Genomic DNA, 94,256 nt, shown 5'->3' with positions numbered 1-94,256 from the left:
CAAAGGTTCTTGCCGCGGACGGCAAGACTAAGCCGATCGAGGAAGTCGAGCCCGGCGACAAGCTCGTCGTCACCGATCCGGAGACGGGCGAGACTACTGTCCGCGAAGTCGCGGGAACCATCGTCACCGAGGACGACAAGCGTTTCGTCGACCTGACGATCTCCACAGGAGAAGGCAAAGCCGAGGAGGCCCTGGCCTCTACCACGACCCACCCCTTCTGGGTGGCCTCCGCCAACGCGTGGATCGAAGCCGGAGACCTCAAGCCCGGCATGACTCTGCGCACCCCCAGCGGCGAAACAGTGGAGCTCACTGCTCTCGACCGCTATAACAAGCGACAGCGCACACACGACCTGACCCTCACCGACATCCACACGTACTATGTGCTGGCAGGCGCCACGCCGATCTTGGTCCACAACATCGATCTGGGTGCGCTTAATGCCTGTCCGACCACAGCTACCACGCACACTGCCTCAGTGACCGTGCACGATAGCGGCGGAAACATTCTGCATGACTACGACATTCGAAGCGGTGCGCAGACGCCTGCAGAGCAGGCTATGGGCCGCGGGGGAGAGACGCTCAGCCATACCGAGAATCGAGCAGCCCGCATGGCAGGCGGAGTCTCGACCTATGGGACGAAGCTGGTCAGGGGTGACGAATTCTTCCTCGAGAAGCCAGTACCATTGAATGGATATGTGATCATCAATGGATCTCGGCCGCCATGTTCGAGTTGCATGGGTGCAATGAGACGCGGCGCCGAAGATACTGGGTCCACATTCGTCTACACCTGGGAGCAAGCCGGAAATCCGGCTTGGTGGAGTACTTCCGGATAACGGGTCGCTAAACGCCAATCAGAATTGAGGGAGAGTAATGCCGCAAGATGAGCGTGTGGATCCCATCCAGATCTTCGCTCGGGTCGGAGGGGTTACCTACCGATCCATGGATGCCAATAGGGCGTTTGAAGTGTGGGTTCATATGGCCCGATCGGCAGGATGGGACGTCGTTGAACTTCCTGCCGACCGCAAGATGGATGACCCAACAGACCTGGGCGCCGTAATGGTGGAAGGCATTAAGTACCGGATTCATTTCAGCCCTCGCGTGCGTCGGCTCCTAGCCGATGACTCAACCGGACACCTGTCTTATAAGGATGCTCTTGGTTTTGCGGCATGGGCTGAGCCGGATCTTGCCACCTATTAGCGGGATGGCTCATCCCTGGCTTCAGGCAACCGCACCAGGATTCGACGCTGAGGTATTCATCCTCGCGGACTTTTGTTGGCCCCAGGTGCGTCAAGGTGGGCATGGCTGCGCAATGCGGACGAATGTCGGAAACGGCAGCGTTCCGACTCTCGCGAGAGGGAGATCCGGATTCGAAAGCGGAGCTCGCCGAGGTGAACCGTGCCTCGGCTCATCCCTAGGTGATTCGGCAGACGCCTATCGACAGTGCCAGATGTAGAAGCAGGGCCGCGTTCCGATAGCAAGAGCCCCGCGGAATCACGATTCCGCGGGGCTCTTGGCCGTTCTGACGGCAGTATTGATCAGAAACGGTTTGGGTTCTGGGTCGTTGGAGGGGTGTGAGCGATCTGGTGGGGGACGCGCGGCATCTGTCGCCGTCGGCGCAGGAGGCCCTGCGGCTGCGGGCGGTGGCCGCGTTGGTGGCGGGGCGGGACCGTGAGGACGTGGCGGCGGTGTTCGGGGTGTCGCTGAAGGCGGTCGACATCTGGTGGGCAAAGTGGCAGGCCGGCGGCCGGGAAGCGCTGGTCATGCGGCCACGGGGCAAGCCGGTCGGGGTGCACCAGGTGCTCGGGGAGGCCGAGCAGGCCGCCGTCCGGCAGACCGTCCTCGATCACATCCCCTCCGGCCTGGGGCTTTCGGGTCAGCTGTGGACACGAGGGCAGATAGGCGAGCTGATCTTCAAGCTGTACGGGGTCCGCTCGGACCAGGTCACCGGCCGCACCTGGGGCGCCAAGGGCACGACTCCCATCGTCCGCCGGACCGGGAACCGGTTCTCCGTGAACGCGATGTCCGCGATCAGCACGCGGGGCCGGATGCACTTCATGGTCTTCACCGAGTCGTTCGACGCGAAGGTCATGTGCCGCTTCCTCGCCCGGATCGTCAGCCACTTCGACCGGAAGGTCCACCTGATCGTCGACCGGCACTCGGCCCACCGCTCGAAGACCGTCCGGGCCTGGCTCGCCGGCCACCAGGACCAGATCGAGCTGCACTTCCTGCCCTCGTACTCACCCGAACTGAACCCCGACGAGTTGGTCAACGCCGACCTCAAACGCAGCCTGCCCCACACCCACCGGGCCAGGAACCAGGCCGAACTCGCCGCCGAAACCCGCAGGTTCTTCCACAGACGCCAACGTCAGCCGCACATCGTCCGCGGCTACTTCGGCGGCCCGCACGTCCGCTACGTCCTGGACGAGAACCCTTTGAGTTTCTGATCAATAGGGTCGGAGGTTGCACCGTTCTCGCGTTGACTGGAGAGTCAAGTGTAGCCTCGCTACCCGACGCAACGCTTACTGCGCTGGGTAGCAGTAGCAAATTCGAAGCCCCGTCAGGTGTGTCCTGACGGGGCTTCGGCGTGGGGTGACGGCAGTAGTTGACGGCAACGTCAGCGGACGAGGGCCACGGAGGGAGCGGTCCGTCTCCGTCGGAGCTGCCCGTCTCCGGTCTCGGGCTCCTCGGCCCGGGCCCGGGTGCTGGCGAGGCGGTAGGGGTCGACGCCTGTCTCGGTGATCGTGCCGTTGAGACTCGGCGACAACGCGATCTGAGACGCACCTACCCGACAGACAACATCACATGAGACCGGTGGCGTACGCCGCCGCGGCAGAGACAACGTCACCCGAGACCAGCAGCGAATCCAACAGGGTCACCTGAGACAGCGAGAACATCACGCGAGACGGGACACCCAGTCCTGATCGGTGGAGGTCATGCGACCACCCTATCGACGGCTGCATAAGCGGAAGTGATGGAGAGTGCAGGAATCATCGTTGGACGTGAAGACGGGCGGCCGACCAGCATGGTCGCCATGAACCCGAACACCTCCCCCGTCACCCCCTCCGCTCCCTCCACGCCCCGGATCGCCCTGGTCGGCGACCGTTCCCCGCACGTCAGGTCCCACGTCCGCGTCCCCGTCCTCCTCGACGCGCTCGCCGAGCGGGACGGGCTCTCGCTCGACGCGTACTGGATCCCGACGGGCGACGCGGCGGCGCCCGGCGCCGTGAAGGGCTTCGACTCGGTGTGGGTGCTGCCGGGAAGCCCGTACGCGAGCGAGGCGGGGGCGCTGGCCGCGATCCGTACGGCCCGCGAGGACGGCATCCCCTTCCTCGGCACCTGCGGCGGCTTCCAGCACGCCCTCCTGGAGTTCGCGCGGAACGTCTGCGGCCTGTCCGGCGCGGCGCACGCCGAGAACGACCCGGCGGCGGACACCGGCGACCTGCTGATCGCGCCGCTCGCCTGCTCGCTCGTCGGCCACGAGGGCGTCGTCCGGGTCACCCCCGGTTCGCTCGCCGAGCGGTCCCTCGGCGCGGAGCGGACCACCGAGCGGTACCACTGCGACTACGGACCGGACAGCCGTCACGTCGACACCCTGCGGGCCCACGGCCTGCGCTTCACGGGCGCCGACGAGGAGGGCGGCCTCCGCATCGCGGAACTCCCCACCCACCCCTTCTTCCTGGCAACCCTCTTCCAGCCGGAACTCGCGGGCGACGGCACCCGCCCGCACCCGCTGATCCGCGCCCTGGCGACGGCGGCGACGCGGCACGCCGGCGGGCACGCGGGGTGGACGACCGGGCTGAGCTGAGCTCAGCCCGGCGGGTACGCGGCGCCGCCCAGGGTTCAGACGCGGGTCAGGTGACGGTTCAGCAGGTCGAGCAGCCGCTCCGTGTCCTCCGGGGAGCTCAGCCCCCGCTTGGGCAGCACCTCCACGAGGAAGGTGTTCGGGTCGCGGCTGAGGAGCACCACGTGGTCACGGGTCTCGCGGTAGCCGCGGAAGAACGACCAGCGCTGCTCGAACGTCACGTGGGTGTTCGCGGCGGTGATCCCCTCCTCGCTCACGGAGGCCCGGTACTCGCCCTGCCACGCGGCCGTGCGCAGCGCGCGCCGGGCCTGGAGACGCGGCATCGCCCAGATCAGGACGGCCCAGAGGGCAGCGAGCGCGATCGGCATCGTGAAGGTCCGCTGCGCGGCCACGAGCAGGAGGGCGACGCCGCCGAACAGCAGTGTGAAGCACCAGCGGAGGATGTGGAGGCGCTTGACCCGCTCACGCACCAGAGCGGCCGTGAGGATGTCGTCACGCGTCGGCCGGTAGACCAGCTCGACGGTTTCCTGGATGCCGTTCCGCCCTGATTCCATGACCATGACACGCGATCGTACTGTCGCGCTAACCCATGCTCACGACCAGGTCGGCGCGGTCCCGACCCCGGGCCACCAGACGGGCGTTGGCCTCGTCCGAGTCGTGGACCCAGCGCTCGGCGACGGCCCGGTCCTTGCCGAAGCGGACGTGCCGCTCGACGAGCCGGGGGACGCGGCGGCGGTCGTCCAGGTCCAGGTACCAGACCTCGTCGAGGAGGGGCAGGGCCTCGGCCCAGGGGCCCTCGTCGTGGAGGAGGTAGTTCCCTTCGGTGACGACGAGCGGGACCTCGGGCGGGACGGGTATCGCTCCGGCGATCGGCTCCTCCAGGGAGCGGTCGAAGGCCGGGGCGTAGACGGTGGTGCCGGGCCGGGGCGTACGCAGCCGGGCGAGGAGCGCGGTGTACCCGGCGGCGTCGAAGGTGTCCGGCGCGCCCTTCCTGCCGGCCCGGCCGAGCCGTTCCAGCTCGGCCTGCGCGAGGTGGAAGCCGTCCATCGGGACGAGGACGGCGAGCCCGTCGAGGCGGGCGACGAGCCGTGCGGCGAGCGTGGACTTCCCGGCCCCCGGCGCGCCCGCGAGGCCGAGTGTCCGCCGGTGGCGCGTGCCGGTCCCCTGTTCCGCGAGGGCCCGCGCCCGGGCGGCGAGCCGGTCGAAGTGCTGCGCGTCCATGCGGGGCATTCTCGCACTGGGCGAGCCGGTTGACGCGGGTAGATTCCTCCGTACTACTTTTGACCCCATGCCGTCCATCGCACTCGTCACCCTCGTCGTCCGTGACTACGACGAGGCCATCGCCTTCTACACCGACGCCCTCGGCTTCGACCTCGTCGAGGACACCGACCGGGGCGACGGCAGTCGCTGGGTCGTCGTCCGCCCGGCCGGCGCGGCCGGGGTCGGCGGCCTCGGGAACGTGGGCCTGCTCCTGGCCCGCGCCAAGAACGAGGCCGAGGCGGCCGCGGTCGGCAGCCAGACGGGCGGCCGGGTCGGTTTCTTCCTCCACACCGAGGACTTCGCCCGCGACCACGCCCGGATGACGGCGGCGGGCGTCCGCTTCTCGGAGGAGCCGCGCCACGAGCCGTACGGCTCGGTCGCCGTCTTCGAGGACCTCTACGGCAACCGCTGGGACCTCCTCCAGCCGGCGGACGCCGCCGCCTAGTACCTCCGCCTACCCGCCCAGCTTGTCGAGGCGGTCGCGCTGGGCCGGTGTCAGCCGGAGGTCAGCCGCGGCGACGTTCTCCTCCAGGTGTCCCACGCGGCCGGTGCCCGGGATCGGGAGGACGACCGGCGACCGGTCGAGGAGCCACGCGAGCGAGACCTGCGCGGGAGTGGCGTCGAGTTCGGCGGCCACGGCGGCGATCTCGGCCGCCGCCCCCGGCGCGGCTCCCGCGACCGGCCGCCACGGCAGGAACGCGATGCCCGCCGACTCGCAGGCCACGAGCACGGACTCGTGTGCGCGGTCGACCATGCTGTAGCGGTTCTGGACGCTCGCGACGTCGACGATCTCCCGTGCCCGTTCGAGTTCGGTGACGGTGACCTCGGACAGGCCGATCCGCCCGACCTTGCCCTCCGCCTGAAGCTCCCCCAAGGTCCCGAGCTGGTCCGCGAGGGGCGTCCGCGGATCGATGCGGTGCAGCTGGAGCAGCTCGATCCGCTCGACGCGCAGCCGGCGGAGGGCGTGCTCGACCTGCTCCCGCAGGGCGTCCGGCCGCGCGTCGTGCGTCCAGCCCTCCCCCGACTCCGCGCGCACGATGCCGACCTTGGTGGCGACGAGCAGCCCGTCGGCGTACGGGTGGAGGGCTTCCGCGAGCAGTTCCTCGTTGGCCCCCCAGCCGTACATGTGGGCGGTGTCGATGAGCGTGACGCCGAGCTCGACGGCGCGCCGGGCCACCCGGAGGGAGGACTCGCGGGCGTCGCCCGGCCCGGTCGGCAGGCGCATGGCTCCGAACCCGAGCCGCCGCACGCTCAGGTCCCCGCCGATACGAAACGTGTTCACTGCCTCCCCCGGCATCTCTCTCCTCCGCCCCCGCCTCGCACGCAAAAGGCAAGGCCAACAACGCGGTTGGCCCTCCCCGACTATCCTCCCCGGGAAGGAAAACCACTGTCGCGCGACCCGGCGCTCTCCCTACACTCACGACTCGACGCACCGATCGGCGCGTCAAAGGCCGTCCGACCGAGGGGAGAAGACCGTGCGCAGCCACCGTGCCGTCGCCGTGTCCTCCTCCCGTACCCGGTACGACGTGATCCTCGCCTCCTCGGCCGAGCGGTGGCGGCTGCGCGCCCGCCATCGCCGCCCGTGACGACGTCACACACCTGACGCTCGTCCGGGAATCGCGCTGCCCCGTTCTCCACGCAGCAGCGAAAGGCACGACACCGTGCGTACGAACCTCACCTCCGTCATCCGCAACCTCGGCATCCTCGCCCACGTCGACGCGGGCAAGACCACCGTCACGGAGCGGATCCTCTTCCTCACCGGCGCCACCCACAAGCGCGGCGAGGTCCACGACGGCACGACCGTCACCGACTTCGACCCGCAGGAGCGGGACCGGGGCATCACGATCTTCGCCGCGGCCGTCAGCTGCGACTGGGCGGGCCACCGGGTCAATCTGATCGACACACCGGGTCACGTCGACTTCTCCGACGAGGTCGAGCGCGCGCTGCGCGTCCTCGACGGCGCGGTCGCCGTCTTCGACGCCGTCGCGGGCGTCGAGCCGCAGAGCGAGACGGTGTGGCGGCAGGCGGACCGGCACGGCGTCCCGCGCATCGCGTTCGTCAACAAGCTGGACCGCGCGGGCGCGGAGCTCGACGGTGCCGTCGAGTCGATCCGGACGCGTCTCGGCACCGTCCCGCTCCCCGTCCAGCTCCCCATCGGGCGCGAGGACGGCTTCACCGGCGTCGTGGACCTGGTCCGGATGCGGGCGTACGTGTGGGCCGACGGCGCCGACACGTACACCGTCCGACCGGTCCCTGACGAGCTCCGGGACGAGGCCCGGCACCGCAGGCGACGCCTGGAGGAGACGGTGGCGGAACTGCACCCGGCGGCCCTGGAGGAGTTCTGCGAGAAGGAGACGCTCTCCGAGGAGACGCTGACGGGCGCGCTCCGCGACCTCACCCTCTCCGGCGAGGCCGTGGTCGTCCTCTGCGGCTCCGCCTACCGCAACCGCGGTGTCGAACCGCTCCTCGACGCCGTCGTCGCGTACCTCCCGGCGCCGTCCGACATGCCGCCGGTCCGCGGCGGGACGCCGGCGGACCCGGAGGCGCCGTTCACCGCGCTCGCGTTCAAGGTGAGCGCGACGGCCACCGGCCGCATGACCTACGTCCGCGTCTACGCGGGCACGCTCACGAAGGGAGACACCGTGCTCGACACCACCACAGGTCGCACCGAGCGGATCTCCCGCATCCTGCGCGTGCAGGCCGACCGGACGACGGAGCGGGACGTGGCGCGCGCCGGGGACATCGTCGCCGTCGTGGGCCCGAAGGCCACCCGCCCCGGCGCGACGCTCTGCGCGCCGGACGCGCCGGTCCTCCTCGAACCGCCGACGACCGCCGACCCGGTGGTCTCGGTCGCCGTGGAGGCCCGCCGGAGCACGGACACCGGCCGTCTGGCGACGGCCCTCGCCCGGCTCTCCGAGGAGGACCCGTCGCTGGTCGTGCGCTCCGACCCGGAGACGGGCCAGACGGTGCTCTCCGGTCTGGGCGAACTGCACCTGGAGGTCGCGGTGGAGAAGCTCCGGCGCGACCGGGGACTTGAGGTGTCGGTCGGCCGGCCGCAGGTCGCGTACCGGGAGACGGTGGCGAAGGGCGTCACCGGTCTGCTCCACCGCCACGTCAAACAGGACGGCGGCGCGGGCCAGTTCGCCCATGTGACCATCGACGTGGAACCGACGGGAACGGAGGAGGAGTTCACCTTCCTCTCCACCGTCACGGGCGGCCGCGTACCGCAGGAGTACGTCCGTGCGGTCGAGGCCGGCTGCCGGGACGCCCTCGTCGAGGGCCCCCTCGGCGGCCACCCGGTGACGGGTGTCCGGGTCACGCTCACGGACGGCGCCACGCATCCGAAGGACTCCTCGGAGATGGCGTTCCGCACGGCGGGCCGCTTCGCCCTGCGCGAGGCGCTCCGCGCGAGCGCGATGACGCTCCTGGAGCCGGTGGCCGAGGTCACGGTCACCGTCCCCGCTGAGTCGGTCGGCGCGGTACTCGGCGACCTCGCGGCCCGTCGGGGCCGGGTGACGGATCAGACGACCCGCTCCGGTACGGCGGTGGTGTCGGCGACGGTCCCGCTGGCCGAACTCTTCGGCTACGCGTCCCGTCTCCGCGGCCGCACCCAGGGCCGGGGCATGTTCACGACCCGCCCGGCGGGGTACGTCCCGGCGCCGGCCCCGTAGGACTGTCGGAACGACGCCGGGCGTTCGGCCCGCACCAGTGGTGCGGTCCGAACGCCCGGCGGCGGACCGGCTCTACGGAGCCAGGGTCCGCAGCACGCAGAACTCGTTGCCCTCGGGGTCGGCCATGACCACCCAGCTCGCGTCCGCCGCCTGGCCCACGTCCACCCTGGTGGCGCCGAGGCCGAGCAGCCTGGTCACCTCCTCCTCGGTGGTGCAGTCGATCGGGCTGATGTCGAGATGGAGCCGGTTCTTCCCGGCCTTGCCCTCGGGCACCTTGTCGAAGCACAGCGTGGGCGGCATCTGGCGGGCCCGGACCTCCTCTGCGGTCGGCTCCCAGGAGCCGATCTCGATCAGATCCCCGTTCCGGTCGATCACCTTGAAGTCCAGGACCTCGCACCAGAAGGCCGCGAGCACCTCCGGATCGTGGCAGTCAACGGCCAACTCGGTGAACCTACTTGTCATGCCGCTCCTCGATAGCGTGGAAAGGGCTCAGGCTACGCCGCTCGTCCGGCAGATCCGAACGATTTTCGGCTGGGGCGCGGAACCGCCGGCCCGGCCCGAACGTCGAAGGGCCATGGCTGAGAGAGCTGCACTCATCATCGTCGCCGTCACCCTCGCCACGGAGGCGCTCACGGGCTGCACCACGGCCGACGCGGGCGCGGAGGCCGTCCGGACGACCCCCTCCGTCCGCACGACACCGCCCGCCCGCACGCTCCCCTTCGACCTCTACACGCACTGCGGAATCGACGAGGCCCGTATCGGCTCGACGTACTTCGAGGCGCAGACCCCGCTCTCCGACGGCTCGGGAAACCCGCCCGACGGGTGGGACAACCCGACCCAGCGCGGCACGATGACCCTGACGTCCGAGACGGAGGCCGTCTTCACCGACGACGCCGGCCACGAGGTGACGTTCCACGCCCGACCGGGCGCGACCGCCTTCAAGCACATCTGCGCTTAAGCCGAGCGGAGTGGCGCTGGCGGCTCAACGGATCACGCTGGCGAGCCACTCGCTGAGCGGGTCAGGTACCGGATCACCGGCACGACCGTCTGGGCGCCGGAGCTGGCCCGCCGCCCGCCCAGCAGAGCCGTTGTCACAGGCAGCGGCTACCTTGCAGCTCAGCACAGAACCAAGACAGGTTGCGGGAAGAGGGGCGGCAATGGTCGTCGAGGTGGGGTACGCGCAGGCGTGGGACCTGGAGGCTTGTGCGCCCTGGCGGCCGGTATCCGCCGAGGAGGCCCGGGAGCGGGATGCCGCCGGGCTTCCGTACGTGGTGGTGTACCGGGAGCCGGGCCGAAAGGCTCCGCTGGAAGTCCGGCTGGTCTCCTGGCGGGAGCACTACGTGGGGCTGTGGGTCTACGACGCCCAAGGTCGCCGCACCTACGACCTGGACATGCGGCTGCTGGACGACCCGTCGCGGCTGCTGCGCCGGTACTCCGTCGGCTGGTACTACACGGGCCCGGAGATGGCGGAGTTCGACAAGGCGTGCCCACGCATCACCGTGGACCTCTTCCCGGACGGGAGGGGCCGAAGGACGGAGGAACTGCAGGGGCAGGGCGGGGGCTCCTACGCCACCTCGCCCGGACTCCGGGACGACGAGCGCTGGGTGGACCGCCCCGCCTTCGGTGAGTGGCCGCTGCTCTCGGCCCAGGTGCACGGGTTCATTGAGCCGCCGGCCTTCGAGGCGGCTGAGGTGGCCGAGGCGGCCGAGGCGGCCGAGGCGGCCGAGGCAGGTGACGGAGATGCCCCCGCCACCTGCTGGCGTCCGCCGCGCCCCGCGCAGCCCGGGCCGATCAACCAGTTGTTCCGGCCCGGCGTGCGCGTGACCGACGGGTACCACCCCGAGATGACCGTCGTGGAGCCGCGCCGGGTCGGCACCCTGCGCATACCCAGCGGGCTGCTGGCCGTCTCCGGCCCGGACATCGACCACGGCGACGGCGACGGACCGCGCATCACGGTCCCCGTCCCGCCCAGGCAGTACGTACTCGACGAGGCGCGGGTCCGCTTCAGCTACCAGTGCGAGTGGCGGAACGCCGAGGTCACGACCACGGAAACCGTGGCCGTCCGCCTGCTCGTCAGCGAGACCCCCGCAGCGACCTGGGAGATGGCCCTCGGTCCGGACGACGATTCCCGGCTGTTCATCGAGCAGCAGATAGCCGGCTTCGACACCGACGGTGCCACCGGTTGCTTCGCCGACGCCGGATCCTGGGATCCGCTCATCGCGCTCTTCGAGCGAGGGCTGATCCAGGGGGAGTCGGACCTGGACGGGTACGAGGACATCGACGACGGTTCCATGTTCATGCAGCGCACCTGGGACGAGGCTTCCGGTGGCGAGCTGATGGCCTTCGCGACGACCGGGGACGGCACCTACCCGGTGTGGGTCGGCCGTACCGAGGCGGGTGAGGTAACCGGCGTCGTGGTGCTGATGGCGGGAATGCCCGTCCTGCTCCCGGAGCAGGACAGAACCCCCACCGATGCGGCTGTGTAGACAGGGTCCTGCCTGCGGCCGCAGTCGCCGACCTGGTTGCAGCTGGTGACGATCTCGGCAGCGCGCTAGCGGCAGGTGCACCTCGGATGGTGACTTCCGCTCCGGGCTCGACGTCCCGGGCCGCTCCGAGCGTGCGAACCGGGCAGGTCCGCGGCCCGTGGGGGCCCTGTGCCAGGATGCGGGGACCGGACGTCCGCCGCACACGGACGGGCCGGTGCCGTACGACACGAGGAGCGACACGATGAGCACGACCCCCGCCGGCTATCTCTCCGAGCTGTTCTCGCTCGCGGGGCGCACCGCCCTCGTCACCGGGGGCAGTTCCGGCATCGGCCGGGCCATCGCCGGGGCGCTGGCCCGGGCCGGGGCCCGTGTGGTCGTCCTGGCGCGCAAGGAGGGCGAGCTCGTCGCGACCGTGGACGAGCTGACGGCCGCCGGCTGCCGGGCCGCGTGGGTGAGCGCCGACCTGAGTACGCGTGCGGGCATCAAGGCCGGGGCGGAGGCGGCCGCGGCCGTCTTCGGAGAGCCCGACATCCTGGTCAACTCCGCGGGCATCAACCTCCGTCCGCCCTTCGGTGAGCTGGGCGAGGAGGTGTGGGACACCACGATGACCGTGAACCTGGAGGCGCCGTTCCTCCTCGGTCAGCGTTTCGGCCCGGGCATGGCCGAGCGGGGCTTCGGCCGGATCATCCACATCACCTCCCAGCAGGCGCACCGCGCGTTCGTCCAGAGCGGGGCGTACGGGGTGTCCAAGGGCGCGCTGGAGTCGCTGGCCCGCTCGCAGGCGGAGGCCTGGTCCTCGTACGGCGTCACGGCCAACACCCTGGTGCCCGGCTTCGTGATGACCGCGCTCAACCGGCGGCTCTCCTCCGACCCGGAGAAGGTGAACGCGCTCGCCGCCCGGACCATGGTCGGCCGCAACGGCCTGGCCGAGGACTTCGCGGGCGCGGCCGTCTTCCTCGCGAGCGCCTCCTCCGCGTACGTCACGGGGCAGTCGCTCTTCGTGGACGGCGGGTTCTCCGTCCACTGAGCCGCCGGGGGGACCGGTCAGACGAAGTGGTCCTCGGCGTCCGGCATGGGCGCGTGAGCGAGGGCGATCATCGCCTCGTACTTGTCGGCGCCCATGTAGTAGTCACCGGTGTGGTGCAGGTAGAAGAACCTGCCCCGCTCGTCGACGAGCACGGGCGAACCCTCCGAGGAGTCGTGGCCGACCGGGAAAAGCCGTACACCGAGGTTGCGGCTCAGTTCGGCGATGTCGCCGGCGGTCGAGTGCCAGACGAGGGCCGGCGTGAAGTGGAGGTACTCCTCGCGGCGGGCGTCGATGGTCAGCCGGAGTCCCGCGTGTTCGGCGAGGAAGTCCGTGGCGGCGGCGAAGGGCTCCAGCGGGAACCCTTCGCGCCGGCACTCCTCGGTGATCTCCGCGACGATCGCGGGGACCCGGGCGGTCGCGTCACGGCCGGGGGACCAACCGTGCTCCCCGAACCAGGCGTCGACGTCTTCTCGGGTTTCCAGGCGCGGCACAGGAACTCCCTTCAGGGGCGGGGCGGCGTCCCCGACCAGGCGGCGAGGGCCCGGGCGCAGTCGGTCAGGAGCGCCGCCGTGGGGCCGAGGGACGCGGCCAGGCCCGCCGTCAGGGTCAGTACGGGCCCTTCGGCCGGGTTGCCCACCGTCACGGCGCACTCCACCGTGGCCAGCGGGCCTACGGTGCCGGGCGGGACGGGGACCGTCAGCGTCAGTTCGCAGCCGGCCGCGCGGACGCCCGAGGCGTCGAGGCGGCCGGTCATCGCCTCGATCAGCGGTTCGGTACTGCTGTCCAGGGAGCCCGGGCTCAGCGGGAAGTCCTCGTCCACGGCCACGACGCCGATCCCCCGCAGCGTGGTCGCCCTCAGGCGCAGCGCCCGGGCGCCGTACGCGCCGCTGCTGTGCAGGACGTAGACGGCGACGAGCGCGGCGCGGACGGCGGCGGCGAGATCGACGGAGCCGCCGGGCTCGCCGGGCAGCGGGAAGCGCCAGCGGGGCGCGCGGAGTCGGGCCGGTGCGATCCCCTCCGCGAGCGTGGTCAGGCCCTCGCGCACGGTCTCCCCGAGGAGCCATGCGCCGCCGGGGCCGAGGAGGACGAGCCGGCCCTCCTCGTCGACGGCGAGCGGCGCGTCCGTGTCCGTACGGCCCAGGGGGAAGAGCCGGACTCCCAGGTCGGCCGCGAGCCGGTCCAGCTGGGGGCTGGCGAAGCGGGCCTCGCGCGGGTCGACGACACAGCCCGTGGCGGCGACTTCGCGTCCGCCGTCCGGGGCGGGCGGGACGCGCAGACCGTGGAACTCGCGGACGGCCCGCTCGGCGGCGGGGAAGACGCTCCCGCCGCTGACCGTCACCGTCGTGAGGATCGCCAGCATCGCGGCGTCCCCGGCGTCACGCCCCTGCCGCCAGCCGGCCTTCGTCAGTACGCCGTCCACGGGAGACGTCACCCCTCGCCGTGCAGGACGTCGATGCCGAGGCGGTCGAGGAGGGCCGTGCACGAGCGGCAGACCTCGGCCTCCGTGCCGTGCTCGGGGTCGCCGTGCGGGCGGATCTTACGGGCGACGAGCGCGGCGCCCTCGAAGTGCGGGGCCGCCTCGTCCAGGGTGACCGTCCGGCCGTCGGCCCGCTGCCGGTCGAGGCCGAAGAGTTCGTCGGAGACGAGCGCGGACTCGGCGCAGTAGCCGATGAACGGCTCGCGCAGGGACGGCGGGAGTGCGTCGAAGAACTCCCGGACGGCCGGGTGGAGATGTGGCTCACCGTCACCGGTGAGGTCGGTGTGGCTGGTGACCCTGCCGTGCATGAGCAGCGACGCGGCCGTGCCGGGAACCAGGTCAGACATAGAGGTCCTCCGCGTCCTGCATGGGCCGATGGAAGAGGCCGATCATGGCCTCGTGCTTACCGGTGCCCATGTAGTAGTTGCCGAAGCTGTTCATGTTGAAGAACCGGCCCTGCTCATCGATGACGAGCACTTCCCCCTCCCCGGAGTCCCAGCCGATCGGGAAGAGCCGCACACCCAGGCCACGACTCAGCTCCGCGATGTCTTCGAAGAGATAGCCCCAGACGGGGACGGGCGTGAAGTGGAAGTGCTCCGCACGCTGGACATCGTGGGTCACGCGAAGTCCCGCGTGCTCGGCCAGGAAATCGGTGGCGGCGGCGAACGGCTCCACCGGGAACCCGCCCTTCCGGCTTTCCTCCAGGACCTCCGCCACGAACGCCGACGCCTGCTCGGCCACGTTCCGGCCGGGAAACCAGCCGTACTCGGCGAACCAGGCGTCGACGTCAGCGGGAACGTTGAGATGAGGCACAGGAGGCTCCTAACCTGCGTAGGCGGTGATGCCGGCCATGTCGAGGGCTATCGCGCACGAGCGGCACGGCGGTTTGTAGTCGTTGTGCGCGAGTTCTCCCCGCGGGTCCCGGCCGAGCTGTACGGAGTACATCTGCGCGCCGGCCATCGCCTCGCGTACGTGGTCGAGCGTACTGATGGAGGTACCTGACGGGTCGAGGTGGCGGAGTCGGTCCGAGAGGAGCACGGCCTCCGCGCACTGCCCATGGCCCGCGCCCGGCTGTCTGCCCTCCCCCTCAAGCCTGGCCTTCACCTCGTCGTAGATGTCCCGCGCGGCCGGATGCAGGTCAGGGTTGTTCACGCCCTCCCACTTGGTCGCGCTGGTGTGGCTGGTGACGACACCGTCGTGGAGCAGCCCGCCAGAGCACGAGTTCTCCTTGACGAGGTGCTCGCCGACCGGGAACCGGGTCTTGGCCAGGTCGATCTGGTGCTTGGGGTCGTTCGGGTTGTCGGGGTCGGCCCTACGCGCCCGGTCGGCGAGGTCGCGGGCCTCCTGGACGAGGGCTTCCCGCTGCTGCTCGGGGGTCAGGTGGCTCACGTCGAGGGGGTCGGTGCGGTGGTGACGCATGGTGCCCGCGGAGCTGCCGTGCCACGGCGGTGCCGGTGAGATGCGGTTGCCACCGGGGTTGCTGCCGCTGCCGCCGCCCGGGCCGTTGCCGCCGCCTCCCCCGCCACCACCGCCGCCGCCGTTTCCGCCGCCTCCGCCCCCGCCGTTCCCCTTGTTGTCGTGGTCGCCCTTGCGCTGGCGGGCGAAACGCTCGCGGAGGGTGTCGTCGGTGTTCTTGTGGTCGGCGGAGATCTGCTTGACGGCCTTGGGGAGGGTCTGGCCGACGTGGTCGCCCATGTTCTTCGCGGCCTTGGTCAGCGCTTCGAGCGCCTTGTCGGCGATCGGGTCGATCGCGTCGGCGATCGAGTCACGGCCCCGCGTCCGGCCGTGCGCGGTCTTCGCCTTCGTGAGCTTGCCCGCGGTCTTGCCGTGGATGCCGGCGCTGACGGTGTTGAGCTGGGTGGAGGCGTGGGTGTGCTCGGCGTGCTCGATGTGGAGGTTCTTCAGCCCGCTGCCCGGGCCCTTCCCTCCACCACCGCCGCCGGCCGAGGCCAGGTTCATGGCCTCCTTGCCGGACTGGACGCCCTCCTTGAAGCCCTCCTGCCCGGCGTCCTTCGTCTGGTCGAGGTCCACGCCGTCCTGCAGACCGATCGCCACCGCGCCGAGCTGGACGACGAGGTCGGCGGCCATGCCCTCCAGGGCGGCCACCGCCGGCTCGGTCATCGCGGCCACGACGTAACCGACGGCCTCCTCCACGCACTCCTTGATCAGGCGCTTGATGACCTCCTGCGTGGCCCGCATCGACGCCGCGCCGATCAGCGCCGACAGTCCGCCCGTCACCGGGATGAGGGAGAGCGCGATGCCCGCCTCGGCGGCGAGGTAGCCGAGCTGGACGACGGCGGCGAGCTTCATGCCCTCGATCGCGCCCGCCGCCGTGTCGAGACCGCCCGCGATCGTCCGCGCCGCACCCGAGATGTCCTTCAGGTGTTTGCTCTTGACCTTCGCCCAGTGCTCGTTGAGCGCGTCCATCGACTCGCCCTGACTGGACGACAGCAGGCGCTCGAAGTGGTTGTTCGCGAGCTGACCGTCGTCCTCCAGGTCCTCCGCGAACTCCCGCAGCGCGTCCGCCATCTCGCGATACGCGTCCTCGTCGACGTTCGGCCACGCCACCCCGATCAGATCGAGAAGAGTGTCCGCCCAGTCCGGAACCGTGACCGCCACGTTTCCCCCGTCCCCCGTCGTGCCGACTGTTCGACCGTTCGACTGTTTGCAATGCCGAACAGTCCTACCACAGGGGACGCCTGACGGGGCGTACGGGTTCCAGGGGCCGGAGGCGCGGTCAGCCCTCTTCCGGCTCCAGGCGCAGCGAGATCGAGTTGATGCAGTACCGCTGGTCCGTCGGGGTGGCGTAGCCCTCGCCCTCGAAGACATGGCCCAGGTGCGAACCGCAGCGCGAGCAGCGGACCTCGGTGCGGACCATGCCGTGGGAGCGGTCGTCGATCAGCTCGACCGCGGCGGAGTCCTTGGGGTCGAAGAACGACGGCCAGCCGCAGTGCGACTCGAACTTCTCGTTCGACGTGAAGAGCTCCGCGCCGCAGGCCCGGCAGGAGTACACGCCCTTCGTCTTCGTGTCCGTGTACTCCCCGCGGAAGGCGGGCTCGGTGCCCGCCTGGCGCAGTACCTGGTACTCCGCCGGAGTGAGCTCCGCGCGCCACTGCTCGTCCGGCTTCTCGATCTCGTACGACATCGCTCGCTCCTCAGCGGCTGAATCAGCTCGTCAGGTGGTCCAGGATGCGGGGTCCGAGGTCCGTGACGTCGCCCGCGCCCATGGTCAGAACGAGATCGCCGGGCTTGGCCATTCCCGCGACGACCTCCGGGACAGTCGCCTTGTCGTGGACGGCCGTGACGTCGGCGCCGGCCCGCCGGGCGGCGGCGATGATCAGCTCGCTGGTGATCCCGGGGATCGGGTCCTCGCGGGCCGGGTAGATGTCGAGGACGACCGAGGCGTCGGCGAGGGCCAGGGCGTCGCCCATCTCCTTGCCGAGCTCCTGGGTGCGGGAGAAGAGGTGGGGCTGGAAGACGACGAGCAGGCGCGAGCCTCCGGCGGCGCCCCGCATGGCCTCCAGGTCGGCGGTCATCTCGGTGGGGTGGTGCGCGTACGAGTCGATGACCTGGACGCCCGCGGCCTCGCCCTTGAGCTGGAGGCGGCGGCCGACGCCGGTGTAGGCGGTGAGGGCCTGGGCCAGCTCGGCCGGGTCGATGCCGACGCGCGCGCCGGCGGCGAGGGCCGCGGCGGCGTTGTGGGCGTAGTGGCGGCCGGGGACCGAGACGGTGAAGGTGTGCTCGACGCCGTCGAGGAGGACGACGACCTCGCTCTTCATGCCGTTCGGGGCGATCTTCAGGATGCGGGCGTCGGAGTCCTCGGACTCGCCGACCGTGACGATGTGCAGGCCGTCGCGGTCCGCGACGCGGCGGGCCAGCTCGCGGGCGCCGGAGTGCTCGCCGACGACCAGCGTGCCCCCGGGGCGGATCTTGGCGGTGAAGGCCTCGAAGGACTCGTAGATCTCGTCCATGGAGGCGTAGTTCGCGTGGTGGTCCAGCTCGACGTTGAGGACGATCGCGACCTCGGGGTCGTACTTCTGGAAGCTGCGGTCGCTCTCGTCGGCCTCGGCGACGAAGACGTCTCCGGAGCCGTGGCGGGCGTTGGTGCCGGGGCCCGCGAGGTCGCCGCCGATGGCGTACGAGGGGTCGAGGCCGAGCTCGGTGAGGGCGACGGCCAGCATCGAGGTGGTCGTCGTCTTGCCGTGTGTGCCGGCGACCGCGATCGCGCGCAGGTCGTCCATCAGGGAGGCGAGCGCGTCGGAGCGGTGCACGACGGGGATGCCGAGCTCGGCGGCGCGGGCCAGCTCGGGGTTGTCGGCGCGGATGGCGCTGGAGACGACGACGGCGGAGGCGTCGTCGGCGAGGTGCTCGGCGGCGTGGCCGATGTGCACCGTGGCGCCGAGGGTGCGGAGGGCGTCGGCGGTCGGGGACTCCTTGGCGTCGCTGCCGGCGACCTTGGCGCCGCGCTGGGCGAGGATCTTCGCGATGCCCGACATTCCGGCACCGCCGATGCCGATGAAGTGCGGCCGTTCCATGGCGGCAGGGATGGCGGGTGCCATGCGGATCTCTCCCCGGGTGCGTCTTGCTGTGTCGTGCTTCGTACTGGAAGGACCAGCCTAGTGGCTCGCGCCGGGCGGCCCGGGGCACGGGGTTCGGAGGGAGCGCCGTGTCCGCGCCCCCTGCACGGGGCGCGGACACGGACCTTCGGTGTTCCTTACTCCTCGCTGTGGGCGAAGAGCTTCAGCACGGGTACGCCCACCTTGTGGCGGGCCCGGGAGGCCCAGTCCCGGTGGAAGAACTCCTCCACGTAGTGCGGAGCGGTGAGAACGATCACCTCGTCCGCCTCCGCCTCCTCGACCACCGCCTTCATCTTGGTGAGCGGGTGGTCCTCGACGACCTGGCCGACCGCTTCGCAGCCGGCGTCTCTCAGGGCCTGGAGCGAGTACTCCAGGGCCTCCTCGGCGGGGATCCGGGCGGCCTTGCCCTCCGGTTCCCCGCCCTCGTGGGCGGCTTCCTTCAGTTCGCCCATGGCGACGTCGTCGATGGCACGCAACAGCACATCGGCCTGGTCACCACGTGGCTGCATAAGGACGATGAAGGACACGCCCTCGTCGCCGTGCAGCGTGGTGACGAACTCCACGTCGACGGACGTCAGGGGCTTCTCGATCATCAGAACGCTTGTGAACACCTCAGGAGCCCTTCTGCGGAAACCATCCTTCCCCGTGCCCGCACGGGGTCTGCGACATAAGTGTGCCCAGCGGACGGAAAGCGGAACGACAAATTCCGCCGATTGTCAGATCCGACGGTAGCGGGTGAAGAGGAAGCCGTCCTGCTCCAGCACGGAAGCCACGGCAAAGCGTGTCGGGACGGCCACCGAAGGGCCTCCGGCGATCCGCTGGGCGTCACCCGCCGTCATCGTCGGCGAGAGCGTCAGACAGAGCTCGTCGAGGACCCCGGCCGCCACGAACTGGCCGAGCAGCCGGGGGCCGCCCTCGGTCAGCTGGCGGCGCAGCCCGCGCTCCGCGAGGGCCGCCACCGCACGGGCCGGCTCCACCGCGGCCCCCTCGCCCGCGACCAGCACCTCGGCGCCCGCCCTCTCGGCCGCCCGTACGCGGTCGGGGGCCGCGGCGGCCCCCGTGAGGATCAGCGTCGGCACGAGCGGCTCCGTGAAGAGCGGCAGCGAGAAGTCGAGGTCGAGGGAGGCGGTGACCACGGCGATCACGGGCGCGGGCCCCTGGCCGGCGGCGGCCCGGCGGGCGGCGAAGGCCTCCCGCGCCCTGGCGGGGCGGTAGCCCTCCAGGCGAACCGTTTCCGCACCCACGACGACCACATCGGCGAGCCCGCGCAGGGTGCCGAAGATCCGCATGTCCGCGTCGGAGGAGAGCGGCTGGGAGCGGCCCTCGTGCTGGCCGGCCCCGTCGAGGGACGAGACCATGTTGGCCCGCAGCCACGGAGCGTCACCCTCCGGGTACGCGTAGGCCTCGGCCAGCTCGTCGAGGGACCACTCACGGCCACCGGCCGGAAGCTCGTTCGAGGCGGGAGTCCCCGGCCCGGAGAGGCCCGTGACGGCCTCCCCCGCGGCGGTCTCGTGGGCTGTCATGTCCGTCACAGGGAGCAGGCGTCGCATCCTCGCAGTCTGACATGGCGCTTACAGTGGGGAACTGTGTCGACCCACGCCCTCACCGAAGCGGCTTCCACCGAAGCGGCCCCGCTCTCGCTCTGCTCCCGAGAGCCCCACGTCCCCGCAGACCGTCTCGTCGCGGAGATGGTGCCGCCGCCGCGCTTCGACTCCGTACGTTTCGACACGTATCTGCCGGACCCGAACCAGCCCAGCCAGACGGACGCCGTCAAGGCGCTGAGCCAGTTCGCCGAGGGCCTGGGCGGAGCGCACGCCACCGGAGCCGGGAAGCGCCGCTGGTTCGCCAGGAAGCCGGCCGCCCCGAGCGGGCCGCGCGGGGTCTACCTCGACGGCGGGTACGGCGTCGGCAAGACACACCTGCTGGCCTCCCTCTGGCACGCGACCCCCGCCGAGCCCTCGCTGAAAGCTTTCGGCACCTTCGTCGAGCTGACGAACCTGGTCGGCGCGCTCGGCTTCCAGCAGACCGTGAAGACCCTCAGCGAGCACCGCCTCCTCTGCATCGACGAGTTCGAGCTCGACGACCCGGGCGACACCGTCCTCGTCTCCAGCCTCCTCGGCAAGCTCGTCGAGGCGGGCGTGGCGCTCGCCGCCACCTCCAACACCCTCCCCGGCAAGCTCGGCGAGGGCCGCTTCGCCGCCGCCGACTTCCTCCGCGAGATCCAGGGCCTCTCCGCGCACTTCATGCCGCTGCGCATCGACGGCGAGGACTACCGCCACCGCGGCCTGCCCGAGGCCCCCGCCCCGTACTCCGACCAGGTCGTCACGGAGACCGCGTACGCGACGCCGGGCGCCTCCCTCGACGACTTCCCGCACCTGCTCGACCACCTGGCCAAGGTGCACCCGAGCCGGTACGGCGCGCTCACCGACGACCTCACCGCGGTCTGCCTCACCGACGTCCGGCCGGTCCCCGACCAGTCGACGGCGCTCCGGCTCGTCGTCCTCGCCGACCGGCTCTACGACCGCGAGATACCGGTCCTCGCCTCCGGGCTGCCCTTCGACCAGCTCTTCAGCGCAGAGATGCTGAACGGCGGATACCGCAAGAAGTACTTCCGGGCGATCTCCCGGCTCACCGCGCTCGCGCGCGACGCAAAGGGGCTTGTCGGGCAGTAGGTTGGGGGCCAAAACCGATCGAAAGGGATCCACCATGGCCACCGTGCGTCACGCCCACACCGTCTGGCAGGGCGACCTCCTCAAGGGATCCGGCGTCGTCACCCTCGACTCGTCCGGCCTCGGCTCGTACGACGTCTCCTGGCCGGCCCGGACCGAGGAGCCGAACGGCAAGACGAGCCCCGAGGAGCTCATCGCCGCCGCGCACTCCTCCTGCTTCTCGATGGCCTTCTCCAACATCCTGGCCAAGGCCGACGCCCCGCCGGCCCGCCTGGAGACCAAGGCGGACGTCACCTTCCAGCCGGGCCAGGGCATCACGGGCGTCCACCTGACCGTGCGCGGCGAGGTCCCCGGCCTGGACGCCGACCAGTTCCAGGCGCTCGCCGAGGACGCGAAGAAGAACTGCCCCGTCAGCCAGGCGCTCACGGGCACGACGATCACACTCACCGCCGAACTGGCCTGACTGCAGATCAGTTCTCGCGCCACATGAGGCCGTTGTGGCCCGCTTGGTTCACGTGTCACCACAGTGCGTGATACACACATGCGGGTCACACGTCACCACAGCGCACGGCACGCGCACGGCACGCGCGCGTCGCCCCTGTCCGCCAACAGGAAAGTGGGTTGCCTCATGTCCGCGACACGACGTCAGATCCTCTCCCGCACCGGCGCGTCCGTCGCCGGGATCGCCTTCACCGGCGCGCTCTCCGAGCTCTTCGCCGGCAGCGCGGTGGCCGCCGGGGGACGGGACGGAGCGGGGTACGGCCCCCTCCTCCCCGACCCCGCCGGGCTTCTCGACCTCCCGGCCGGCTTCCACTACAAGGTCCTCTCCCGGCAGGGCGATCCGCTCCGCTCCGGCGAGGGGCTCGTCCCCAGCAACCACGACGGCATGGGCGCCTTCGCCGGACGTCGCGGGCGCGTGCACCTCGTCCGCAACCACGAGAACCGGGTCACCGGGCGCATCGGCGTCCCGACCGTCCCCGGCCTGACGTACGACCCGGCCGCGAAGGGCGGGTGCACGGCCCTCGAACTCGACGGCCGGAACAACGTCCTCGGCGAGCGCGTCGCCATCGCCGGCACCGCCGTCAACTGCGCGGGCGGGCCCACCCCTTGGAACACCTGGCTGACCTGCGAGGAGACCGAGGACAGGGCCGGGACGAACGGCTACACCAAGGACCACGGCTTCATCTTCGAGGTCGACGGCGCCGACCCGCACCGCACCGGGGCCGTCCCGCTCACCGCGATGGGCCGCTTCCAGCACGAGGCGATCGCCGTCGACCCGTCGAGCGGCATCGTGTACGAGACGGAGGACGCCTTCCAACGGCCCTTCGGCCTCTTCTACCGCTTCCTCCCCCACAAGCCCCTCGGCGGCACCGGCTCGCTGCGCGCGGGCGGCGCCCTGGAGGCCATGCGGGTGCCGGGCGTGCCCGACCTCTCCGTGATCCAGGAGACCGGCGCGCGCTTCGAGGGCGTCGAGTGGGTCCCCGTACCCGATCCGCAGGCGACGGAGACGCCCATCAGGCTCCAGGACTTCGGGCCGAAGGGCATCACGCACGCCCAGAAGCTGGAGGGCTGTTACTGGGGCGGGCGGGCCGTGTACTTCGTGTCCTCCTTCGCCCGCCTCAAGGACGGCTCCGGCGCCACCCACTTCGGGCAGGTGTGGAAGTACGAGCCGCACCGGCGCCGTCTCACGCTCGTCGTCGTCTTCGGCCCGGACACGGACATCCAGCTGCCGGGCGAGTCGCCGGACAACATCTGTCTGACACCGAGCGGAGGCCTGATGGTCAGCGAGGACGGCGACGGGGCGCAGCACGTCTACGGGGTGAGCCGGAAGGGCGAGGTGTACCCGGTCGCCCGGGGTGCCAACAACATCGGGACGCCCGAGGCCCCGGAGTGGGGCGAGTTCGCGGGCGTCACCTTCTCCCCCGACGGCTCCACGATGTACGTGAACTGCTACACGCCAGGGACGACGTTCGCGGTGACGGGCCCGTGGTGCTGAGCTGAGACCGGCGCTCGCCTCGGGGTGGCCGCGCTACGCGCGTCGCGCGCGTAACGCTCTCGTAGCGCGGCCGCCCCCCACCGAAAACGAACGCTTGCGTGAATGCGCGGATGAACCTTCACCCCGTGGACCAGCGCCCGCCGTTCGGGCGGCTCGCCGCGCTCGGCGCGCAGCACGTGCTCATCATGTACACCGGCTGCGTCACCGTCCCGCTCGTCTTCGGCGCCGCCGCCGGCCTCGACCCGGCGGCCATCGCCCTCCTCATCAACGCCGATCTGCTGATCGCGGGGCTCGTCACGCTGATCCAGAGCCTCGGTGTCGGGAAGGTCCTCGGCATCCGGCTGCCGATCGTCACGGGGGCGACCTTCGCGGGCGTGACGCCGATGATCCTGATCGAGCAGGAGTACGGCATGCCGGCCGTGTACGGCTCGATGCTGGCGGCCGGACTGTTCGGGCTGCTCGTGGCGGTGCCGTTCGCCCGGCTGGTGCGCTTCTTCCCGCCGCTCGTGAGCGGCACGGTCATCACCGTCGTCGGTCTCTCCCTGATCGGCGTCGGCGCGGGGCTCATCACCGGCAACGACCCGGAGGCCGCCGACTACGCCTCCGGCGAGCGGCTGGCCCTAGCGGCCGGCGTCCTCCTCTTCATCGTCCTGTTCACACGCTTCGCCCGCGGCTTCCTCGGACAGATCGGCATCCTGATAGCCCTGGTGCTCGGCACGCTCACCGCCGTACCCATGGGGCTCACCGACTTCTCCCGGGTCTCCGGCACCGACTGGATCGGCCTCGCCGCGCCCTTCCACTTCGGGGCGCCGCAGTTCCCGCCGACCGCCGTCATCGCGATGTGCGTGGTGATGCTGGTGATCTTCACGGAGTCGACGGCCGCGATGCTCGCGGTCGGCGAGGCCACCGGCCGCCCGGTCACCGGCAAGGACCTGGCACGCGGTCTGGCGGCGGACGGGGTCTCCGGTGTCCTCGGCGGAGCGATGAACTCCTTCATGGACACGGTCTTCTCGCAGAACGTCGGTCTGATCGGCATCACCAAGGTCGCCAGCCGGTACGTCACCGCCGTCGCCGGCGGCGTCCTCGTCGTCCTCGGCCTCGTCCCCCGGCTCGGCGCCGTCGTCGCCGCGCTCCCCGGGCCGGTCGTCGGCGCGGCGGGCCTCGTGCTCTTCGCGACGGTCACCATGGTCGGGGTGAACACCCTGCGCCGGGTCGACCTCGACCAGGGGCACAACCTGACGGTCGCGGCGGTCGCGCTGGGCGTCGGACTGCTGCCGGAGGTCGCGGACGGGATCTACGACGGCTTCCCCGCCTGGTCCCGCATCATCCTGGGCAGCGGCATCACGAGCGCGGCCCTCGCCGCCTTCCTGCTGAACCTCCTCTTCCACCACACGCGGTCCGGGGTCGCGGGCGACCTGGTTCCGTCGCAGGATCGGGGAAGCAGGAGCGGCGCGGCGGAAGGCTCACGAGGTGGCGAAGAACAAGAGGACGAAGGACGACGGGAAGCGGCCGGAACAGCGGAAGCAGCCGGACGCACCCCTGCGTGACGTGCTGCGCGTCCCCGAGGGCGAGCGGCTCGACCTCACCGCGTACGACGCCTCGGGGATCCCCGCCGGCCCCGCCGACAAGGCGGCCGGTCTGGCCGCCACCGCCGCCCTCGCGCCGCGCCTCGCGGACCTCCAGGACCGGCTGTACGCGTCGAGCACGGCGGGCGACCGGCGACGGCTCCTCCTGGTCCTCCAGGGCATGGACACCAGCGGCAAGGGCGGCACGGTCAAGCACGTCATCGGCCTCTTCAACCCGTCCGGCTGCCGCATCCACGCCTTCAAGGCCCCGACCCCGGAGGAGCGGAACCACCCGTTCCTCTGGAGGATCACGAAGGCGCTCCCCCAGCCCGGCGAGATCGGCATCTTCGACCGCTCGCACTACGAGGACGTCCTCATCGGACGCGTCCGCGACCTGGCCCCGCGCGCGCAGCTCTCGCGCCGCTACAGCCAGATCAACCAGTTCGAGAAGTCCCTCGCCGACGACGGGGTGACGATCGTCAAGGTCTTCCTGCACCTCTCGTACGAGGAGCAGCGCAACCGGCTCCTGGAACGCCTGGACAACCCCCAGAAGCACTGGAAGTTCAACCCCGGCGACATCGAGGAGCGGTCGGTGTGGCCGGCGTACCGGGAGGCGTACGAGATCACCCTCGAACGCTGCACGACGGACGAGGCCCCCTGGTACCTGGTCCCGGCGGACCGCAAGTGGTACCGGAACTGGGCGATCAGCAAGCTGCTGTTCGAACACCTGGAGGAGTTGGACCCGGCGTACCCGCCGGGGGACTTCGACGTGGCCGAGTGCCGGCGACGGCTACTGCTGTCGTGAGCGGCGCCAGTCCCTGACGGCGCGTTTGAGCTGCTCGGACGTGGGCTCCGTGCTGAGGAGTTCCAGCCTGCCGTGCCGCGCCATCGTGGAGAACAGCCGGTCGGCGAGAACCGGCTGTTCCCCGTATGCCGGCCGCTCCGCGAAGACGGCCGTCACCCTCGCCTTCGTGCCCGCGCTGCTCGTCCTCCCCTTTCGCCGCGAGCGGGCCGCGCACGCCCAGGCGATGGTGCGTCAGCTCAGCGCGTGGACTCGGGTGCTGCTGCTGTCGAGTCGCGAGCGCTAGTCACTTTGATCGGTTAACTTCCGATCGTGAACATTCCTGTACGAAAGATGGCGGCGTTCGCTCTCCTGGGCGCCGCTCTCGTCGGCTGCGGCGGTGGCGGCACCGCCCGGACCGCCCCGTCCACCGAGCCGGCCGTCACCCGTAGCCCGGCGCCGCGGGCGTCCGCCGCCGCCGGGCCCGCACCGGCGCCCGGACGCACCGAAGGGCGCGCGGCGCCGCCCACCCTGGCCCCGGGACCCGGCGGGCTCACCCCCGTGTACTCCCGCCGGGCGGCGAACACCCCGAAGAGCGCCGAGAAGGTCGTCGCGCTCACCTTCGACGCCGACATGACGGCCGACCAGGGCCCCCGGGCAGCGCGCGGCGAGCGTTTCGACAACCCGCAGCTCATCGCGACCCTGCGCCGCCTCAAGGTGGACGCCACCGTGTTCATGACGGGCCGCTGGGCGGAGGAGTACCCGGACCAGACCAGGTCCATCGGCGGCGACCCGCGCTTCGAGATCGCCAACCACTCCTACAGCCACTACGCCTTCGCGTCCCCCTGCTACGGCCTCCCGACCGTCGCGGGTCCCGACATGGCGGCCGACGTGCAGCGTGCCTTCGACGCCTTCCGGGACGCCGGGGCCGTCAACGTCGTCCCGTACTTCCGCTTCCCCGGCGGCTGCTACGACGACGCCGCCCTGCGCGCGCTCGGCCCCGCCGGGGTGACGGCGGTCCAGTGGGACGTGGTCAGCGGGGACGCCTTCGCCAAGGACCCGGACGCCGTCGCCGAGCAGGTGCTCGACGGGGTGAAGCCCGGCTCGCTCGTCGTCATGCACTGCACACGCAGCGCCGCCCCCGTCACCGAACAGGCGATCCGCCGGATCGTCCCGGAGCTGCGGGCCCGCGGCTACCGCTTCGTGAAGGTCTCGGAGCTGATGGGCGGCCGCTGAGCGGACCCCTTCGACTGCGCCTGTCAGCCCGAGCAGGCCGTGCGCTGGGCCTCCTGCCACTCGCAGACCGGGCAGAGCGTGATCCCCTTGGTCGTCTCCGGGTACTCGGTCGGCTCCTGGCACAGCACACACGAGGCGAACGGTCCCTCGGCCGCCGGTTCGGGCTTCGGGCCGGCGGGCTGAGGGGTGCCGTCGCAGTACGACGTCGACTCGGTCATGCCGTCGAGCGTACTCACTCCGGGCCCGCTCATTCCAGGCGTGCCGTGGCCCGGCAGGCGAGGGCCGCCGTCGCCGCCGCGAGCAGCATCGCGCCGGCGCACGCGAGCCACGGCAGCTGCGCGGTCGCCGTGCGGGACCCGGTGACCAGGGCGGTCAGGGCGTGCTTCGCCGGGGAACCCGTGGTGACGAGGGCAAGGAGCGAGCCGGTGACGAGGGCCGTGACCGACCAGCCGGTGCCCTTGAGGAACGGCCGGGCGGCCAGGGCGCCGACGGCGGCGCCCGTCAGGACGCAGGCCGCCGTCGCGAGAAGCCCGGCGCCCGCGGCGGCGAGCGGACCGACCCCGCGCCGGTTCCCGATCGCGGTCAGACCGAGGACGGCGACCACGCCCAGGAGCCCCGGCAGGGCGGTCCCGGTGAGGAGCGCCGCGAGGTGGACGCGGCTCCGGCCGGCCGCCGCGGCGACCACGTTCCGGGCGGCGGACGGTTCCTGGGTGAGGCAGATCCGTACGCACCAGGCCGTCACCGGAAGCAGACCCGCCGCCGCGAAGCCGAGCGCGCCCAGCACGGGTTCGCCCGCGCGGACGCCGACGGCGAGGAAGGCCGCGTACAGGAGGAGGGGTGCGAGCCAGCGCTGGGAGCGGAGCAGCAGAGCCGACTGGTAGCGCAGGAGCGCCGTCATACCCGTACCGCGCCTTCTTCCGTACTCAGGTGGTGGATGTGCCAGGAGGCGGCGAGGAGCACCGCGAGCAGGGCGTCGGAGTGCGCCGCGTCGACGGTCAGGACGAGGGGGCGCGCGGCGTCGTCCGGGTCCGGGGACTCGGCGGCGGGCGCTCCCGGCAGGCCCTCCGGGAGGGGCTTGCCGCCGGTGGCGGTGATCCGGACCCGAGGGGTCGGCGGCGTTTCCCCCGCCGCTGCCGCCACGGCGCGTACCGCGCCCGACTCCACGGCGTACACCTCGTCCGGCTCCCCCGCGAGGCGGCGCGGGTCGTGTTCGACGAAGACGGCCGTGCCGCCCGCCGCGACCCGTTCCCGGACGGCGCGGTCGAGTGCGGTGCGGGCGGTGGTGTCGAGGCCGGTCCAGGCCTCGTCGAGGACGAGGAGGTCCGGGTCCGCGATCAGGGCCTGGGCGACGGCGACCTTCTGGCTGGTGCCCTTGGAGAGTTCGGTCAGTTCGGTACGGGCGTGCTCGCCGGCCCCGAAGCGCTCCAGCCACTCCGCCGCCCGGGCCCTGGCCGTCGCCCGGCCGAGGCCCTGGACGCGGCCCAGGTGGACCAGGTAGTCGCCGGCCGTGAAGGGCAGGGCGGCGGGGAAGCGCTCGGGGACGTACGCGGTGCGGGGCGGGCGGCCGGTGATCCGGCCCTCGCTCGGGGCGTCGATCCCGGCGACCAGCCGGAGCAGTGTCGACTTGCCGGTGCCGTTGGTGCCGACGACCCGGACGAGGGTGGCGGCGGGCAGGCCGAGGACGGCCCCACGCAGGACCCACGGCCCGCGCGGTCCGTACCGGCGTCCGACCTGCTCCAACCTCACGTATCCGACCTCACATGTCCACCCTCGATCGCCGGACCTCACGTGCCCGATCTCAGGGCATCCTGACCCGGAAGCTCCGCCTCCCACAAGAATCCCCGCCGGGTTCCCCGCCGGTCGTGCGTCCTCCGCGGCGGGTCCGGCCGTCGGGCGGGCGTCACCGCGGCGGGTCCGGCCGTCGGGCGGGCGTCACCGCGGCGGGTCCGGCCGTCGGGCGCGCGTCACCGCGGCGGGTCCGGCCGTCGGGCGCGCGTCACCGCGGTGGCAGACTTGCCCGGGTGAGCAGTGAAGAGACCGACCTCCGCGATGAGAAGCCCCAGTTCGTCCTCCCCCTGGTCGTACGGATCGAGCGCGACGCGCCCCCGTCGCGTACCGACGCCCTGGAGACCGCCGCGCGGGCCGTCCTGGAGATCCTCACCGACGACCGTTCGCTCGACGAGGGCGAGTGGGCGCAGGCCATGACGGACTGGCAGGACGCCCGGATCCGCAAGGTCGTGCGCCGGGCGCGCGGCGCGGAGTGGCGGAAGGCCGGAGCGCTCCCGGGCATCACGGTGACCGGCGAGGAGGCGGAAGTACGGGTCTTCCCGCCGGTGCCGCTCGACGGCTGGCCCAAGGAGCTGGCCAAGCTCCAGGTGTCGGGCACCGACCTCGACGACCCGGCCGCGCCCGGTCCCGTGGCGGACGGGGCCGTGGTGCTCTGGATCAACCCCGGACTCGACATGTCGGCGGGCAAGACGATGGCGCAGGCCGGGCACGGCGCGCAGCTGCTGTGGTGGGCGATGGCCGACACGGACCGGAAGGCCTGGCAGGAGGCGGGCTTCCCGCTCGCCGTGCGCACCGCGACGCCCGAGCACTGGGCCGCGCTCACGGCGGCCGACAGCGGGCTGCCGGTCGTCCGGGACGCCGGGTTCACGGAGATCGCCCCCGGGAAGACGGTCGTCTCCGAGGGAAGCCGTCTCTTCGCTTCTCACCTGCGGCTGCGACAGCCGTAGCAGACTGAGGCCATGACCTCGTCCTCAGCCTTGGGGCGGCGGGTCGGCCAGGCCACGTCCCTGCTGCTCCTGTTCGTGCTGGTGGGGATCGACGCCTGCGGCCGCCGCCCCGGCAAGCGGAAGCTCCGGAAGATCGCCGCGTCGGACGAGGTCCGGCGGAAGCGGGAGCGCGCCGAGCGTGAACTGCGGGCGCGCGCCGAGGAGATCGGCAGGTCCGGGCCGTGGGGTCCGGCCGCGCGCACCACGCTGGTGGACATGTGCACCCGAGGCGGCGGCAGGAACTTCCTCGATCAGAACGCCCCGCGGCAGCCCGCGCTGGACTGCCTGATGCGGCTGCACCTGTACTTCGTCGTGGACCGGTCGGCTCACCACGTACTCCCCAGTGTCGCTCGCGGGGAGCTGCTGTCCTGGGACCCACCCGGCGACGACACGCGGGCGCGGCTCCCGGAACCGCGCCCCCTGCGCAAGGCGGTGCTCAGCACCTGCGTGTCCGATCCCGCCGGCCTCACCCTCGCCGCGCTGCGGAAGCGCCCGGGCACGCTCGTCGTCTGGACGCTGACCACGGGCTATCACACGATCCCTGGCGCCAGGTGAGCCCGGCGACCGGTGCGCGGCCGTGCCCGGCGCGCACCCGGTTCGTGGCCCCGGGGCAGAGCGGCGGCCTCCGGGCACCGAAACCTCAAATGTAGCTCTGAACGTCCCCCTCCCGGGGTTCGGACGTCCCCACCGGGGCCATCACGTGGAGGACTGAGGACCGAAGGAGGGGGACATGGGGGACATGGCGGAACTCGGCATCGGCATCGGCTGGCGGCCCGAGATCGCGGAGGCGGTGGAGGCGCTGCCCGGCGTCGACTGGGTCGAGGTGGTCGCGGAGAACATCTGCGCCGACCACCTGCCCGACTCGCTGACCCGACTGCGGGAGCGCGGCGTGACGGTCGTCCCGCACGGGGTGTCGCTGGGGCTCGGCGGCGCGGACCGGCCGGACCCGGCGCGGCTGGCCGCGCTCGGGGAGAAGGCGGTGGCGCTGGGGGCGCCGCTGGTCACGGAGCACATCGCGTTCGTACGGGCCGGGGGGCCCCTCACCGCGTCGCCGCTCCTCGAAGCGGGCCACCTGCTGCCCGTGCCCCGGACCCGGGACGCGCTCGACGTGCTCTGCGAGAACGTGCGCATCGCGCAGGACGCGCTGCCCGTGCCGCTCGCCCTGGAGAACATCGCCGCCCTGATCGCCTGGCCCGGGGAGGAGCTGACGGAGGGGCGGTTCCTGGCGGAGCTGGTGGAGCGTACGGGGGTACGGCTCCTCATCGACGTCGCCAACCTGCACACCAACCACGTCAACCGCGGCGAGGACCCGGCGAAGGCCCTGTCCGGACTGCCGGGGGAGGCCATCGCGTACGTGCACGTGGCGGGCGGCGTCGAGCGCGACGGCGTCTGGCACGACACCCACGCGCACCCGGTGCCGCGCCCGGTCCTCGACGTCCTCGCGGACCTCGCCTCGCGGGTCTCGCCGCCCGGGGTGCTCCTGGAGCGGGACGACGACTTCCCGCCGGCGGAGGAGCTGGCGGCGGAGCTGACGGTGATCCGGTCGACGGTGGCGCGGGCCCGAAGGGCCGGGACGCCCGTCGGCAGCTCCGTCGCCCCGGCCGCGCCGCTGCTCATCGGCGCGGGCGCCCGGGTGTCGGGCGGACCGATGCCGAGCGCCGCGCCCGCCGCGCCCGCCACGACCGCGGCGGTCGATGTCGCGATCGATGCCGATGTCGCGGTCGCGGCCGATACCGATGTCGCGGCCGATACCGATGTCGCGGCCGATGGCGATGGCGTGGCATCCGAGCTGCCCCGTCCCCGGGCGTCGGACGACGACGCGTCCCCGCCCTCCGCCGGCGCCCGGCAGCGCGTCGGGCTCGCGCAGGCCGCGCTGTTGTCGGCGCTCGTCGCCGGGACGCCCGCGCCCGAGGGCTTCGACAGCCGACGGCTCGGCGTGCAGAGCCGGGCGCTGGCCGCCAAGCGGGCCGGGGTCGTCGCGAAGGTCGCTCCCGAGCTGCCGGAGATCCTCGGCCGCGGCTTCCGGCCCGCGTTCCTCGCGTACGCCAGGTCCCGCCCCATGACCGGCGGCTACCGCCGTGACGCCCTCGACTTCGCCGAGCACCTGCTGCTCGCCGACCGCCCCGAGGACCCGGCCGCCCGACGGCTGCTCACGGAGTGGTGGCAGGACCGTTCCGGCAGCCGCCCGCCCGGCCGCGCCCTCAGGCTCGCCCGGGCCGCCCGCCACGCCCTTGTACGGAGGTGACCGTGAACACCCTGGTCGTCGTCTTCTACCTGGCCGGCGCCGCCGGCATCGCCCTGCTGATCACCCGGGTCGTTCGCGCGCGCGGCGGCACGGGCGGACCCGTCCACGACCGGTACGAGGCGGCCTTCCTGAACGGCGGCCCGGCCCGGGTCGTCGACGCCGCCGTCGCCGCCCTCCAGTCCGACGGTCGGATCGCGATCGGCGGCCCCGGGATCGTCGCGGTCGTCCGGCCCGTCGCGTACGACCCCGTCGAGCGCGCCGTGCTCCAGGAGCACGCGGCGGCCCCGCACGGGGCCCTCCACCACCTGCGGCTCGCCTCCATGCGGCACCCGGCGGTCCAGGAGATCGGTGACGGGCTCGCCGCGCGCGGGCTGATCGTGGAGCCGGCCCGGCAGCGCACCACCGTCGGCTGGTGCCTCGCGCTCGGCCTCACGGCCTTCTTCCTCTTCCCCGTCTCGGTCCTCCTCACGGTCCTCGACCTCGCGACCGCGTCGGAGATGTCGGTGCCGTTCGTCGTGAAGGTGCTGCCCGTCCTGTTCGCCGCCGGGATCACCGCCATCACGTGCGGAGCGCTCTCCGCGAAGCGGGTCACCTCGGCGGGGCAGAGCGCCCTCGACGCGTACGGACGGTCCCGCGGTCACCTCACGGACGCCGGCCATCTCGTGGCGCTGTACGGGCTGCGGGGCCTGCCCGACCAGGTGCTTCGGGAGCAACTCCTCGCCGCCGCCCGGGTGTACGCGCCGCCACGGGGCCGCGGAAGGCGGCCCCGGCCCTCCCGTCACCACTCCTCGGACTACGCGGCCGTCGGTGTGGCCGCCGCGTGGTGCGCGGAGAACAGCTTCTGCGGCGGGGGCGGCTCCTCCTCGGGCGGAGACTCCGGCTCGTGCTCCTCCGGGTCCTGCTCGGGCGGCGGGTCCGGCTGTGGTGGCGGGGGCGGCGGTTCCTGTTCGAGCTCCAGCGGCAGTTCGTGCTCCAGCTCCAGTTCCAGCGGGAGTTCGTGCTCCAGCTCCAGCTCCAGCAGCTGATCACCCGTTCGAGTGGCGGGGCCGTCCGCCCTGTCGTAGAACTCGGACATGGTCTGGGTTCCGCTTCTCCTCGTGGCGTGCGTCGTGGCCGGCATCGGCTGCGCGCGGCTGTGCCGGGCCACCCTCGTGGCGGCCCGGCCCGCGTCCCCCGTCGGGGACGGCTCCGGGGACGACTTCGGCATCGGGGACGACTCCGAGCTCACCGTCCTCGAAGCCGCCTATCTCGCCGGCGGTCCGCTCCGGGTCACCGATCTCACGCTCGTCACGATGCACCGGGAGCGCCGGCTGCTGCTCGCCCACACCGGCTGGGCGACGGTCGTGGACTCCTCGGCCGGCTCCCGGGACGAGTGGGAGAGCGTCGTGCTGGGCGCCATCGGGCCCGCCGGCCAGTCCCCGATCCCCGAGGTCCGCCCGCTGGTGGCCGCCGCCGACTCCGTACGGTCGCTGGCGCAGCGGCTCGTCGACCGGGGGCTCGCCGTGTCCGACGCGGGCCGCCGGGAGATCGCGGCCGGGGTGCGGGCGGTACGGGCCGCCTTCCTGCTCACCCTCGCGCTCGGGACGGCCGCGGCGCTCCTCGTGTCCGGCGCCGAACGGACCCTGGCCGTCGCCGGGTTCGCGCTGCCGCTGCTCGCCTCCGGGCTCTGTCTGCTGATCGGCCGGATCGAGGTGTACCCGTACACCCGCTGGGCGTCCCCCGCCGGGCAGCGGTTGCTCTCGGGCCTCTCCCCCGCCGACCCGCTCACCGCGCTCGCGACGCGCGGCCCCGCCGTCCTGGAGCCCGAGCTCCGCGCGGCCCTCCGGGGACACGCTCCCGTACGCCTCCCGTAGTTCCTTTACTTCGCTCCCTCCCCGCGCCAACGATCTCCTCGTCCCCGCGCGCCCCACGCGCACGCGGTCACGAAGGGAAGCACCGATGCCCTCTCCCGCGCTGTACGGAGCCCTCAGCGCCCTCCTGTTCACCTCCCTCACCACTGTCCCCGCCGTCCCCCTGGCCCGCGCCCACGACGCCCCACCCTCCGAGGCGCGCGGCACCTCGCTCGCCGCCCACCGGGCCGCCGCCGAGGGGATCGCCTTCGGCGCCTGCCAGCCGGCCGAGAAACTGCCGCCGTCCGTCGCATGCGGCACGGTCCGCGTACCGCTCGACTACGCGAACCCCGACGGGCCCCGCATCCCGCTGACCGTCAGCCGCGTCCGGGCCTCGGGGCCCGCCGCCGGCCGCCAGGGCGCGCTCCTCTTCAACCCCGGGGGCCCGGGCGCCTCCTCGACGTACTTCCCGCTGGCCGCCGAGCTCCCGGAGTGGCGGCGGATCTCCGCCGCTTACGACCTCGTGGGCTACGCCCCGCGCGGGGTGGGCCGCTCGGCGCCGGTCTCCTGCCAGGACCCGGCGGACCGGGTGACGGGCCCGAGCCCCGCGCCGAACCGGCCGTCGGAGGTGGACAAGCGGGAGCGGATCGCGCGGGCGAAGGCGTACGCGCAGGGCTGCGCGCGCCGGACGGGCGCCGCCCTGCGCCACTACCACTCGCTCAACAACGCCCGGGACCTGGAGGTCGTCCGGGCGGCGCTCGGCGAACCGCGCCTGACGTATCTGGGCGCCTCGTACGGCACGTACATCGGCGGCCTGTACGCGACGCTCTTCCCGCACCGGGTGCGACGGATGGTCCTAGACGCGCCGGTGGACCCGTCGCCGGGGCGGATCTGGTATCACAACAACCTCGCCCAGTCGGAGGCGTTCGAGGGGCGCTGGGCGGACTTCCGGACGTGGGTGGCGAAGCACGACGCGGTGTACGGGCTCGGTGGCACCGCGCGGGAGGTCGCCGTGAGCTACGAGCGGGTGCGCGCCGAGCTCGCGGAGCGCCCGGCGGGCGGCCGGGTCGGCCCCGGCCAGCTGCACGGCGCGATGCTGGGGACCGGCTACGACGACCGGTTCTGGCCGCTGCGGGCGGGCGCGCTCGCCGCGTATCTGCGGGGCGATCCGGGGCCGCTGATCGCGCAGGCCGCTCCCCCGGAGACGCCGGGGCCCGACGCGGGCAACGGGCGTGCGGTGTACACGGCGGTGGAGTGCAACGACGCGCCCTGGCCGGAGGAGTTCGCCGTCTGGGACCGGGACAACACCCTGCTGGCGGAGCGGGCCCCGTTCGAGACCTGGGACAACGCCTGGATGAACCTGCCGTGCGCGTACTGGAAGGCGCCCCGGCAGCGACCGCTTGACGTGCGGACGGCTCCGGGGGTGCTGCCGCCGGTGCTGATCCTGGCGGCGGAGCGGGACGCGGCGGCCCCGTACGCGGGAGCCCTCGCGATGCAGCGCCGGCTGTCGGGCGCGGCCCTGGTGACCGAGCGGGACGCGGGCACGCACGGTGTCGCGGGCGGACCGAACGCCTGCGTGAACGGCCATCTGGAGCGCTATCTGCTCACGGGTGCGGTGCCGGAGGCGGAAAGGAGCCAGGAGGGGAGTCCGGGAGCGAGCCCTGGAAAGGGCCCGGAAATGACGCCGGTGCGGCGCGCGTCATGCGCGCCGCACCCGGAGCCGGACCCGGTGTCGCTGGACGGGAGGGCAACGAAGACGCCCGCCGTCTGATCTTCCGGGTCAAGGGGTGGCGCGCCCGGCCGGGAGCCGGGCCACCACCGGGTTCGTACGGCCGTGTCAGGCCAGGCCCGCCACCAGGTCGGCGATGCTCTTGCGGCGACCGGTGTAGAACGGGACCTCCTCGCGGACGTGCATCCGGGCCTCGGAGGCACGCAGGTGGCGCATGAGGTCGACGATGCGGTGCAGCTCGTCGGCCTCGAAGGCGAGGATCCACTCGTAGTCGCCGAGCGAGAAGGAGGCGACCGTGTTGGCGCGGACGTCGGGGTAGCCGCGGGCCATCTTGCCGTGGTCGGCGAGCATGCGGCGACGGTCCTCGTCCGGCAGCAGGTACCAGTCGTAGGAGCGCACGAAGGGGTAGACCGAGATGTAGTCGCGCGGGTTCTCGTCGGCCAGGAAGGCCGGGATGTGCGACTTGTTGAACTCGGCGGGGCGGTGCAGCGCCATGTTGGACCAGACCGGCTCCAGGGCGCGGCCGAGCTTGGTGCGGCGGAAGAGGCTGTACGCCTCCTGGAGCTCGTCGCTCGTCTCGGCGTGCCACCAGATCATCACGTCGGCGTCGGCGCGCAGACCGGACAGGTCGTACGTGCCGCGGACGGTGATGTCCTTGGCGGCGAGCTGGTCGAACAGCTCCTGGACCTCGTCGGCGTAGCCGGCGCGGTCTGTGTTCTCAGGGGAGAGAACGTCTCGAAGCTTGAACACAGACCACAGGGTGTAGCGGATGACCTCGTTGAGGTCCTTCGCCTTCTTACCGGCGTTCGGGATCTTTTCGGGCGCACTCATACGCCTATTCTCGCCCGTCACGAGGAGTGCCCCGCACCGGGGTCGGTCCTTTTCGACGTGGCGATGATCTCGTCCCCGAACTCGCCCGCGATCTCGTCGGCCGCTCGGTGGGCCGAGGCGACGCACGCGGGGATGCCGACGCCGTCGTACGCGGCGCCCGCGACGCGCAGTCCGGGCAGGGCGGCGACGGCCTCGCGGACCCGGGCGACCCGGGCGAGATGGCCCACGGGGTACTGGGGCAGGCCGCCGGTCCAGCGGGTGACGGTGGTGGCGACGGGGCGGGCGGAGAGCCCGGTGGCGGCGGCGAGGTCCTTCAGGGAGGCGGCGACGAGGTCGGTGTCCTCGCGGTGGACCTGCTCCTCCTCGCCGTGGCGGCCGACGGAGGTGCGCAGGACGAAGAGGCCGGGGGCGCCGTCGGCGACCCACCGCCACTTCTGGCTGGAGAAGGTGGACGCCTTGATGGTGTGGCCGTCGACGGGCGGCACGAGGAAGCCGGAGCCGTGGAGCGCGGGCAGGTCGGCGCGGCGGAAGGCGAGCGTGATCAGGGCCATGGAGGCGTACGCGATCTCCGCGAGCTCGGCGGAGGCGGCGGGCGCGTGCCCGGCGAGGAGCGCGGCGGCGGGCCCGGCGGGGGTGGCGAGGACGACGGCGTCGGCGGCCAGGACCCGGTCTCCGGCGACGACCTCCCAGCCGGCCGGTCCGGTGCGGCGCAGGGCGGTGACGGGGGTGCGGGTGAGGATTTCGCCACCGGCGGCGCGGATCGCGGCGGCGACGGCGCCTGGCAGGGTGCCGACACCGCCCTCGACGCCGAGGAAGACGGAGCCGCCGAGGCCGGTGGCGGCGCCCGCCGCGTCGGCGGGGACGGCCGCCCCCGCCTGCTGGACGGCGTGGACGGCGGCGGTGAGCGTGGGGTGGCGGCGGGCGGCCTCGAAGAGGGCGGGGACGGCGGCCTTCATCGAGATGCGGTAGGCGTCACCCGCGTAGACGCCGCCGAGGAGCGGTTCGACGAGCCGGTCCACCACCTCGTGGCCCATGCGCTCGGCGACGTACGCGCCGATGGCGACGTCCTCGCCGATCTCGGTCGGGGGCAGCTCGCGGTCGAGGCCGATCCGGCGCACGCCCTCCTCGGAGAGGAGGCCCTCGACCGCGCGGCCGTCGCCGGGGACGCCCATCACATGGCCCTTGGGCATGGGGGTGAGCGCGCCGCGGGACCAGACGGAAGCGGTGGTCGTGGCCGGCGCCTGGAGCCGGTCGCCGAGGCCGACGGCCCGGGCGAGGGCGACGGCCTCGGGGCGGCGGGCGAGCAGCGACTCGGCGCCGAGGTCCACGGGCGCGCCGGCGATCTCCCCGGCGAGGAGCTTGCCGCCGAGGCGCTCGCCCGCTTCGAGGAGGGTCACCCGGTGGCCGGCGGTGGCGAGCCGGTGGGCGGCCGCGAGTCCGGCGATTCCGCCTCCGGCGACGACGACGTGGGGTCCCGTGGTGTCCGCGTTCATGGGACCACTCTCTCAAATCGCCCGTGCGCTCCCGTTCCGAGGCCGGAACGTGACCGCATCGCTACCGCCGGACGGAAACCCGCGTGGCCCGCGCCCACGTCCAAGGAGCACGACTCACCATCATTCCCTGGGGGGAACCATGAACAGAAGCGGGAACAGAAGCGGGAACAGAGCACGCACGGTGTCCCGGGCCCGGACCACGACGCTCGGCGCGCTGCTGACGGCCTCGCTCGTCCTGAGCGGCTGCGGCGCGGGCGGTTCGGCGGACCACGGCACCGACAGCAAGAGCGGCGTGAGCGCGGCGCAGGGCGCGAGGGAGGAGGGCGCCGAAGCCGGCGCCGCGTCCGACGCCGCCGCGGGCAGCGAGAAGCAGCCCACGGAACCGGGCCGGGCCGCGCGGCCGCAGCACGTCATCCGTACCGCCTCGCTCACCGTGGAGGTCGAGGACGCCGCGAAGGCGCTGGTCACGGCCCGCAGGGTCGCGGCCGGCTCGGGTGGGCGGGTGGAGAACGAGACGACGGAGCGGGTCGACGACACGCACGTCACCTCGCACATCGTGCTGCGGGTGCCGCAGGAGCAGTACGACGCGGTCCTCACCGAGCTGGCGGGCACGGGCAAGCTCCTCGCCCGCAAGGCGGACGCCAAGGACGTCACCGAGCAGGTCGTGGACGTGGAGAGCCGGATCGCCACGCAGCGGGCGAGCGTCGCGCGGGTGCGGGCGCTGATGCAGCGGGCGGAGAAGCTGGCCGACGTGGTGACCCTGGAGGGCGAGCTGAGCCGCCGCCAGGCGGACCTGGAGGCGCTGCTCGCCCAGCAGTCCTCGCTGAAGGACCGGACGACGCTGGCGACGATCACCCTCGAACTCACCGAGAAGGAGAAGCCGGGGGTCGACGAGGACGAGGGCCGGCCCGGCTTCGGCGACGCGCTGAGCGGCGGGTGGAACGCGCTGGTGGGCGCGCTCGCCTGGGTCGTGATCGTGCTGGCCGCGCTGGCCCCGTGGCTCGCGGTGGCGCTGGTCGCCTTCGTCGGGTGGCACCGCCTGATTCGCCCGCGCCGCGCGGCGCGCCCGGGCGCGGCTCCGGAGACCCGGCCCCTGCCGGGGGTGAACGCCGCCGGCGTCCCCACGGCTCGCGGGACGGCTTCCGGGCCGACGCCCGGAACAGGCCACGGGACGAGTCCCGAGGCGGCGGCCGAGACCCCGGAGACCCCCGAGAAGTAGTTTCTTCCCATGAGTGAACGACTGGTGGTCATCGGTGGCGACGCGGCGGGCATGTCCGCCGCGTCGCAGGCGCGCAGGCTCAGGTCCGCCGGGGAGCTGGAGATCGTCGCCTTCGAGCGCGGTCACTTCTCCTCGTATTCGGCCTGCGGCATTCCGTACTGGGTCGGTGGGGACGTCACCGCGCGGGGCGAACTGATCGCCCGCTCCCCGGAGGAGCACCGGGCCCGGGACATCGACCTGCGGATGCGCACCGAGGTGACCGCGATCGACGTGCCGGGGCGGCGCGTCCTCTCCCGGGACCTCGACGCGGGTACGGAGGCGTGGACGGACTTCGACAAGCTGGTGATCGCGACCGGGGCCCGGCCGCTGCGTCCGCCGCTGCCGGGGATCGACGCGCCCGGAGTGCACGGCGTGCAGACCCTCGACGACGGGCAGGCGCTGCTCGACTCGCTGGAGCGGACACCGGGCCGGAGGGCGGTCGTGGTCGGCGCCGGCTACATCGGGGTGGAGATGGCCGAGGCTCTCCTCGCCCGGGGGTACGACGTGACGGTCCTGACCCGGGGTGAGCAGCCGATGGCGACGCTCGACCCGGACATGGGCCGGCTGGTGCACCGGGCGATGGACGGCCTGGGGATCACGACAGTCGTCTCGGCGGAGGTGACGAAGATCCTCACCGGCGCGGAAGGCCGGGTGCGGGCGGTGGCGACGGCCGACGCCGAGTACCCGGCGGACGTGGTGGTCCTGGGCACGGGTGTGGTGCCGGAGACCTCGCTCGCGCGGGCGGCGGGGCTGCCGCTGGGCACGTACGGCGGGCTGCTCACCGATCTCGCGATGCGGGTGCGCGGCCACGAGGACATCTGGGCGGGCGGTGACTGCGTGGAGGTCCTGGACCTGGTCTCGGGCCGGGAGCGGTACGTGCCGCTGGGGACGCACGCGAACAAGCACGGCCAGGTCATCGGGGCGAACGTCGGCGGCGACTACGCCACCTTCCCGGGTGTGGTGGGCACGGCGGTGTCGAAGGTGTGCGACCTGGAGATCGCGCGGACGGGCCTGCGGGAGAAGGACGCCCGCGAGGTGGGGCTGCGGTTCGTGACGGTGACCGTGGAGTCGACGAGCCGGGCGGGCTACTACCCGGGGGCCGCGCCGATGACGGTGAAGATGCTGGCTGAGCGGCGTACGGGACGGCTGCTCGGCGTGCAGATCGTGGGGCGCGAGGGCGCGGCCAAGCGCGTGGACATCGCGGCCGTGGCGCTGACGGCGGGGATGACCGTGGAGGCGATGACGGCGCTCGACCTGGGGTACGCGCCGCCGTTCTCGCCGGTGTGGGACCCGGTGCTGATCGCGGCCCGGAAGGCGACGGCGGCCGTTCGGGCGGCGGGATGACCCGAGCGGCACAGTGACGGGTGGTGACGAATTGCGCACCCTTCGTCACCATGAGTGCGTAGTCACATGATCAGACACACCGCGCGGGCGCTCTGCGCCGCCTCTCTCGTCATCGCCCCGCTCGCCCTCTCCGCGGCCCCCGCCCACGCCGCCACGACGTGCACGGTCAACGGTTTTCCCGTGACCGGCACGGTCGTGTCGGGCACCCCTGGCAGCGACGTCATCCGCTGCGCCTCGGTCGCCAACGGCGACCAGGTCAACGGTCTCGGCGGCAGCGACACCATCATCGTCAGCGGCCCGGTCGCCGGTCTGGTGACCGGCGGTCCCGGCGCCGACTACCTCAGCGTTTCCGGCACGATCTCCGGCACGGTTGCCGGGGGTGACGCGGGCGACTACGTCACGGCCGGGACCGTCGCCCCGAGCGGCGCCGTCACGGGCGGGCTCGGGAACGACTACCTGCGGGTCTCCGCCAACGCGGGCGTCGTCGACGGCAGCCTCGGCTTCGACTTCTGCCGGGTGGGCGTCGGCAACGCACCGGTCAACTGCGAGGCCTGAGGCTACGCGGTCCTCGCACGGGCGGCCGTCGGACGACGGTCAGACGGCCGTCCGCGTGTGCACGTAGTCGACGAGACGGGTCAGGGCGTCCGGGTCCATGGACGGCATGACGCCGTGGCCGAGGTTGAAGACGTGCCCCTCCAGGTCCTTCGCGGCGGCGAGGACCTCGTCCGCCTTCGCCTCGACGACCTCGGGCGAGGCGAAGAGCACGGCGGGGTCGAGGTTGCCCTGGAGCGCCTTGCCGGGGCCGACGCGGCGGGCGGCCTCGTCGAGCGGGACGCGCCAGTCGACACCGACGACGTCCGCGCCGGCCTCGCCCATGAGGCCGAGCAGCTCGCCCGTACCCACGCCGAAGTGGATGCGCGGGACGCCGTAGCCGGCGACCGCGTCGAAGACCTTCACCGAGGCCGGCATCACCGAGCGGCGGTAGTCGGCCGGGGCCAGGGCGCCCACCCAGGAGTCGAAGAGCTGCACGGCGGAGGCGCCGGCCTCGATCTGGACCCTGAGGAAGGCCGAGGTGATCTCGGCGAGGCGGTCGAGCAGGTCGGCCCAGAGCTGCGGGTCGCCGTACATCATCGCCTTGGTGCGCTCGTGGCTGCGCGAAGGGCCGCCCTCGACGAGGTAGCTCGCGAGGGTGAAGGGCGCGCCGGCGAAGCCGATGAGCGGGGTCTCGCCCAGCTCGGCGGTGAGCATCCCGATGGCCTCGGTGACGTAGTGGACGTCCTCGGGGGTCAGGTCGCGCAGCCGGTCCAGGTCGGCGCGGGTGCGGATCGGGTCGGCGACGACCGGGCCGACGCCGGGCTTGATGTCGAGGTCGAGGCCGATGGCCTTGAGCGGGACGACGATGTCGCTGAAGTAGATGGCCGCGTCGACCTTGTGGCGGCGCACCGGCTGGAGCGTGATCTCGGTGACCAGCTCGGGCCGCATGCACGACTCGAGCATGGGGATGCCCTCGCGGACCTTCAGGTACTCGGGGAGGGAGCGCCCGGCCTGCCGCATGAACCAGACGGGGGTGTGCGGCACGGGCTCGCGCCGGCATGCCTTGAGGAACGCGGAGTCGTACGTCCGCGACTGCTGCTTCGTCTGCTGGCCCTGCGGGCGTTCATTGGCACTCACGACCAGAATCTTCGCATGTGGCGGGAAGCCGCTCGTCCGGGCCGGGTGTCCCTCCCCGCACTGAGGCCCCGTTCCGCCTACTCTTCCCCGCATGGCTGCGGCTCAGGGACATTTTTCCGATCATTCCGACGGCAAAAGAGGGACGGACGAGACAGCGGACAGTACGGAGAAGAATCCGGTACCACCCGCCTTCCGGCGGGCGGTGGAGGCGCTGCGCGCGGCGCGACTGCGGTCCGAGATCGAGATCGACCCGACCAGGCCCCCGCAGCGCCTGGCCCCGTACGCGTACGCGGTGGAGGCGGCCGTCGTCGACGGCGAGGACGACCTGGCGGACGGACGGCTCGTGCTGCTGCACGACCCGGACGGCCACGAGGCATGGAAGGGGACGTTCCGGCTGGTGACGCTCGTCCGGGCGGAGCTGGAGCCGGAGATGGCGGCGGACCCGCTGCTCCCCGAGGTGTGCTGGTCCTGGCTGACCGGGGCCCTGGAGGCACGCGGGCTCGCGTACGGGGAGGCGAGCGGGACCGTCACGATGGCGGGTTCGCACTATTTCGGCGGGCTCGCGGACCGGAGGCCGGCGACCCAGATCGAGATCCGGGCCTCCTGGACGCCCCGGGAGGGGATCGGCGGGGTGCCGGACACGGGGGCGCACCTGGCGGCCTGGTGCGATCTGCTCTGCCAGATCGCGGGACTGCCCCCCGCACCGGCCGAGCCGGCGGCGGGGCCGACGGGCACGGTGTCGGGCGCGGGGATCGTCTCGCTGCCCCAGCGGCGGGGGCCGCAGCAGGCCTAGGAGCGGCCTAGGGCGGACCTTCTCCCGGCGGTACGGGAGGGGGCCCGCACCGGCTCCGCACGAGGTCTCTCCATGGCCCGGTTCAGGGCTCCGTTCAGGGCTCCGCTCGTAGGATGATCGATCACGCGTCCGAATTGCCCTAATTGTTACTCACCAAATCGTGATCTTTCCCTAAAGGAGGGAGGCCCAGCTGCCGAAGGAGTCAGTGACCCCTTCAGCAGCACGGGTTCGCCCCCCCGGCTTCATCCCCGAGCCGGCTCCGTCCCGCACTCTTCCCCCCAGGAGGCCTGGTGTCCGTTCTCCTCGAGCAGCCCGCAAGCCTGGTCGCCTACCGCCCGAACAAGCCGACGGCCATGGTCGTCGTGGCCGACCCGCGCGTCCGCTCCACCGTGACCCGCCACCTGTGGGCCCTCGGAGTACGCGACGTGATCGAGGCTTCGTCCATCGCGGAGGCACGTCCCCGCGTCGGCAATCCACGCGACATCTGCGTGGCCGACGTCCATCTGCCCGACGGCAGCGGCCTGACCCTGCTGTCCGAGACCCGCGCCGCGGGCTGGCCCAACGGCCTCGCCCTCTCGGCCGCCGATGACATCGGCGCCGTACGCAACGCCCTGGCGGGCGGCGTGAAGGGCTACGTCGTCACCGGTACCCGCACCAACATCGGTCACCCGACCCGGCCCGGAGCCGCACCCATCGGTTCCGCCGCCGCTCGCCTCGGCCACCGCCGCCCCCCGGGTGCCCCGAGCCACCCGGGCGGCTACCGCGAGCTCTCCGGCCGTGAGGTCGAGGTGCTCCGGCTCGTCGCGGAGGGCCAGTCGAACAAGGCGATCGGCGTCTCCATGGGCCTCTCCGCCCTCACCGTGAAGAGCCACCTCGCCCGCATCGCCCGCAAGCTGGGCACCGGCGACCGCGCCGGCATGGTCGCGGTGGCCCTGCGGACCGGCATCATCCACTGACGGAAGGCCTACGAGAAGCCCGCGCCTGTCGACGGAACGTTCCGTCGACAGGCGCTTGCCGTTCACCGATACCCTTGACAGGTGACCGACGCCCAAGAGACCGCAGCAGACACAGCACTGCGCACCACCGGGGGCGGCCCCCCGGACGACGATGTCCCTGCGAATGGGCTTCCGATCCCGTTGCTGGAGCCCCGCGAGGGCGTTCCGCCCGTCGTCGAGACGGAGGAGGCCCTCGCCGAGGTGATCGCCGCGTTCGCCGCCGGGAGCGGCCCCGTGGCCGTCGACGCCGAGCGCGCCTCCGGCTACCGCTACGGGCAGCGCGCCTATCTCGTCCAGCTCCGGCGCGAGGGCGCGGGCACCGCGCTCATCGACCCCGTGGGCTGCCCCGACCTCTCGGGGCTCGGCGAGGCGCTCGCCGGGACCGAGTGGATCCTGCACGCGGCGACCCAGGACCTTCCGTGCCTGCGTGACATAGGCATGCTCCCGACCTCGCTCTTCGACACCGAGCTGGCCGGACGGCTCGCGGGCTTCCCGCGCGTCGGCCTCGGCGCGATGGTCGAGTCCGTCCTCGGCTACGCCCTGGAGAAGGGCCACTCGGCCGTCGACTGGTCCACCCGCCCGCTGCCGGATCCCTGGCTGCGGTACGCGGCCCTGGACGTCGAGCTCCTCGTCGACCTGCGCGACGCGCTGGAGAAGGAGCTCGACCGGCAGGGGAAGCTGGAGTGGGCGCACCAGGAGTTCGACGCGATCGCCGCCGCCCCGCCCGCGCCGCCGCGCAAGGACCCGTGGCGCCGTACGTCCGGCATGCACAAGGTGCGCCGCCGTCGTCAGATGGCGGTCGTACGGGAGCTGTGGACGGCCCGTGACAAGGTCGCGCAGCGGCGGGACGTCTCCCCCGGCAAGGTGCTGAGCGACGCGGCGATCGTCGAGGCGGCGCTGGCCGTACCGGTGAACGTGGCCGCGCTCACGGCGCTGCCCGGCTTCGGCAACCGCATGGGCCGCCGTCAGCTGGAGCAGTGGCAGGCGGCGGTGGACCGGGCCAGGGCCCTGCCGGAGAACGAGCTCCCCCAGCCGGGCCAGCAGGTCGCCGGCCCGCCCCCGCCGCGCGCCTGGGCGGACAAGGACCCGGTCGCGGCGGCCCGCCTCTCGGCGGCGCGTGCGTCGGTCTCGACCCTGGCCGAGGAGCTGAACCTCCCGCAGGAGAACCTGATCACCCCGGACACGGTCCGCCGCGTCTGCTGGGAACCCCCGACCCCGGCGACCCCGGAAACGGTGGCCACCGCCCTGTCCGGCCACGGCGCCCGCCCCTGGCAGGTCGAACTGGTGACCCCGCTCCTGCTGGAGGCCCTGACGGCCACGGCGTGACCCGCTCCACCCGCCGGAAGGCCCCCGACGTCCAGTCGTCGGGGGCCTTCCGGCGTGACGGGCCCACGGGCGCCCCGGCCGGGCGGCGTCGCTCAGCGACGCGGGCGGACGGCCCGAAGGAGCTGCGCGAGGACCGCCGCCGCGGCCCGACGGCGTGCGGGGCGCGCGGACCAGACCGCCGGAAGGACCACCCCCCGACGACGATCACAAGGACGGACGCCGGCATCAGCCCCACCGGAAGGAACGGGATTCCGGACATGAGTTCTCCCCTCGTCGTGCGCCGGCGGGATGCCGCCGCACGGAACGACTGTGGAGCGCCCTTCGCCAGCCCTTCCGGTTCGCCGAAGATGTCCGAAGCACGGGGTCGTCACCCCAGGTCACGCCGTAGTGTGATGAACCGGGGGCGAAGACGTACGAACGTCGGGGGGACCTTGTGGCAGTAGATGCGCCGAGCGCTGTCGTCGACTTCTGCACGACCCTGCGGCGCCTCGTCCGCGGGTGCGGCATCCCGCAGACGGACCTCGCCCGGGAACTGCACCGCGCCGAGTCGACCGTCTCCGAGCTCCTCTCGGGGCGGCGTACCACTCCGCCCCGGCTGGACCTCGTCCTGGAGATCGTGCGGCACTGCCGCGACCACGCCGGGGAGCACCGCCCACCGGGGCTCTCCCTTGATCCGGCCTGGTGGCGGACGCGTCACGCGGAACTGGAACACGCCGCCGAACGGGAACACGCGCCGGAGCCGCCCCGGCCCCGCACCGCCGAAGGGACCGGGCCCAGGCCCGTGCCGGGCGCCGCCGAGCCCCCGCCCTGGCTGGAGACCGGCAGGCTCGACTTCGCCGACGCGGTCGGCGTCCTGTGCGCCGGGCGGGGGCTCCGCGACGGGATCGCCGAGGAGCTGCTCGAACCACTGACGCTCAGCGGCTCGGCTCCGGCGGATGCGGACGAGCTCTTCCGGGACTACGCCGGGCGGGTCCGGGCCGCCCATGGAACGGCCCGGACGGCCCTGTTGTACGCGGCCGAGGTCGTGGTCCACGTCACCGCGTTCTGCGACGCCGTCCAGAGCGCGTGGATCTCCCCCGGTCCCGACTGGGGTAGGGGGACCACCGACCTCACCACCGAGGTCCTCGGCGAGCTGGGGCAGGTCGACCTCGGTGCGCGCCGCGTCCGTGAGCCGCGGCGGTTACGGGCCGAGATCGCGGCCTCCTACCGGGCGGCGAGCGCGATCGTCCTGGCGGCCGAAACCGCGGCGGACCGCGATCCCGAGCCCCTCGCACGTCAGGCGCTGCGCGGCTACGACCGATTACTGTCCCGGCTCACCTGGGCCTGCCCCGAACTCCGGCTCACGTCAGAGACCGTCGTACTGCCCGAGGGCGAGGAGGAGCCGACGGACGACGGGACCGGACTCGAACGGCTGGGCGACATACTCGCCGAGTTCGCCGACGGCGGGACGGCCCCCGCCCGGCACCGCGCCCGACTGCGCGCGCCCATCGCGTCGATGGAGGGGTCCGGGAGCATCGTCCCCTCGCTCGCCGAGGGGTACGTGGATCCGTCCTTCCGTGTCGCGCGGCACCCCGTGGAGCGTGATCTGGCGAGCGACGAGTGGTGGGAACGGCAGCCGCTCCGGGAGGACCTCGGCGGGTTCCTCGCGGCCCATCTCCTGACGGCCCGGGCCACGACGGCGCCCCTCCTCGTCCTCGGACATCCCGGCTCCGGAAAGTCCCTGCTCACCCGGCTGATCGCGGCCCGGCTCCCGGAGACCGAGTTCCACTGCGTCCGCGTCGAGCTCCGCCATGTGCCTGCCGACGTCGACGTACAGGAACAGATCGAAGCGGAGCTGCTCCGGTCGACGGGGCGACGCACCCCGTGGCCGGACGTGGTGGACCCCGAGTCCGGCGTCCTGCGCGTGGTGCTGCTCGACGGGTTCGACGAGCTGCTCCAGGCCGGCGCTCACCACCTGGACACGCGCAGGCAGTGGAACTACCTCCGGGACATCCAGCGGATCCAGGAGCGGGAGGCCGAGTGGGGCCGTCCGACGGTCGTGATCGTCACGAGCCGCACGGTGGTCGCCGACCGCACCCACACCCCGGCGGCGACGACCGTTCTGCGCCTCGAACCGTTCGACGACACCCGGATCCGCCGCTGGCTGGCCACATGGGAGCGGGTCAACGCCCACCTGCCCGCCGTCCGCGAGGCGGGGGCGCTCACCTGGGAGGTCCTGGAACCCCATCGCGAGCTGGCGAGGCAGCCGCTGTTGCTGCTGATGCTGGCGCTGTACGACGCGGCGGGAAGCCCCCTGAGCCGCGGAGGGGGCGAGGGCATGGGGCGCGTCGAGCTGTACGAGCGGCTCCTGGGCGAGTTCGTGCGCCGTGAGGTCGTCCGGCGGCGCGGGCCGCTGCCGCCGTCGGAGGAGGCGATGGCGACCGAGGAGGAGCTGCTGCGTCTCGGGGTGATCGCGATGGGCATGTTCAACCGGCGGAGCCAGAACATCATGGCGCGCGAGGCGGAGCGGGACCTCTCCACGCTGCTGGGCGAGCGTGGGTCACCCCTGCTGTTCGGCCGCTTCTTCTTCGTCCACGAGGCGCAGGCGGTGGCCGCGGAGGAGGAGATCCGTTCCTACGAGTTCCTGCACGCCACGTTCGGCGAGTACCTGGTGGCGTGGGTGGTCTGCCGCGAGCTGCGGCGGGCGGTCCCGGGCGGCGCTCGCGAGAAGGGTGCGGAGGTGGACGACGGGCGCCTGCGCGCGCTGCTGTCCCCCGTACCGCTCACCGACCGCGCCGAGGTGCTGCGCGACGCGGCGGAGCTGCTGCGCCGGGGCGCCGCAGGGAGTCACGGGGCTCTCGTCGCGGCATTGCGGGAGCTGTTCGCGCGGGTGCTGAGCGACGACGAGGACCGCGCCGGCGTGACGTACCGGCCGCTGCGGCAGAGCCGGACGGAGCGCGATGCCGTGTACGCGGCGAATCTGCTGCTGCTCGCCTTGCTGTGCGCGGGCGAGGAAGGTCTGGAGGCGTCCGCGTTTCTGGCGGCGGACACCCCGGTGGAGCGCTGGTGGCGCTGTGCCCATCTCTGGCGTTCACAGCTCGGGGAGTCGTCGTGGTCGGCGTTCACCCAGGCGCTCGTGGTGCGGCAGCGGTTCGCCGACACCGCCGAAGTCACCCCGCGGGACCTGCGTCTCTCCCTGCGGGGCGACGCGGACACGGACCCCGGGCCCGGCCGGACGCTGTCGACGTGGCGGCGGGGCAACCCGCGGGCCGTCCGGGGGCGGCCGGGCCTGGACGCGGCGGATGCCGTCCGGCGGCTCGCGTTCCTGGGGGACTCGGAAGCGGCCCATCTGCTGCACGCGGTCCTTCCGCTGCTGGAGCGGCTCCCGGGAACGGTCGACACGTACCACGCGGACCCGGGCGGCGCGGTGCGGTCGACGGCCCATGTGCTGCTCGCCGTGGTCTGCCGGTACGACGAGCGGCCGGAGGCCCTCACCGACGCGTACGAGGGTCTGGTGTCGGCGCTGCACCTGCTGCCGGACGGCACTGTGGCGCGGGTGACCGACATCCTGGCGCGCCACCTCGGGCGGGATGCCATGCGGCTGCCGGGCCGCACCGTCCTCGCCGTGCTGAAGACCCTGACCGCGCCGGTACCGGGGCGTCCGACCCCGGAGGTGGCCGCGGGGACCTGGCCGGCGCTGCTCACCTGTACGGAGGAGCAGGTGGGACGTACGGACATCTCACCGGTCGAGCTGGAGCGGGTGCTCACGCGGCTGGGTCTGCTGCTGGCACGCGAGGACGCCCGTCTCGGACGTGAGGACATGCGGCCCGGCGAGCACGGGAGGCGGGGTTAGCACGGGAGGCGGGGCTGGCACGGGAAGCGGCGCGGCGGTGCTGGCGGTGTTCCGTCGGATCGAGGAAGTATGGCGGGGCGGCGGAGGGGCGGGGGGTGCCTCCGGGGGCACTCTCGGGGTGTGACCTTCGCCGCTTGGGGCCCAGGGGCTGGGCAGCCTGGTTACTCACAAGTAGCATGGGGGAAGCAAGCGCACGCTTAGGCGTGTCGCCGCAGCAGCAGTGCCATCCCGCACCCTGGAGGAGAGCCATCGTGCCTCGTAGCGTCAGGGACGTCGTCTTCGTCGACGGCGTCCGCACCCCGTTCGGCAAGGCGGGCCCGAAGGGCATCTACCACGAGACCCGCGCCGACGACCTCGTCGTCAAGGCCATCCGGGAGCTGCTGCGCCGCAACCCCGGCCTCGACCCCGCGAAGATCGACGAGGTCGCCATCGCCGCGACCACGCAGATCGGTGACCAGGGCCTGACCCTCGGCCGCACGGCGGGCATCCTCGCCGGGCTGCCGCAGTCCGTGCCGGGCTACTCGATCGACCGCATGTGCGCCGGTGCCCTCACCGCCGTGACCAGCGTCGCCGGCTCCATCGCGTTCGGCGCGTACGACGCCGTCATCGCCGGTGGCGTCGAGCACATGGGCCGTCACCCCATGGGTGAGGGCGTCGACCCGAACCCGCGGTTCGTCAGCGAGAAGCTGGTCGACGAGTCCGCCCTGTTCATGGGCATGACCGCCGAGAACCTGCACGACCGCTACCCGAGCATCACCAAGCAGCGCGCCGACGAGTACGCCGTGCGCTCGCAGGAGAAGGCCGCCAAGGCGTACGCCGACGGCAAGATCCAGCAGGACCTGGTGCCGATCTCGGTGCGCCGTACCGACGCCTCCACCGGTGAGACCGGCTGGGGCCTGGTCACCGCCGACGAGCCGATGCGCCCGGGCACCACCCTGGAGTCGCTGGCCGGCCTGAAGACGCCGTTCCGCGTCCACGGCAACGTCACCGCGGGCAACGCCGCCGGTCTCAACGACGGTGCCACGGCGTCGATCATCGCCTCCGAGGACTTCGCGCGGGAGAACGACCTCCCGGTCAAGATGCGCCTCGTCTCATACGCCTTCGCCGGCGTCGAGCCCGAGGTCATGGGCTACGGCCCGATCCCGGCGACCGAGAAGGCCCTCGCCAAGGCCGGTCTGTCGATCGAGGACATCGACCTCTTCGAGGTCAACGAGGCCTTCGCGGTCCAGGTCCTCGCGTTCCTGGAGCACTACGGCATCGCCGACGACGACGCCCGCGTCAACCAGTACGGCGGCGCCATCGCCTACGGTCACCCGCTCGCCTCCTCCGGCGTCCGTCTGATGACGCAGCTGGCCCGCCAGTTCGAGGAGAACCCGCAGGTCCGCTACGGCCTCAACACGATGTGCGTCGGCTTCGGCATGGGCGCGACGGTCATCTGGGAAAACCCCCACTGGGAGGGCAAGTGAGCACCACCGCCGAGCTTCTGAAGGGCGCCGCCGCGCTCTTCCCCGACGAGGTCGTCACGAGCGCCCACGTCCGGCACTTCGAACTCCCCGCCGGTGCGGGTCGCTTCGCGCTGATCACGCTGGACAACGGCTTCGACCACACCAAGCCGACCACCTTCGGCCCGCAGTCGCTGGCGAACCTCAACGCCGCCATCGACCAGGTCGAGGCCGAGGCCGCCAACGGTGAGATCACCGGCGTCGGCATCACCGGCAAGCCGTTCATCTTCGCCGTCGGCGCCGACCTCAAGGGCGTCGAGCTGCTGAGGAAGCACGACGAGGCGCTCGCCATCGGCAAGGGCGGCCACGACGTCTTCAAGCGTCTGTCCGCGCTCGCCGTGCCGACCTTCGCGTACTACAACGGCGCGGCCATGGGCGGCGGCGTCGAGGTCGGTCTGCACTGCACCTACCGCACCGTGTCGAAGGCCCTGCCGGCCTTCTCGCTGCCCGAGGTCTTCCTCGGCCTGGTGCCCGGCTGGGGTGGCTGCGCGATCCTGCCGAACCTGATCGGCGCCGAGAAGGCCGTCTCGGTCATCATCGAGAACTCGCTGAACCAGAACCGTCAGCTCAAGGGCAAGCAGGTCTTCGAGCTCGGCATCGCCGACGCGCTGTTCGAGGGCGCGGACTTCCTGGAGCAGTCGCTGATCTGGACGGCCTCCGTCCTGAACGGCTCCGTCACCGTCGAGCGCCCGGAGATCGACCGCGGCGAGGGCTGGGACCAGGCCGTCGCCAAGGGCCGTGCCATCGCCGACTCCAAGGTGCACGGCGCCGCCCCGGCCGCCTACCGCGCCCTCGACATCATCGAGGCCGCCAAGGACGAGGACCTGCAGAAGGGCTTCGACGCCGAGGACCAGGCCCTCGCGGACCTGATCATGGGCGGCGAGCTGCGCTCCGGCATCTACGCCTTCAACCTGGTGCAGAAGCGCGCCAAGCGCCCCGCCGGCGCCCCGGACAAGTCGCTGGCCCGCCCGGTCACCAAGGTCGGCGTCGTCGGCGCCGGTCTGATGGCCTCCCAGCTGGCCCTGCTCTTCCTGCGCCGCCTGGAGGTGCCGGTCGTCCTGACCGACATCGACCAGGAGCGCGTCGACAAGGGTGTGGGCTACGTCCACGCCGAGATCGAGAAGCTGCTCGGCAAGGGCCGCATCAACCAGGACAAGGCCAACCGTCTCAAGGGCCTGGTCTCCGGTGTCCTGGACAAGGCCGCGGGCTTCGCGGACGCGGACTTCATCATCGAGGCCGTGTTCGAGGAGATGTCCGTCAAGCAGAAGGTGTTCGCGGAGGTCGAGGCGGTCGCCCCGGCGCACGCGATCCTCGCCACCAACACCTCCTCGCTGTCGGTCTCCGAGATGGCGTCGAAGCTCCAGCACCCGGAGCGCGTGGTCGGCTTCCACTTCTTCAACCCGGTCGCGATCCTCCCGCTCCTGGAGATCGTCCGCGGCGAGCAGACGGACGAGGCCTCCCTCGCCACCGCCTTCGGTGTCGCGAAGAAGCTGAAGAAGACCGCGGTCCTGACGAAGGACGCCCCGGCGTTCGTCGTGAACCGCATCCTGACCCGCTTCATGGGCGAGATCCAGAACGTCATCGACGAGGGCACCTCGGTCGAGACGGCCGAGAAGGCCATCGAGCCGCTCGGTCTGCCGATGTCCCCGCTGGTCCTCCTGGAGCTCGTCGGCCCGGCGATCGGTCTGCACGTCTCCGAGACCCTGAACCGCGCCTTCCCGGAGCGCTTCACGGTCTCCCCCAACCTGAAGGCCGTCGTCGAGGCCGGCAAGCGCGGCTTCTACGTCTACAAGCCCGAGAACGGCTTCAAGCCGGAGCTCGACCCCGAGGTCGCCGCCCTCCTCGTCCAGGGCGACTCCGTCCTGACCGAGGAGCAGGTCCGCGACCGCGTCCTCGACGCGGTGGCGCAGGAGATCGGTCTGATGCTGGAGGAGGGTGTCGTCGCCGAGGCGCAGGACATCGACCTCTGCCTGATCACCGGTGCGGGCTGGCCCTTCCACCTGGGCGGCATCACGCCGTACCTGGACCGTGAGGGCGTCTCCGAGCGCGTCAACGGCAAGCGTTTCCTGGCGCAGGGTGTGGCGAGCGTCCCGGCGTAACCCCGGAGCTCACCCCCTCGGTACGCGAACGGCCCCGGCACCTGGACAAGGTGCCGGGGCCGTTCCCGTACGAGCGCGGGCTCAGGCCACGGAGCGCCAGTTCTCCAGCAGGAGCCCCTCCGCCGCGGCCTTCTGGCGCGTGGTGATCAGCGTCCGCTCGCCGGCCAGGACCATCGCGACCAGCCGGCCGTCGAGGCCCTGGGCGAGGGCCGTGGACAGTTCCCCGCGCGGCTCCCCGGTCTCCGACCAGCGGGCGCCCGCCTCCTCCTGCTCGCTCGGGTAGGCGGCGAGGGCGAGCCGGCCGTCCACCGACTGCTGGGCGATCACCGTACGGTCGAAGCCGTCGATGAGACAGCGGGTCGCGGAGAGCCGCCCCGTGCCGACCGCGTCGGTGAGGCGGGTCGGCGCCAGGCCGCGTCCCGGGGACCAGGCGTGGACCCCCGCGTCCTTGTCGCGGTAGAACAGCGTCACGTGCCCCGACGGGCCGGTCACCGCCGCGAGCGTGCCGAAGGAGACCTCCGCGGGCAGGACCTCCTGGCGCACCGGCTTGGCCCCCGGCTCCTCCTGGACGTAGCGGAGGAGGCCCTTCGTCGTCGCCGTGAAGAGCTCGACGCGCCCCTGGCCGTTGACCGCCGCGACCGGGGACGGGTCGGTGCCCGAGCCGTGCAGGTCCCACCAGGGGTGCCAGCCGCCCGCGTCCTTCTGCGCCCGGACGCTCAGCCCGCCGCCGCCGTTCCGCATGAAGACGTACGCACGGCCCTGGGCGTCCACCGCGACGACCGGATTGCCTGTCCATCCCCACTTGCCGTTGGAGTGCCCGATGGAGCGCCACGCGACGGCCGGACGGCCCGTCTGGAACTGGACGCTGTGCACCAGTTCGACGTGCCTCTCGTCGTCTGCCGCGGGCCTCAGACCGACGAGGTGGACGTAGTGGTCCGCGCCCTGGCCGACCGCGAGGAAAGGTGTCAGTCCGTCACCGCCGAGCGAGACCGGCCCGCTCCAGCCGCCGTCGGGTTCCTCGGTCCACCGCAGCACCTCGCCGGCTCTGGGCAGGTACACGCTGAACCGTCCCTCCTCCCCTCTGGTCAGCCAGCCGCCCTGGAGGAGAGGGGCGGAAGTGGAACCGTGGGCAGAGGCTGCGGGGGCCTGGGATCGATTCGCCATGGGGGGATCCAGCGCTCCGGTCGTCGGGGGAGTTCGGGTACGGACCGACTGTAGTCGTCCGCCCGAACGCCCATACCCGCCCGGTACCTTGCCCTTTCAGTACCTCGCTTCCCGGCCCTGCCGGCCCAACCGGCTGTGGCCGCGCCCGTACAGGAAGTACACGACGATGCCGATCACCATCCACACGGCGAAGCGGAACCAGGTCTCGCCCGGCAGGTTGAGCATCAGCCAGAACGAGGCGGCGATGGAGAGGATCGGCAGCACGGGCACCCACGGGGTGCGGAAGGCGCGCGGCAGGTCGGGGCGGGTGCGGCGGAGCACCATGACGCCGACGGCGACGACGACGAAGGCGAAGAGCGTGCCGATGTTCACCAGGGTCGCGAGCTCGTTGATGCTGGTGAAGCCGGCGACGATGGCGATGATCACACCGAGCAGGATCGTCGGGCGGTACGGCGTCCGGAACTTCGGGTGCGTGACGGAGAAGAAGCGGGGCAGCAGGCCGTCGCGGCTCATCGCGAAGAAGACGCGGGTCTGACCGAGGAGCAGGATCAGACAGACCGTGGTGAGGCCGACGGCGGCGCCGAAGCTGATCACGCCGGCGTAGAAGGGATGCCCGGCGGCTTTGAAGGCGTCGGCGAGCGGGGCGCTCACGGACAGCTCGGTGTAGTGCTGCATGCCCGTGACGACGAGGGCCACGGCCACGTACAGCACGGTGCAGATGAGGAGCGAGCCGAGGATGCCCCGGGGCATGTCCCGCTGCGGCAGCTTGGTCTCCTCGGCGGCGGTGGCGACCACGTCGAAGCCGATGAAGGCGAAGAAGACGACCGAGGCGGCGGTGAAGATGCCCATCACGCCGAAGTTGGTCGGTTCGTAGCCGAAGAGGAGCTGGACGAGCGGGGAGTCCCAGTTGGAGCCGCCGCCCTCGGGGGTGACGGCGGGCGGGATGAAGGGCTTGTAGTTGTCACCGACGATGAAGAACAGGCCGGCGACGATCACGATCATCACGACGGTCACCTTGATCGCCACGACGACCGCGGTGATCCGGGCGGAGAGCTTCATGCCCAGGACGAGGACCACGGTGAGCACCAGGACCAGTACGAACGCCAGGATGTCGAAGCTGCCGCCCGCTGTGTCCGGGCCTTCCAGCGCGGCCGGCAGATGCCAGCCGATGTTGTCCATCAGCGAGCGGACGTAGCCGGACCAGCCGACGGCGACCACCGCCGTGCCGAGGGCGAACTCCAGGACGAGGTCCCAGCCGATGATCCAGGCCGGCAGCTCGCCGATCGAGGCGTACGCGAAGGTGTACGCCGATCCCGCCACCGGAACCGTCGAGGCGAACTCCGCGTAGCAGAGAGCGGCGAGGGCGCAGACGATGCCGGCCGCGACGAAGGCGAGGGCCGTCGCCGGTCCCGCGTTCTCCTTGGCCACCTTGCCCGTCAGGACGAAGATGCCGGTGCCGATGATGACGCCGACGCCGAAGACGGTCAGATCCCAGGCCGACAGGGATTTCCTGAGCGCGTGCTCGGGTTCCTCCGTGTCGCGAATCGACTGTTCGACCGACTTGGTCCGGAAGATTCCGGAGTTCGCCCGTGGCTGCTGGTCCGTACTCACCTTCGTACCTCCATGCCATGGAGCTGCCCGCTCTCTGGTCAGAATGCACGCGAAAGGGCCGATCGGCACTCCGAAGAGTGATCCGATCGGCCCAAAGGTGACGCCAGGTGATGGAGTTCGTCAGTCGCGCGCGGGCTCCACGGCCTTCGCGCTGGTCTCGAACCGACCGTCAAGACGCGAGACCAGGCCGGTGACCTGCCGGGCGATGTCCGGCGCGGTCAGCCCGATCTCGGCCATGACCTCGCCGCGCGAGGCGTGGTCGAGGAAGCGCGGCGGGATGCCGAAGTCCCGCAGCGGTACGTCGACGCCGGCGTCGCGCAGCGCCTGGGCGACGGCCGAGCCGACGCCGCCGACGCGGCTGTTGTCCTCGACGGTGACGACGACCCGGTGACGCTCGGCGAGCGGGGCCAGGGCCTCGTCGACGGGCTTGACCCAGCGGGGGTCGACGACCGTGGTGGAGATGCCGTGACGGTCGAGCAGATCGGCGATCTCCAGGCACATCGGGGCCAGCGCGCCCACCGAGACCAGGAGGACGTCGGGCGTGTCGGTGCCGGGCTCGCGAAGCACGTCCATGCCGCCGACGCGGCGCAGGGCGGGCACGGCGGGGCCGACGGCGCCCTTGGAGAAGCGGACGACGGTCGGGGCGTCGGTGACCTCGACGGCCTCGCGCAGCTGGGCGCGGACCTGGTCGGCGTCGCGCGGCGCGGCGAGCCGCAGGCCCGGGACGACCTGGAGGATCGACATGTCCCACATGCCGTTGTGGGAGGCGCCGTCGGTGCCGGTGACACCGGCCCGGTCCAGGACGAAGGTGACTCCGCACTTGTGCAGCGCCACGTCCATCAGGACCTGGTCGAAGGCGCGGTTGAGGAAGGTCGCGTAGACCGCGAAGACGGGGTGCACCCCACCGGTGGCGAGGCCGGCCGCGGAGACGGCGGCATGCTGCTCGGCGATGCCGACGTCGTACACCCGCTCGGGGAAGGCCTTGGCGAACTTGTCGAGGCCGACGGGCTGGAGCATGGCCGCGGTGATCGCGACGATGTCCTCGCGCTCCTTGCCGAGCTTCACCATCTCCTCGCCGAAGACCGAGGTCCAGTCGGCGCCCGAGGAGGCGATGGGCAGGCCGGTGTCGGGGTGGATCTTGCCGACGGCGTGGAAGCGGTCGGCCTCGTCCTGGAGGGCCGGCTGGTAGCCGCGGCCCTTCTCGGTGAGGCAGTGGACGATGACCGGGCCGCCGAAGCGCTTGGCGCGGGTCAGCGCGGACTCCAGGGCCTCGATGTCGTGGCCGTCGATGGGGCCGACGTACTTGAGGCCGAGGTCCTCGAACATGCCCTGCGGGGCGATGAAGTCCTTGAGGCCCTTCTTGGCGCCGTGCAGGGTCTCGTAGAGCGGCTTCCCGACGACGGGGGTGCGCTCCAGGATGTCCTTGCCGCGGGCGAGGAAGCGCTCGTAGCCGTCGGTGGTGCGCAGGGTCGCCAGGTGGTTGGCGAGGCCGCCGATGGTGGGCGCGTACGAACGCTCGTTGTCGTTGACGACGATGACGAGCGGGCGGTCCTTGGCGGCGGCGATGTTGTTCAGCGCCTCCCAGGCCATGCCGCCCGTGAGGGCTCCGTCGCCGATGACGGCGACGACGTGGTCGTCCTTCTTCAGGACCTCGTTGGCCTTGGCGAGGCCGTCGGCCCAGCCGAGGACCGTCGAGGCGTGCGAGTTCTCGATCACGTCGTGGTCGGACTCCGCCTGCGAGGGGTAGCCGGAGAGGCCGCCCTTCATCTTGAGCCGGGAGAAGTCCTGGCGGCCCGTCAGCAGCTTGTGGACGTAGCTCTGGTGTCCGGTGTCCCAGAGGACCTTGTCCTTCGGGGAGTCGAACACCCGGTGCAGGGCGATGGTCAGCTCGACCACACCGAGGTTGGGGCCGAGGTGCCCGCCGGTCTTGGAGACGGCGTCCACGAGGAACGTCCTGATCTCGTCGGCCAGCTGGTCCAGCTGTTCCGGGGAAAGCCGGTCCAGATCTCGCGGTCCCCTGATACGGGTCAGCAGAGCCACCCGTGCCTCCTTGCGTTTGAGCTGGTCGAGCTTGCCGATTTGTCGAGTCTAATGTTCCGTCTTGGATCTCGGGCATCGGGCCAGGGGGTGAGGCGTCACCCTCATGGCGGACGGTCCGCTGATCTGTACGGCTCTGCGCGTGGATCTGTACGGCTCCGTGCGTGGATCCGTACGGCTCCGTGCGTTGATCTGTACGGCTCTGTACGTAGATCTGTACGTAGATCTGTACGGGATCCGTGCGTGCATCCCGTACGGGCGGTGCACTGCTCCGGACGCAGCAGTGCCCGGCGCCGGTTTCGCGGCGCCGGGCGGTGTGGCGAGCGTTACGCGCGGGGTGGCCCTACGCGCGGCCGGCCGTCTTCTGCGTACGGCGGGAGACCGAGTCGATGATCACGGCGATGAGCAGGACCGCTCCGGTGATCATGTACTGGATCGCGTTCGAGGACAGGTTCATCTGGTTGAGGCCCTGGACGATCGACTGGATGACCAGGATGCCCAGGAGCGCCGACCAGACCTTGCCGCGTCCGCCGAAGAGGGACGTGCCGCCGATGACCGCCGCGGCGATGCACATCATCAGCTGGTTGCCGCCGCCGAGGGAGCGGTCGGCGCCACCGGTCGCGGAGGCCAGGAAGAGACCGCCGATCGCGCCCATGGTGCCGGAGACCATGAAGACCGAGATCCGGATCCAGGAGACGTTGATGCCGGCGCGGCGGGCTGCCTCGATGCCGCCGCCGACCGCGAAGACCTGACGGCCGTACGTGGTGCGGCGCAGCACGAAGTCGGTGACCAGCAGGATCACCAGGAAGATCACCAGCGAGAGCGGGAGGCCCTGCTCCTGGTTGAAGCCGTACGCGGCGACGAGGACCAGGACCGCCAGGACGGCGGTGCGCAGGATGATCTCGCTCTGCGGGCGGTGCGGGAGCTCCGCGGCCTTGCGGCGGCGGGAGTCGCGCAGCTGGGCCAGGTAGAAGGCGGCGACGACGGCCACGGCGAGGCCGTAGGCGGCGGCGACGTCGGAGAAGTAGTACTTCGTGAGGTCGCCGACGAAGCTGCCGATCGGGGTGGGGATGGTGGAGCGGTCGCCCATCACCCAGGTCTGCAGACCGGCCCAGCCGAGGAAGCCGGCCAGGGTGACGACGAAGGCGGGCACGCCGATCTTGGCGAACACCAGGCCGTGGAAGGCGCCGATGAGGGTGCCGGAGAGGATGCCGAGGACGATCGCGAGGCCGTCCGGCATGTCGGTGCCGAGGACGCCCCAGACCGCGCCGGCCAGGCCCGCCACGGAGCCGACGGCGAGGTCGATCTCGCCGAGCAGCAGGACGAAGACGATGCCGACGGCCATGATGCCGGGACCGACCGCGTACAGCGTGATCTGGTCGAGGTTGTACGAGGTGATGAAGTTTCCGGTCAGCGCCTGGAAGACGATGCCGATGACGATCAGGCCGACGACGACCGGCAGCGAGCCGATCTCGCCGGAGCGCATCTTGCGCTTGAACTCGTCGACGTAGCCCTTGAAGCCCTGCTGGCGGACCAGGAGGCGGGGGTCGACGGCGGGGATCGCGGCGGAGGCCGCCTCGGTCACCGGGGACTCCTCGCTCGTGCGGGGGTCCGGCACGGCGGCCTCGTCGCTCGCGGGCCGCGGGGTCTGCGGGGTCGTGCTCACTTCGCTACCTCCGCGTTGCGCGCCTGGCGACGGGTCACGGCGTTGTCCGTGGCTCCCGTGATCGCGGCGATGATCTCTTCGTGCGTGGTGGTGGCCACCGGGAAGGTGCCGTTGTTCCGGCCGAGGCGCAGCACGGCGACGGTGTCGGCGACGGCCTTCACGTCGGCCATGTTGTGGCTGATGAGGATGACGCCGAGGCCCTGCTCGCGCAGCCGCTCGACCAGGTCGAGGACCTGCGCGGTCTGCTCGACGCCGAGGGCGGCGGTCGGCTCGTCCAGGATGACGATCTTGGGGTTGCCGACGAGGGCGCGCGCGATGGCGACGACCTGCCGCTGGCCGCCGGAGAGGGCGGCGACGGGGATGCGGACGCTGGGGATGCGGATGGAGAGGGTCGAGAGGAGGTCCTTCGCCCGCTTCTCCATGGCGACCTCGTCGAGGACGCCGCCCTTCTTGATCTCCCGGCCGAGGAACAGGTTGGCGACGACGTCGAGGTTGTCGCAGAGCGCGAGGTCCTGGTAGACGGTCGCGACACCGAGGTGCTGGGAGTCCTGCGGGCGGTTGATGTCGACCCGCGCGCCCTCCCACTCGATGACGCCCTCGTCGATGGGGTGCACGCCGGCGATCGTCTTGACGAGCGTCGACTTGCCCGCTCCGTTGTCGCCGACGAGCGCGACGACCTCTCCTGCGTGGACTTCGAGATCGACACCGGAGAGGACCTGAACCGCTCCGAACCGCTTGAAGATCCCGCGCAACGCCAACACGGGCGTCTGGGACACGTGAACCAACTCCTTCGCCACCGGTGCGGCGGCGGGCATGGCGCGCCGCCCGGGCGGCGCCGAAATCTGAGGGGGGCTTGCACGTCCGGCTCCCGGACCGACAGCGGGGTCTGGGTCGGCCGGGAACCGGACGGCGTGGGTGGGACGGGTCCCGTTCGTGGCGCGTCTCCGCCGCACGGTCCTTCACCTCTTGCACGTGGCGCCCGGCCAGGAGGCCGGTCGCACGGGCGGGGAGGCGGGGACGGGGCGGTCGTACGCGGGCCCACGGGGGTCCGTCGCCGGGGAGCCGGGCCTCGCGCGATCCCTGCCCCGCGGGGCTCGGGAGGAGGCCCGGGGGTTACTTGATGCCCAGCTCGGTGCACTTGGCGGCGAGGTCCGCCGTGCAGATGTCGGCGGCCTTGTAGATGCCGTCCGCGATCACCGTGGACTGGATGTTGGTCTTGTCGACCACGACCGGGGCGAAGAGCGTGGAGGGCACGCCGTCGGTCTGGCCCTGCGCGCCGACCTCCTTGCCCTTGAGCAGGTTCACCGCGAACTTGGCGGCCTCGGGGGCCAGCTGGAGCGGGGACTTGTAGATCGTGAAGGTCTGCGAGCCGGCGACGATGCGCTGGACACCCGCGACCTCGGCGTCCTGGCCACCGACCGGGATGTTCTTGACGCCGGCGTTCTCGAGGGAGGTGACGACGCCGCCGGCCATGCCGTCGTTGGCGGAGTAGACGGCGCCGATCTTGTCCTTGCCGAGCGAGGAGATCGCGGCGGACATCTTCTCGCCGGCGATCTTCGGGTCCCACTCGCCGGAGGCCTCGTAGGCGATCTTGCCGACCTTGCCGTCGAGCGCGGTGTGGGCGCCCTTCTTGAACAGGGCGGCGTTCGGGTCCTTCTCGTCACCGTTGATCATCACGACGTTGGCGGTGGCGGCCTTGGCGCCGAGGGCGGCGATCAGCGCCTGGCCCTGGAGCTCGCCGACCTTGTTGTTGTCGTGGCTGACGTAGGCGTCGGCGCCGGGGACGGCACGGTCGTACGCGACGATCTTGACGCCCTTGGCCTTCGCGTCCTTGACCCAGCCCTCGGCCTTGGCCGAGTCCACCGGGTCGAGCGCGATGACCTTGACGCCGTCGGCGATCAGCTGGTCGAACTGCTGCTTCTGCTTGACGACGTCGGCGACGGCGTTGTTGTACACGATCTCGCAGTCGGAGCAGGCGGCCTTGACGGCCTTCTCGAACTGGGGCTTGTCGAGGGCCTCGTAGCGCGAGGTCTTGTTCTCGGGAAGGAGCAGACCGATCTTGGTGGTGCTGCCCTTGTCTTCGCTGTCACCGCCACCGGCCTGGCCGCAGGCGGCGAGCGAGAGGGCCATCGAGACCGCGGCCGTGGCTATGACGGCGCGACGCGTCACTGCGTTCATTGGGGTTTGCCTCCCTGACGAGGCCGCGACGTTGCGGCCGAGGATGCACGAAGTCAACTCGGCCGCAACACCGTCGTCAAGAAGTAAATCCTTAACGAGATGACAACGGTGGTGTTCGTTATCTAAGTGAAGGCAGGAGTGGAGGTCAGGGCGGCCGCCGGCAGGGGGCTGTCCAACAGGGTCGAATCGCCCATTTCGCTCAAGGCGAGGGCGAGGGCGCCGAGCACCTCCGCGCGCCCGCCGAGCGCCCCCTGGGCCAGCGAGAGCTGCCGGGCCGCGCTGGGGATCGCGTACCGCGAGACGGAGTCCCTGATGGGCGCGAGCACCAGCTCACCGGCCTCGGCGAGGTCGCCGCCCAGCACCACCCGGCTGGGATTGAGGAGGTTGCAGAGGTTGGCGATGCCGCTGCCGATGTGACGGCCGACGTCGGCGATCACCCGGCGGCAGCCGGGGTCGCCCGCCCGGGCCAGCTGGACGACCTTCTCCATGGTCAGGTCCGGGCCGTGGCTGGGCTGGAGGAGCGGCAGGACGTAGCGGGCGGCGGTGAAGGTCTCCAGGCAGCCGCGGTTGCCGCAGCGGCAGACCGGTCCCGACTCGTCGAGGGTGATGTGCCCGATCTCACCCGCGGTGCCGCCGGGCCCTCGGTAGACCCGCCCGTCGATGACGAGGCCGGCGCCGACACCGCTGGCCACCTTGATGTAGGCGAGGTCCTTGACGCCCCGTCCGCTCCCCCAGACCAGCTCGCCGAGCGCGCCGAGGTTGGCGTCGTTGTCGACGTGCACGGGGACGCCGAGGCGCCGGGAGAGCTCCTCGGCGGGGTTGATGCCGCTCCAGCCCGGCAGGATCGAGGTCGAGCCGAGCCTGCCGGAGGAGACGTCGATGGGGCCCGGTACGCCGAGGCCGACGCCGATGACCTTGTCGCGGCCGATCCCGGTGGCCTCGATCAGCCGCGTGACCAGCTGTTCCGCCCGGTCGAAGCCCTCGGCCGCGGAGGCGTCCACGTCCATGGGTTCGGACTCCTCCGCCAGGACCTGATGGGCGAGGTTGCCGACGGCGACCCGCAGATGGGTGTGGCCGAAGTCGACGCCGATGACGATGCCGGCGTCCCCGGAGAGCGAGACGCTGCGGGCCCTGCGGCCCCCCGCGGACGTCGGGGTGACCTCGACCGTCCCGCCGTCCTTCAGCTCCCGCACGATGTTGGAGACCGTGGCGGCGGACAGGCCCGTCGTCCTGGCGATCTCCGCCTGGGTGAGCGAGCCGGCCATGCGCACCGCCCGGACGACCCGTTCGAGATTGGCCCTGTGCAGAGACGTCTGCGACCCCGGAGTCTCCATCGACTCACTCACTCCCACCGTTTTCTCCAACATGTGAACCCTAAGGGGACGCTTTCGGCTTGCTCCCCGTCAAGACCTTGAGCGGTGGGCTTGGGGTGTCACGGCACACGAAGGGCCCCCGGCGCGGCGGCGCCGGGGGCCTTTCGGGTCGGGATCGGAGGGGAGTCCGCGGGAGGCGGGCTACTTCACGGCGCCGGCGGTCAGGCCGGCCACCACCTGCCGCTGGAAGATGATGTACGCGGCGAGGACCGGCAGCATGGCCATCACCAGACCGGCGAAGAGGCCGGACCAGTCGCCCTTGTAGCCCTGGCTGACCGCGAGCTGCACGAGGCCCTGGGAGAGCACCTTCTGCTCCTGCTCCGTGTTGAGCACGGTCGGCAGCAGGTACTGGTTCCACTGGCCGAGGAAGTTGAAGATGCCGACGCTGATCAGGCCGGGCTTGGCCATCGGCAGCATGACCTGGAAGAAGGTCCGGGTGTGCGAGGCGCCGTCGATGCAGGCCGCCTCCGCCACCGAGCTCGGCAGAGTGCGGAAGAAGGCGGTGAGGAAGAAGACCGTGAACGGCAGCGAGTACGCGATGTAGACGACGATCAGGCCGTGCAGCGTGTTGAGCAGGGCCATGTTCTGCATCACGTAGAAGAGCGGCACGAGCGCCAGGATGATCGGGAAGCTCATCCCTCCGATGAAGAGGAAGTAGATGAAGCGGTTGCCCGGGAAGTCGAAGCGGGCCAGCACGTAGGCCGCCATCGAGCCGAAGAGGAGCGTGCCGATGAGCGAGCCGCCGACCACGAGGATCGTGTTCAGGAAGTATTCGCTCATGTGCGCGTCGGTCCAGGCACGCGACCAGTTCTCGAAGTGCAGCTTGTCGGGCAGCGACCACGGCGCGGTGAAGATCGCCTTGTCGGTCTTGAAGGAGGTCATGACCGCCCAGAGCAGCGGCATGACGACCATGATCGCCCAGATGATCAGGACCCCGTGCGAGAAGACGTTGAGGACCCCGCCCTCACGCTTCGGCTCCTTCTGCGCGACGGGGGCCGTCGTCTTGATCGGAGCGGTGTCCGCGCCGCCCGGGGAGCCGGGGGTCTTGTCGAGGCCGGTGGAGGCCGTGTCGGTCGTCTTCATCAGAACTCCAGCCGCTCGCGCCGGCCCACCTTCATCACGAGGGCCGCGAAGGCCAGCGTGACGAGGAGGAGCGCGACACCGATGGTCGTTGCGTAGGCGGCCTGACCGTCCCGGAACGCCTTCTGGTACACGTACAGCGGAAGGACGATGGTGGAGTAGTCGGGCCCGCCGCCGTTGGGGCCGACGGTCATGATCTGGACGACGGCGAAGGACTCCGCGCCGAGCGCGAGGATGCCCATGTAGATCCACCCGGACTGCACGGTGTCCCAGAGCAGCGGCAGGGTGATCTTGAAGAAGGTGGTGAAGCGGTTGGCGCCGTCGAGCAGGGCGGCCTCGTAGAAGTCCCTCGGAATGGAGGCCATACCGGCCGAGAAGAGGACGACGAAGAAACCGACCGTGGACCAGACGAGAACCACCATCACGCAGATGAGGGCGAGGTCCGGGTCACCCAGCCAGTCCGGCTGGACACTGCCGAGACCGACGAGCTTCAGCGCCGAATTGATGGCTCCGCTGTTCGGGTTGTACGCGAACTGGAAGAGCAGCGCGACGATCACGATCGACAGCACCTGCGGGAAAAAGTACACGATCTTGTAGAACGATGATCCGCGCACTCCCGCGATGGCCGCTCCCCGGCGGCGCCGACCGCCGACATTGAGCATGAAAGCGAAGAACAACGCGAGTCCGACGGTCACCAGAGGCAGGACCACGGCGAGGGTCAGACTGTGCTGGAGCGATTTCCAGAAGATCTCGTCGTCCAGCATTCTGCTGTAGTTGTCGAATCCGACCATTCCGAATTCGGGACTCAGTCCGGTCCAGTCCGTGAACGAGTAGTAGATGGACTGGATGAACGGCCAGATGACGAAGAGCGCGTAGAGCGCGAGGGGTGCTGCCAGGAACCCCACGATGAAACGGTTCTTGCCGTGCTGCATTCCTACCGACCCCGATCTTCCCGCGGAGGCGCGCCGCCGGTGCCGCGCGCGAAGGAACCGGGGCCCGCTCCCGGTCGGCGGGAAGGGGCCCCGGCACTGCTCACTGGTGCTTGTAGTGCTTGATGCTCGAGTCCTTGGCCGCCTCGTCGGCGAACTTCTGGATCTTCTTGATCGTCTCGGCCGGGGTCGCGCGGCCGGCCATCATCTCGCCGATGCCGGCGACACCGATCTTCTCCTTCTGCAGGGCCACGTACCAGTCCTGCAGACGCGGGTTGACGACGTTCTGGCCGGCCTTCTGCAGAGCGGCGACACCGGACTTGAGGCCCGGGGTCAGCTCGATGCCGTCGGTGCCGCCGTTGAAGGCAGACAGGGACTTCACGGACTGCGTGAAGTTCTTGGACGAGGCCTCGCTGAGCATGATGCGCAGCTGCTCCATGCCGCCCTCGGCGTTCGCCGCCTTGGCCGGGACGATGAAGGGCTCGCCGCCGGAGGCCCACATGGTGCCGAAGGGCATCTTGTCGGAGGCGTCGAGGCCGCTCGGTGCGGAGACGGCCAGGTCGAAGTCGGCCGGCATGGTCTTCGCCGCCTCGTTCTCGACCCAGGAGCCGTTCGGGATGAAGAGCGCCTTGCCCTCGGTCCAGGCGGTCTGCGACTGGATGTGGTCGAGGCCGGGGGTGCCCTTGAGGATGTAGCCCTTGCGGTAGAGCTCGTAGTACGCCTCGAAACACGCCTTGACCGCGGGGTGCTCCCAGGCCTTCGGCTCCAGGTTGTCGATGGCGTCCAGGACCTCGCGGCCGCCGACCTTGCCGATCATCGGGTACAGCGAGAAGGGGAGGTAGTACGGGTGCTTGCCCGCGTACGTCCAGCCGGCGATGTTCTTCTTCTTGGCCTTCTCGCAGACGGCCAGCATCTCGTCCCAGGTCTCGGGGTACTTCGCGTCGAGGGAGTCGAGCAGCTTCTGCGAGTACCAGACGCCGTAGACCGTGTAGGCGTAGTACATGACCCACACCGGAGCGCCGTCGAACTGGCCCATCTCGACGATGCCGGGCCGCAGGGTGTCGCGGACCGTCTTCTTCGGGTCGTCGATCGACGGCGAGTCGAGGAGCGGGGTCAGGTCCATCAGCTGCTTCTGGCCGACGAGGACGCCCATGTCCATCTGCTCGGCGCCGGAGTTGTCGATGAGGTCCGGCGGGTTGCCGCCGTTGAAGCGCGGCTGGAGGACGGTCGTGATCTTCTGGGTGGGAGTGAACTTGACCTTGGCCTTGGGGTAGTTCTTCTCGTAGATCGTGATCGCGTCTTTGGCGTACTGCTGCCCGAAACCGCCGTCGAAGAGGACGAAGTCGAGCGCCGCCGACTCGTTCACCCCGAGCGGGTTCTTTTCGGACTTCGTACCCTTCTCGACCTTTTCGTTGCCGTCGCCGCTGCTGCTCGCGCAGGCGGAGAGGAAGCCCATCGTCGGAACCGAGATCAGACCGATCGCCGCGGAACGCTTGATCAGGTCACGACGGCCGAGGCCGCCCTCATTGGTGTGTGCGGAGGTGGATCCCATGCTCAAGTCCTCGCCTTCATTCAGGACTCAGGCGGTGTACCGGTCGCCCGTACTCACTCGCCACAGGCGAAGGGCCCCGCCACCGCGGTCATTTGCAGCCGGGTCGTGCACGCGTCGGGCCGTCGTCGGAGTGTTCCGACTGGCTGGACGCCGACAGGTATAGTCCACTTCCCTTCACCTGAGCAAGATCGAAAGCAGGTTTCAGCAACCATCTTTCCCGAGTTGAGACCTCCGGGATAAGCGCGCCGAATCTGCGGCGTTTCGTCCAACCGTTGGCCCTGTAACACCCTTGACAGCACATCAGACCTCCACATATTGGAGGCCCTGTCGCGGCATTGGTGGGATCGAACCCTGGCGACAGGGGGGGTTGGCGGGGCAAAGGCGGACATATGTCCGAGAGGGAAACAGTAGTGTCACAGACCCACCCGGAAGTGAGGATTCCGTGAGGAGGATCCGGGATCATCGGAGTCTCGCCGGCCTCCGTCTCATGGCGGAGACAGGGCGGAACCTGCCTGGTTTCCTACGCATCTGGAGTGTTACGTGGCCAACTCTTCTGGCCTGAACCGCACGGGTTTCCTGTCCCGTGTCACGGTCGCGGCGATAACGGCCGCCCTGGTGGGCACCACGACGGCCGCGGTGGCGGCGGAGCCGGGACCGGCCATCGCCTCCGCCCCGCAGGCCGCGAACGCGACGGCCTTCTCGGCAGCCGCGGCGGCGCCGTACAACAACCTCCACGGCGTCAACAGCGCCGGCACGATCTGGGGATACACCCCGGTCGGCGGAGGCAACATCCAGCGCCTCGCGAACAACAGCGGCACGAACTGGACGGCCTACAAGCACTTCACCCAGGCCGACATGAACGGGGCCGACGGCGCCGACGGCATGTACGCCATCCGCTCCGACGGCCGCCTGCACTACGGCAGCTGGGGCGGCCCCATCCGGGACCTCGGCCCCGGCTGGAACACGTACAACAAGGTCTTCTCCGCCGCCAACACCGGCGGTGGCGTGGCCGACGACCTCCTCGCCCGTGACAGCTACGGCGTGCTGTGGCACTACCTGGGCTACGGCAACGGCGCGCTGACCCAGCGCGTCCGCATCGGCGGCGGCTGGAACACCTACACCCAGATCGCCGGCAAGGGCGACGTGTCCGGTGACGGCCGGGCCGACATCGTCGGCCGCGACTCCTCCGGCGTGCTGTGGCTGCACAAGGGCACCGGCAACTACAAGGCGCCCTTCGCCACCCGCACCCGCATCGGCAGCGGCTTCAACTACCACAACCTCCTGGTGTCCTCGGGCGACCTGACCGGCGACGGCCGGGCCGACCTCGTCGGCCGCGACTACTCCGGCGCGCTGTGGCTGTACAAGGGCAGGGGCAGCGCCACGACCCCGTACAGCAGCCCCGTGAAGATCGGTTCGTCCGGCTGGAACAGCTTCCGCGCGATGTTCTGATCGGCGGCCGCGAGGCGCAGCGAAAGGGCCCCGCTCCTCTTCCGAGGAGCGGGGCCCTTGTCCGTCACCGGATCCGGCGCTGGTGTCAGCCGCGGATGAGGTTGCGGAGCACGTACTGCATGATGCCGCCGTTGCGGTAGTAGTCCGCCTCACCGGGGGTGTCGATGCGGACGACCGCGTCGAACTCGACACCGGTGTCGGTGGTGACCTTGACCGTGCGCGGGGTGGTGCCGTTGTTCAGCTCGGTCACGCCGGTGAAGGAGAAGGTCTCCTCGCCGGTCAGGCCGAGGGACTCGGCGTTCGCGCCCTCCGGGAACTGGAGCGGCAGGACGCCCATGCCGATGAGGTTCGAGCGGTGGATGCGCTCGTACGACTCGGCGATGACGGCCTTGACGCCGAGCAGCGCGGTGCCCTTGGCGGCCCAGTCGCGGGACGAGCCGGAGCCGTACTCCTTGCCCGCCAGGATCGCGAGCGGGGTGCCCTGCTCGATGTAGTTGCGCGAGGCGTCGTAGATGAACGCCACCGGCGCGTCGGCCTGGGTGAAGTCGCGGGTGAAGCCGCCCTCGGTGCCCGGCGCGATCTGGTTGCGCAGGCGGATGTTGGCGAACGTGCCGCGGATCATGACCTCGTGGTTGCCTCGGCGCGAGCCGTAGGAGTTGAAGTCACGACGCTCCACACCGTGCTCGGTGAGGTACTTGCCGGCCGGGGTGTCGGCCTTGATGGCGCCGGCCGGGGAGATGTGGTCGGTGGTGACCGAGTCGCCCAGCTTCGCCAGGACGCGCGCGCCGACGATGTCGGTGACCGGGGTGGTCTCCATCGTCATGCCCTCGAAGTACGGGGGCTTCCGGACGTAGGTGGACTCGGTGTCCCACTCGAAGGTGTTGCCGGTCGGGATCGGCAGCGCCTGCCACTGGGCGTCGCCCGCGAAGACGTCCTGGTAGGACTTGTTGAACATGTCCTCGCCGATGGCGTTGGCGACGACGTCGTTGACCTCGGCCTCGGACGGCCAGATGTCCGCCAGGTAGACCGGCTTGCCGTCCTGGTCGATGCCCAGGGCGTCCTTGGTGATGTCCACCTTCATGGAGCCGGCGAGGGCGTACGCGACGACCAGCGGCGGCGAGGCCAGGTAGTTCATCTTGACGTCGGGGTTGATGCGACCCTCGAAGTTACGGTTGCCCGAGAGCACCGAGGTCACGGCCAGGTCGTGCTCGTTGACGGCCTTGGAGACCTCCTCCGGCAGCGGGCCGGAGTTGCCGATGCAGGTGGTGCAGCCGTAGCCGACGAGGTTGAAGCCGACCTTGTCGAGGTACGGGGTGAGACCCGCCTTGTCGAAGTAGTCGGTGACGACCTTCGAGCCCGGGGCGAGGGTGGTCTTGACCCACGGCTTGCGGGTCAGGCCCTTCTCGACGGCCTTCTTCGCGACGAGCGCGGCGGCGACCATGACGTACGGGTTCGAGGTGTTGGTGCAGGAGGTGATGGCCGCGACCGTCACCGCACCGTGGTCGATCTCGTAGGTCGAGCCGTCGGGGGCGGTCACGGTGACCGGCTTCGACGGGGCGCCGTTCGGGTGGTTCGCCGGGGCGTCGGAAGCCGGGAAGGACTCCTTGCCCGCCTCGTCCACCTCGTCGACGTAGTTGCGGACGTCCAGGGCGAACTGCTGGGCGGCGTTCGCGAGGACGATGCGGTCCTGCGGGCGCTTCGGGCCGGCGATCGACGGGACGACCGTCGAGAGGTCGAGCTCCAGCTTCTCGGAGAAGTCGGGCTCGGCGGCCGGGTCGAGCCAGAGGCCCTGCTCCTTGGCGTACGCCTCGACGAGCGCGACCTGCTGCTCGGAGCGGCCGGTGAGCTTGAGGTACTTCAGCGTCTCGCCGTCGATCGGGAAGATCGCGGCGGTGGAGCCGAACTCCGGCGACATGTTGCCGATGGTGGCGCGGTTCGCGAGGGAGGTCGCGGCGACGCCCTCACCGTAGAACTCGACGAACTTGCCGACGACGCCGTGCTTGCGCAGCATCTCGGTGATCGTGAGGACCAGGTCGGTGGCGGTGGTGCCGGCCGGGAGCTCGCCGGTCAGCTTGAAGCCGACGACGCGCGGGATCAGCATGGAGACCGGCTGGCCGAGCATCGCGGCCTCGGCCTCGATGCCGCCGACGCCCCAGCCGAGCACACCGAGGCCGTTGACCATGGTGGTGTGGGAGTCGGTGCCGACGAGGGTGTCCGGGTACGCCTGGCCGTTGCGGACCATGACCGTACGCGCCAGGTGCTCGATGTTCACCTGGTGGACGATGCCGGTGCCCGGGGGGACGACCTTGAAGTCGTCGAAGGCGGTCTGGCCCCAGCGCAGGAACTGGTAGCGCTCCTTGTTGCGGCCGTACTCCAGCTCGACGTTCTGGCCGAAGGCGTCCGCGGTGCCGAACTTGTCGGCGATGACGGAGTGGTCGATGACCAGCTCGGCCGGGGAGAGCGGGTTGACCTTCGCCGGGTCGCCGCCGAGCTCCTTGACGGCCTCGCGCATGGTGGCGAGGTCGACGACGCAGGGCACACCGGTGAAGTCCTGCATGATCACGCGGGCGGGCGTGAACTGGATCTCCTGGCTCGGCTGAGCCTGCGAGTCCCAGCCGCCGAGCGCCCGGATGTGGTCGGCGGTGATGTTCGCGCCGTCCTCGGTGCGGAGCAGGTTCTCCAGGAGGACCTTCAGGCTGTAAGGGAGGCGCGCGGAGCCCTCGACCTTGTCCAGCTTGAAGATCTCGTACGACTCGTCGCCCACGCGCAGCGTGCTGCGGGCGTCGAAGCTGTTCGCCGACACGACAGTCTCCTTCATCAATGTGCGCGTACTACCGTCATGCTGCCGCCACGGCCCCTCGCCGATCCGCTAAGGTAAGGCTTAGTTAGGGAACCCTTACCGGGCAGGCGGCCACGGTGCGCCGTAAGCAGTTATCTCGATGTCGAGATAACTCTAGTGCATCCCCGCCGCTCGGTCATGCCCGGCCGCCCCTGAGATCCGTGGTGGCGCGCGTCACCTCGGGCGGGGGCTGACGACTGGCGCGCGAGGGTGCGTCGGGGGATTGCGCCTGAGTCAGGGGGTTGGGCCCGCCTCACGGAGTGGAGACGAGCTCGCCGAGCCGCGGGGCGAGCCACGGCCTGCGGCCGCCGGCCCGCATCCGGCCCTGCGCGATCGCCTTCCAGATCGGCGTACGGCGGAAGGAGACCAGCAGGAACGTGGTGGGCGCCACCGTGATCCTGCAGTCGTAGGCACACGGCGGGGCGTCGCGCGTCACCGTCATCGCCCCGTCGTCGACGACGACCGCCAGCCGCGGGCCACCCTTGACGACCAGGTCGAACGCGATGCGGACCCCGCGTGACTTCCCCGAGTCCAGGGCCAGGGCCATCATCGTCGGCATCGACTGCCCGATCACCAGGCTCGCCTCGTCCGGGCCGATCGGCCACGGAAGCCGGGCGCCGCGCGCGATGTCCAGCCCGTGCACGAGGGTCTCGCTGAGCATCAGACCGGTCACCACCGCCACCGTGAGCGTCGCCCCCGGCCCATACCAGGGCGCGGTGACCGGGGCGTCCGGGGCGAGGCCCTCGGTGACCCGCAGAAAGGCCTCGCCCCGTTCGACGACGAGGTCGCCGAGCCGGGCGCGCCCGTCGCCGTCGAGGAGGCCGACGGAGGTGGCGTTCATGACCGTGATCCGCTCGACGAAGGGCAGGTCACCGGGCGGCAGGACACCGTCCCAGTCCATGGCCCCGTCGGCGGAGACGACGGCGCCGTACGCGAGGTACACGGACGTGAGGTGCGCGCCGACGTCGCCCACGGTCCACACCGGGACACCGGAGGGCGCGTCCAGGTCGGGGACGTCACACAACAGCCGCGCGAGCCGCGGGATCGCGGCGGCCAGCGCGGCGCGGGTCTTCCGGTGCTCGGCGACAGGATCGAACGTCGTGACGGTGGCCATGCCACTCCCCCAAGCTGCGGACGGGCCCGCAGATTACCGCCGAGTAGCACGCCGGCGACAGACCTCTGCGGACACGAACGGGCTGCAGACGAACGGCCGGGCACGAATCGCGGCGCGCGAGCCGCCCCGCCCGAATCGCCCCGCCCGAATCGCCGCGCACGAATCGCCGCGCACGAACGGCCGCGCACGAACGGCCGCGCACGAATCGCCGCGCACGAACGGCCGCGCACGAATGGCCGGAGGCACCCGAAGACCCGAGGATCGAGTCATGTTCAACGGCGCGCACGTGATTCTCTACACCCAGGACGCGGAGGCCGACCGCGCGTTCCTCAAGGACGTCCTCGGCTTCGACCACGTGGACGCCGGCCGCGGCTGGCTCATCTTCAAGCTGCCACCCGCAGAGTTCGCCGTACACCCCACGGAGGGCGAGCCGAAGCACGAGGTCTACCTCATGTGCGACGACATCACCCGCACCCTGACGGACCTGGAGGACCGGGGCGCCGAGATCTCACGCCCCATCACCGACCAGGGCTGGGGCCTGCTCGCGGCCATCCGTCTGCCGAGCGGTACCGAACTCCCCCTGTACGAGCCGCGTCACCCGACCGCGCACACACTGTCACCCTGACGGCCCACCCCAATGGAGATCGTCATCTCATATCTGAGATAACGTGACGCCATGGCAGACGACTACCTCGTACGCATCGGCAAGCTCATCCGTGACGCCCGGCAGCACCGCGGCTGGACGCAGACGCAGCTTGCCGAGGCACTGGCCACGAGCCAGAGCGCCGTCAACCGGATCGAGCGCGGCAACCAGAACATCAGCCTTGAGATGATCGCCCGGATCGGCGAGGCACTCGACAGCGAGATCGTGTCCCTGGGTTACGCGGGCCCCATGCACCTCCGCGTCGTCGGGCGCCGCCGGCTCTCCGGAGCCATCGACGTCAAGACGAGCAAGAACGCCTGTGTCGCGCTGCTCTGCGCCTCGCTCCTCAACAAGGGCCGCACGGTCCTGCGCCGGGTCGCCCGCATCGAGGAGGTCTTCCGGCTCCTGGAGGTCCTCAACTCCATCGGGGTGCGCACCCGCTGGATCAACGACGGCGTGGACCTGGAGATCGTGCCGCCGGCCGAGCTGGACATGGAGTCCATCGACTCCGAGGCCGCCATCCGCACCCGCTCGATCATCATGTTCCTCGGCCCGCTGCTGCACCGCATGGACCGCTTCAAGCTGCCGTACGCCGGCGGCTGCGACCTCGGTACGCGCACGATCGAGCCGCACATGATCGCGCTGCGCCGCTTCGGCCTGGACATCACCGCCACCGAGGGCATCTACCACGCCCAGGTCGAGCCCTCGGTCTCCCCCGACCGCCCGATCGTCCTGACCGAGCGCGGCGACACGGTGACCGAGAACGCGCTGCTCGCCGCGGCCCGCCACGACGGTGTGACGGTCATCCGCAACGCCTCCTCCAACTACATGGTCCAGGACCTGTGCTTCTTCCTGGAGGCGCTGGGCGTCCGGGTCGACGGCATCGGCACCACCACCCTGACCGTGCACGGCGTGCCGCAGATCGACGTGGACGTCGACTACTCCCCCTCCGAGGACCCGGTCGAGGCGATGAGCCTCCTGGCCGCGGCGGTCGTCACCGAGTCGGAGCTGACGATCCGCCGGGTCCCGATCGAGTTCATGGAGATCGAGCTCGCGGTCCTGGAGGAGATGGGCCTCGACCACGACCGCTCGGCCGAGTACGCCGCCGACAACGGCCGCACCCGCCTCGTCGACCTGACGGTCCGCCCCTCCAAGCTGGAGGCGCCGATCGACAAGATCCACCCGATGCCCTTCCCGGGCCTGAACATCGACAACGTCCCCTTCTTCGCGGCCATCGCGGCCACGGCGCAGGGCAAGACCCTCATCCACGACTGGGTCTACGACAACCGCGCGATCTACCTCACCGATCTCAACCGCCTCGGCGGCCGCCTCCAGCTCCTCGACCCCCACCGCGTCCTGGTCGAGGGCCCCACCCGCTGGCGCGCCGCCGAGATGATGTGCCCCCCGGCCCTGCGCCCGGCGGTGGTCGTCCTCCTGGCCATGATGGCGGCCGAGGGCACGTCGGTCCTGCGGAACGTGTACGTCATCAACCGCGGCTACGAGGAACTGGCGGAGCGCCTCAACTCGGTGGGCGCGCAGATCGAGATCTTCCGCGACATCTGACAGACCGTCAGGCAATCGCCAGTGCAACCAACTTGACCTGCGACAATGCGCAACGGTGGGAGGTGTGGCGTGCCCCGTGGGACTTCTCTGGGACTTTGCGCCCGAGTCGGAACTCTACGGGGCCGCCACCCTGAGGGAGAGCCGTCCGCTCCAACGAACGGTCGCGGGATACGTCTCGGTTCGTCAGACCGGTTCGACGTCGGGTTCTCCGCATCCCATGTGTCCAGGATCAGAGGTCAGGAGCGACTCTGGGCGGTTGCGCCAAAAGCCTTGAGGCGTATCCGTCATGTGCGTCGCCTGGTGCCGACGGTTGCTGACCTTGTACAACCGGGCCGCCATGACACGTGGCGTGCGCCGCATTGTTTCAACGAACCGAAGTGGTCGACCTTGCCTTCACATCGCTCCAAAACGCTTTAGAGTGCAGGTTGTTGACGGCGTGTGAGCGATCTGGCGAGGACGCGCCAGCGCGGTTGCCGGACTCGCCGGAGGCTGTGCGGCCGCTGACGGTGTCCGCTCTGGTGGACGGTCGGGACCGGGTAGAGGTTGCCACTCTGTTCAAGGTGCCGGTCAGGGCCGTGGACAACTGGTGGGCGAAGTGGCAGGCCGGCGGCCGGGACGTGCCGCTGCCCCGCCCGCGAGGCCGCCGCGCGGGTGAGCACCAGGTCCTGTCCGGGCCGAGCAGGACGCCGCCCGACAGGCGGCCCTCGATCACGTCCCCTCCGGCGTGGGACTTTCGGGCTGTGGACACGGGAGCAGACAGGCGTACTGATCTTCAAGCTGTACCGGGTCCGTTTCACCGAGCCTGAGGTGGGCAAGTACCTCAGACGCTGGGGGCTGACATTCCAGCGTCCGGACAAGCGGGCGGTCGAGCAGGACCCGGAATCGGTCCGCCTCTGGCACGGGAAGACCTGGCCGGCGATCCGGGCCGAGGTGAAGGCGGAGAACGCCGAGGGTCTCTTCGGTGATCGGGTAGGGGTCCGATCGGACCAGGTCACCGGCCGCACCTAGGGCGCCAAAGGCACGACTCCCATCGTCCGCCGCACCGGGAACCGCTTCTCCGTGAACACGATGTCCGCGATCAGCACCCACAGCCGGATGCGCTTCAGGCCTTCACCGAGTCGTTCGAAGCGAAGGTCACGTGCCGCTTCCTCGCACGGATCGCCGGACACTTCGACCGGAAGGCCCACTTGCACGTCGACCGGCACCCGGCCCACCGCTCGAAGAGCGTCCGGCCCTGGCTCGCCGACCATCAGGACGACATCGAGCTGCACTTCCTGCCTTCGTACTCACCCGAGCTGAACCCGGACGAGCTGGTCAACACCGACCTCAAGCTCAGCCTGCCCCCACACCCATCGGGCCAGGAACCAGTCCGAGCTCGCCGCCGAAACCCGCAGTTCCTTCCACCGGCTCCAGCGTCAACCGCACATCGTCCGCAGCTACTTCGGCGGCCCGCACGCCCGCTACATCTCGGAGGAGAACCCTCTGAGTTTCTGATCAAGATACGCCGAATTCCGCTCGGTCGACGAGGCGCGGCGGGCGGCGAAGGAGCTGCCCGAGGGATGGTTCCGGGGGGGGGCAGGAACTGAACGGGGAGTTCGACCGCCGAGTGCCGTTCGAAGACCTTCCCGCATGGCTCGTAGGCGTCCTGGGGGCGGGCCTGCCGGCCGCCCCAGCCGCGTACGAAGGGCGCGGTGGACTACGAGTTGCTCGGCCAAGCGGTCGGCAGCGTCGAGGACGCCTTCACGGCGGGAATCGGCCCGAGCGTGAGCGAGATCAACTGGCAGGACCTGTGCTGGCCGGATGCGCCCGAAGTGGGTTTTCTGGGCGAGTCCAAGCAAGCAGAGGTAACGCTCCCTCTCAACACCAGCACCCGCGGGCACGACGAGCCTGCCGATGACCACACCGTCCTCCTCCACGTCCGCAGCGTCGACATCGATAGCCGTCAGATGAGGGAGCCGTACGCCCACTGGCTCGCCGCGCAGGTGGGCCTCACGGCCATCGGGCCCGCGCAACGATGCTGAAGGGGCCCCCAACCCTCGGAACAGCAGACGGATGAGCCGCCGGAACAGCTCCCCCGACTCATCCGGTACCAGCCGCTCAACGATCCCCGCGACGGCCTGCCGGCTACCCAGCCGCTGGCGGCCCAAATGGGCCGAACCGATCATCCGCTCAGCGCTATCGTCTGCCGGACAAGAGCCGTACGCCCCGGGGAAGTGATTCCTAATGTCGTCTGTCAAGTTGCGGGGGCGGTCGGCGGAGGAGCCCGAGGAACTGATCCAGAGCGGGCACGAAGTCGCCCGACGACAGACCGTGCAGGTAAGGCAGGGGCAGCACCTCGCTGATCTTCGGGGACTTGCGGGCCCGGGGTGGCAGGACCGCCGAGGAGAACCGCTTGCGCTCCCCGGTCGCCTCGTCGACGCGCTTGTCATTGACCCGCGGGGCCTTGACCTCGATTGCTCCGGCCGCAGCGGTGACCCTTCTGGGCTGGTGGTAGCCGTTGCGCACGACCGGGCGCCGCCCGGACTCGCCCCGCCGATCGACCAAATCGGCTATACCGGGGTCGACTTCAGCTTCCAGCGCGGCGGCGGGCATCCCCCGTGCGCCCTCGCGCACGATCTCGTCAATCAGGGAGCCGTGTGGTGTCGTTCCGGCTTCGTTGACCACCGTGAGCGCGGGCGTGCCTTCCCGACCGACGCGCCAACGTCGGCCTACTCGATGACCATCACAGGATGATTCGGGAAGGTACGCCCTTCACGCACTGACCCGAGGTTGATCCACAGGTCTTGATCATTGCTCCAGAATCAAATATATGAGGGCTGGACGTAGGGCCGAGCCCTTCTCTCCCGCGCGCACGCAGGCGCGTCGCGGCGGGTTTCACGCGAGCCCGACCACCGCCTTGTGCGTGGCGGCGAGCGTTCCTGGAGTGATCCGGAGCTGGAGCGCGGAACCCGTAGCCACCACCTGGACCGTCGCGTCCTTGGACAGCACGGCCGACACGGGGCGGTTCCAGGTGAGGTCGATCGTCGCGCCGTCGCGCAGGGGGCCGGAGACGCACACGGTGGCGGTGGTGCCGGACTCCTGGATCAGCACGGACGCGGGGGCGCCGGTCATGACGTCGCCGACCGTGCCGGCGAGCCAGAAGTTGATGCCGGTGAAACCCAGCGCGGGCACGCGTACGCCCTGCTGCTCCTTGGTGTTGGCGAGGACAGTGAGCCAGTTCGTGTCGGCCGCGCGGGCGGCCGTCTGTGCCTGGCTCGCGCCGGGCATCAGGACGTAGGAGTACGTGTCCCAGGTCGGATCGGTGCCGTGGTCGAACCAGAGGGTGACGTACCGGCGGGTGACGGGATCGGTCACGGCGCCCTTGTTGATGTCCGACCACGCGCCCGTCCGGGCCTGGCGCAGTGCCTTCAACGCCGGGGCGCCGCCGGGGAAGACGTACCCCGCCTGCCCGGCGAGGTGCGCCCACCGCGCGCCGGTGAGGGTGGTGCTCCAGCCGAGCGTGGTCGGCTGGGCCGTGCCGTCGACGGTGAAGGCGTGTACACCGGTCTCACCGAGGTTGCGGTTCTCCACGACCGACTCGACGCCCGTGCCGTCGCGCCCGTGGATCCCGGAGCCCAGGCAGACGATCGCGTCGTCGAGGAAGAACCAGGACTTCTTGGCCAGGAGCGTGGAGGACAGGCCCTTTAGGTACTGCCCCACGGCCGCGTACGTGCCGTCGGTCGTCCCGCCCACCCAGCGTACGTCGGGCCGGGCCGCGCCCCAGGTGCCGCCTTCGCCGTCGGCGACCGGCTTGCGGGAGGCGGTGGTGCCCGGCAGCCGGTACGGGTCGACCGTCGGCCAGAAGTGGTCGCTGTACTGTCCGTTGGCGAAGGTGCCGCCCCACCAGTAGAGCATTCCGGAGCCGCTGTGCCAGGCGCGCAGGTTCTCGCCGTTGCCGTTCTCGTAGTAAGTGATCCGATTCGAAGCCATGGAGAGCGAGGCCGCCCAGCCGGTGCGGCGGTGCACGGCCCGGTCCATACCGGAGAAGAGACGGTGGCCGGACGGTTCGAGGCTCGCCGCGGCCGCGCCGTCGTCGACGGTCTTGAGGCGGGCGAGCGCGGCGACGCCCAGCGCGGGGCTGGCGAGCAGCGGGCTGTAGTAGTCGCGGGCGATCCAGCCCTTGACCATCCCCTCCCAACGAGCCTTCTCCGCCGCCGACGCGCTCTGCGCGAGTAGCGCTACGCACGCGATGATCGAGTGGCCGCGCAGATGGTCGTCCTGATGGACGCCCCGGGTGTCCGACTTCTGTATCCCCCGGCTGATCGCCCGTCCGGATACGGCGTCCATGGCCAGGCCGTTGAAGAGGAAGGGCGCGTACGCCTTCTCCACGGAGTCGAACACGACCTGCCGGCCGCCGTCGGTGACCTCCCACGGCGAACCCTTGAGCAGCGCGAACAGCAGGGACAGGCCGCCGAGCATGACCGCGCCGTACGAACCCGCGTAAGGGACGTAGGTGTGCTGGATGAAGCTCCCGTCGGCGTAGAGCCCGTCCCCACTCGTGACGTATGGGAAGACCGGCGAGAGCGCGTCACGGGCCAGGGTCAGCTTTGCGGCGGATTTGCCGACGACGCCCCGCAGAGCGAGGACCCGGCACAGGTCGACCCGGTTGGCGCCGGTGGACGTGCCGGTGTAATTCGCCACGGCACTGTCGGGAACGAAGTGGTCGACGGCGGCGCAGTGTTCGGTGATCCGGGTCGCGCCGAGGTGGTCGTAGAGCAGGATGTCGATATCGAGCAACGCCTGAGGAATGCCGATCTGCCAGTTGTACCAGTTGCCGTAGCGGGCCTGTGTCGCGTGGTAAGCCTGGTCGTGGAGGTGGTCGAGTCCGGCGAGGATCTCGGCCCGCAGGGCCGTGTCGTCGGTGAGACCGGTGCCGGGCTGGGAGTACGCCTCGGCGAGGGTGCGCAGCCGGTTGTAACTGGTGTTGAGGTTCCCGGAGTACGTGTACGACTCGGCGTCCGTGTCCGGCTCGGGGTCCGCGTAGGGCAGGTCCGGCCAGAGCGAGCCGTTCGTCCGGGCCATGGAGGAGCGCAGACTACGGGCGGTGTCGCCGAGCGCGGCGAGCTTCGAGGCGAAGGGCTCGGTGGTCGGAGTGACGTTCGTACCGAGGCTCAGCTCCCGCCACGTCACGCGCAGCGCGTCGTACGCGTCGGCGGCTCGCGCGGGCGTCGCGGCTAGCGGCACCGCGAGCGGTGCGACGGCGGCGGTGCCCAGGGCGGCGCGCAGCAGACCGCGTCGGGACAGCAGGGAAGCGGGCACGGAGGAGTGCATGGCGGGGCGGACCTCCTGGGGGGGAAAGAGAGCGCGCGCCCGGCGGTCGGCGCTGTGGCCGACAGCATGCCCGGGACAGAAAGCGATTGCCACCCCCTGGGAACCAGGATTCCGCAGCGCTCGACCCGAATCGGAGCCAGCTGCTCCGCAGCCGGCGGAAACGGTGGGCCTGCCGGGTGCGAGCGAGCCAGGTGAGCTGTACTGAGATTTGTGGAGTCCCTGATGCCAGGGTTACCGTCCTGGCGAAGGAGAACCACCAGCACCATGGCAGCACCGTAAATACCCGGACGAGCTCCGCGAGCGCGCGATCCGCGGGGTCCGCACCACCGGCCGCCCCATCACTCACGTTGCGAAGGGCCTCGGCATCCACAAGGAAGCCCTGCGCGGCTGGGTCCGCCAGGCCGAGGCCGACCGCGGCAAGCGGGACGACCGGTTCACCACTGCCGAGCTCGACGAGTTGAAGCAACTCCGCAGGGAAGTAGCGGAGTTGAGGCGGGCGAACGAGATACTGAAAGCCGCTTCGGTGTTTTTCGCCCAGGAGATCGACCGTCCCCGGACATGGCCGAGCAGGTGATCGACCACCTGCGTGGACACGGCCCCGGGTCGATCCCGTCTGCCGGGTGCTGGAGCTGTCCCCGTCGACGTGCTTCGCCCGCAAGAAGCGGCCGAAGTCGGCCCGTCGGCTCCGGGACGAACAGCTCATGCGCTGATCGAAGAAATTCATGCCGAGTCGGGCGGCACCTATGGTGCCCGCCGGATCACACGGGCCCTGGGACGCAAGGGCGTCGAGGTGGCCCGCTGCACCGTCGAGCGGCTGATGGCCGAGCTGGGGCTGGAGGCTCTACGGGGCCGCCACCCTGAGGGAATGCCGTCCGCTCCAACGAACGGTCGCGGGATACGTCTCGGTTCGCCAGACCGGTTCGACGTCGGGTTCTCCGCATCCCATGTGTCCAGGATCAGAGGTCAGGAGCGACTCTGGGCGGTTGCGCCAAAAGCCTTGAGGCGTATCCGTCATGTGCGTCGCCTGGTGCCGACGGTTGCTGACCTTGTACAACCGGGCCGCCAACACGGTGGCGCCGCCTGAACGCGCGCTGCCAACCCCTGCTTGCCCTCGCGCAGCTGCGCTCCGGCCATACCTACGCCCAGCTCGCCGCCGGTTTCGGTGTCGGCACCACCACCGCTTGCCGGAACATCGCCGAGGCCATCGAGGTCCTGTCCACCCTCGCACCGACCCTCGCCGACGCGATGAAGACTGCCTCCACCAAGGCGTTCGTGATCCTGGACGGCACGCCGCTGCCGATCGACCGCGTCGCCGCTGACCGACCCTTCTACTCCGGCAAACACAAGAAACACGGCATGAACGTGCAGGTCATCACCGACCCGCACGGGCGGCTGCAGCGCGGCTCGAACGAGAACACCAACGGCCTGCCGCGGCAGTGCTTCCCCAAGGGCACCGACCTCGCGGTCCACACCCCCGAGGGCCCGGAGGCCGTGGCCGCCGAACTGAACAGCCGCCCACGCAAAGCGCTCGGCTGGGAAACCCCAGCCGAGCGTCTCGCTAAGCTGATCGCGGCTTGATCAACTCGCACTGTGTTGCAACGACCCCTCGAATTCGCCTTCGCGATGGGGCCCTTCGGCGTTGGCGGGCTCAGCCTTCGGCCGGCTGCCAGATCGTGCTCCGCAGATCCGAGCCCCTGACCAACTGGATCCGCCAGGGTTCGATCCGGATCACGTGATACTCCGGATCCTCGGGTCCGCCCCGCCAGTAGTGGACCGGGTCGTAGCCCACCCCCGGCGGACCGCCCTCGAGGTAGAGGTCCCAGGCGTGCTGCCGGTCGGTGTCGGATTCGACCCAGGTGGAGAGGGCGTCGACGTGGACGGTGTTCTGGCGGGGGTTCCAGTACGAGTACGTCGTGTACGGGCTGTGGGCCAGGTGCGCCGCCTTGACCGGGGTCTTGTAGGCGGCCAGCCAGCCGACCGGGCGACCGTCGACGATCTCCCAGACGGGGAGGAGGACTCTGGCTCGCGGCCGGTTCTTGCGGTCGACAGTGATCATCGTGGCGTACTTGATGTCGCGGATGTAGCTGAAGAAGGTGTCCTGGACGTCGGTGAACGTGTCGGTCTTGGTGGCGGGCACGGCGGGTGCTCCTTCCCCTTGGGCGGGGGTCACTTGGCGGTGGTGAGTTCGGGCGACGGCTCGCGCTCCGAGACCACATGGCCCTTGCCCGACCGCACTCCGAAGGCGCTGACCAGCACCGCGCCCAGTGCCGCGGCGAGCGGTACCCACAGCGCGGCCTGGTATCCGTCAAGGCGTGCGGCAGCCGAATCCGACGCGGTGGCAGCGACGTTGACCGCGGCGGCCCCCGAGAGACCGAGTGCCGCGCCGAACTGGAACGCGGTGTAGAGGAGCCCGCCGGCCAGCCCCTGCTCCTCCTCCTTGGCGCCCTCCGTCGCGACGATGGTCAGCGGACCGTACGTCAGGGCGAAGGCGATACCGAGCAGCAGCAGGCTCGGAAGCATCGCGAGGTAGGTCCAATCGGCGCCGAGCGGCAGGAAGAGCGCGTACGAGAGGGAAGCGAGGACCAGGCCGCCGAAGATCAGGCGTGCGTTGCCGAAGCGGTCGACCAGCCTGGGGACGACCGTCGGCGAGAGGATCGCGTCGATACCGATGACGATCATCGCGAAGCTGGTCTCCAGGGTGGACCACCCGCGCAGCTCCTGGAGGTAGAGGACGACCAGGAACTGGAAGCCGAAGAACCCGGCGGCGAAGAGCAGACCGGCGATATTGGCCCGTACCAGTGGGGCGCTGCGGAAGATGCCGAGCCGGACCAGGGGTACGGCGGCGCGGCGTTCGATGACGACGAACGCGGCGAGGAAAGCCAGGCCGGCGCCCAGCGTGACGACGGTCGAGACGAGCGAGGCGTGGCTCACCCGCTCCACACCCAGGACCAGGAGCAGGATGGCCGCGGTGATGGTCAGGCCGCCGGCCAGGTCGAGGCTCTGTCCGGTCCGGTCGGGCCGCGGCGACTTCGGTACGAAGGCCAGCGCGCCGATCAGGATCAGCGCCGAGAGGACCACCGGCGCGAAGAACACCCATCGCCAGTCGACCGAGGCGAGGAGTCCGCCCACGACCAGGCCGATCGAGAACCCGCCGGCGGCCGTTCCGGAGTAGAAGAGCAGAGCCTTGTTACGGCGCGGGCCCTCCGCGAAGCCGGTGGTGATGACGGAGAGCCCGGCCGGGGTCATGAAGGCCGCCGCGACACCGGTCACGAACCGGGCGGTGATCAGCTGCCAGCCCTCGGAGGCGAATCCGCCGAGCCCGGAGAAGACCAGGAACACCGAGAGCCAGAACACGAACATCTGGCGCCGTCCGAAGAGATCCGCCGCCCGGCCGCCGACCAGCATGAAGCCGCCGTAGCCGAGGACGTACGCGCTCATCACCCACTGCAGCATGCCGGTGGACAGTCCGAGATCCGCGCGGATGGCGGGCATCGCCACGTTCAGCATGGCGACGTCGATGCCTTCGAGGAAGATCGCGCCGCAGAGGACAAGCAGCACGCCCCATTCCCGGGCACTGAGCGCAGCGGCAGCCGCCTTGGTCGTACTCATGACAGGTCAACTCCTGGTTGGAGACAGAGGGTGGCAACGAGGGTGGTATCGAGGTGTGCCGTCTGCTGGGAGGGCGGCTCGTCCACCTTCGGCCAACAGGCGCGGGCGGAACAACGGCCAATATCTGGACGTTCGTTCAGCAGGGCTTACCGATCCGGCTCACTTGGGGGAACCGATGGAACGCGACGAGATCGAGTGCTTTCTCCTGCTCTCGGAGGAGCTGCATTTCGGGCGCACCGCAGAACGGATGCACCTCTCCCGCGCCCGAGTGAGCCAGCTGATCCAGTGTCTGGAACGACGCGTCGGAGCCCCGCTGTTCATCCGCACCAGCAGACGGGTGGCGCTGACACCCGTCGGCGAGCAGCTCCGCAGCGATCTGTACCCCGCCCACCAGCAGACCCGGCGCGCGCTCGCGCGGGCCGTCTCCGCCGTACGAGGCATCACCGGCCCCCTGCGGATCGGCTACTCGAGTCCCATGACGGCCCACGTCCTGTTGAGCTTGGCCGAACGGTTCAGGACGTGCCACCCCGACTGCGAGATCGGGATCCAGGAGGTGCAGCTCTCCGACCCCTACGGCCCGATCCGCCGCGGCCGGATCCATCTCCAGGTCACCGAGCTGCCGGTTGAGGAACCGGACCTCGCCGTCGGCCCCGTCCTGTCCTCCGAACACCGTGTGCTGATGGTTCCGGCCCACCACCCCCTCGCGCGGCGGGAGTCCGTGTCCCTGGAGGATCTCGCCGACACCACCCTGCTGACCATCTCCGACGCCACCGTCCCGGAGTACTTCCTGAACCACCACTTCCCCCGGCACACCCCTTCCGGAAGGTCTGTCCCGCAGCTCCACGCCGGCACCTACTGGACCGAGATCCTGAACCTCGTCGGGGCGGGCCAGGGCGTGGCGCCGGCCTCCGCTGGATCCGAGCGCTATTACAGTCGGCCCGACATCGCGTGGGTCCCCTTCCGCGATGCCCCACCCGTCGAGTACGGGCTCGTCTGGCCGGCCTCATGCGAGCACGCCGGGGTGCACGCCTTCATCGAGCTCTGTGCCACCTCTCAGCAGCGGTCGTGAGGCGGGGACCGCGGGGACCGCTGCCACCGCGCCACCGCTGCCGCCGACGGCCGCCGGCCGCCGGAACAACGGCGAGGATCCGGGCGTTGACCGGACCGGGCTTGCCGATCCGGTTCACCTGAGGGGGTCCGTCCCATGGAACGCGACGAAGTCGAGTGCTTCCTCCTGCTCGCCGAAGAGCTGCATTTCGGGCGCACCGCCGACCGTATGGGGCTCTCCCGCGCCCGCGTCAGCCAGCTGATCCAGCGTCTCGAACGGCGTGTCGGAGCCCCGCTGTTCATCCGCACCAGCCGCCGCGTCGCCATCTCGGCGATCGGCCGCCAGCTGCGTGCCGACCTCGAACCGCTCCACCGCGCGATGGACGCCGCTCTGGCGCGCGCCGCCACCACCGCGCGCGGCATCGACACGGTCCTGCACGTCGGATTCTCCAACCCGCTCACCGGCGAGATCGTGATGAAGGTGACGGAGGCGCTACGGATCAGCCATCCCGGCCTCGCGGTGGAGATCTGCGAGGTGCCGATGACCGATCCGTACGGGCGTCTGCGCGACGGTGAATTCGACGTCCAGCTCCAGGAGTTCCCTGTCCGGGAGCATGACCTGGGCGGCGGCCCGCTCCTCCTCACCGAGGAGCGTGTCCTCGCCGTACCGTCCGCGCATCCGCTCGCCGCCCGCGACACCATCTCCCTGGAAGATCTCGCCGACGTCCTCCTCCTCACCGTCGAGGGCGAGCTGCCCGATTACTGGCAGGAGCACCACACCCCCACCCACACCCCGAGCGGCAGGCCCATCACCCCCGGCCCCTCCGTGACCCAGATGCAGGAGGCCCTGATGCTGGTCGCGGGCGGCCGGGGCGCCCTCCTCACCGCCGCGCACACGGCGACCTACTTCGCGCGGCCCGGCGTCGCGTACGTCCCCGTCGCCGACGCGGAGCCGACCGGCTACGGCCTCGTCTGGCGCGCCGGGAACACCACCGGCGCACTGAAGGCCTTCGCGGGCGCGGCCCGCGCGGCGGCACAGGAGATGGCGCAGGGGGACCCGCGGACGGCCGCGCCGGTGTGAGCCGCGCGTGGACTTCCGACATGCTGCGCTTGGACTTCCGGCATACCGAGGGCTCGTATCCTCCGCCGTTCTCTAGGTACGCGTCCGTGCTGGCCGTCATCGGGACGATGCCTCTCGTATCGGCCTGTGGCGGCCAGAAGGAGCCCGCCGGCTCCACGGTCTCCGCCGCGCCCGGCGCCGAGCCGGGCGACCACGCGACGGAGGCCGGCTCGGCGCCGGCGAGTCCGGCCGCCTCGTCCTCCGCCTCGACGTCGCCCTCCGTATCGGCTTCGGCCTCGACGTCTCCCTCCACCTCGGCGTCACCCTCCACCTCCCCGTCCGTGTCGCCCTCCGTGACCCGGTCCGCCTCTGTCAAGCCCTCCCGGAGCACGGCTCCGACGCCGAGGCCCGCGGGTACCACGGCCGGCGGGGGGACGGGCAGCGGATCGGGGGAGCAGACGTCCACGCCCGCCGCCGCTGCGCCGAACTTCCCCGTGCCGGTGACGGTCGGGAGCGCGACGCAGGTCATCACGGTCAAGGCAAGCGGCTCGTCCGCCACCGTCACCGCGTGGCAGAAGTGTTCCTCCGGCTGGAAGGCGCAGTTCTCCACGAGCGCCGGACGGGTCGGCTCCAACGGTGTCGTGGACGGCGCGACCCGTCAGCAGAGCACGTACACGACGCCTTCGGGCACGTACACGATCACCGAGGGCTTCGGGGTCGAGTCCGGCGGGACGGCCATGCCGTACACCAAGGTCGACGACCGTCACTGGTGGGTGCAGGACCCGGAGTCGAAGTTCTACAACCAGATGCACACCGCCGAGGGTGCCGACTTCCCGCTCACCGAGGCCGGTGAGCGCGGCAGTGAGCACCTGATCAACTACCCGACGCAGTACGCCAAGGCGCTGGTCATCAACTTCAACCGGTGGCCCGCCGTGCCCGGTCGTGGTGCCGGGATCTTCCTCCACGTCAACGGCAGTGGTGCGACGGCCTGTTGTGTGTCGGTGCCGCGGGCGACGATGGACCGGTTCATGGCTTGGGTCAAGCCGTCGGCGAACCCGCGCATAGCCATCGGATGAGTCGCGTCGTGTGACGCCAGGCAGCCGGGACCCTGTGGAGGGTCCCGGCCGCTGGTGTGTGCGTGATGGGCGTCGTGCCCGTCAGTTTCCGGTGACGTACGGGGAGCTGCCCGCCGCCGTGCGGATCGCCGGGAGTTCGGAGTACAGGGTCGCGCCGGGGCAGAGCGTGGCGTAGCCGTCGCGGTGTCCGGAGATGGTGTTCAGCGTGGCCGCCTGGCCCTTCTTCCACACGCCGGTGTCGGCGGCGGCGGTGAGCGTCACCTTCGCCTCCGGGTCGACTCCGTGCAGACCGAGCTTCCAGGCGGCGACGTCGGCGATGGCCTGCTTGGCCGCGGCCGTCGGCGTGCCGCCGTTCTCGTAGTCACCGAGCAGGGAGATGCCCGAGGAGTAGCTGTTGAAGCCGTAGGTGTGCGCTCCGAGGACCGGCCGCTCCACGCCGCCCGCGCGGCCCTCGAAGACCGTGCCGCACTTGTCGACGAAGAAGTTGTAGCCGATGTCGTTCCAGCCGTTCGTCCCCACGTGGTACGTGAGGATCGCACGGATGATGGCCGGGGAGTCGGCGCAGGCGTAGTCGTTCGTCCCGGCGGTGTGGTGGACGAAGACGGCGTCGACCTTGTTCAGGTACGAGGGCGGGTCCTTGACGAGAGACTCGTCCGCGCCCCAGCCGGCACGGCTGACGATCGCCGGAGCGGTCGGGGTGGTGGGGGTGGTGGGAACCGTGGTGGTGGGTTCGGGGGTCTGGCTGCTCGGCTCGGTGGTGGGAGCGGGGTCGGTGGGCTCCTCCGTCGGCACCGTGCTGGGGGTCGGACCGGTGGGGGCTTCGCTGGTGGAGGGCTCGGTCGAGGGGCCGTCGGTCGGCATGTCGGTGGGGCCGTCGGTGGGCACGTCCGTGGGGCCGTCGGTGGGCGCGTCCGTGGGGCCGTCGGTCGGGCCGTCGGTGGGACCGTCGGTCGGCACGTCGGTGGGGCCGTCGGTCGGGCCGTCGGTCGGTGTCCCGGTGGGTTCGTCCGTCGGTGCGTCCGTCGGGTCCGTGCCCGGGGCGGTCGCGGTCGGGGTGGCGGACGGAGTCGGGTCCTCCGGCGTACCCGTCGAACCCGTCGGCTCCTCGGTCGGAGGCTGCGACGTCTCGCCGCCCCCGGAGCCTCCTGACGTGTCGCCAGGAGTGGTGCTGGGCGCGGAAGTCGTCGGTGCGTCGGTCGGCTCGGGGTCGGCCGGGGTGGTCTGCGTGGCGTCGGGGGTGGCGGTGGGCTTGGTGCCCCCCTTTCCGTTCCCCTTGGTGCCGCCGTTGCCCTTGGTCCTGACGGTCTCGCCGGGGTCGATCATGTCGAGGCGGAGCGCGTCGGGCACCGCGGTCTCCACGCCGTCCGCGACTACCCGTGCCTCGACCCCGTCCGACGGGCCGACCCACAGCGGCTCCGAGGCGCCGCGCACCTCCTGCTCCTCGCCCTCGGTGGACTCCGGCGCCCGTACGTCGAAGTCGAGGTCGCGCCATGCGCTCCACTCGCCGGTGGCCGCCTTGCGCGTACGTATCTGAGCGGTGCCCTCGAAGGTGTCGCCGCTGTCCTCCCACGAGACGCCGATGAGCGAGAACGTCTGTGTCTCGGTGCGCGGGAGCGCGCGCTTCTTCGGGTCCTTGCCGTCCAGCGCCAGTACATGCGCCTTCGCCGGCCGTGTCCCGTCACCAGGACCGGTGTCCTCGCCGCCCACCGAGGCGGCGACGGCGGTCACACCCGTGCTTCCCAGGACAACGATCCCCGCTGCGGACCAGATGGCCCGCTTCTTGCCGTTCGCCCGCCTGGCGCGGGTCCCTCTCGGACTCATGTTCCATCCCTCGTGCGCAACTGCTCAGTGTCCGCGGCCGATCGCCGGCGGCTGTTCATGTCGTGGGACGGGAATCGAGGGTGGCGACATCGGGTTCGGCACCCTGGAGCTTCCCTCGCCTTTCGGCTGTGAGGAGTTCGGACCTCGTCTTCCCGTCGCACGGCGCAGTGGTTATACACGACGGGCCCACTCCGGCACACCCGAGCGGGCAAACCGGACAACGAACAGGAGGTATCCCGGTGACCTGTCTGGAGACGCTGCGGCGGCTCATGCCGCCGAAGGCGGCACCCGGCACGTCCGTCGACCGGGCCCGCGTGGGCGGGCGAGTCGTGGGGCTTCATCCAGGTCCAGGTGCCCGAGCCGAAGGCGGACGAGCAGACGCCCCCTCCTCATGGCCGGCGCTCGTCCACCACCGGGGCAAGGGTGTCTGGCAGCGCCACGACTGCGGAATGGCCGAGTTCCTCGTCCGCATCCTGCGGGCGGACTTCCCGGCAAACCGCCTCAGCGACCTCGCGCTCTGGGGCAGGCATCCCGCGCTCCTCCTCAGCGAGAGCGAGGAGGAGCGGCTGCTGGAGCAGGGGATCGACCCCTGGGCGGGGTGACTCCCACGGTGCCTGGAATCGCGCGGGGCATGGCCAGGGGCCGAAAGGTCACGCTCCCGGCCCCAGGGGTCGAAGGGGTCACGCTTCCGGCCCCAGGGGCCGAAGGGGTCACGCGCCCGGCCCCAGGGGCCGAAGGGTCACGCGCCCGGCATCATGCCGCCCTTGAGGCGTTCGATGTCGGAGGGCCTGACCTGGATCACGAAGAGGGCGATCAGGAAGGAGAGGATCGCGAAGGCCGCGGCGACGATGAAGCCGGCGGAGACGCCCGAGGTCAGGACCTCGTGGCTCCACGGGGGCGGGAGTTGTCCCGTCTCCGCGAAGCGGGCCTTCTCCACGGGGCCCGCCTGGGACAGGAAGGCCGGGACCTGCTGGTCGGCCTCGTTGCGGCTGGCTGTGCCGAAGACCGTGACCAGGATCGAGAGGCCCAGCGAACCGCCGACCTGCTGGGTCGCGTTGAGGAGGCCGGAGGCCGCGCCCGAGTCCTTCGGGGCCACGTTGGAGAGGGCCATCAGGGTCAGCGAGACGAACATGAAGCCCATGCCGAGGCTGAAGACCAGCATCGGGCCGATGATCGATCCCGCGTAGGTCGAGTCGACGTCGGTCAGGGTGAGCCAGGAGAGGCCGGCCGCCAGGCAGAGGGAGCCCAGCACCATGAAGGGCTTCGGGCCGAACTTGGGCAGGAGCTGGGAGGTGATGCCGGCGGCGACCGCGATGACCGCGCTCACGGGGAGGAAGGCGAGGCCGGCCTGGAGCGGGCTGAAGTCGAGGACGGTCTGCACGAAGAGCGTCAGGAAGAAGAACATCCCGAAGATCGCTGCCGCGAGGCAGAGCATGATGCCGTAGGTGCCCGCGCGGTTGCGGTCGGCGAACATGTGCAGCGGGGTGATCGGCTGCCGGGAGCGCTTCTCCACCAGGACGAAGGTGACGAGCAGGACGACCGCGGCGGCGAACGAGCCGATCGTGTATGGGTCGCGCCAGCCTTCCTGGGCGGCGCGGATGAATCCGTAGACCAGGGCGACCATGCCGAGGGTCGAGGTGAGCGCCCCGGCCACGTCGAAGTGGCCTGGCTGGCGCGGGGATTCCTTGACGTGGCGGGGCGTCAGGAACGCGATCATCAGGGCGATCGGCACGTTCACGAAGAAGATCCAGCGCCAGTCGAGCCATTCGACGAGGATGCCGCCCGCGAGGAGGCCGATGGCGCCGCCGCCCGCCGACACGCCCGCGAACACACCGAAGGCGCGGTTGCGTTCGGGTCCTTCGTCGAAGGTCGTGGTGATCAGCGAGAGCGAGGTCGGCGAGGCGATCGCGCCGCCGACGCCCTGGAGGGCGCGGGCCGCGAGGAGTTGCCAGTCGCTCTGGGCGAAGCCGGCGAGCAGGGAGGCGAATCCGAAGAGCAGGACACCGAAGATGAAGACCCGGCGGCGGCCCAGGATGTCGCCCGCGCGTCCGCCGAGGAGCAGCAGTCCGCCGAAGGTCAGCGTGTAGGCGTTCACGACCCAGGACAGGCTGGTCGTCGAGAACTCCAGGGACCGCTGGATGTCCGGCAGAGCGATGTTCACGATGGTGATGTCCAGGACCACCATCAACTGGCAGGAGGCGATCACGAACAGGGCGACGCCCTTGCCGTCCCCGCCGCTCTTGCGCTGGGCGGTCGCCGTCGGAGTCGTCGGCTTGGGGTTACTGGTCATGGCTTCTCATGGCGCATCGCGCCCTCACTGGGGAGCCGTGGGCCGGTCAGTCCACCTTTCGACATTAAGCCAGGGCCGCACGGGTGACCAGTTGATCAATGGCGGTGCCGTCGGACGCTCAGGCGGGGGCCGGCTCGTCCAGGACCGCGAAGCCGTCCAGTTCCACCCGCGCCTGTTCGTCCCAGAGGCGTACGACTCCGATGACGGCCATCGCCGGATAGTCACGGCCCGCCAACCGGCGCCAGACCCGGCCGAGTTCGGGGGCGTGTGCGCGGTAGTCGTCGACGTCGGTGGTGTAGACGGTGACCCGCGCGAGGTCGGCGGGGGTGCCGCCGGCGTGCCGCAGGGCGGTGAGCAGATTACCGAGGGCGGTGGTGAACTGCTCGGTGAGAGTGTCCCCGACGACCTCCCCCTCACTGTCGAGCGCGGTCTGCCCCGCGAGGAAGACGAGGCGGGTGCCGGTGGCGGTGACGGCGTGGGAGAAGCCGGTGGGCGGGGCGAGTTCGGCCGGGTTGTGGCGGTGGAGGCTCATGCGGACCGGACCTCCCGCGCGTCCTGGAGCCGCGCGTGGGCCGCGTACAGCTCCTTGGCGATGATCGCGCGCTGGACCTCCGTGGCCCCCTCGTAGATCCTCGGTGCCCGCACCTCGCGGTAGAGGTGTTCCAGGAGGTGGCCGCGTTGCAGGGCGGCGGCGCCGTGCACCTGGACGGCGGCGTCGACGACGTACTGCGCGGTCTCGGTGGCGAGGAGTTTCGCCATGGCGGACCGCCTCGGCACGTCCGGGTCCCCGCTGTCGTACGCGGTGGCCGCGGCGTACACGAGGAGGCGGGCTGCCTCCGTGCGGGTGGCCATCTCGGCGATCCGGTGGGAGACGGCCTGGAGGTCGGCGAGGACGCCGCCGAAGGCGGGGCGGGCCGCGGTATGGGCGACGGCGGCGTCCAGGGCGGCCTGGGCCATGCCGACGGCGAAGGCCCCGACGCTGGGCCGGAAGAGGTTGAGGGTGTGCATGGCGACCCGGAAGCCCTGGTCCGGCTCGCCGAGGAGGTCCTCGGGGCCGACGGGGACGCCGTCGAAGGTGAGGGTGCCGAGGGCGTGCGGGGACAGCATGTCGAGGGCCTCGCCGCCGAGTCCCGGGCGGTCGGCGGGGACGAGGAAGGCGGTGACGCCGCGGGCGCCCGCGCCGTGGGTGGTGCGGGCGAAGACGGTGGCGAAGTCGGCCTCGGGCGCGTTGGAGATCCACCGTTTCTCGCCGTGGAGGTGCCAGCCGCCGCGCCCGTCGGGGACGGCGTCGAGGGCGAGGGCGGCGGCGTCGGAGCCCGCGCCGGGCTCGGAGAGCGCGAAGGCGGCGACGGCCCGTCCGGCGGCCGCCTCGGGGAGCCAGCGGGCGCGCTGCGCTTCGGTGCCGAAGGCGGCGACGGGGTGGGTGCCGAGGCCCTGGAGCGCGAGGGCGGTCTCGGCCTCGGTGCAGGCCTGCGCGAGGGATTCGCGCAGGAGGCACAGGTCGAGGGCGCCGGCGTCGAAGAGGCGGGCGAGGAGGCCGAGGTCGCCGAGGGCGGCGACGAGGGGGCGGTTCACTCGGCCGGGCTCGCCCTTCGCGGCGAGCGGCGCGAGGTGGTCGGCGGCGAGCGCGCGGAGCTCCGCACACCAGGTGATCTGTGCCGGATCGAGCGAGAATGCGGACATGTGGGCCCTCTCCGACGCCCTCCGGCGCCCTGGTCGCGACGCCCTCAGGCGCCCTGGTCGCGACGCCGCTCGGCGCCGTCGTCGCGGCACCGGCCGGCGCCGTCGTCCCGGTACCGGCCGGCGCCGTCGTCCCGGTACCCTCGGGCGCCTTCGTCCCTGTGCCGCCCGGCGCGCCTGTCCTCGCGCCGGTCGCCGCTCCTACCCTCGTACCGATCGGTGCTCTTGTCGCGGACTGTTGACTGCCGTCACCAACACGATACGCTCGTGTGGCGTTGAGCGACCCCACCACGACAGGGGGACGGACTCATGGAGCTGACGCCCTCGGCCCACCTCGACACCTTCGCCCGCGACCGGCTGCCCCCGCCGGAGCGGTGGCCCCGGCTCCTCTTCGACCTGCCGGAGCTCGCCTACCCCGACCGGCTCAACTGCGGCGCGGAACTGCTCGACCGTACGGTGGAACGATTCGGCACGGACCGGCCCGCCTTCCACGACAGCGAGGGACGGATCTGGAGCTACGGAGAGCTCCAGGACCACGTCGACCGCATCGCCCACGTCCTCACCTCCGACCTGCGGGTCCGGCCCGGCAACCGCGTGCTCCTGCGCGGCCCCACCACCCCCTGGCTCGCCGCCTGCTGGCTCGCCGTGATGAAGGCCGGCGCTGTCGCCGTCACCGTCCTGGCCCAGCAGCGCGCCCCCGAGCTGGCCGTGATGGCCGAGGCCGCCCGCTGCACCCACGCGCTCTGCGACGCCCACTCCCTCGACGAGCTCCTCGCCGCCCGGATCCCGGACCTCCGCGTCACCCCCTTCGGCGGGGAAGGACCCGACGACCTCCTCGCCCTCACCGCCCGCCGCCCCGGCCGGTACGAGGCGGTGGCGACCGCCGCCGACGACGTCGCGCTCATCGCCTTCACCTCCGGCACCACCGGGCACCCGAAGGGCTGCGTCCACTTCCACCGGGACGTCCTCGCCGTCGCCGACACCTTCTCCGCGCACGTCCTGCGCCCGCTGCCCGACGACGTCTTCGCCGGTTCGCCGCCGCTCGCCTTCACGTTCGGCCTCGGCGGGCTCGTCGTCTTCCCCCTGCGGGCCGGGGCGAGCGCGGTCCTGCTCGAACAGGCCGGCCCCAAGCAACTGCTCGCGGCGATCGAGCGCCACCGGGTCTCGGTGCTCTTCACCGCCCCGACCGCCTACCGGGTGATGCTCGACGAGCTGGCCGGCGGCGAGGCCCCGGACGTGAGCTCGCTGCGGCGGTGCGTCTCCGCCGGCGAGAACCTGCCGGAGGCGACCTGGAAGGCCTGGTACGGCCGCACGGGCCTGCGCCTGATCAACGGCATCGGCGCGACCGAACTCCTGCACATCTTCATCTCCGCCGCCGACGGCGACATCCGCCCCGGCACCACGGGGCGCCCGGTGCCCGGCTGGCAGGCCAGGATCGTGGACCGCGAGGGCCGGGAGGTCCCGGACGGCGAGGAGGGGCTGCTCGCCGTGCGCGGCCCGGTGGGCTGCCGCTATCTGGCCGACCCGCGCCAGGCCGAGTACGTGAGGGAGGGCTGGAACGTCACGGGCGACACGTACGTCCGCCGGCCCGACGGCTGGTTCCGCTACGTCTCACGGGCCGACGACATGATCATCTCGGCCGGGTACAACATCGCGGGCCCTCAGGTCGAGGAGGTGCTCCTCGGCCACCCCGACGTGGTCGAGACGGCGGTCGTGGGCCGCCCCGACGAGCTGCGCGGCCAGGTCGTCGTGGCGTACACGGTCGTACGGGACGGGGTGCCGCGCGACTCCGTCACCGCCGCCGCGCTGCGGGCCTTCGTCCGCGCCCGCCTCGCCCCGTACAAGTCACCGCGCGAGATCGTCTTCCTCGACGCGCTGCCGCGCACGGCGACGGGCAAGCTCCAGCGCTTCCGGCTGCGCGATCCGGTCTGATCCGGGAGCGGGCCTGTCAGCCCCACCCCCTAAAGTGATCACGTGGCCGAGCAGCACACTCCCCGATCCCTGATCGTCTCCCTCTACGGCGCGTACGGCCGTGCGCCCGACGACTCCCCCATGCCCGTGGCCGCGCTGATCCGGCTCCTCGGAGGGCTCGGCGTGGACGCGCCCTCGGTGCGCTCCTCCGTGTCGCGGCTGAAGCGGCGCGGGCTGCTGCTGCCGCGCAGGACGGCGGACGGGGCCGCCGGCTACACCCTGTCGGCGGACGCCCGGCGGCTCCTCGACGACGGCGACCGCCGGATCTACGCCCGTACGGAGCCGAAGCTGTCCGACGGCTGGGTCCTGGCCGTCTTCTCGGTCCCCGAGGCCGAGCGGCACAAGCGGCACCTGCTGCGCTCGCGGCTCGCCCGGCTGGGTTTCGGCACGGCGGCGCCGGGCGTCTGGATCGCGCCCGCCCGGCTGTACGAGGAGACGCGGAACGCCCTGGAGCGGCTGGAGCTCTCGACGTACGTGGACCTCTTCCGCGGCGAGCACCTGGGGTACGCGGCCACGGCCGAGGCGGTGGCCCGCTGGTGGGACCTGCCGGCGATCGCGGGGCTGCACGAGGAGTTCCTCGCGGCCCACGAGCCGGTCCTGCGGGCCTGGCGGTCGGCGCCGAGCGGCCCGGAGGACGCGTACCGCGCGTATCTCCTGGTCCTGGACTCCTGGCGCCGCCTGCCGTACGCGGACCCGGTGCTGCCGGCGGAGCTGCTACCCGACGACTGGCCGGGCCGGCGCTCGGCGGAGGTCTTTGCGGCCCTGCACGAGCTGCTGTGGGGCCGGGGCGCGGAGTTCGTGCGGCCCTTCGTCACGGGGGACGGGCCCTAGTAGCAACGCCGTTCAGTTAAGGGTGGGGGTTGTTCGTCAAGGCCGGTGAACGAGGCAGCGGAGCTGCTGTAGAAGAGGGTTGTCCTCCAAGACATCCT

83 protein-coding genes and 5 pseudogenes are annotated in these 94,256 nt (G+C 71.3%); 48 read left to right on the top strand and 40 right to left on the bottom strand.

Features of this window, described 5'->3' with window-relative positions; translation table 11 throughout:
* The 4 genes from ACWFR1_RS20855 to ACWFR1_RS20840 form a co-directional block, all read left to right on the top strand.
* On the top strand, nucleotides 1-830 hold an 830-nt coding region (locus tag ACWFR1_RS20855; RefSeq protein ID WP_453553224.1), incomplete at its 5' end, for a polymorphic toxin-type HINT domain-containing protein.
* Nucleotides 831-885: 55 nt separating this feature from the next.
* Nucleotides 886-1,194, top strand: coding sequence for a hypothetical protein (locus tag ACWFR1_RS20850; protein WP_453553222.1), 309 nt, complete (start codon nucleotides 886-888; stop codon nucleotides 1,192-1,194).
* Nucleotides 1,195-1,568: 374 nt separating this feature from the next.
* The gene (locus ACWFR1_RS20845) at nucleotides 1,569-2,441 is read left to right on the top strand and encodes an IS630 family transposase (RefSeq protein ID WP_453553220.1); all 873 of its coding nucleotides are present in this window, start codon (nucleotides 1,569-1,571) and stop codon (nucleotides 2,439-2,441) included.
* A 587-nt stretch (nucleotides 2,442-3,028) separates the two neighbouring features.
* Entirely contained in the window at nucleotides 3,029-3,802 is a 774-nt protein-coding gene (locus ACWFR1_RS20840; RefSeq protein ID WP_453553218.1) for a CTP synthase C-terminal region-related (seleno)protein, read from the top strand.
* 35 nt (nucleotides 3,803-3,837) lie between these two features.
* On the opposite strand, the gene ACWFR1_RS20835 is transcribed toward ACWFR1_RS20840, so the two are convergent.
* Together ACWFR1_RS20835 and ACWFR1_RS20830 are read right to left on the bottom strand one after the other, a co-directional pair.
* Nucleotides 3,838-4,359: a YcxB family protein gene (locus tag ACWFR1_RS20835; RefSeq protein ID WP_453553216.1), complete on the bottom strand. Its 522-nt coding sequence runs from the start codon at nucleotides 4,357-4,359 to the stop codon at nucleotides 3,838-3,840.
* Nucleotides 4,360-4,381: 22 nt separating this feature from the next.
* Complete coding sequence (locus tag ACWFR1_RS20830; protein WP_453553214.1) at nucleotides 4,382-5,029, bottom strand: nucleoside/nucleotide kinase family protein; 648 nt, start codon at nucleotides 5,027-5,029, stop codon at nucleotides 4,382-4,384.
* A 58-nt stretch (nucleotides 5,030-5,087) separates the two neighbouring features.
* Between ACWFR1_RS20830 and ACWFR1_RS20825 the strand changes: the two genes are divergently transcribed.
* Nucleotides 5,088-5,504, top strand: a complete 417-nt coding sequence (locus tag ACWFR1_RS20825; RefSeq protein ID WP_453553212.1) for a VOC family protein — start codon at nucleotides 5,088-5,090, stop codon at nucleotides 5,502-5,504.
* Nucleotides 5,505-5,513: 9 nt separating this feature from the next.
* On the opposite strand, the gene ACWFR1_RS20820 is transcribed toward ACWFR1_RS20825, so the two are convergent.
* Complete coding sequence (locus ACWFR1_RS20820; protein ID WP_453553209.1) at nucleotides 5,514-6,356, bottom strand: aldo/keto reductase; 843 nt, start codon at nucleotides 6,354-6,356, stop codon at nucleotides 5,514-5,516.
* A gap of 364 nt (nucleotides 6,357-6,720) precedes the next feature.
* Between ACWFR1_RS20820 and fusA the strand changes: the two genes are divergently transcribed.
* Nucleotides 6,721-8,730: an elongation factor G gene (fusA, locus tag ACWFR1_RS20815; RefSeq protein ID WP_453553207.1), complete on the top strand. Its 2,010-nt coding sequence runs from the start codon at nucleotides 6,721-6,723 to the stop codon at nucleotides 8,728-8,730.
* A 72-nt stretch (nucleotides 8,731-8,802) separates the two neighbouring features.
* On the opposite strand, the gene ACWFR1_RS20810 is transcribed toward fusA, so the two are convergent.
* A complete protein-coding gene (locus ACWFR1_RS20810) occupies nucleotides 8,803-9,192 on the bottom strand; it encodes a VOC family protein (RefSeq protein WP_453553205.1) in 390 nt (129 codons plus the stop codon).
* A gap of 112 nt (nucleotides 9,193-9,304) precedes the next feature.
* Here ACWFR1_RS20810 and ACWFR1_RS20805 point away from each other — a divergent pair, with 112 nt between their 5' ends.
* The 3 genes from ACWFR1_RS20805 (at nucleotide 9,305) to ACWFR1_RS20795 (ending at nucleotide 12,243) form a co-directional block, all read left to right on the top strand.
* Nucleotides 9,305-9,688 (top strand): hypothetical protein, encoded by a 384-nt coding sequence (locus ACWFR1_RS20805; RefSeq protein ID WP_453553203.1) that lies wholly within the window; start codon nucleotides 9,305-9,307, stop codon nucleotides 9,686-9,688.
* 199 nt (nucleotides 9,689-9,887) lie between these two features.
* The gene (locus ACWFR1_RS20800) at nucleotides 9,888-11,216 is read left to right on the top strand and encodes a DUF4241 domain-containing protein (RefSeq protein ID WP_453553201.1); all 1,329 of its coding nucleotides are present in this window, start codon (nucleotides 9,888-9,890) and stop codon (nucleotides 11,214-11,216) included.
* Between the two features lie 241 nt (nucleotides 11,217-11,457).
* On the top strand, nucleotides 11,458-12,243 hold the full coding sequence (locus ACWFR1_RS20795; RefSeq protein WP_453553199.1) for an SDR family NAD(P)-dependent oxidoreductase: 786 nt from the start codon (nucleotides 11,458-11,460) through the stop codon (nucleotides 12,241-12,243).
* Between the two features lie 17 nt (nucleotides 12,244-12,260).
* On the opposite strand, the gene ACWFR1_RS20790 is transcribed toward ACWFR1_RS20795, so the two are convergent.
* From ACWFR1_RS20790 to ACWFR1_RS20745, 10 genes and pseudogenes are all read right to left on the bottom strand, one after another.
* A complete protein-coding gene (locus ACWFR1_RS20790) occupies nucleotides 12,261-12,734 on the bottom strand; it encodes an SUKH-3 domain-containing protein (RefSeq protein ID WP_453553197.1) in 474 nt (157 codons plus the stop codon).
* Between the two features lie 11 nt (nucleotides 12,735-12,745).
* Complete coding sequence (locus ACWFR1_RS20785) at nucleotides 12,746-13,663, bottom strand: SUKH-3 domain-containing protein (protein WP_453553195.1); 918 nt, start codon at nucleotides 13,661-13,663, stop codon at nucleotides 12,746-12,748.
* An 8-nt stretch (nucleotides 13,664-13,671) separates the two neighbouring features.
* Nucleotides 13,672-14,067, bottom strand: a complete 396-nt coding sequence (locus ACWFR1_RS20780) for a YwqJ-related putative deaminase (RefSeq protein WP_453553193.1) — start codon at nucleotides 14,065-14,067, stop codon at nucleotides 13,672-13,674.
* A complete protein-coding gene (locus ACWFR1_RS20775; protein ID WP_453553191.1) occupies nucleotides 14,060-14,533 on the bottom strand; it encodes an SUKH-3 domain-containing protein in 474 nt (157 codons plus the stop codon). Before ACWFR1_RS20775 ends, ACWFR1_RS20780 begins: the two co-directional genes overlap by 8 nt.
* Nucleotides 14,534-14,542: 9 nt before the next feature.
* A pseudogene (locus tag ACWFR1_RS20770) lies at nucleotides 14,543-14,899 on the bottom strand (YwqJ-related putative deaminase); the annotation flags it as partial.
* A 369-nt stretch (nucleotides 14,900-15,268) separates the two neighbouring features.
* Nucleotides 15,269-16,339: pseudogene (locus ACWFR1_RS20765) on the bottom strand (WXG100-like domain-containing protein); the annotation flags it as partial.
* 118 nt (nucleotides 16,340-16,457) lie between these two features.
* Entirely contained in the window at nucleotides 16,458-16,865 is a 408-nt protein-coding gene (msrB, locus tag ACWFR1_RS20760) for a peptide-methionine (R)-S-oxide reductase MsrB (protein ID WP_453553189.1), read from the bottom strand.
* A gap of 22 nt (nucleotides 16,866-16,887) precedes the next feature.
* On the bottom strand, nucleotides 16,888-18,279 hold the full coding sequence (gene murC / locus ACWFR1_RS20755) for a UDP-N-acetylmuramate--L-alanine ligase (protein ID WP_453553187.1): 1,392 nt from the start codon (nucleotides 18,277-18,279) through the stop codon (nucleotides 16,888-16,890).
* A gap of 155 nt (nucleotides 18,280-18,434) precedes the next feature.
* Complete coding sequence (locus tag ACWFR1_RS20750) at nucleotides 18,435-18,908, bottom strand: indole-3-glycerol phosphate synthase (protein WP_453553185.1); 474 nt, start codon at nucleotides 18,906-18,908, stop codon at nucleotides 18,435-18,437.
* 105 nt (nucleotides 18,909-19,013) lie between these two features.
* Nucleotides 19,014-19,847 carry a pyrimidine reductase family protein gene (locus tag ACWFR1_RS20745; RefSeq protein ID WP_453553183.1) on the bottom strand — a complete coding sequence of 278 codons (834 nt, stop codon included), beginning with the start codon at nucleotides 19,845-19,847 and terminating at the stop codon, nucleotides 19,014-19,016.
* Nucleotides 19,848-19,883: 36 nt separating this feature from the next.
* Here ACWFR1_RS20745 and zapE point away from each other — a divergent pair, with 36 nt between their 5' ends.
* From zapE to ACWFR1_RS20710, 7 genes are all read left to right on the top strand, one after another.
* Complete coding sequence (zapE, locus tag ACWFR1_RS20740) at nucleotides 19,884-20,969, top strand: cell division protein ZapE (protein ID WP_453553181.1); 1,086 nt, start codon at nucleotides 19,884-19,886, stop codon at nucleotides 20,967-20,969.
* Nucleotides 20,970-21,003: 34 nt separating this feature from the next.
* A complete protein-coding gene (locus tag ACWFR1_RS20735) occupies nucleotides 21,004-21,429 on the top strand; it encodes an OsmC family protein (RefSeq protein ID WP_317600151.1) in 426 nt (141 codons plus the stop codon).
* A gap of 165 nt (nucleotides 21,430-21,594) precedes the next feature.
* Entirely contained in the window at nucleotides 21,595-22,962 is a 1,368-nt protein-coding gene (locus ACWFR1_RS20730; RefSeq protein WP_453553179.1) for an alkaline phosphatase PhoX, read from the top strand.
* A gap of 110 nt (nucleotides 22,963-23,072) precedes the next feature.
* Nucleotides 23,073-24,509 (top strand): nucleobase:cation symporter-2 family protein, encoded by a 1,437-nt coding sequence (locus ACWFR1_RS20725; RefSeq protein WP_453553177.1) that lies wholly within the window; start codon nucleotides 23,073-23,075, stop codon nucleotides 24,507-24,509.
* Entirely contained in the window at nucleotides 24,433-25,332 is a 900-nt protein-coding gene (locus tag ACWFR1_RS20720) for a PPK2 family polyphosphate kinase (protein ID WP_453553175.1), read from the top strand. The genes ACWFR1_RS20725 and ACWFR1_RS20720 overlap by 77 nt, the downstream gene beginning before the upstream one ends.
* A gap of 49 nt (nucleotides 25,333-25,381) precedes the next feature.
* Nucleotides 25,382-25,615, top strand: a complete 234-nt coding sequence (locus ACWFR1_RS20715) for a hypothetical protein (protein ID WP_453553173.1) — start codon at nucleotides 25,382-25,384, stop codon at nucleotides 25,613-25,615.
* 47 nt (nucleotides 25,616-25,662) lie between these two features.
* On the top strand, nucleotides 25,663-26,544 hold the full coding sequence (locus ACWFR1_RS20710; RefSeq protein ID WP_453553236.1) for a polysaccharide deacetylase family protein: 882 nt from the start codon (nucleotides 25,663-25,665) through the stop codon (nucleotides 26,542-26,544).
* Nucleotides 26,545-26,567: 23 nt separating this feature from the next.
* Here the strand turns inward: ACWFR1_RS20710 and ACWFR1_RS20705 are convergent, their stop codons facing one another.
* The 3 genes from ACWFR1_RS20705 to ACWFR1_RS20695 are packed head-to-tail and all read right to left on the bottom strand — an operon-like array spanning nucleotide 26,568 to nucleotide 28,290.
* A complete protein-coding gene (locus tag ACWFR1_RS20705) occupies nucleotides 26,568-26,762 on the bottom strand; it encodes a hypothetical protein (protein WP_453553171.1) in 195 nt (64 codons plus the stop codon).
* 29 nt (nucleotides 26,763-26,791) lie between these two features.
* Nucleotides 26,792-27,442, bottom strand: a complete 651-nt coding sequence (locus ACWFR1_RS20700; RefSeq protein WP_453553169.1) for an ABC transporter — start codon at nucleotides 27,440-27,442, stop codon at nucleotides 26,792-26,794.
* Nucleotides 27,439-28,290, bottom strand: a complete 852-nt coding sequence (locus tag ACWFR1_RS20695) for an ABC transporter ATP-binding protein (protein ID WP_453553167.1) — start codon at nucleotides 28,288-28,290, stop codon at nucleotides 27,439-27,441. The genes ACWFR1_RS20700 and ACWFR1_RS20695 overlap by 4 nt, the downstream gene beginning before the upstream one ends.
* Nucleotides 28,291-28,565: 275 nt before the next feature.
* Here ACWFR1_RS20695 and ACWFR1_RS20690 point away from each other — a divergent pair, with 275 nt between their 5' ends.
* From ACWFR1_RS20690 to ACWFR1_RS20665, 6 genes are all read left to right on the top strand, one after another.
* A complete protein-coding gene (locus tag ACWFR1_RS20690; protein ID WP_453553165.1) occupies nucleotides 28,566-29,279 on the top strand; it encodes a peptidyl-tRNA hydrolase in 714 nt (237 codons plus the stop codon).
* A gap of 12 nt (nucleotides 29,280-29,291) precedes the next feature.
* The gene (locus ACWFR1_RS20685) at nucleotides 29,292-29,873 is read left to right on the top strand and encodes a hypothetical protein (RefSeq protein ID WP_453553163.1); all 582 of its coding nucleotides are present in this window, start codon (nucleotides 29,292-29,294) and stop codon (nucleotides 29,871-29,873) included.
* Between the two features lie 184 nt (nucleotides 29,874-30,057).
* Nucleotides 30,058-31,563: a DUF692 domain-containing protein gene (locus ACWFR1_RS20680; RefSeq protein WP_453553234.1), complete on the top strand. Its 1,506-nt coding sequence runs from the start codon at nucleotides 30,058-30,060 to the stop codon at nucleotides 31,561-31,563.
* Nucleotides 31,564-31,565: 2 nt separating this feature from the next.
* A complete protein-coding gene (locus tag ACWFR1_RS20675; protein WP_453553161.1) occupies nucleotides 31,566-32,588 on the top strand; it encodes a TIGR04222 domain-containing membrane protein in 1,023 nt (340 codons plus the stop codon).
* A gap of 48 nt (nucleotides 32,589-32,636) precedes the next feature.
* Entirely contained in the window at nucleotides 32,637-33,416 is a 780-nt protein-coding gene (locus ACWFR1_RS20670) for a TIGR04222 domain-containing membrane protein (protein ID WP_453553159.1), read from the top strand.
* Between the two features lie 85 nt (nucleotides 33,417-33,501).
* Entirely contained in the window at nucleotides 33,502-35,163 is a 1,662-nt protein-coding gene (locus ACWFR1_RS20665) for an alpha/beta hydrolase (protein ID WP_453553157.1), read from the top strand.
* Nucleotides 35,164-35,229: 66 nt separating this feature from the next.
* Here the strand turns inward: ACWFR1_RS20665 and hemQ are convergent, their stop codons facing one another.
* Complete coding sequence (gene hemQ, locus ACWFR1_RS20660; RefSeq protein WP_453553155.1) at nucleotides 35,230-35,952, bottom strand: hydrogen peroxide-dependent heme synthase; 723 nt, start codon at nucleotides 35,950-35,952, stop codon at nucleotides 35,230-35,232.
* A 17-nt stretch (nucleotides 35,953-35,969) separates the two neighbouring features.
* Entirely contained in the window at nucleotides 35,970-37,445 is a 1,476-nt protein-coding gene (gene hemG / locus ACWFR1_RS20655) for a protoporphyrinogen oxidase (RefSeq protein WP_453553153.1), read from the bottom strand.
* Nucleotides 37,446-37,584: 139 nt separating this feature from the next.
* Here hemG and ACWFR1_RS20650 point away from each other — a divergent pair, with 139 nt between their 5' ends.
* From ACWFR1_RS20650 to ACWFR1_RS20640, 3 genes are all read left to right on the top strand, one after another.
* A complete protein-coding gene (locus ACWFR1_RS20650; protein WP_453553151.1) occupies nucleotides 37,585-38,664 on the top strand; it encodes a DUF4349 domain-containing protein in 1,080 nt (359 codons plus the stop codon).
* Nucleotides 38,665-38,673: 9 nt separating this feature from the next.
* Nucleotides 38,674-40,047 (top strand): FAD-dependent oxidoreductase, encoded by a 1,374-nt coding sequence (locus ACWFR1_RS20645; RefSeq protein ID WP_453553149.1) that lies wholly within the window; start codon nucleotides 38,674-38,676, stop codon nucleotides 40,045-40,047.
* A gap of 66 nt (nucleotides 40,048-40,113) precedes the next feature.
* Nucleotides 40,114-40,602 carry a hypothetical protein gene (locus ACWFR1_RS20640; protein ID WP_453553147.1) on the top strand — a complete coding sequence of 163 codons (489 nt, stop codon included), beginning with the start codon at nucleotides 40,114-40,116 and terminating at the stop codon, nucleotides 40,600-40,602.
* Nucleotides 40,603-40,641: 39 nt separating this feature from the next.
* On the opposite strand, the gene hemE is transcribed toward ACWFR1_RS20640, so the two are convergent.
* Nucleotides 40,642-41,718: a uroporphyrinogen decarboxylase gene (hemE, locus tag ACWFR1_RS20635; protein ID WP_453553145.1), complete on the bottom strand. Its 1,077-nt coding sequence runs from the start codon at nucleotides 41,716-41,718 to the stop codon at nucleotides 40,642-40,644.
* 91 nt (nucleotides 41,719-41,809) lie between these two features.
* Between hemE and ACWFR1_RS20630 the strand changes: the two genes are divergently transcribed.
* The 6 genes from ACWFR1_RS20630 to ACWFR1_RS20605 all read left to right on the top strand — a co-directional run bounded on the left by ACWFR1_RS20630 (nucleotide 41,810) and on the right by ACWFR1_RS20605 (nucleotide 52,265).
* Nucleotides 41,810-42,511, top strand: a complete 702-nt coding sequence (locus ACWFR1_RS20630; RefSeq protein ID WP_453553143.1) for a DUF3000 domain-containing protein — start codon at nucleotides 41,810-41,812, stop codon at nucleotides 42,509-42,511.
* Between the two features lie 290 nt (nucleotides 42,512-42,801).
* Nucleotides 42,802-43,467, top strand: coding sequence for a response regulator transcription factor (locus ACWFR1_RS20625; RefSeq protein WP_017242457.1), 666 nt, complete (start codon nucleotides 42,802-42,804; stop codon nucleotides 43,465-43,467).
* A gap of 81 nt (nucleotides 43,468-43,548) precedes the next feature.
* Entirely contained in the window at nucleotides 43,549-44,832 is a 1,284-nt protein-coding gene (locus ACWFR1_RS20620) for a ribonuclease D (protein WP_453553141.1), read from the top strand.
* A gap of 433 nt (nucleotides 44,833-45,265) precedes the next feature.
* Entirely contained in the window at nucleotides 45,266-48,664 is a 3,399-nt protein-coding gene (locus ACWFR1_RS20615) for an NACHT domain-containing protein (RefSeq protein WP_453553139.1), read from the top strand.
* Between the two features lie 251 nt (nucleotides 48,665-48,915).
* Nucleotides 48,916-50,130 carry a thiolase family protein gene (locus ACWFR1_RS20610; RefSeq protein ID WP_453553137.1) on the top strand — a complete coding sequence of 405 codons (1,215 nt, stop codon included), beginning with the start codon at nucleotides 48,916-48,918 and terminating at the stop codon, nucleotides 50,128-50,130.
* Nucleotides 50,127-52,265: a 3-hydroxyacyl-CoA dehydrogenase NAD-binding domain-containing protein gene (locus ACWFR1_RS20605; protein ID WP_453553135.1), complete on the top strand. Its 2,139-nt coding sequence runs from the start codon at nucleotides 50,127-50,129 to the stop codon at nucleotides 52,263-52,265. The genes ACWFR1_RS20610 and ACWFR1_RS20605 overlap by 4 nt, the downstream gene beginning before the upstream one ends.
* An 81-nt stretch (nucleotides 52,266-52,346) precedes the next feature.
* Here ACWFR1_RS20605 and ACWFR1_RS20600 read toward each other — a convergent pair whose 3' ends face one another.
* From ACWFR1_RS20600 to ngcE, 10 genes are all read right to left on the bottom strand, one after another.
* A complete protein-coding gene (locus ACWFR1_RS20600; protein ID WP_453553133.1) occupies nucleotides 52,347-53,324 on the bottom strand; it encodes a hypothetical protein in 978 nt (325 codons plus the stop codon).
* A gap of 201 nt (nucleotides 53,325-53,525) precedes the next feature.
* Nucleotides 53,526-55,040: an amino acid permease gene (locus ACWFR1_RS20595; protein ID WP_453553131.1), complete on the bottom strand. Its 1,515-nt coding sequence runs from the start codon at nucleotides 55,038-55,040 to the stop codon at nucleotides 53,526-53,528.
* 120 nt (nucleotides 55,041-55,160) lie between these two features.
* Nucleotides 55,161-57,080 carry a 1-deoxy-D-xylulose-5-phosphate synthase gene (gene dxs, locus ACWFR1_RS20590; protein WP_453553129.1) on the bottom strand — a complete coding sequence of 640 codons (1,920 nt, stop codon included), beginning with the start codon at nucleotides 57,078-57,080 and terminating at the stop codon, nucleotides 55,161-55,163.
* Between the two features lie 340 nt (nucleotides 57,081-57,420).
* Nucleotides 57,421-58,695 carry a sugar ABC transporter permease gene (locus tag ACWFR1_RS20585; RefSeq protein ID WP_453553232.1) on the bottom strand — a complete coding sequence of 425 codons (1,275 nt, stop codon included), beginning with the start codon at nucleotides 58,693-58,695 and terminating at the stop codon, nucleotides 57,421-57,423.
* A gap of 44 nt (nucleotides 58,696-58,739) precedes the next feature.
* Nucleotides 58,740-59,519 carry an ATP-binding cassette domain-containing protein gene (locus ACWFR1_RS20580; RefSeq protein ID WP_453553127.1) on the bottom strand — a complete coding sequence of 260 codons (780 nt, stop codon included), beginning with the start codon at nucleotides 59,517-59,519 and terminating at the stop codon, nucleotides 58,740-58,742.
* A gap of 337 nt (nucleotides 59,520-59,856) precedes the next feature.
* Nucleotides 59,857-60,921, bottom strand: coding sequence for a sugar ABC transporter substrate-binding protein (locus ACWFR1_RS20575; protein ID WP_453553125.1), 1,065 nt, complete (start codon nucleotides 60,919-60,921; stop codon nucleotides 59,857-59,859).
* Between the two features lie 122 nt (nucleotides 60,922-61,043).
* Nucleotides 61,044-62,255, bottom strand: a complete 1,212-nt coding sequence (locus tag ACWFR1_RS20570) for an ROK family transcriptional regulator (RefSeq protein WP_453553123.1) — start codon at nucleotides 62,253-62,255, stop codon at nucleotides 61,044-61,046.
* A 180-nt stretch (nucleotides 62,256-62,435) separates the two neighbouring features.
* The gene (locus ACWFR1_RS20565) at nucleotides 62,436-63,377 is read right to left on the bottom strand and encodes a carbohydrate ABC transporter permease (protein ID WP_453553121.1); all 942 of its coding nucleotides are present in this window, start codon (nucleotides 63,375-63,377) and stop codon (nucleotides 62,436-62,438) included.
* Nucleotides 63,377-64,306 carry a carbohydrate ABC transporter permease gene (locus tag ACWFR1_RS20560; RefSeq protein WP_453553119.1) on the bottom strand — a complete coding sequence of 310 codons (930 nt, stop codon included), beginning with the start codon at nucleotides 64,304-64,306 and terminating at the stop codon, nucleotides 63,377-63,379. The genes ACWFR1_RS20565 and ACWFR1_RS20560 overlap by 1 nt, the downstream gene beginning before the upstream one ends.
* 100 nt (nucleotides 64,307-64,406) lie before the next feature.
* Nucleotides 64,407-65,855 carry an N-acetylglucosamine/diacetylchitobiose ABC transporter substrate-binding protein gene (gene ngcE / locus ACWFR1_RS20555; RefSeq protein ID WP_453553117.1) on the bottom strand — a complete coding sequence of 483 codons (1,449 nt, stop codon included), beginning with the start codon at nucleotides 65,853-65,855 and terminating at the stop codon, nucleotides 64,407-64,409.
* 540 nt (nucleotides 65,856-66,395) lie between these two features.
* Between ngcE and ACWFR1_RS20550 the strand changes: the two genes are divergently transcribed.
* Nucleotides 66,396-67,304 (top strand): FG-GAP repeat domain-containing protein, encoded by a 909-nt coding sequence (locus ACWFR1_RS20550; RefSeq protein ID WP_453553115.1) that lies wholly within the window; start codon nucleotides 66,396-66,398, stop codon nucleotides 67,302-67,304.
* Nucleotides 67,305-67,389: 85 nt separating this feature from the next.
* Here the strand turns inward: ACWFR1_RS20550 and acnA are convergent, their stop codons facing one another.
* Together acnA and ACWFR1_RS20540 are read right to left on the bottom strand one after the other, a co-directional pair.
* A complete protein-coding gene (gene acnA, locus ACWFR1_RS20545) occupies nucleotides 67,390-70,107 on the bottom strand; it encodes an aconitate hydratase AcnA (RefSeq protein WP_453553113.1) in 2,718 nt (905 codons plus the stop codon).
* Between the two features lie 289 nt (nucleotides 70,108-70,396).
* Nucleotides 70,397-71,257 (bottom strand): maleylpyruvate isomerase N-terminal domain-containing protein, encoded by an 861-nt coding sequence (locus tag ACWFR1_RS20540; protein WP_453553111.1) that lies wholly within the window; start codon nucleotides 71,255-71,257, stop codon nucleotides 70,397-70,399.
* 268 nt (nucleotides 71,258-71,525) lie between these two features.
* On the opposite strand from ACWFR1_RS20540, the gene ACWFR1_RS20535 reads away from it, so the two are divergent.
* The 6 genes from ACWFR1_RS20535 (at nucleotide 71,526) to ACWFR1_RS20510 (ending at nucleotide 75,484) form a co-directional block, all read left to right on the top strand.
* Entirely contained in the window at nucleotides 71,526-71,882 is a 357-nt protein-coding gene (locus ACWFR1_RS20535) for a VOC family protein (RefSeq protein ID WP_453553109.1), read from the top strand.
* Nucleotides 71,883-71,933: 51 nt separating this feature from the next.
* Complete coding sequence (locus tag ACWFR1_RS20530) at nucleotides 71,934-73,463, top strand: helix-turn-helix domain-containing protein (RefSeq protein ID WP_453553107.1); 1,530 nt, start codon at nucleotides 71,934-71,936, stop codon at nucleotides 73,461-73,463.
* Nucleotides 73,464-73,807: 344 nt separating this feature from the next.
* A complete protein-coding gene (locus ACWFR1_RS20525) occupies nucleotides 73,808-74,269 on the top strand; it encodes a helix-turn-helix domain-containing protein (RefSeq protein ID WP_453553105.1) in 462 nt (153 codons plus the stop codon).
* A complete protein-coding gene (locus tag ACWFR1_RS20520) occupies nucleotides 74,202-74,471 on the top strand; it encodes a helix-turn-helix domain-containing protein (protein ID WP_453553230.1) in 270 nt (89 codons plus the stop codon). The genes ACWFR1_RS20525 and ACWFR1_RS20520 overlap by 68 nt, the downstream gene beginning before the upstream one ends.
* Complete coding sequence (locus ACWFR1_RS20515; protein WP_453553228.1) at nucleotides 74,444-75,049, top strand: transposase; 606 nt, start codon at nucleotides 74,444-74,446, stop codon at nucleotides 75,047-75,049. The genes ACWFR1_RS20520 and ACWFR1_RS20515 overlap by 28 nt, the downstream gene beginning before the upstream one ends.
* A gap of 105 nt (nucleotides 75,050-75,154) precedes the next feature.
* Nucleotides 75,155-75,484: a hypothetical protein gene (locus ACWFR1_RS20510; RefSeq protein WP_453553103.1), complete on the top strand. Its 330-nt coding sequence runs from the start codon at nucleotides 75,155-75,157 to the stop codon at nucleotides 75,482-75,484.
* A 241-nt stretch (nucleotides 75,485-75,725) separates the two neighbouring features.
* On the opposite strand, the pseudogene ACWFR1_RS20505 reads toward ACWFR1_RS20510, so the two are convergent.
* A pseudogene (locus ACWFR1_RS20505) lies at nucleotides 75,726-76,127 on the bottom strand (transposase); the annotation flags it as partial.
* 210 nt (nucleotides 76,128-76,337) lie between these two features.
* Nucleotides 76,338-78,773, bottom strand: coding sequence for a polysaccharide lyase 8 family protein (locus ACWFR1_RS20500; protein WP_453553101.1), 2,436 nt, complete (start codon nucleotides 78,771-78,773; stop codon nucleotides 76,338-76,340).
* 307 nt (nucleotides 78,774-79,080) lie between these two features.
* Between ACWFR1_RS20500 and ACWFR1_RS20495 the strand changes: the two genes are divergently transcribed.
* The 4 genes and pseudogenes from ACWFR1_RS20495 to ACWFR1_RS20480 form a co-directional block, all read left to right on the top strand.
* Complete coding sequence (locus ACWFR1_RS20495; protein WP_453553226.1) at nucleotides 79,081-79,347, top strand: transposase; 267 nt, start codon at nucleotides 79,081-79,083, stop codon at nucleotides 79,345-79,347.
* Nucleotides 79,348-79,359: 12 nt separating this feature from the next.
* A complete protein-coding gene (locus ACWFR1_RS20490; RefSeq protein ID WP_453553100.1) occupies nucleotides 79,360-79,857 on the top strand; it encodes an IS3 family transposase in 498 nt (165 codons plus the stop codon).
* A pseudogene (locus ACWFR1_RS20485) lies at nucleotides 79,839-80,168 on the top strand (transposase family protein); the annotation flags it as partial. The gene ACWFR1_RS20490 and the pseudogene ACWFR1_RS20485, both read left to right, overlap by 19 nt.
* Nucleotides 80,151-80,351, top strand: a pseudogene (locus ACWFR1_RS20480) (transposase); the annotation flags it as partial. The pseudogenes ACWFR1_RS20485 and ACWFR1_RS20480, both read left to right, overlap by 18 nt.
* Before the next feature lie 70 nt (nucleotides 80,352-80,421).
* On the opposite strand, the gene ACWFR1_RS20475 reads toward ACWFR1_RS20480, so the two are convergent.
* Both ACWFR1_RS20475 and ACWFR1_RS20470 read right to left on the bottom strand, forming a co-directional pair.
* Complete coding sequence (locus tag ACWFR1_RS20475; protein WP_453553098.1) at nucleotides 80,422-80,910, bottom strand: pyridoxamine 5'-phosphate oxidase family protein; 489 nt, start codon at nucleotides 80,908-80,910, stop codon at nucleotides 80,422-80,424.
* A gap of 29 nt (nucleotides 80,911-80,939) precedes the next feature.
* Entirely contained in the window at nucleotides 80,940-82,382 is a 1,443-nt protein-coding gene (locus ACWFR1_RS20470; protein WP_453553096.1) for an MFS transporter, read from the bottom strand.
* Nucleotides 82,383-82,557: 175 nt separating this feature from the next.
* On the opposite strand from ACWFR1_RS20470, the gene ACWFR1_RS20465 reads away from it, so the two are divergent.
* The 3 genes from ACWFR1_RS20465 (at nucleotide 82,558) to ACWFR1_RS20455 (ending at nucleotide 85,565) form a co-directional block, all read left to right on the top strand.
* Complete coding sequence (locus ACWFR1_RS20465) at nucleotides 82,558-83,451, top strand: LysR family transcriptional regulator (protein WP_453553094.1); 894 nt, start codon at nucleotides 82,558-82,560, stop codon at nucleotides 83,449-83,451.
* A 135-nt stretch (nucleotides 83,452-83,586) separates the two neighbouring features.
* Nucleotides 83,587-84,510: a LysR family transcriptional regulator gene (locus ACWFR1_RS20460; protein WP_453553092.1), complete on the top strand. Its 924-nt coding sequence runs from the start codon at nucleotides 83,587-83,589 to the stop codon at nucleotides 84,508-84,510.
* Between the two features lie 107 nt (nucleotides 84,511-84,617).
* A complete protein-coding gene (locus ACWFR1_RS20455) occupies nucleotides 84,618-85,565 on the top strand; it encodes a L,D-transpeptidase family protein (protein ID WP_453553090.1) in 948 nt (315 codons plus the stop codon).
* An 81-nt stretch (nucleotides 85,566-85,646) separates the two neighbouring features.
* Here ACWFR1_RS20455 and ACWFR1_RS20450 read toward each other — a convergent pair whose 3' ends face one another.
* A complete protein-coding gene (locus ACWFR1_RS20450; RefSeq protein WP_453553088.1) occupies nucleotides 85,647-87,386 on the bottom strand; it encodes an N-acetylmuramoyl-L-alanine amidase in 1,740 nt (579 codons plus the stop codon).
* Between the two features lie 239 nt (nucleotides 87,387-87,625).
* On the opposite strand from ACWFR1_RS20450, the gene ACWFR1_RS20445 reads away from it, so the two are divergent.
* A complete protein-coding gene (locus ACWFR1_RS20445; protein ID WP_453553086.1) occupies nucleotides 87,626-87,988 on the top strand; it encodes a hypothetical protein in 363 nt (120 codons plus the stop codon).
* 137 nt (nucleotides 87,989-88,125) lie between these two features.
* Here the strand turns inward: ACWFR1_RS20445 and ACWFR1_RS20440 are convergent, their stop codons facing one another.
* The 3 genes from ACWFR1_RS20440 to ACWFR1_RS20430 form a co-directional block, all read right to left on the bottom strand.
* The gene (locus tag ACWFR1_RS20440) at nucleotides 88,126-89,676 is read right to left on the bottom strand and encodes an MFS transporter (RefSeq protein WP_453553084.1); all 1,551 of its coding nucleotides are present in this window, start codon (nucleotides 89,674-89,676) and stop codon (nucleotides 88,126-88,128) included.
* Between the two features lie 118 nt (nucleotides 89,677-89,794).
* Nucleotides 89,795-90,208 (bottom strand): RidA family protein, encoded by a 414-nt coding sequence (locus tag ACWFR1_RS20435; RefSeq protein ID WP_453553082.1) that lies wholly within the window; start codon nucleotides 90,206-90,208, stop codon nucleotides 89,795-89,797.
* Nucleotides 90,205-91,359, bottom strand: coding sequence for an acyl-CoA dehydrogenase family protein (locus ACWFR1_RS20430; RefSeq protein ID WP_453553080.1), 1,155 nt, complete (start codon nucleotides 91,357-91,359; stop codon nucleotides 90,205-90,207). The genes ACWFR1_RS20435 and ACWFR1_RS20430 overlap by 4 nt, the downstream gene beginning before the upstream one ends.
* Before the next feature lie 306 nt (nucleotides 91,360-91,665).
* Between ACWFR1_RS20430 and ACWFR1_RS20425 the strand changes: the two genes are divergently transcribed.
* On the top strand, nucleotides 91,666-93,288 hold the full coding sequence (locus ACWFR1_RS20425; RefSeq protein ID WP_453553078.1) for an AMP-binding protein: 1,623 nt from the start codon (nucleotides 91,666-91,668) through the stop codon (nucleotides 93,286-93,288).
* A gap of 42 nt (nucleotides 93,289-93,330) precedes the next feature.
* Nucleotides 93,331-94,158, top strand: coding sequence for a PaaX family transcriptional regulator (locus ACWFR1_RS20420; RefSeq protein ID WP_453553076.1), 828 nt, complete (start codon nucleotides 93,331-93,333; stop codon nucleotides 94,156-94,158).
* Nucleotides 94,159-94,256: the final 98 nt, after the last annotated feature.

The organism is Streptomyces sp. NPDC055103 (assembly GCF_053607625.1).
Note: the sequence above shows the minus strand (reverse complement) of the source record. Positions and strands in the feature narration are given on the sequence as shown.

Bases quoted from the DNA above. Each gene is read 5' to 3' on its own strand.
- ACWFR1_RS20840 (WP_453553218.1), top strand. From the start codon at position 3,029: ATGAACCCGAACACCTCCCCCGTCACCCCCTCCGCTCCCTCCACGCCC.
- ACWFR1_RS20835 (WP_453553216.1), bottom strand. From the start codon at position 4,359: ATGGTCATGGAATCAGGGCGGAACGGCATCCAGGAAACCGTCGAGCTG.
- ACWFR1_RS20830 (WP_453553214.1), bottom strand. From the start codon at position 5,029: ATGCCCCGCATGGACGCGCAGCACTTCGACCGGCTCGCCGCCCGGGCG.
- ACWFR1_RS20825 (WP_453553212.1), top strand. From the start codon at position 5,088: ATGCCGTCCATCGCACTCGTCACCCTCGTCGTCCGTGACTACGACGAG.
- ACWFR1_RS20820 (WP_453553209.1), bottom strand. From the start codon at position 6,356: ATGCCGGGGGAGGCAGTGAACACGTTTCGTATCGGCGGGGACCTGAGC.
- ACWFR1_RS20810 (WP_453553205.1), bottom strand. From the start codon at position 9,192: ATGACAAGTAGGTTCACCGAGTTGGCCGTTGACTGCCACGATCCGGAG.
- ACWFR1_RS20805 (WP_453553203.1), top strand. From the start codon at position 9,305: ATGGCTGAGAGAGCTGCACTCATCATCGTCGCCGTCACCCTCGCCACG.
- ACWFR1_RS20800 (WP_453553201.1), top strand. From the start codon at position 9,888: ATGGTCGTCGAGGTGGGGTACGCGCAGGCGTGGGACCTGGAGGCTTGT.
- ACWFR1_RS20795 (WP_453553199.1), top strand. From the start codon at position 11,458: ATGAGCACGACCCCCGCCGGCTATCTCTCCGAGCTGTTCTCGCTCGCG.
- ACWFR1_RS20780 (WP_453553193.1), bottom strand. From the start codon at position 14,067: ATGTCTGACCTGGTTCCCGGCACGGCCGCGTCGCTGCTCATGCACGGC.
- msrB (WP_453553189.1), bottom strand. From the start codon at position 16,865: ATGTCGTACGAGATCGAGAAGCCGGACGAGCAGTGGCGCGCGGAGCTC.
- murC (WP_453553187.1), bottom strand. From the start codon at position 18,279: ATGGCACCCGCCATCCCTGCCGCCATGGAACGGCCGCACTTCATCGGC.
- ACWFR1_RS20745 (WP_453553183.1), bottom strand. From the start codon at position 19,847: ATGCGACGCCTGCTCCCTGTGACGGACATGACAGCCCACGAGACCGCC.
- ACWFR1_RS20735 (WP_317600151.1), top strand. From the start codon at position 21,004: ATGGCCACCGTGCGTCACGCCCACACCGTCTGGCAGGGCGACCTCCTC.
- ACWFR1_RS20730 (WP_453553179.1), top strand. From the start codon at position 21,595: ATGTCCGCGACACGACGTCAGATCCTCTCCCGCACCGGCGCGTCCGTC.
- ACWFR1_RS20725 (WP_453553177.1), top strand. From the start codon at position 23,073: ATGAACCTTCACCCCGTGGACCAGCGCCCGCCGTTCGGGCGGCTCGCC.
- ACWFR1_RS20710 (WP_453553236.1), top strand. From the start codon at position 25,663: ATGGCGGCGTTCGCTCTCCTGGGCGCCGCTCTCGTCGGCTGCGGCGGT.
- ACWFR1_RS20705 (WP_453553171.1), bottom strand. From the start codon at position 26,762: ATGACCGAGTCGACGTCGTACTGCGACGGCACCCCTCAGCCCGCCGGC.
- ACWFR1_RS20700 (WP_453553169.1), bottom strand. From the start codon at position 27,442: ATGACGGCGCTCCTGCGCTACCAGTCGGCTCTGCTGCTCCGCTCCCAG.
- ACWFR1_RS20685 (WP_453553163.1), top strand. From the start codon at position 29,292: ATGACCTCGTCCTCAGCCTTGGGGCGGCGGGTCGGCCAGGCCACGTCC.
- ACWFR1_RS20680 (WP_453553234.1), top strand. From the start codon at position 30,058: ATGGCGGAACTCGGCATCGGCATCGGCTGGCGGCCCGAGATCGCGGAG.
- ACWFR1_RS20670 (WP_453553159.1), top strand. From the start codon at position 32,637: ATGGTCTGGGTTCCGCTTCTCCTCGTGGCGTGCGTCGTGGCCGGCATC.
- ACWFR1_RS20665 (WP_453553157.1), top strand. From the start codon at position 33,502: ATGCCCTCTCCCGCGCTGTACGGAGCCCTCAGCGCCCTCCTGTTCACC.
- hemQ (WP_453553155.1), bottom strand. From the start codon at position 35,952: ATGAGTGCGCCCGAAAAGATCCCGAACGCCGGTAAGAAGGCGAAGGAC.
- hemG (WP_453553153.1), bottom strand. From the start codon at position 37,445: ATGAACGCGGACACCACGGGACCCCACGTCGTCGTCGCCGGAGGCGGA.
- ACWFR1_RS20650 (WP_453553151.1), top strand. From the start codon at position 37,585: ATGAACAGAAGCGGGAACAGAAGCGGGAACAGAGCACGCACGGTGTCC.
- ACWFR1_RS20645 (WP_453553149.1), top strand. From the start codon at position 38,674: ATGAGTGAACGACTGGTGGTCATCGGTGGCGACGCGGCGGGCATGTCC.
- ACWFR1_RS20640 (WP_453553147.1), top strand. From the start codon at position 40,114: ATGATCAGACACACCGCGCGGGCGCTCTGCGCCGCCTCTCTCGTCATC.
- ACWFR1_RS20630 (WP_453553143.1), top strand. From the start codon at position 41,810: ATGGCTGCGGCTCAGGGACATTTTTCCGATCATTCCGACGGCAAAAGA.
- ACWFR1_RS20575 (WP_453553125.1), bottom strand. From the start codon at position 60,921: ATGAACGCAGTGACGCGTCGCGCCGTCATAGCCACGGCCGCGGTCTCG.
- ACWFR1_RS20570 (WP_453553123.1), bottom strand. From the start codon at position 62,255: ATGGAGACTCCGGGGTCGCAGACGTCTCTGCACAGGGCCAATCTCGAA.
- ACWFR1_RS20565 (WP_453553121.1), bottom strand. From the start codon at position 63,377: ATGAAGACGACCGACACGGCCTCCACCGGCCTCGACAAGACCCCCGGC.
- ACWFR1_RS20560 (WP_453553119.1), bottom strand. From the start codon at position 64,306: ATGCAGCACGGCAAGAACCGTTTCATCGTGGGGTTCCTGGCAGCACCC.
- ngcE (WP_453553117.1), bottom strand. From the start codon at position 65,855: ATGGGATCCACCTCCGCACACACCAATGAGGGCGGCCTCGGCCGTCGT.
- ACWFR1_RS20540 (WP_453553111.1), bottom strand. From the start codon at position 71,257: ATGGCCACCGTCACGACGTTCGATCCTGTCGCCGAGCACCGGAAGACC.
- ACWFR1_RS20535 (WP_453553109.1), top strand. From the start codon at position 71,526: ATGTTCAACGGCGCGCACGTGATTCTCTACACCCAGGACGCGGAGGCC.
- ACWFR1_RS20530 (WP_453553107.1), top strand. From the start codon at position 71,934: ATGGCAGACGACTACCTCGTACGCATCGGCAAGCTCATCCGTGACGCC.
- ACWFR1_RS20500 (WP_453553101.1), bottom strand. From the start codon at position 78,773: ATGCACTCCTCCGTGCCCGCTTCCCTGCTGTCCCGACGCGGTCTGCTG.
- ACWFR1_RS20470 (WP_453553096.1), bottom strand. From the start codon at position 82,382: ATGAGTACGACCAAGGCGGCTGCCGCTGCGCTCAGTGCCCGGGAATGG.
- ACWFR1_RS20465 (WP_453553094.1), top strand. From the start codon at position 82,558: ATGGAACGCGACGAGATCGAGTGCTTTCTCCTGCTCTCGGAGGAGCTG.
- ACWFR1_RS20460 (WP_453553092.1), top strand. From the start codon at position 83,587: ATGGAACGCGACGAAGTCGAGTGCTTCCTCCTGCTCGCCGAAGAGCTG.
- ACWFR1_RS20455 (WP_453553090.1), top strand. From the start codon at position 84,618: ATGCCTCTCGTATCGGCCTGTGGCGGCCAGAAGGAGCCCGCCGGCTCC.
- ACWFR1_RS20450 (WP_453553088.1), bottom strand. From the start codon at position 87,386: ATGAGTCCGAGAGGGACCCGCGCCAGGCGGGCGAACGGCAAGAAGCGG.
- ACWFR1_RS20440 (WP_453553084.1), bottom strand. From the start codon at position 89,676: ATGACCAGTAACCCCAAGCCGACGACTCCGACGGCGACCGCCCAGCGC.
- ACWFR1_RS20435 (WP_453553082.1), bottom strand. From the start codon at position 90,208: ATGAGCCTCCACCGCCACAACCCGGCCGAACTCGCCCCGCCCACCGGC.
- ACWFR1_RS20430 (WP_453553080.1), bottom strand. From the start codon at position 91,359: ATGTCCGCATTCTCGCTCGATCCGGCACAGATCACCTGGTGTGCGGAG.
- ACWFR1_RS20425 (WP_453553078.1), top strand. From the start codon at position 91,666: ATGGAGCTGACGCCCTCGGCCCACCTCGACACCTTCGCCCGCGACCGG.